This is a genomic window from Paraclostridium sp. AKS73 (genome assembly GCF_025671395.1).
GTDB classification, from domain to species: Bacteria; Bacillota; Clostridia; order Peptostreptococcales; family Peptostreptococcaceae; genus Paraclostridium; species Paraclostridium benzoelyticum.
Genome location: NZ_JAIXHU010000003.1, coordinates 1 through 115,343 on the forward strand (window position 1 = coordinate 1; position 115,343 = coordinate 115,343).

Sequence of the window (115,343 nt, forward strand, 5' to 3'; positions counted from 1 at the left end):
ATTATACTTTAATTATATGCAGAAGATAGTTAGAATTCTACCTTTTTTGAAAATTTTTTCTATTCTTTTTTAATTTCAAATAAAAAAGGAGTATGCAACATCATACTCCTTTAATTTCTTTTTTCTATTTAATAAGTAATCTAATTATTTGAAATCTATTTTATCAATATTTTCCTTCATTATACATATAGATTTATCAAACTTTGATTTTTCTTCTTTGTCTAATGCTAATTCTATAACTCTTTCAACTCCATTTTTATTTACTACACTAGGTACAGCTATGTATACATCATTATGACCATACTCTCCTCTTAAATACGATGATACCGTCAAAATACTATTTTCATTTTCTAAGATAGCTTTTGTTATAGCTGTTAAAGCCATTCCAATTCCATAGTACGTTGATTTCTTTCTTTTTATTATCTCATAAGCAACATTTCTAACTTCATCTTCAATTTTATCAAGGTCATCAAAACTTAGATTGCTATGTTTAGATGCTATTTGATATATAGGCTGAACTCCTTGTAATGCATAACTCCACGCAACAAATTGAGAGTCTCCATGCTCTCCCATTACATAAGCATGTATATTTTTAGAGTTAACATCTAACTTCTCACTTAACATATATCTAAGTCTAGATGAATCTAGAGTAGTTCCTGACCCAATAACTTTCCCTTTTTCATAACCTGATAATTTACATGCAACATATGTCATTATATCAACCGGATTTGTTGCAATCAATAATATGCCATTAAATCCAGATTCTTTTATATTACCTATTATATTTTTCATTATCTTAGTGTTTTTGTTTAATAAATCTAATCTAGTTTCTCCTTCATTTTGAATGGCACCCGCTGTAATGCATATTATATATGCATCAGAACAATCTTTATAATCACCTGCATATATTTTCATTATTCTATCTCCAAAGTTAAGTCCATGGTTTAAATCCATAGCTTCACCTTGAGCTCTATCCTTATCTATATCAATTAAAACTAATTCTTCACAAGTCCCTTGATTTACCATTGAATAAGCGTAACTCATGCCCACCATTCCAGTTCCAATAATCACAACTTTATTTTTCATTTTTTCCTCCTATGCTAATCATATTATTCATATACATTAATATGATTTCATTAAACCAAAAATATAAACCATAAATTTTATTTAAATTTAATTTCCATAATTTAAAATTGCATTTTTTAATTTTTTAAATATTAGCTGAACTAATTACATATTCTTTAAACTTTGTAGCTACTTTACTAATTTTAGATTTTTTGAAATCCCCATATATATAGTTCTCTCTTTTATTTCTTCCTTTATCTTTATAATTGATAAGGTATTACCATTAATCATAGGTGTATTTGGTACTATAGAAATCCCAGCTCCCATAGATACTAAGCCCTCTACTGCGCTTCCAATATTTGCCCCATCTGGCTGAATTGAAATTTTAGGTGCATATCCCAATATTTCAGTATATGACATAAGTTTTTCTTTACTATTCTCACAAAATGCTATAAAAGATTCATTTTTTAATTCTTTTAAAGATATTTCGTTTCTACTTGCAAATTTATGTTTTTTGGGTACTATTAAAACATAATCTTGTTTTTTGACAGGTATAGATTCAATCTCAGATTTGTTTTCATCTATATCTTTACTATCATAAAATCCTATATCAATATTTCCTATACTTAAATCATTTATAACTTCTTGGGCTGACTGCTGGTTAAATTGAAACTTTACATTTGGATATTCATTTAAAAAATCACTTATTATAAGATGCATAAAATATCCACCTATCCTTGGTGTAGATGATATAAATATAGTTTCATTTTTTTCAGTAAGCATGTTCCCTATAGTTTTAATTCCATTTTCTATCTCAATCAAAGCTTTATTAGAATATGTTAAATACCTCTCCATATTCTGTAAGCTTTATATTTCTACCCTTTTTCTCAAAAGTGAAACTTTCAACTCTTCTTCTAATTTGGAAATAGCCTTGCTTAGTGCCGGTTGAGTTACTGAAAGTTCTTTCGAAGCCTTTGTGAAATTTTCTGTTTCAGCTATAACCTTAAAATACTCTAATTGTTGTAAATTCATAATACGCTCCTTTTTATAACCAAAAGTTATAGTTATATGAAAAATTTTAATTAGACATAATTATTTTTATGATGGTATAATCAGTATAAATCAAATTCAAACATACTTGATAGTCATATAGAATTATAAATTTTATTTATTGATTAGTCAAAACTTTTATTTTTAGGAGGTATTAATTATGATGAAAGTAGATAAGGATTTATGTATAGGGTGTAGCCTTTGCGTAAAAGATTGTATTGTTAATGATATAGAGCTTGTTGATGGCAAAGCTCAAATTAAAAATGTTAGTTGCTTTAAATGTGGACATTGCATAGCAATCTGTCCTAAAAATGCAGTATCAACAGATGATTATAATATGGACGAAGTTTTAGATTATGATAAAGATAGTTTTACTATAAATGAAGATAATTTACTTAATTTCATAAAATTCAGAAGAAGTGTTAGACATTTCAAGAAACAAGACGTTGAAATTGAAAAATAAATAAAATTATAGAAGCAGGACGATTCACTCAAACTTCTACTAACTCTCAAAATGTTTCTTATGTAGTTGTAAAAGATAATATAGAGAAATTAAAAGAAATGGCCTTTGATAGCTTATACAATTTAGGAACAAATTTATTAGAAAATTTAAATGATGAAACAAAACCTTTTGAAAGATATGCAAAGATGTGGATTAATATGTACAATGCTTATAAAGCTAATCCTACTGGAAGAGATGGTTTATTCTTTAATGCTCCAGCAGTAATTCTAGTAGTTTCTGATTCACCTGTTAATGCATCTCTAGCATCTTCCAATATGGAACTTATGACTAATGCCTTAGGCCTTGGAACATTCTTTAGTGGATTTTTTATAAAAGCAGCTCAAGAAAACAAAGAAATCATGAGATTCTTAGGTCTTTCTGAAAATCAGCATATAGTTAATTGTATGATAATTGGATACCCTAGTGTAAAGTACCAAAGAACTGTACCTAGAAAAGACGCTATTATATCTTGGAAATAGATAACAAAAAGGAGTATTAAAATAACAAGTCTCATAGGATTAGACTATAATTTTTATTTAGATTACAAAATTATAAAACTTATAATCTAATCCTTAGCTACTTATTTTTTAATACTCCATTTAATAAATAAATTTAAGTATAATTTTTATAATTCTATGTATTCCATGTCTTCCTCATTTTCTGCCTCTAACCATTCTCTTGCTAAATCATCTTCGTCTTCTATAATTCTACTTACCGGCAACTTCATATATTTTCCTTTTGCAGTTACAGCTACTTCACCATTCGGTAATATAATTTCTCCAGTTCCTTCAAATAACTTTCTAGTATCTCTAGTTATTCTTCCAACTACTTTTATAGTGCAATCTGTTGGGACAGGCTTTTTATACTTTAAATCTAGAGAAACAGTAACTCCCCAAACTTCTCCATCTAACATAGTTATAGCTCTACCTATAGTTTCATCTAATATTGCAGCAGACATACCACCATGCATTCTTCCGGGATAACTTTGGTGCCACTCTTTAGTATCACATATTGCTAATAATTCATTATTATCTAGTTCATAAAAATTAGCTTTAAGACTTAAATCATTATCAACTCCACAAACTACGCAATTACTACTTATATTTTGTTTTTTTATAATTTTATGCTTCATAGTCTTACCTCCAATTTTATAAGTTACTAATTCATTTAGTATTATAGCATAACAAAACTTCAATGTAAGAAGGAATAAAAAATACTAAGATGATAAAATCATCTTAGTATTTTTTTTATTTTTTTACTAACTGTAATTTAACAGGTACGAAATCTTTTACCTTTTCACCTTGTAAATATTTATTAGCCTCTTTTACTGCTGTTTCACCTATAATTATTGGTTGTTGAGCTACTGTCGCTGCCATATCACCTTTTTTAACTGCATCTACAGCATCATCTGTTGCATCAAACCCTACAACTAAAACATCTTTCATATTTGCATCTGCAAGTGCTTTTGATGCTCCTAAAGCCATTTCATCATTTTGTGCAAATACTGCATCTATTTTCCCTTGAGATTGAATGATGTTTTCCATAACAGTAAGTCCCTTTGTTCTATCAAATCTGCCGATTGTTTTGATACAATTTTTAAGTTACTTCCTTTTATTCCATCTTCAAATCCTTTACCTCTATCTCTTGTTGCTGATGATCCAGCTATACCTTCAAGTTCAACAATGTTTCCTTTATTACCTAATTTATCAATTAAAAACTTAGCAGCCATATCTCCACCAGCTATATTGTCTGATGCAATATGAGATGTCACTTTACCACCATTTGCAATTCTATCTACAGTCATAACTGGTAAATCTGCATTATTGGCAATCATAACTGATGCTACTGCTGAATCTGAATCAACAGGATTTAGTAATACTAAATCTACATTTTTAACAGTTATATCTTCCATGTTAGATACTTCTTTTGCCGGATCATTTTGAGAATCTAATACTACGACTTCATATCCAAGTTTTTTTGCTTCTTTTTCAACACCTTTTTTTAAATCTACAAAGAAAGGATTATTTAGTGTTGATACTATAAGTCCTATTTTTTTAGTTCCGTCTTCTTTTTGGCTACATCCTACCAACATAAAACTTGATAAAACTATAGTCATCATTATTGAAAGAAATTTTTTCATTCCTATCTTCCTTTCTTAGTTACTTTTTCTATCTAATAGTACAGCTATTAATATAACTATACCTTTAACCATCATTTGATAATAAGATGATACATCTAATATGTTAAGAGCATTACTTAAAACACCTATTATAAGTGCACCTATTATCGTTCCACTTATTTTACCCTTTCCTCCAGTAAGCTTTGTTCCTCCAAGTACAACTGCTGCTATTGCATCTAGTTCATACCCTGTACCTGCTGTAGGTTGAGCTGAGTATAATCTTGAAGTTATTATAATACCTGCTATTGCTGATAATATACCACTTATAGTGTATACCCATATTTTTATTTTATCTGTGTTAAGTCCTGATAACTTAGTTGCTTCTTCATTTCCACCTAATGCATATGTATATCTACCCATTTTAGTGTGGTTTAATATATAATAACATGCTACAAATACTAATATAGTTATGATAACTGGTGATGGTATTCCAAATACTGTTCCTCCACCTATTTTCCCAAATGCCATTGCTAAACCATTGCTTCCTAGAGTTATAGGTTTTCCATCTGTAAATACTAATGTTACACCTCTAAGTATTGTCATTGTTGCAAGTGTTGCTATAAATGGTTGTAATTTTCCTTTAGATATTACAAATCCATTTAAAAATCCTACTGCTGCTCCACATACTATAGCTGCTATAACAGCAACTACTATACTTTGTCCTGATGCTAAAAGAGATGCTGCAAAAGCCCCACTTAAAGCAAGAACAGATCCTACAGAAAGATCAATTCCTCCTGTTAAAATTACAAACGTCATACCTGCTGCAATTATAGCATTTACAGATGTTTGTCTAAGTATATTCAATATGTTTCTACTACTTAAAAATGATGGACTTAGTATTGAAACTACAACTATTAATAATAATAATCCAACTAATGATTTGTACTTTATTAATATACTTTTTAAATCCATTTGTTTATTTTCTTGACTCACTTTAGCTTGCATAATTAAGCCTCCTTCACTGTAACTGCATATTTTAATATACTTTCTTGAGTTGCATCTTTAATATCTAGCTCTCCAGTTAATCTACCTTGACTTAAAACTAATATTCTATCACTTAGCCCAAGTATTTCTGGCATTTCAGAAGATATCATTATTACTGCTTTCCCTTGACTTTTAAATTTATTTATAAGATCATATATTTCTTTTTTTGCACCAACGTCAACTCCACGAGTTGGTTCATCAAGTATAAGTACATCAGGGTCTGTCATTAGAGCCTTAGCTATTGCAACCTTTTGTTGATTTCCTCCACTTAAGTTTTTAATTATTTGTTCTTCAGTTGGAGTTTTTATATTCATTTTTTATATAGTCTTTTACTTGTTCATTTTCTTTAGTTTTATTTAATCTAAACATGCTAGATAAACTATTTAATGATGATATTGTCATATTTTCTCTAACAGATAGTGAAAGAATTAAACCATCTCCTTTTCTATCCTCAGATACATATGCTATTTTATTTTTTAATCCATCTTTTGCCGACTTATTAGTTACCTCTTTACCATTTACAATAACTTGTCCACTTTCTTTTCTTATGTGTCCATATATAGTTTTTGCAAGTTCTGTTCTTCCCGCTCCCATAAGACCTGCAATCCCTATAATCTCTCCACTTCTAACATTAAAAGATACATTGTCTACATATCTATTTGAAAGATTTTTCACATCTAATACAATATTTCCTTTTTCAATTTCATGTCTTGGAAATTGATCTGTAAGTTTTCTTCCAACCATCATTTCTATCATTTTGTCTTCGTCTAAATTGCAGATTTCTTCACTACCTACATATTTACCGTCTCTTAGAACTGTTATGTAATCACATATTTCAAATATTTCTTTCAATCTATGAGATATATATACTATTGCTTTTCCTTCGTTTCTTAAATCTTCTATTACTTTAAACAGGCTTTCTGTTTCTTTATCCGTAAGAGCATCTGTTGGTTCATCCATTATAATTATTTTTGCATCTAAAGATAAAGCTTTAGCTATTTCTACCATTGTTGTTGTCCTAAACTTAAATTACCAACTAATTCTTTTGAACTAGTTTTTATATTTAGTTTATTTAAATATTTATCTGATTCTGCATACAGCTTTTTAAAGTCTATTTTAAATCCTTTTTTAGGTTCTCTTCCTAAAAATATATTTTCACCTATAGTTAAATCTTGTATTAAATTTAACTCTTGATGTATTATTGCTATACCTTTTTCTTGTGCATCTTTTGGTCCTTTTATATCCTCTAAGTTTCCATTGTAGAATATTTGTCCACCATCTTTTTTGTAAACACCACTTAAGACCTTCATAAGTGTTGATTTACCTGCACCATTTTCCCCCATTAAAGCCATTACTTTACCTGGATAAAGTTCTAAGTTAACTCCATCTAGTGCTTTAACTCCAGGGAACTCTTTAACTATATTTTTCATCTGCAAAATTGGATTGTTCATATAGGTGCTCCTTTCGATTTACAAAATTTTTCTAAAATACAACGCCTGATTTTAATATTATATTTGAGTATGGAGTACATTCTCCAGTTCTTATTACAGCATGAGAATCCTTTGTCATAACTTTAAACTCTTCATGTTTTACCATTGTAACTTTTACATTTTCAAATCTATTTAATATTTCTTTATACATTTGTTCTGCTGCTTCTTTTATTTCTTCAGCTATTATTATTTCTTCTACACATAATTCTTCAAGTACTGTATCTAATGTATCTAAAAAACTTGGAACTCCATATTTCAGAGCTAAGTCTATTCTTTTTACATCTTTTGGTATAGGAAGACCACAATCTCCTATAGTTAAACTATCTGTATGTCCCATTTGAGATATAACAGATGAAATCTCACTATTTAATAATTTGCCTTTTTTCATGTCCTTACCCCCTAAATTTTTCAACTTCTTCTAAAGTTGGCAATGAACTTTGTGCACCTTCTTTAGTAACACATAAAGCTCCCACTCTTGATGCAAAATCTATAGCAGCCTCTATATTTTCTCCTTTTGAGAAAGCTACAGATAAAGCTCCAGTATAACTATCTCCTGCTGCTGTAGTATCTACTGCATCTACTTTATATGATTTTTTAAACATAGATGTTTCTTTATTTATGTATAAACTTCCTTTAGATCCTAATGTTACAATTAATTCTTTAACACCTTTTTCAATCATAGTTTGAGCAGCTTTTAATATATCATCTTCACAATTTATGCTTACTCCACTTAATATCTCTAACTCTGTTTCATTAGGTGTAAGTAAATCTACATTCTTGATTATTGAATCTTCTAATTTAACAGCAGGTGCTGGATTTAAAATTGTATATTTACCTAAATTTTTAGCTGATTTTAGTGCATATTTTATAGTTTCAAGTGGTGTTTCAAGTTGAACTACTACTATATCACTATTTTTTATAGCATCAATATTTTTATCTATATCATTTTCTTTTACTTTAAAGTTTGCTCCTGGTGCTACTACTATTGAATTTTCTGCATTTTTATCAACAGTTATCATCGCAACTCCAGTCGGACCATCTTCTTTATGTACGTAAGTTGTATTTACATTATCATTTTTTAATGCATCTATTAAAGTTTGTCCAAAGCTATCTGTCCCAACTTTACCAATCATAGTTACATCTCCACCAAGTCTTGCCATTGCTACAGCTTGATTTGCACCTTTTCCACCTGGTACTTCCTTAAAGTCGCTTCCTATTAATGTTTGTCCTTTTTTAGGCATGTTATCAACATTCACTACTAAGTCCATGTTTAAACTACCTATTACACATATTTTTTTCATAATCGTCCTCCTCTAAAGTTTTTGAGATGTAGAATTTCTTATTATAAGTTCTGGCTTAAAAATCATTTTTTCTATATCATTAACTTCTTTTTTTTCTAAATTTTTTATTAATATATTAGCTGATTCATATCCCATATCATATGAATTCTGATTTATAGTTGTAAGTTGCGGTTCAATTATACTTGAAGTTTGAATATCATCAAATCCAACCACGCTTATGTCTTTTGGTATATGTATATTTCTTTCTTTTAAAGCTTTGATAGCTCCTATTGCTATTAAATCATTAGCTGCACATATAGCCGTAAAGTTTATATCTTTTAAACTTTGGATTATTTCATATCCCCAATCTAAAGAATATTCACCTTGTAATACTAATTTTTCATCATATTCAATATTTGCTTCTTTTAAAGCTTTTTTATAACCTTTTAATCTATCTCTCGCAATTTCATTTTTTAAAGGTCCACTTAGATAAAGTATTTTTTTATGATTATTTTCTACTAGGTGATTAGTTTCTAAATAAGTTCCTTCTTCATTGTCTAAACTTACGATACCTTTTAAGTTTTTAATATCTAATTTTTATCAACTAAAACGATTGGTTTAGTTGATAAGTTATACTCTTTTGAATTTAAATCTATTTTAGAAGATGGAGCAAATATAATTCCATCTACCATTTATCTGCTAATGTATTGAATGCTTTTATTTCTTTTTCTACATTTTCATCTGTGTTGCAAAGGATAATATTATATCCTTCTTTAACAGCCTTGTCTTCTGCGCCCCTAACTATATCTGTAAAAATGGGTTTCTTATATCTGGAATAATAATTCCTATAGTTTTAGTTTTCTTTGTTACTAAACTTTGAGCCATTTTATTAGGTCTATAGTTCTTTTCTTTTACTATATCTAAAATTTTTTTTCGTGTAGTATCGCTTATTTTTTCATCTTTATTGTTTAACACTTTTGATACTGTAGTTTTTGATACCCCTGCTAAATCCGCTATATCCTTAATTGTTACCACATAAATCCCCTCCCAAAATTTTAGTATAGTGTACTATTTTTAGGGTTACCGGTTATCCTTTTTTATTAATATATCACACTATATCCAATTAATGCAACATATTTTTATTTGTATATCATTTTGAAAATGTTTTCATAAATTAAATAAGCAAAAAAAACGTCTATTACTGTAGCATTTTCACCACTTATAATAGACACTTAATCATTTTTTATTTTTTATTTTTCTTTATGATACACTGTTTAATCATTAATATTATAGATTTTATACTCTGTAACCTGATTGTATATACTTCCTTTATTAAGAATTGAATTTTCTAAAAAACACATATTATGTCCTATTGGAGGAGCCTGTGTTTCAAAACAGATTCCATATCTTCTTTGTTTTGTTTTATTATTATATAAAGTTAATTCATCAGTAAAGTTCATGCTATATATAACTACATAGTCTTGATTTGTAGTTATATCCATAGCTCGTTTAGATACTTATAAGTGTGATTTGTCATATTAACTAAAGTAGTTTTATCTGTATATGCTTTATATATTTGTTTTATATGAAAATTTTCACTTAGTTTAAAACTGACTTTAACATCTAAATTTCCAGGATAGTTTTCCTCCATATCTTTGCTAAAAGCTTTTAACTTTAAAGTTATACTATTCCCTGCTTCTATACTTTCTACTTCATAAATTTATTTATAAAATAAAAAGTAGTATATCAAAGATTTGATATACTACTTTCAAAACACTTTATCTAATAATTATATAATTTACCTTTAGCATTCATTTTTGATATTATTTTATAACATACTAAACCACCTAATATAATTCCTATTCCTCCTAAAATTCCCATTGGCATAGGACCTATAAATGGATTAGATATATTCCCTTTCATAAACAACACTCCAGTTCCTGCAAATCCATTTATCATAGAATGTGATATAACTGCTGGTATACAGCTTTTAGTTTTCAATGTTACATAAGAAAGAATTGAACCTGCGAATATGCAAAATATTGTCATTGCAAATATTCCACCCCAAGGTGCAGTAGGATATCCAAGCCCATAGTTATGTCCCATAGCAATCATAGGAGCATGCCATATTCCCCATATTATTCCACTTATGATAGTTGCTTTTAGTGGTGTGAATTTTTCTAATAAGTTTGGAAGTAAATATCCCCTCCACCCAAGCTCTTCTCCTAAACATGGTATAAAGTTTATTATAGGTGCTACAAAAACAGATGTAGCAATTTGAGTCAATAGCATTGCTTTTAATTGATTGTCACTTGGTATTGACTGCCCTGCTGAAGATAATTGTTCTTTTGTTGCATTTATCATTGTACTCATACTTCCATCAAAGTTTCCAGGGAATACTAAGTAATATACTACAATTCCCAAAATTATAAGTAAAAATGGTAAAAGCCATGCAATTAAGTAATATTTTATATTTCCCTTTAAATTTGGTTTAATCCACACATCTTTAATACTACCTTTTGTTATTATCGTTGTTAATATAACTCCTATAGCTGGCATAAACATGCATCCCATTATAATTACAATAGCATATGGATTTTTATATCCATCTTGTATCATAAGTCCAAACGCTATAACCCAAGTTAATATAAATGTTATAGCTAAAAACTCTTTACTTTTTTCATAAATTCAACCTCCTTTATAAGTTCTATTTGTTATATATATACTATAACAGATAGAAAATTGTTCCGCAATATAAAGTAAAAAGATAGATCTTATTAGACCTATCTTTTTATTTGCTATATAATAAAATCCTCATCCTCTAGTTCTTCATAAATTCCTTTTTGATATCCATTACCTTTAGTTGAAAAGAAATCATGTGATTTAGTTTCAGTGCTTAATCCATTTAAAACTATAGGATTTATTTTTCCTACCTCATAATACTTATCAAACCCTAAATTTTCTAAAGCTCTATTAGCATTATACTGTAAGAATGTTATAACTTCTTCAACAAGTCCACTTTCGTTATAAATCTTTTTTGTATACTCTATTTCATTGTCCATTAAATTTTTAAATATCTTATACACATTGTTCTTTAACTCTAATTTATCTTCATCGTTAAAACTATCATATATTTCTTGAGCTAAAAGCCCTATATATTTGCCATGTAAAGATTCATCTCTAAGTATTAAAGATATTATTTCTCCACTTGCAACCATCTTACCTTGACCAGCTAAGTATAACGGGTAAAAGAATCCTGAATAGAACAAGAAACTTTCTAAAAACACACTCGTTACCATAGATAAGTATAGACTTCTTTGATCATTAGTATTTTCGTATTGAGCTAATATTAAGTCAGCTTTTTTTTGTAATGTTGGTTCTGTTTCTATCCAATTAAACAAGTCCTCTATTTGAGGAGTAGTTAAAAGTGTCATAAATATAGATGAGTAGCTTTTGGCATGTATTTCTTCCATTGTTCCCATAAAAGATAAAACAGCTTTTCTTTGAAGGTTATCAGTTAAACTCATCATAGACGGAACTCCATTATTTCCTTGTTTTGTATCTAATAATGTAAGTCCTGCTAAAACTTTTTTGTATAATTCTTTTTCACTTTCACTTAAATCTGCCCAAGTTTTTAAATCCTTGGAAACAGATATTTCTTCTGGTAGCCAAAATTGTTTTACGTTTTGATCCCAAAACGCTTGTGTAAAACCATCATCTTCAACATTCCAGTTTACAGCTTTGTGTATTGCTTTTGCATTAAATGTCATATAAAATCCCCCTATACTGAACACATTAAACACTCATTTGTGTCTCTTGTCATCTTTGTTCTTGTGTAATATAAACTTTTCAATCCTTTTTATATGCATATATATAATATCTAGCTATATCTCTAGTTGTTTTATCATCTGTTACAAATAGTGTAGTAGATATTCCTTGGTCAACATGCTGTTGAACTGTAGATACAACATCTATTACATGTTTCATATCCATTCTATATGCTGATTGATAATAAAGCATATTTTCATTAGTTAAAAATGGCATAGGATAAATAGTTGTAGAATCTCCATAGGTTCTAACTTCAACAGGTTCCATAATTGGCATTATACTCGAAGTTGCATTTTGCACATAACTTATACTTTGTGTTGGCGCTATAGCTGTTAAATATGCATTATATATTCCATTTTCCTTTACTTTATCTAAAAGGTTAGCCCAGTCTTTAGTCGTTGGTATATATATACCTTCAAATAATGACTTTACTTTGTCTGTTTTAGGTAAATAAGATTCTGTATAGTATTTTGAAAGAACTTTACTTTTAATACCTTTAGCATATTCCGAATTTTCAAATCCATCAAATGTAGTCTTCTTTTCTATAGAAAGTTCCATGGAAGCTTTTATAGCATAATATCGTATCATAGCAAAAAATACATTTGAAAAATCTATAGCTTCTTTAGAAGTATATAGTATATTTTCTCTAACTAAATACCCATGTAAATTCATTGCTCCAAGTCCTATTGCATGCGATGCTTTATTTCCATTTTTTATAGTTGGAACTTCATTTATATTTGTATTATCTGATACAAAAGATAATGCTCTTATAGCTGTATTCACTGTTGATTCAATATCTTTATTATCCATAACATTTGCTATATTTAAAGACCCTAAATTACAACTTATATCTTGCCCCCATACATTATTACCTCCATATCCTTTTATATCTGAAGGTGTCTGATATTGGAATATTTCGCAACATAAATTTGACATTTTTATCATGCCTACATCTTTTAGTACGTGTTCTTTATTTGCCGTATCTATAAATACTACATATGGATATCCACTTTCTTGTTGCATCTGTGCTATTTTAGTTAGCATTTGTCTTGGATTTATTTCTTTTTTATTATGTCATTATCTTCAACCAGCTTTTCATACCATTCATCCATGTATATTTCATCTAAGTGTACTCCATATTTTTTGTAAACAGAATGAGGATAAAAAGCATATGCAATTTCATTTTTTTCCGCTAACTCCATAAATTTATCAGGTATAATTGCACCTAAAGATAATGATGCTAATCTTATTTTTTCATCAGCATTTATTTTTTTAGTATCCATTAACATCTCAAAATCTGGATGAAAAACTGTTAAATAAGCTGCTCCTGCTCCTTGCCTTGCTCCCATTTGATTAAAGTATGTAAAAGATTGTTCTAACATTTTTGCAACTCCAACCACACCTCCAGCAGCTCCATCTATATCTTTTATAGGTTCCTTGCTAGCTCTAAGTCTAGATAAATTCAGTGCAACTCCACCACCTATTTTTGATAAGTGATTAGATGAAGATACTGCATAAGATATTCCTTCTGTACTATCTTCTACTGATATTAAAAAACAAGAAACCATTTCTCCAGCTCTTTGTCTACCTGCATTTAAAAATGTTGGTGTAGCTGGTTGGAATTCTTGTCTTATAAGCTTTATAGCTAAATTTAAAGCTAAGTCTTCATTTCCATCTCCTAATGCTAATGCAACTATTAAAACTTTATCATTGTAGTTTTCTAATATTTCTTTTCCATCATTACTTTTAAGTGCATAATTTTGATAAAATTTATTCGCACTCATATATGATTTAAACGAGAAATTTTCATTTTCTATCGCCTTATAAGTCTCTTTTATAAATTTTATAGAGTATTTATCTATTATGTCTTTTGAATAATAGCTATTTTCTAATAAAAAAGTTAATCGCTCTTCAAATGTATTAAACTTTTTCATTCTTGGATAAATGTGTTCATCTAAATAACTATTTAATGCCTCTATATCTTTTTCTAGTTGATATTTTCCATTTTTATCTTTGATTATTACTTCATTGTTGAGTTTAATATACTTCATTTTTTCCCACCTTTGCAAAATAGATAAATATTTTAAATACAATATATAGTAATAAAACTATTTTCATTGTACTACATATTGTATATACACCATTTTTATTTATCTTAATCTGATATTATTTACTTTAATTTTTTTATATTAATATCTTATAGATTTTCCAAGGTTTTCAGTTTTAAAAATTTTTTAAAATAAAATTTTTTCTTTACATTAACAATAGTTTATATTATAATAAATATCAGTGGGAACTTATGCTCAGACATAAGTATACGCTAGCCCATAAAAAAGGTTGTGAGATTTCTCACAACCTTTTTTATTATCATTTAGAAGCTTCAATTAATTTCTCAACATAATTTTTATTCATATACATTAATTTTATTTCTTCTGATGATTCACTGTAATAATCAATAGTAATCTTACCTACATTATTTTTAGATTGAATAGGATTCGTTTTAAATTCAACAGCTTGTATATCTCTTCCTCTTAAAATATGTATAGTCCTAAATAATCCCCCGTTTACAGCTCTCACTTTTTTATTATCCACACTAATATTTAAATTTCTTATTTTCAATCCAGAGTTTATCAAAGTTAATATAATAGTTAAATTAATAAACCAAACCCATTGTGTTTTTAGTATTAAATAACACACTATAGAAGTAATAAAAATTAACAAAACTGGCTTTATTAAAATAGAGAATTTACCCTTTTCTATCCCATTCCCAGTTCCTTTAAAGCTCCATTCTGGAATAAATTCTTTTATAACATCATTAATTTCATTTAAAGATCCTATTGGATACATTATAATTTTCTCATTTCCTTCGCCTGTATAACCTTTAATAATTAAATTTAATTCATATATATTTAAAAATTGTCTTATTGGATTTGATTTAATTTTGATAAGTTTTATATTATTATCTTTAAATGAAAACTCTTTTGTACTAAATAAACCATAAGCTATCTTTATATTGTTGTTCTCTTTTAATAAAGTAAAGTTATAGTACTTAACAACATAATATACAGTTGCAATAAGTTTTAGTATGATTAAGAAAATTAAAAGTCCCGCAACAATCAATAAAATAGTCATACTTTGCGAATTATTTTTAAAAGCTCCATCTATAATATTTGATAAGTAGTCTGAACTTATAAAGTCATCTAGCTTTCCTAAGATATTAAAAATAAAAATCAATGCAACAAATAAGTTAAAACTTGTAAACCCATATATAACTAACTTTTTAGTTTCTATCTTTTTTCTTTTATTTCTTTAGACTCTTCATTGTCTTTTATATTATTAACTACATACTCTTCATTTACATCACCTAAGCATTCCTTATTCAAATCATTAAGAGAAAAAGATTTTAGTATATCAATTTGTTCATTATTCAAACTCATTTTTATGTCGTCTATACCAAAATCTTTTGAAGGACTTTCTATTTTCACAATTTTATATGCTAATAATCTTTCTATTAAGTTCTGTGATATGTCCATAGATTTAAAACTTTTCTTTGGTATTATTAATGTCTCCTTTGAAAATATTCCCTTATAATAATGTATTTCATTATCTTTTATGCTTATATACTCATACTTCCAACCTATTATTGAAAATATAATGTCTAAAACTACAAATAGCACTATAGCTGTCCAAAACCATTGTTTTAGAAATACTATAAAAAGTACACCTAGTCCAAAATTGCTGATCGTCCCTTTTATAAGTTTATAAATTAAACTCTTCCAATTATTTCTTATTTTTATATTTTCATTTGTGAAGCTTTTATTTTCATAATTAGTTTTATTGCCATTAACCTCTTCATTCATAATTATGCATCAAGCTCCTCTCTAACATTTTCATTGATTTTAATTTTTAAAAACTCTCTAATTTTCTCGACTTCTTCTTTATCAAGATTAGGAATTTTATAGCTTCCACCTGCAGTTCCAATCTTAACATCAGCTAAATTAAATTTTCTGTTTATAGGTCCTTCAGATAAGTTTATATTTTGAATTCTTACAATTGGAATTGTAACACTTTTCTTTAAAAATATTCCTTCTGTAAAAGATATTTCTTCTTCATTTATCCTATAACTCCATTGCTTATATTCAAAAAATGGTTCTATATATGCAGATATCCCAATTAAACCCACAATAATTAGTGTAATCACATTTATCCATGATATATAGTTATCAAGAATATAGTTAATTGTATTTATCTCAAGTATAGGTAAAACCAATCTTAACACTAAGTAAATAGATATAAAGATTATTAATCCAATTGTTCTTCCTATAATCCAAGATTTAATAGCTTTATTACTAAGTTTTTTATCCATATCTAACCCCCATGAAAATTTGTTAATCTTTTCCTAAAATATCATATATACAGTAATAATTCAACTTATAAAAAAGATTCACTTCTATTAATAAAAAATAATAATAAAAGTGAATCTTTTTCATAGTTAATTTAAACTTATAAACTATTTTTTATTTTCATTACTAATCCTTCTATATCCATCACTCTATCTAAGTAATACCATTTACAATCAAATCCAAAATTAGCATACTTATCTTTCTTTTCATAATTAGAAGCTTTTTTAGTATAGAACTTATATTCTTTCTTTCCATCCTTTTTATTTACAACTTCATATCTTAAACTCTCTATAAATTTAGTTTCTAAATATCCATATAATTGAACTCTTTTTATATCATAAATATTTTTAACTAAATATTTTTTAATTGGATGTTTTTTATCTTCAACTTCTAGATTTAGATGTGCTCCAATATAATATTGGTTTTTTATTTTTGATTCGATTTCTTTTTATCTATTATAAGTCTATTATGAATATCTTTGTCTATATAAGTTTTTATACCTATTTTATTACTTTTTAAGATATCTGCCTTAAGACCCCTATATTTAAAATAATTTAAAACTGCACATTCTCCTATCTTATCTGCAAATACCATTTGTTTTGCAATTTCTTTTGTATTTTTCATCTTTAACAGATGCTGGTACTAATACTTTATAATCATTAGATTCTTCTATATATTTTTCAGCATATTTTTTACATTCTTCAATTTGATCTTCTGTTATATTAACCGATTTTGTTACTAATGTATCAAATTTATGCTTACCTTAATATTTTTTACATTTATTAAATATTTACTTTTTGCATTTATATAAGTCACTTTTAAATCTCCTTAAATTTTATTGTTAAAATTTCACATAGTAATACATTACATTAAAAACAAGTTATTTTCAAGAAGCATATTTAACCACATATATAATTTTTTATATTATAAGTTATACTATTTTTAATTATATTGTTTTTTATTTAATGTTTAATGCATAGTATGATACTATAGTTTTATATAAAGGTAAATTTAACCAGGGAGGAATTTTATGACTTATTTATTGTTACTTTTTATGTTTATTGCTTTAACATTCTTATTATATTTTACATATAAACCTTATAAAAATTATCGTGGAATATCTAAAACAATAACTAGTATACTATTTGTATTTATTGCTATAAGTGGATTCATTGAAAATAGTACTAACTTTTCATATTTCATATTTATATTATTAGGTCTTATATTTTCATTATTTGGAGATGTTTTTCTTATATATGCAAAAGAAAGCGAATCTACTATGAGTAAAAACTTTATATATGGTCTTTTAAGTTTTAGCTTTGCACATATATTGTTTTCTGTAGGTTTTATATCAATTAGTGAGTTTAGCATATATACTATAATTTTCACAATAATTTTATCATCTATTTCTTTATTATTTTTAAAGTCAATAAAAGGATTAGATTTTAAAGGAATGTTTAATTATGTAGCTTTTTACGCTATAGTTATTAGTTTTATGTTTGCTCAATCATTAAATTTATATTTATCAAATAGCTCTAGCTTTGATATTTTGATAGTTACAATAGGTGCATTGTTATTTGTACTATCTGATTTAATATTAGCTTTTGATTATTTTTATAAAAATCCACCTAAAATTCTTGGAGCTTTAAATTTATTAGTTTACTATAGTGCTCAAGCCCTAATTGCACTAAGTGTATTCCATGTAAAAAGGTTTAAGTATTAATTTAATACTTAAACCTTTTTTGTTATACATTAAATGATAATGTAGGAATTTCAATATTTTTATCTTCTTTTATTTCTTCTACTTTCATATTTTTATAGAAATTATAATATAAAAAGCTAATACTTATTAACATAAATACTATAGATACAAAAACATCTATACAAAATGCTTTATTATCAATACTTGAGTTATTTTCAAAAAGTTTTGGTAAGCTAAAAAATGAATCATAATTTTGTCTTTTTTCATAATTGTTTATTGAAGCATTTTTTAGTTTATTTTGTATTGTTTCATCTACTTTAGAACTTTTTTCCCAGTTATTATAATCATATCCAGTTACATTAACTGTAGTATTCCCAAAGTCTTTTTCTAACTGTGAATATATTTTATCATTTACTACTACAACCCATATTCCAACACCTTTGGGAAGTATTTTTCCTGTAGCAATACCTTTTACATTTAAATTATAAAGACCTATATCAAAATCTTTAAATTTACTTATTTTATTTTTATATTTTTCATTATCAAATCTTGGTACAATTAAAGTTTCATTTACTCCTAAATTCACAGTGTCTAAATTAAGTTTTTTTGCTAATTTATTAAATTCTGAATTCTTTATTGCATATTTACCTTCGTTATTTATGTTTAATAATTTATAATCTATTTTTTGATATTTATAGCCTGATTCATTTAATGTATCTTCAATAGATGATAATTGCTCATCATTCATATAATTATAACTTGAAGACATATAGTTTAATATAAATGGATAATCTGATTTTTTTGTTTCTATTTTACTACTAACAACTAAAAGTATAGTACTTGTACATGCTATGGCTGCTAAAAGTATAGCCATAGTTATATATACTAGTCTTAAATTCTCTTTTTGCTTGTAAAAATATTTAAATTCTTGAAATTTTAATATTTTCATGACTATCTGCAACCTTTCTTTGTCTTTTTCTTTGTCTTTATGTAATAATAATATACTAATTATAAAGTTTTTAGTATCTATATAAATTACATTTAAGTTACACTTTTGTAAGATAGCATTTTGGTTGCAAATTATTTAATTCTTAAGCTTCGAAAAACTCTTTTGCATACTTAACTACTCCATTTACATTTTTTAATGAAGTTGGTTCAAGCTCTATAACCATAAAGTTTTCGCTTGGTATATCAAATGGTGGATTTACCCTAAATTCTTTAGCTTCTCTAAATCCAAATTTTGGATAGTATTTTTCACTTCCAAGAACTACAACCGACTTATATCCTAAGTTTTTCGCAATACGTAAGCCTTCACTTATTAACTTACTACCTATTCCTTGTCTTTGATATTTAGGTAATACCGAAAGTGGAGCTAATGCAAGTGATTCTGTCTTTAAGTCCTTGTTTTCTATTGATATTTTAGTAAACATAATATGCCCAACTATAGTTTTATCACAAGTTGCTACAAGTGATAACTCTTGTATATAACTATCTGAGTTTCTAAGTCTATTTACCAAATCTTGCTCACTTCCATCAGAATGTTCTGCACTTTTAAATGATTCCTTTATTAGATCATATATTTCTTCTCTATCTTTCAACTGTTATTTTCTAATATTTATACCCACTCTATTTCCTCCTTAAGCGTAAAAAATATTACATAAAGTATATCAAATATAAATACCTTATGTAATATTTTAAATTGGAATTATTAATTATAATTAAAGTTTATACAACTTGTCTTTTACCTATCTTATGTATTAGATATAATACTATAGGTATACTTACTGCAGCAATTGAAACTATGACATTTAAATATAGAGTAGGAGTTCCGAGTATATTATAGGTACTTATATTTCCAAACATACTTATTGGTCCTATTAAATTTTCTATATTTAATTCCATAAAAATCTTAGTCAACATATATGTAGGCATAATTTTAGCTAAAATCCAGGGCCTAGTAATATCACTACATTGATTGCAAAAGATATCATATCATTTTTGCTAATTAGTGATACTAACATAATTAATAATGTAAATAGTACAACTCCTATATAGCTCACCAATAACCCCATCATATAAAATGTCCCTATATTCATAATATATGGTGTCCTTGCATAACTAGGTAAAAATCCTAATGGTAAATTCCATCCATCAAAACCATGCATAGCCATTATAGCAACTTGTATACCATTTATAACCAGAAATATTATTGTAGAGAATAATAACCCGGATATAACTTTTGCTAGCGTTAATTTACCTTGTCCATTTTTTGAACTAAATATTATTGATGCAGTGTTACTTTGATATTCATTACTAAATATAGTACATATGGATACAATTATCAAAATAGCCATCCACAGTGGATTCATATTAAATTCAGTTGCATTTCTCCACCCAAATTTAAAATAAAATTTAGGTATAGGTTTTTTTTCAATTAAATCATGTATATATTTAAACTCTTTATATTCATAACTACTTTTCTCTCCATCTTTTTCTAATTTAGCAATCTCTTTTTTTATATCATCAAATTTATAAAATCTTCCGTTTATCATGTATTCAGGGTTTGCAGCCATAAAAAAATCATATATTCCATACGCTGATACTCTCTCTTTATCTGTAACATACTCGCCCTTGCTATCTTTTTCCATTATCTGTAATCCATTCTTTTCTAAATATTTCATTTTTCATCAGTTATAACTTGTCCTTCATATTCTTGTCCTACTTTTTTTATATTTTCATAACTTTTCAACCCTTTTCCCTTCATATCTAAATAATCAGTTATAGATGGTAATACAGATGATATTATGCATATTACTATCAATGCTAAAACTGATTTTTTAGAAAATATCTTATATAATTCAAATTTTATTAAATCCTTCATAACTATTCCCCCTAAAAGCTAATCTTTTCATCAAAATAATATAAAAACAAATCTTCCAAACTAGGATTTTCATCTATTACGTCAACATCTTTTATATGTATATTTTCATGGCCTACAACTCTAACTAGAATATGGTCTTTCTCCCTTACTATATTAGAAACTTTAAATTCATTTTGAACTTTATGAAGCATGTCTTCTTTTATTCTCAAGCTATATACTTTCCCTCTAATACGCTTTAAAAGTTCATTTGGAGTATCTTTTTCAACTAATTTACCATCTTTCATAATAATTATTTCATTTGATATAAACTCTACATCTGAAACTATATGAGTAGATAAGATTACTATTTTATCTTTTGATATCTCAGATATTAAGTTTTTAAATCTTATTCTTTCATTAGGATCTAGACCTGCAGTTGGTTCATCTAATATTAAAACTTTTGGATCGTTTAAAAGTGCTTGTGCAATTCCTAATCTTTGCTTCATACCTCCTGAAAATTTACCTATTTTTCTATTTCTATCTTTTTCTAGGTTCACAAATTTTAAAAGTTCATCTATTTTTACTTTTGAATATTCTTTTTCCAAACCTTTTAAAGTAGATACATATTCTAAAAATTTTTGTGCCGTAAATGTTTTATAAAATCCTACATCTTGTGGTAAGTATCCAAGCAAACTTCTATAATCTGCCCCTAATTCAGATTTACTTTTCCATTTAAGTATACTTCTCCACTAGTTGCATTTGAAACATCAGCTATTATTCTCATAAGAGATGTTTTTCCTGCTCCATTAGGTCCTAATAAACCGTATATCCCATTATTTAAAGTCACATTAAAATCACTTACTGCTATTTTATCTTTAAACGATTTATTTATATTTTTTAATATTAATTCCATTTAATTCCCCCCTAAAAATCTAAGTTTTTATAATCTATAGAATTTATACTTTTTTTATAAAATAATTTTGATGCAATCATTGTAAGTACAAATAGCAATATAAGTACTAAAAACAACTTATAGTTCTTTACATTTACTATATAGTTAATAGTGTCGTTGTCTACCATATTGCTTACAACTATCCATATACTTGTAGATAATACTATACTGTTCATTCCCCTATAGATAGATGCTAATATCAGTGATATTAATGATATAAAACAAGTTGGAATTAAACATATATTTATTATCCTTAATAAGCTAACTTCAGAATAAGTTCCTGTTAATATTAAACTAGTTACTAAAGTTAAAGCTATAGCCGTTGTAGATATTATTACTAACTTTGCAAATAGTATTTCTCTAAATGAATATTTATAGCTTAATTCTAACTCCCACATATTTTCTTCTTTTCCTCTCAATATTTCAGCTAACCCAATAATTATTGGTATAGGAGATACAGTGTAGGCACATAAGTATGGATTTAAATTAAGTTTTATAGTACCAATTACTCCACATAAAACAAGAATTATCGATGCAATTAAGTACAACTTATTAAATATCTTAAATTGCATTTTTAACAGCCCCATACTAGTACTGATTTTACTATATAAATTCATATTTTCATTTTTAATTATTTCTTCATTTTTATTTTGTGGCATATAATTTCTTAATTTATCTATAGTTAAATCTACGTTTTCTTCATCAACCTCTTTTACAATATAGCTATTTAAGAAATTTTCTATATCTAAAAATTCTTCATCTAATAAAATTTCAAAATCCTCATTTTCTATATCATCATATCTTAGATTTTCTTTTATCGTTGGTGTTTTGCTCATAATTATCACCTCCAAGTAATTTTTTTAGATTTTTAACTCCATTAAACAATCTAGATTTTATTGTATTTTCATTTTCTCCTGTTATATCACTTATCTCTTTAATTTTTAAATCATTGTAATATTTAAGTATTAAAGCTTCTTTTTGAATTTTAGGTAAACTACTTAAAGCCTCTTTTATCTTAATAGCCTCTTCTTTTTTTGATAATATATCTATTACATTCGTCTTATCTTCTATTTCATAATTACTAATATCGTCACTTCTCTTTCTTTGATTGTATATTTTACTTTTAAAATAATCTTTAGTTGTATTAAGTGCAATTTTTAATAACCAGCTTTTAAAATTTCCCTCTTTTAACTTATACTTATCTATGTTTTTCATCATTTTTATAAATGATTCTTGGGTTATATCATAAGCGATGTTATAATCATTTACATTTCTATATACAAAGCTATGTACCATATCATAGTATCTCTTTACTAAGACTTCCATTGCACTTTCATTTCCCTTTAAGATTTCTTTTATTAATTTTTCATCCGATTGAGCCATTTTCATCCCCCTTTCACTTATATAACGAATTTAATTTATAAAAAGTTTTATATTTTGTAAAATTTTTCCTATATGATTATATCAATAAAATCCATGTCCATTTAATATTTAATTTTATAAAGCATAAAAAAGCCGATTAATATAAATTTCACTTTATATTAATGGCTTTATATTAACTATATTTAATTTAAATATCCATGTATTTTGCTATTTCTTTTATGTATTTTGATTTTTAAAAATATAAAGTATACTTACTGATCTCCCTCTATAAGAGATTTCATAGTCTCTTTATCCATAGCCCCTGGTACATATTGTGTTACATATCCATCTTTATCTATTATAAACGTTGTAGGAAATGCACTAATTCCATATTGATAAGCTAAAGCCCCATCTTTATCCATCACAACAGGAAAATTGTATTTATTTTGATTTAAAAATTCCTTAATATCTTCTTCTGATCCTTCATTACCCAAATTAGGAGATGCAACTCCTAAAATTACCACTTCATCCTGATTTTTATTATATTCTTTATATAAATCTTCTATATGAGGCATTTCACCCCTACAAGGTGGACACCATGTTGCCCAGAAATTTAAAAATACAGTTTTGCCTCTATATTCACTTAGTTTATGTTCTTTTCCATATTGATCATATAAATTAAAGTCTATTGACATTATTTTATTATCATCTTTATTTTCATTTTCAATATTTGAATTATCTTGGGTTATTTCACTTTTATTACTACTAGAATTATACAGTTCTAAACCTCCATTTATAGCCATTATTAGTCCAGATACTATAAGTATTATACCACCTATTTTTTTTATTAATCCCATATGATTCTTCATATTATCAATTGATTTAAACAATTTATTATAAAACATAGAAACTATTATAAATGGTAATATAAATCCTATTGTATAAATTAAAATCAACAAGTTTGATGTAGCTATGTCTTTTGAATTTGATGCCATAACAAGTACAGATGCTAATATTGGACCTATACAAGGAGTCCATCCAAAACTAAATGTAAATCCTAATAAAAAAGCTGAAATTGGGTTCATCTCTTTAGGTTTCATGTTAAATCTTTTTCTCTATTTAATATAGATGACTTAATAATTCCTATATAAAATAGACCCATAACAATTATTATAATTCCTCCTAGAATCATTATGAAATCTTTATTACTATTAAAAAATGATTTAAGAGCATTTACTGATGATCCTAATATGAAGAATGTTACAGATATTCCAAGCGTAAAAAATATAGTATTTTTAAAAAGTGAACTATGTATAAATATTTTTTTATCATTTTTTAAGCTATCTATACTACTATTTGATAACATACTTAAATAAATAGGTAGTATTGGCAATATACACGGAGAAAAAACGATATTACCCCTTCTATAAAAACTACGATCAAATTAAATTTATCCATTGTACCTCCTATTTTTTCTTAATTTACCATAATTTATATCTTTAATAATTATATCAATTTAATAAATAATTTGTAATAAGTAACTTTAAAGTAACCCAAACTATTATAATTAAAAAAGGTACCTAAATAGGTACTTTTTAATTATAATCCTGATTCTTTAAATTTTTCATTTACAAATTCTGTAGCATTGTGGAATGTCTTTTTAAATACAACTAGCGCTAAGAATATTATAAAGAATAAAGTTAACATTATTAAGTCATGATAAACAGCATCCATACTAGGGCCTGCTATAGCTTCTCTAAATCCATCTATAGCATAAGTAAATGGCCAAAATGGCTGTAATACTTCAAATATTTTAGGATTTGTTTGTATTGGGTATATACCACCAGACCCTGCAATTTGAAATACCATTATTACTATTGCAATAGCCTTACCAATATTACCAAATAATGATACTAGAGTAAATATCATTGTTGTGAATAAAATTGATGATACTATTGTAAATAAAAATAATAAAGGTATACTTACAGGCGCTTGGAATATAAATATATCACCTATTGCTATTATCAATGATTGTATCAGCGATACAGTCATAAATGTAAGCATTTTTCCAAAATGTTTTTGAACTAAATTTGTACGTTCTCCTTCTAATTCTTCACATTCTGTAGTAAGCAACGATGTAGCTAAAAGTGCTCCTACCCATATTGCTAGAACTGAATAAAAAGGCATTAAGGCAACTCCAAATATTCCAGCTTTGTAAAGTTCTTCTGTTTTAACATTAACTGGAGATGCTATAAATGAAGCTATTTCTTTCGAATTTTTATCAAGTGTTGAAATTAACTTATCTAAATTTTCATCTGTTAATATATTAGTTTTTTCAATTAATACATCTAAATCTTTTTCAAATTTATCTAATTGTTTAGCTATGTTTTCAGATTGTTTTATAGCTAAGTTGCTACTTGATATTCCAAAGTTAGATAGTGCATTTAACTGAGGTACTAAAACATTTATGCTATCTAATACATTGTTCATATCACTTGAACTAGAAATCATAGAGTTCCCTACACTATTTAAAACACCTGATATATCTGAATTAAATGTTCCACTTATTAAATTTAACTTGTTATTAAATGCATTAGATAAATCTAATAAAGAATCTAGTTGTTCATTGATTTTTTCTTTTCCTTCATTATTGTTAATTAATGATTTTATACTTTCAAGTTTTTCACTTTCTGAATCAAGTATTCCACTTAATTTTTTTAGAGAATTTATTAAATTATTTACTTTATCACTACCTATTTTTCAAGACTTGATATAAGACTATCAAGATTACTTTGCATAGATGATATTGTATTTAATATCGATTCTATAGCTTTTCCCAAATCTTCAGTAGATCCGCTATTATTTAAATCTTTTAAATTATTAATTTGATTTTGCAAGTTGCTGTTCATACTATTTATAGAACTCATACTACTACTTAAATTTTGAGAAGCATTATTAGTATTGTTTTGAGTAACTAAAACCAAATCTTTACCATTATTTATAACTGATTTTAAATCATTTACTTCTTTAGTGATTAAAGGAAGGTTCCCTTTAGTATCTTTTAAATATTTTTTCAAATTATTAGCATGTGTACTTGCTTCTTTTACATAGCTATCAATTTTTTTCAAGTTACTTGCTGTACTGTCTAATGTTTCTTTTAACTCAATTATTTGTGGTTTATTATCTTCTAGCTTGACACCTAGTGATGTAAGGAAGCTAAAAGCTTCTTTATTTACAGTATCTACAAAGTTTGATTTAACCTCTTCCACCAATTTATCTTTAGCAACATCTGTAATTTTTGTAGCTATTGCATTTACTTTTTCATTAGCCTTATATATTATGTTTGGCTTTTGAGGGTCTTTAGTTGAAAGAGATGCTAAATCCTTTGAAAAATCGCTCGGTATTTCAATTAAAGCATAATACTTACCCTCATTTAACTGATAATTTCCTTGCCATTCTTCTGTAAATTCCCAACCTATATTATGGTCTTTTTTAAGATTTTCAACAATTTCATCTCCAACATTTATAACTTTTCCATTAACTGATGCCCCTTCATCTTTATTGACTACGGCTACAGGTATATTCCCTGTATTTATATATGGATTCCAGCATGCTTGTATATTTACCCATGCATATAATGAAGGTATTAAACAAAGCCCGGCTATTATTATAAAGGCTGCTGGAATACTTGTTATGTGCTTTAAATCTCTTAAATATATTTTAAAAACTTTTTTCATTTCCTCACCTCTATAAAATTACTCTGACAATCCAGATTCTTTAAATCCTTTTTCAAACTTTCTAACAGATTCATTAAGCTTTTCTTTTAAGAAATACCCTATCATTATAGTAATGCCACCCATAAATATAAGTATAAATGTATTAAACATAATAGTACTTAAAAGCGGACCCGCTATAGCCTCTCTTAAATTGCTTAGTGTATATGTAAATGGGAAAAATGGCTGAAGTATTCTAAATATTAAAGGGTCTACCTGTATAGGATATGTTCCTCCAGAACCTGCTATTTGAATAACCATTAATATTATCCCTATTGCTTTCCCTATGTTTCCAAATAATGATACTAGTGTATATAGTATTATTGTAAATACTGCTGAAGATAGAACTGTAGTAAATATAAGCAGACCCAAACTATCAGTTTGAACTCCTAATATAACTTTGTCTCCAAGTCCTACAATAAACCCTTGTATCATTGCAAAAAATACAAAAGTAATCATCTTACCAATATATCTTTTCTTTATACTTAGCCCAACAAACTCATCAGCTTCTGTTGTAAGTAATGATACTAGTACTAATCCTCCAACCCATAAAGCTAATGTCGTATATATAGGAGCCATTCCTGAACCATAATTTTCAATTGGATATATTGGTTCTGATTTTAAGTTAAATGGATTTGAAAGATAGTCTCCCATAACTTGAGGCTTGCTTTGTAATATAGCTATTATTGAATCTAAATCATTATCATTTACTTTTTTAAGTTCAGTACTTAATAAGTGTATAGTATCCTTAAATTGATTTAACTTCGTCTGTAAATCTTTTGTCATTTCTGCTGTTAAATCGCTTCCTTTTGATGCATATCCTAATATTTCGTTAGTTGCTTTAACTAACCCCTTAGAACTATCAACTAAATTAGCTGCATCCTTTGTTGATGTTATTAAGCTATCCGCAGTTTTATTTAAAATAGGTCTAACTTGTGAATCATACGAATTTATAGAGTTGTTAGTTCTATTTGATAATTCGCCAGCTGTTTCATTTATTGAATCAATTGCATCTTTCATAGAATCTGCAGATCCATTTAATTGACCTTTAAGATTATCTAATTTTGATTGTTGTTTATTAAGTAAGTCTTTTATTTTATTTAAATCCCCAATTAATGCTGTTATTTTGTCATTTTCTCTTACATCATTAAATTTATTTAAAAGGTTAATAACAGAATCAATTTGAGATTTACTATTATTTATCTGACTCTCTAATTGTGATATAGATGAACTTACTATTTCTTTCGAATCAGAACTTGAATTGTTCAATCTATTCACTATATCTTTTATTTGATTGTTTTGATTATTAATTTGATTTAAAGTAGATTTAACCCCATTTAATGAATCATTCAAATTATTTTTTATATTGCTTAAGTTTTTACTTGCATTCATATTAGAATCAGAAACTGCATCAATACCTGTTGTAACTTGTGGTAAAGTACTTTGAATATCTTTTAAATATGTAGCTAAATTTTCTGAATTTCCATTTACACTCTCAAGTGCAAAGTTAACAGCATCCATATGCTCATCAAGCTCTATTATAGTTTTTTTAATTTTAATATCTTGTCCTTGTTTTCATTAATATCTTTACCATATATATTTAAAGCTGAAAATACTGTTTTATTTACTGTAGCAATGAAATTTGAATTAATTTGATTAACAAGTGTTTCTTCAGCTACTTCTGTAATTTTACCAGCAACTGGGTTAGATTTTGTATCTACTTTATATATTATAGTTGGCTTAGTTGGATTTCCACTTGTAACACTAGTTAAATCTTTTGTAAAGTCACTTGGTAGCTCTATCATTGCATAATAAGTTCCATCAAGCACTCCTGCATTAGCTTTTTTTCATTTACAAATTTCCATCCTATACTTTTATTTTTCTTAATTCAGTTATTACATCATTTCCCACATTTAGACGCTTGCCATCTAGAGTTGCCCCTTTATCCTTATTAACTATAGCAATTGGTATATTACTAGTATTTTCATAAGGATTCCAGCATGCTTTAATATTTATCCAAGCATATAAAGATGGGATAATACACAACCCTATAACTATTATAAGTGCTATTGGATTTTTAATTAGATTTTTCATATCTCTTTTAAAAATCTTTATTGAATCTCTCATATTCTCCTCCATTCATTTTAGCTTTGTTAGAAATCTTAACATCAACGAGTATATTATACCATTATTTTACAAGTAAATTAACGTTTTATTATAACAAATAAAAAATAGTCTATATATTAAATATACAGACTATTCCATCATTTCATCATATACATATATCTGAAAACTCTACAGATATTTGATTTTCATTGCTAATATAATCGCTATTTTCGCAACTAGTTTTTGAAGAATCTTTTACTAATGAATTTGGCAATATTATAGTAAATTTACTACCTTTTCCTAGGTCACTTTTTACCTTTATGCTACCCTTATTCATTTCAACTAAGGATTTAACTAAGTTAAGTCCTATACCACTACCTTCTTGTTTTGAATTGTTTTTAACCTGTTCAAATCTTTCAAATATCTTGTCTATTTTATCTTCAGGAATCCCGATACCTGAATCTTTTACACTTATTTCTATATCATCTTTACAGTTTATAGAGACTTCAATTTCTCCTCCAGGTTTATTGAATTTAATTGCATTAGAAATTAAGTTTAAAATTATCCTTTCCATATTATCAGGATCAAATGCAATAAGTTTTTCTTCTGTATCTGTATCAAATATTATAGATAAATTATTGCTTTTTACAAATTCAGATACTGATAAACATATATTTTCCACATAACTAATAATATCTTTGTTTTTAGGATTGTAACTAAAGCAACCTGACTCTAACCTAGTAGTATCAATTAGATTATTTACTAATTTTAATAATCTTCTTCCATTTTGCTCTACTATATTTAAATATCTTCTAAAATAATTGAATATCTCTTCATCTAATAAATCCATCTTTAAGTTTAAAACTTGTAAAGAACTCAAAATTAGGTTTATAGGTGTTCTAAGTTCATGTGATATATTAGCTAAAAAATCCATTCTCAATTTTTCAACTTCTAACTCACCTTTTTTACTCTGAGTTATGTCACTTATTACACATATTTTTTAATTATATTTCCATTCTCATCTAGTAAAGATACAATTCTAACCCAAAACCACTTTTCCTCTTTATTTTTTAATACCTTTAAAAGTTATTAAAATTGGGTTTTTATAGTTATAATCATACCTTTCATTTCCTTGTGGTTCAAAACTCTCCCAGTTTTCTTTCCAAACATTTATATCATCATATAGTTTCTCAGGATTAGTTCCAAATACTCTTTCAAAAGACGGACTTATATAATAAGCTTTTTTATCATCAGCGATGACAATTACTTCTTCAATATTGTTTGCTATTTCTAAAAAAGTTCTCTCATTTTTTTCTATGTTATTCAATAATTCAATTTTATTTGTTATCTCAATTGATATACCTATTGTCCCTAAAATCAAACTATTATTTTCTTCAGTATAAGGCCACTTAGCAGTTTGAAGATACATATTTTTATTATTACCTGAATTTATAAATTCATCATAAACCTCTAATTTATTGCATTTGATAATCATATTATCTGTCCTTATAAATTCATTAGCCCTATCTTCAGGAAATAATTCATAGTCAGTATGTCCTATAACTTCAGCATAAGTTTTATCAAAAAACTCTAAAAATTTCTTATTTACATCTACATATACACCATTTCTGTTTTTTATCCATGCTATAAAAGGTGAATTTTTTAAGGTTGAGGATAAATTCATATGTTGTTTACTAACTTTAGTAAGTCTAATATGGTGTTCATTACCTTCCGTACCATATACCTCAATATTAAAGTAGGAATTAATTCTTTTACATAAATTTCTTTTATACATTTTTTATTTTTTGATTTTCAAAAATATATTCCCATTCTTCCCTTTCTTTTTGACATTTTAGTTTTTATATAATCATTACATTTTTGATCACTTCCCACCCCAAAAAATCGTTCATAAGCTTTATTCGTATCTTTTATCTTTACCCCTATATATTTATTATTTTCATCTTTTATAATTTCTATATGTAAGTATGCTATAGGACTATCTTCTATTATCTTTCTATATATGTAATTTGACATTTTCTCCCCCGATTTACTTTTTATAATTTAATTTTATAGAATCTCTAGTTAAATTTCAATATTTTACCTATTTTTTCTACATCTATTTAGATTTGAAAATCAAAATAGGTAAACAATTTTTTAAAATTTAATAGTAACTAAGATGAAAACTTCTTCATATAATGGACTATCACATAGAGGGGGGGTAGTCCTATGGTATTAAGTGGCGCACACTATATTTATATTTTTTTCATCGTGATAATACTAATTGCTATGATGATGAAAAAGGATACAATAGTACCTTGTATCCTAGGAGTTTTTTTCTTAGCATTGTTTTATACAAACAATATAGCAGCCTCTATAGGTGCTGTATTTAATGGATTAATTATATCAATGGTAGAATTAGGACCCGTAATAATGATTATTTCTATTATGGTAGCACTATCTAAATCATTGGAAAGTAATTATGCCATAGAGTATATGATTAAACCTTTTTCAAAAGTAATTAAAAATGAAACTACAGCTTTTTTTACTATAGGATTTACAATGTTAATTTTATCTTGGTTTTTTTGGCCTAGTCCTGCAGTTGCTTTAGTTGGAGCAATATTTTTGCCAATAGCCATAAGATCTGGTCTCCCAGCTATTGGGGTTGCTGTATCTTTAAATCTCTTTGGTCATGGATTGGCTCTTTCAACAGATTTTATAATTCAAGGAGCACCAAGCATAACATCTGGAGCTGCAGGCATAGAAGTTTATGATGTTATTAATAATGGTATGGTTTTATTTTGGGTTATGGCTATAGTTACTATAGGGATGTCATTTTATATGTTAAAAAAAGATATAAAAAACGGATTGTTTAAAGATGAGTTAAGTAACATTAACGAGGTTTCAATCAAGCAATTTAATTTAAAAGCTAAAATTGCAACATTTCTAGTTTTAACTTTATTTTTATTAGATGTTGTAGCTATGCTTGTTTTTAACTTAAAAGGAGGAGATGCAACTGCACTACTCGGAGGAACTGCTATATTTTTATTAATTATAATTAACATAATTAACTATGGTAAAAAAAGTCTTGAACAAATATGTGATAACATTACTGATGGATTTTTATTTGGTATAAAAATATTTGCAGTCATTATTCCTATAGGAGCATTTTTTTACATGGGGGAAGTATCTCCATTAACTAAATTATTAGGGAATGTACTACCAGCAGGTTCTCAAGGTTTACTTTCTGATATAGGTATATATTTATCTCAAATCGTTCCTCTAAATAAATATATTGTCTGCACTATGGAAACTATTATAGGTTTTATAACAGGACTTGATGGATCTGGTTTTTCAGGAATGGCTTTAGCTGGCTCAACTGCTTCTGTATTTGGAACAGCTATAAATGCTAATGTAGGAACTCTAGCTGCTCTTGGTCAAATCGGAGCTATCTGGACTGGTGGTGGTTGTTTAGTTCCTTGGGCTGTAGTCTCTGCTTCTGCTATATGTGGAGTGAGCCCTTTAGAACTTGCAAAAAGAAATCTAATTCCTGTTGCTACAGGTTTAATTGTAACTACTGTAGTTGCGATGTTTGTTATTTAAAAGTATATAGCTTAATGTACTACACCCCAATTATTGGACTAAAAATCTAATGATTGGGGTGTTTTTATATGGCTAAATACGATTTTAATTTTAAAATTCACATTATATTTATGTGATTTTATCACAGAAATTGATATTCAAAATCAATTACAATAAATTCATCAAAAAAATTTGTTAAGGATGTGTGATATGTTTAGTAAAATTATGTATATTTTAGCTATTGTACTTTTTATAATTTCAATTTATAAAGATAAAAATAAAAGTAAAATGGCTGTAAGAAAAGCTTGGAAATCGTTTGAAAATATCTTACCTCAGTTTATAACTATAATAATAGTCATAGGAGTTGCACTTGCTTTTATAGATGCCCAAATCATTTCTTCAATAATTGGTGATAGTAGTGGATACTTTGGAGTTTTAACAGCATCTATTATAGGTTCTATAACAATTATCCCTAGCTTTGTAGCTTTTCCACTTGCAAAAGTTTTATTGGAAAATGGAGCGGGTGTTACACAAATAGCTGCATTTATATCTACACTTATGATGGTGGGCATAGTTACAATTCCTCTTGAATCTAAATATTGGGGCAAAAAAGCAACTATAATTAGAAATATTCTAGCATTCATATTTTCTGTGATTGTTGCAGCTGTAATGGGGGTGGTTTTATAATGAAATCAATACTAAAAAGATATAAAGTTTCTATATTGATGATATTTATATTGCTATCAATTTCAATTTTTATACCATCAAAAGGGAAAGAAGCTATTAATATGACAACATCTAATGTAATAGAAATGGTCAAGGTAATTCCACCAATATTCTTACTTTTAGGACTTTTAGATGTTTGGGTACCTAGAGAAAAAATGATAAAATTCATGGGAAATGATTCTGGCTTTGTAGGTGTTATTATAGCCTTTCTACTTGGGTCAGCAGCAGCTGGTCCACTATATGCAGCTTTTCCTATAGGTGGTACACTACTTAAAAAAGGTGCTAGCTTCTCTAATGTTTTAATATTTATTGGAGCTTGGTCTACTACTAAGCTTCCTTTATTATTATTTGAGGGATCATCACTTGGTTGGAAATTTACTATAACTAGGCTTGTTATAAACTTGATTGGTATATTTGTTATCGCTAAGCTAACAAATATTTTATTAAGTAAAGATGATAGAGATTATATCTATGAATTATCCGAAGATATGTAAATATAAAGAGCCATAAGTAGTTTATAAACTCTTATGGCTTTTTATTAATAATTTATTATCTTAACATGCTATATAAATTTTTAGGATTTTCTAGTTTTGGTACAAGAATTTGCGGAATACCTATATTCTCTGCTTTATCAATATCATACATTAATCGTAAAATTAAAAAATCTTCTAATGCGAAACCTACAGAGTCAAAAATAGTAATTTCATCAGGCTTTCTATCTATAGGCTTTCCAGTTTTAATTATATTCCAAATTTCAGTCACTTTAAAATCTTTACTCATATGCTGAATTTCTCCTTCTATACGACTTTGAGGCTCAAACTCAACATATACATCTCCCATATTAAGAACTTCTGAATCTAGTTCAGTTTTACCTGGGCAGTCTCCTCCAACTCCATTTATATGAACACCTGGTTCAACCATATCCGGTGTAATAATTATAGCATTTCTCTTGTCTGCAGTAACAGTTGTTAATTTCTTCTATACCTAGTATGTGATGAAATGCAAGGGATTGGAATTCACTTTGGCAACCATTTCCTATAAGTGCCATTTTTTTGGATTAGGCTTAGCTAAATACTTAGCAGCCATTACTGAAGTAGCTGCCGTACGAATAGCAGTTGTTAATGTTAGTTCACTTAAAAATAACGGGAATCCAGTTGATACTTCTGCTAAAAGTCCTATACCCATTACTGTTAAATAATTATGTTTAGGATTTTCCGGATGTCCATTTACATATTTAAATGAATAAGTTTCTGAATCACCTATAGGCATTAATTCAAGTACTCCTATATCACTATGATGTGCAGTTCTTGGCATTTTTTGAAACTCATTCCAACGTCTGTAATCACTTTCTAGATATGGAACAAGACGTTTCATAACATTTTTTGGTCCAACGTTTTTTAAATACTTTGCCATAGTAGGCAAATCAATATATCTTGTTTTTAATGTTTCCATTTTAACACCTCTCATATAATTTTTAATTTAACATTAATACTTAAGCTTAATAATTATATAAAATGTCTAAAATGATGAATTGTAGTAAAATAAATTTTAATTCTGAAAATTTTTTAACCGTATCAGATTATTAGATTTACGTCAATCATTATTAAAATACATCATGACCTCCAAATTCTAAATACTTTAAAATATGATACATCATTATTTATAATTTCAAAAACTCAAAAACAATTATCCATTATAAAAATATTATTTGTATTATTTTTAATTATATCTTTGATTTCCTTTAGGGTTAAACATGTAATTATATTAATTTATATTTAATGAAATTGAAATTTCCAAATTATCCTCGTTATTTTTTTCACTTTTACAACTATATAATTTTATATAGATCCTTATAAAACTGTAAACTATAAAAAGCCATTTAGTTTTATCAACTATAATGGCTTTTGTTCATATTTTAATTAAATTCAATACTAGTTCTTGGGCTAAGCGTAGTTCCCCAAATAGAGACATTTATATTCTTAGATAAAGGAACATTATGTTCGTCTATAACAGTTCTCCACCATTCCCAAGCTAGTCCAGTACATTCTCTAGCTAAAATATTTATATTTTTAGAATTAGCTTCTAATGGTATTACTGTTGAAAAATGAGCAGTTCTATCATTGTTGCTTCCATTCCATATTTTATGAGTTAAAACTTCATTCCCATTTTCATCGTAAGATACTTCATCCCAAGATACATCAAATTGAGCAACATATGCTCCACTGTGATCTAAATTAATTTTTCCTTTAGAGTACTCAGTGCTTGTAGTCTCTATATAATCTGTTTTATTGTGTACTGCAGCAATTGAGTTATCTTTTAAGAAAGTACTTGTATATGAAATTGGATATGCAGGATTTTTCAAGCTAAAAGTAGCATTATTTTTTATAACGTTTCTTATTTCATCAAAATCTTTACTTATTATTTTATTATGTTCTTGTGCATCTCCACCTAAAACAACAGCTGTAAATGAACTATTATCATATATATCTTGATACTGAGAACTGTTACTCACATTATTATTTTTTATCAATGCTTTAAAAGCAGATTGAACATCTTTACTTTTAGATGTAGTTTCTAGTTTTACATATATAGTTCTACCATAAGCTACATTAGACACCATAAGTGGTGGGGTTTCATTACTTACACCTTTTCTAACTAATTCTTTAAAAGTTACATTATCGTCAAATAATTCAGAAGGATTGTTTGGAAGCTGTGCACTTACAGTGTAAAATATTTGTTTATATGCTGCTATCATAACCTTCTTTTCTCCATTTGATATTGCATTGAAATCTATTCCAAGTGAATTATCAAGCAACTTTGCGTTAATATTAAGTGCATTAGAAATTTGAGATTTGCTATATACCATAGATTCTGTATATTGTGTTCTAGCAGGTAATGTATGTGTCTGAGAGTTTTTATCGCTCCAATTAGATACTAATTCATCAACGGCCCCTGATACATTTGAATATGTTGGATTTTGAACATTGGTAGTATTTTCTTTTTTCATTCCAGGTAAATCAATACTTATATCAATAGGCTTTCTCTTACACATTAAAATATTAGGTCTATTTTCTACAAAAGAGTCATCTGCAAGTTGCAGAGCTCCTGGATATGTACGATCTGTTACAGAATCTATAATAGATATATCTACTGGAGATGTTGTTAATGTTTTTTTATTTCTTTCAACTACAATAAATTTATTATTGGTCTTAAATCCTTCTCTTGGAGTTACATTTTCAATACTGTCCCCCTTGCTAGCTAATACTTCATTTTTATTATAACTTAAATTTGCTATACCGTTATCTATTTCTTCACTGTTTGGACTTTGTGCAAAGCTTGTAAGCGTATTAAAACCAATGCCTATAACGATAGTAAAACATGTGACTATGTTTTTTATATTCTTGTGCTTTATCATAATTTACCGCCCTCCTCTATTATATATGTACGGCTATATATATTAAAAACTTATAGTAAATGTTAAATTTTTAATAAAATTAAAAAAAGAGGTTCCCTGTATAAGGCAATCTCTTTTTCATTTAACTGCTTACTAAAAACTTATGTTTTTTATAATTGACTTTTAGGTTTTAAGTCAGATTGGCTTAAATGCTTTCTTATAATATACACAGTTCCATCTTTCTTAAATTCTGCTTCATATGAATATCCATATTTTTCAACCTCATAATAGTCCAGTATCTTAACTTTATCCCCCGACTTTAAAGATATAGTTTTAGTGTTTGTTTCACTTCCATCAATATGAGCTTTAAGTCTTCTATTTTTTGCTATACAAGCAATATCATTTATTTCAAATTCTCTTTTTATCATGTATTCTCCTTAGTGTAATTTAATACAATTTTATTTATTATAAAAGACCTTGATTTTTATATGTTTGCAAAGTTTTTATTATATAGCTTAATGTCCAAAATTCCTTGTCCATTTTTTCTGATATTAGTAATAACCCATCAATTAATTGTTTTTCTTTAAAGTTTTCTAAAAGAATCATGATGCTTATACTATTTATTTCACCATCTTTTGTATCTAATGTTCTAGATTTTTTTACGAACTCATTTTGCATAGCTAATTTTATTGAGTCTTCAAGTTTCTCACTTACATCTAATTTAGGCATTTCATCAAATATCTTAACATCTGATGAGTTAAATTTAATATTTACAGCTTTGCTTAAATCTGTAGATAAAAATATAGTGTTTTTAAATTGAGCTCCTGAAAAGTCTACACCTTCTAAATTTACTGAATCAAACACAGTGTTTTCAAATTTAGCTTTTTTTAACTTACTCTTTTTTAGGTTACTTCCAATTAACTCTGCATTTTTAAATGTGCATCCATAAAAATTACAAGATTTGAAATGAGCTCCTCTTAAACTTGTAAAGTTAAAATTAGACCCTGAAAAATCACTATTGTAACAATTACTTCTCTTTAAATCTTGATACATAAAATTTTTATTCAGTTTTTGTATCTTATTGTATTTTAAACCTTGCTCCATATTCTGTTTTCTTACCATCTTGTCCTCCGCATTCTTTTTTGTATATTAAAAACCCTTATACCTAGTGATATAAGAGTTTGAAATTACTTATAATTGGTTGCGGGAGCAGGACTCGAACCTGCGACCTTTGGGTTATGAGCCCAACGAGCTGCCAACTGCTCCATCCCGCGATATTTAATTTATCTAATATAATAATATCACATTAAATACAATCCTGCAACAACATAATAACTATTTTATGTACTTTTAACTTTTTTTAATACTTTTCATATTATATAAAGTATTAAATTTTAATTGCGGTGGTGTGTTTATATATGAAAGCAAATTTAGTATGTAAAGGTGGAGGAATGAAAGGTATAGCATTAGTTGGTTCTATAGCATGTCTAGAAGATAGCGGTTATGAGTGGGATAGATTAGCTGGTACTTCAGCTGGAGCTTTAGTTGCTTCATTATTGTCTGTTGGATATACATCATCTGAAATCGAAGAAATTTTATATGATATAGATTATCCTAAGTTTAAAGATAAAAATATTTTTCAATTTATTCCCTTTGCAGGAGATTTATTGAGTGTTACATTTCATAAAGGAATTTATTCAGGAAAATACTTAGAGGATTTTTTACATGAAAAATTTAAACAAAAAGGAAAAACCAAATTTAAAGATGTTTCCGCTAATGGAGAAAGTAGACTTAAAATGATAGCTTCAGATGTAACTAGAAAAAAGTTACTAGTTTTACCAGATGATTTAATTGACTACGGTTTAGATCCTATGGAGTTTGAAATATCTAAAGCCGTTAGAATGAGCGTAAGCATACCCCTTTATTTTTATCCAGTTGAATTAAAGTATGCTAATAAATCATGCTTTGTAGTAGATGGAGGCCTACTTAGTAACTTTCCTATATGGATATTCGATACAAACTGTAATTCTAAATATCCAACAATTGGACTTAACTTGTCTGAAGATACAAATCAAGAAATTCATGAGTCTAAAAACCCAATTCATTACTTACTAGACATTGTAAAAACTTCACTCTATACAAATGAAGATGTCTATTTTAAAGAAAAAGATTCCTTGAGAATTATAAATATTCCTACATTAAATGTTTCTGCAACAGACTTTAATCTTCCAAAGGAAACTATGGAAGAACTCTATAAGTCTGGGTATAAGGCTTCTCAAGCATTCGTAGTTAATAGATACTTAGAAACTTATATATCAAAATATGGCTTTAATTAAAATAAATAAAAGGTGATACTTATTTTACTAGAAAATTATCACCTTTTATATTTTACCAGCTAATTACATTTCGTGTTGCTATATCTTTATATCTATTTAAATTTATCTGATTTGATTTTTCAGAATTAACGCAATTATACATAAGTAGATCCTCTTCTAATTCTTCAAGTATATCTATATCTTTTCTTATATAACTTTCTAATCTATATAATGTTGAATCAACTCTAGATTTGATTAACTTCATATTTCCCATAAATTAATTTTAGTTTGCAGATGAAGATGCACTCACCGCAGCTATCATAGCTACCATAATAGCAATTTCAATAGCTATTATTATTTCTAAAAATATATTATTTGTTATTATGTCTAAATTACCTTCTTCTTTGAAACAATCAGCATATGCAGAAGCGACAATAGCAGCACTTATTATATTCCTATTGTTCTTACCTAGTGCCCAATTTCCAAAGCCTTTTATATCTTTTAACTTATCAGATACCTCTTTTATCTGTTTAACTAAAATTTCTTCGTCACATTCTAATAATGATATGGCTCCTATTAGTGGATATCCATATCCATCTATTTTACAATTATTAGTTTCTAAAAGTCTTTTTATTCTTAATACTTTATTTAAGCTTTCTTCGTTTTTATTTTTATCAAAAGCCATTATATGTGAAAGTGATTGAAGATTATTAGATTTGTAGAATCCTTTTGAGTTAAGAACTTTATAACAGTTTTCCATATATTCTAAATCACTATCTAAATTTTTTGAGTTTATAGCTATAAGCGCTGCCCTACAATAATCATCACTAGATGTTAAAAATGGATGGTTATTTTTCATAAAGTCATATACATATTTAGTTCTATAAATAGCTGTATCTATATCTACCTTATTTTTATTTTCATCTATTATAATAGCTGTAAATGGTAAATATGTATCGTTGAAAAATTTATTTTCTTTTAACTTGTTATAAGTATTTAATATTGAATTAAATGACTCTTCTTTGTTTTCTTTATTAGATAATAAATTTGATAAATAAAACAAACTATGTCCTCTAAAATTTGAAAATATTCCTGTATTATTTTTAATCACTTCTATACCTTCTTCAACTTTATTTGGTATTATATGCTCATTTTTTATTGTAGATGATAATATACAACTTTGTTGTATCATTCCCATTTGCCAAGAACCTTTTACCTCTTTTATTTTTCATTATTATGTATTAATAAATCTACCTTATTATCTATTACAATTTCTACCATAACTTTATCCCTCTCCCCTATAAATTATTATTTAATTTTATATGTATAAGTTTATCATATAGATATATTTATACATAATCTTTTTATCTATTTTTTAAATTTTCTCAAAATTCAAACATACACTTTATATTTTTTTTAATAATATTAATTAGAACTAACTTAACTATTTAAACATCAAAATAATTTATTAAAGTAGGAGGTACGATGGGAAATTTTCTTAATAAGTGGAACAATATTAGTTTGGTTAAAAGAATTTTAGTTGGTTTGATTATAGGAATATTGCTAGCATTAACTATACCTAATATAGCTAAACCAATAGTTATTTTCGGATCACTATTCGTTGGAGCTCTAAAATCAGTCGCTCCGATTCTTGTGTTTTTCTTAGTAATGTCCGCTATTTGTCAACACAAGCAAGGTCAACAAACTAATATGAAATCAATAATATTTCTTTATCTTTTAGGTACATTTTTAGCAGGGTTGGTTGCTGTTATCGCAAGCTTTTTATTCCCTATAACACTAACTCTTGGTTCTGGCGTTAGTAAGATGGCTCCTCCCGGTGGAGTTATCGAGGTTTTAAAATCACTAATTATTAACGTTGTTGATAATCCTGTAATGGCACTTTACAATGCTAATTATATCGGTATTTTATCTTGGGCTTTAATTATAGGGCTTGCACTTAAAAACGCTTCTTCATCTACTAAAACAATGATTTCAAACATCTCTGATGCACTATCTCAAGTAGTAAAATGGATAATTAATTTTGCTCCTCTTGGAATTATGGGGCTAGTATTTGATAGTATATCTACTCAAGGAATAGAATCCTTGCTTAGCTATGGACAATTAATTATATTATTAGTCGGTTGTATGCTTTTTATAGCACTTGTAGTAAATCCACTTATAGCTTTTGTTGGAATTCGTAAAAACCCTTATCCACTTGTCTTTAAATGTTTAAAAAACAGTGGACTTACAGCATTTTTTACTCGTAGCTCAGCTGCAAATATACCTGTTAATATGCAATTATGTAAAGATTTAAATTTGGATAAAGATACTTATTCAGTCTCTATACCACTTGGAGCTACCATTAATATGGGTGGAGCTGCAATTACAATTTCTATATTAACACTTGCAGCAGTTCATACCCTTGGAATAGAAGTAAATATTATTATGGCTTTATTACTTAGTTTATTATCCGCCATAAGTGCTTGTGGAGCTTCAGGAGTAGCTGGCGGTTCGCTTTTATTAGTACCTCTTGCATGCAGCTTGTTTGGTATCCCAAATGACATAGCAATGCAAGTCGTAGGAGTAGGATTTATAGTTGGTGTAATTCAAGATTCTTGTGAAACAGCTATAAATTCATCTACTGATGTTTTATTCACAGCTGTAGCTGAATTTTCAAAACTACGTAAAGAAAATAAATAATCATAGTTAAAAATGCGGTATAAGTTTATATACCGCATTTTTACTATTTACACTGTTTACTTTTTGTCACTTATCACAAAACCTATTTTATAAATAATCCTCACTTTTCTTATTATCTATAATTGAATGACTACGTGACAGTCCACACGACATTGCATCTACTTCTGTTGTATTTATATCTTCAACTTCATGCTTTGTAGTTTTTACAATATGAGCTTCATCCTTATATTCATCAGTCCTATCATATAACTTGTGATTGACTAACATTTTTACTAGGCAAAATGCTAATGCTATCATAAAGAATAATATTGGAAAACCTGCAACAGTTGCGATTTGTTTAGTTGCATCTATACCACTAATTTTACCTCCTGCACAAATTAGGTTTACAATAGCCATAGAAGCCATTAATACTCCCCAAAATATATTTATTTTATAGGAAGTCTTAGTTTTTTCATTATTATCTGATTTTATTGATAGTCTTGTTATAGTTGTTGTAACAGAATCGCACATTGTAACTATTGAAATAAATATAGCCACTATAAAAAATATAGATAGTATTTTTACAAAAGGATATTTTGTTAAGAAAGCGAATAGTGATACTTCCATTCCTGAACTTTGTATGGATGACCATAAATCTCCATATGAAAGCTCTTGGTGTATAGCCGCTCCTCCAAATATAATAAACCATATCATACCAAATAATGCTGGTATTATTAAATTCATTACCATGAATTCTCGTATAGTTCTTCCTTTACTTATCATAGCAAAAAACATTCCATTCAATGGTGCGTAGGCTAACCATATAGCCCAGTAATATATAGGCCACCATCTAGGCCAATCAGATCCATCAATAGGACTTAAGTAAGTTGATATTTGCAAAAAATTACTTGCAAAATTGCCTAAAGATTGTGTTCCTAGAGATAGTATAAATGATGTCGGTCCTAATACAAATATAAAAACCATAAGTCCTATAAATAACTTTGTATTTTTATCTGATATCCATTTGATTCCTTTATCTATTCCAGTTATGCTAGATATTATATATGTTATAACTATTATGGTTACAATTGTAATCCACGTAAATTTATTATTAGGAACTCCAAGTATTATATTTAGCCCCTTGCTAATCTGCATAGTTCCTACTCCCAATATAGCAGCTACTCCGCCTGCCATAGCAAATAAACAAATATTATCAATTAAAGACTCTAATCTATAATTTACCTTTTTATTAAACAATGGGTATAATACAGAACTTACTCTACATGGTAATTTCATATTATATATTGCAAAAGCTATACATACTCCTGATATGGCATACATTGAATACGGGTAAAACGTCCAGTGTGTAAAAGATGTATTCATTGCAAACATTGCTGCAGACTCACTTCCTGGAATTATACCTATAGATTCTGGAGGATTCATAAAATGGGTTATGGGCTCTGCTATTCCCCAAAATAATATACCTGTACCTATACCCGCTGTTAATGATATACAAAACCAATTCCAATAACTCATAGTTGGATGTGCATCTTTTCCCCCTAATTTAATAGATCCATATTTTGAAAACATTAACCAAAAACATATAAATAAAAAATACAGCAGATAATTGAAATAACCATCCAAAGCTTTTAGTAGCCCATGTTACTATGTTATTTTCAATGTTATACAACATATTCGGTTTAATAATCCCTATTGTAATAACAAAAAAGAATATTAGCGTCATAGGTATCATAATAGACCTTCTTACTTTCACACATTTTCTACATTTTTATTTACCACAACATACCTCCTAATTTTTTCAATAAATACTATACTAATAATTTATATGCGTTAGTATATAATAAATAATAAAAAGGAATGCATTAATACATTCCTTTTTATTACTTATTTATTTAAACCCTTTATAGTATTAACTATTTTTTGTGTGTTTGCAGCAAAAGCATTATTTATAAATAAAACTTCATTTGCATTCTTTTCTTTTACTAATTTTTCTAAGCTTCCCTTATAATGTCTAGAATCTATAACTATTACCTCTTTATAGTGAGGTATTAAAAATGGAACAAATGCATTACCATAAGATTCTTTTACTACAACCAATTTTTTATTATTTTTAGCATCCTTATTTTTTATATCTATTCTTGGAAAATCTCCATGTAGGAAAACTGAGTAAGCATTAGATCCTTTAGCATAATCTGCATATAAAGTCGTCTTAAGAGGTTTATTGGGATTTTCTTTTTCATATCTATAAACACTATAATCACAAGGAATTTTATAATAATCCACTTTATCTGGATTGTTTTTAATCTTACTATCTTGTGTTTGCGCATATAATGTTCCTAAAAAGCCTTCTTTAGTATATTTGTCATACTCCGATAGTTCTGCAGGTTTAAATCCTGCTTCTTTTGCAATGATTGATATGCATAGTATGCACCTAATGAAGTCCAGTGATGATCAGTATTAAAGTATATATACTCCTCTTTATGCTTTTTCAAGTTATCATAAGCATCTACAGTCTTTACATCTTTGTCCATATTTTTATATATACTGTCTATAGAATCTTTTTCTGATTTTGACATATCTTTATATTTTCAGGTAGTCCAAATTCAACATGAGTTGGGACTACCATATTATAAACTTGCACATCTTTTCCCAATGCTTTTTTATGTTCAGATATAATTTGAGAATATTCTTTTTCTCCAGCTTTATTTTCATTAAAAATCTCAAAAGCCTTATTTCCTACAGTAATAACTGATCCTGATTTTTCAGCAGTTGCATTACTATCAGTTTTATTACTTTCTGATGTATCTACTTTTTGTTCAGAACTACTACCTTCTTTACTAGAATTTATGGCATCTTTATTTGAGCACGCTACAACTTGACTCGCAATAATAAGTACTAAACACATTGCTAATATTTTTCTTGTTGATGGTTTTATTTTTTATTCATTTTATTACCTCTCTATTTATATAATTTTATTTCATCTTCACCTTGTCTTATTCCCTTTGATTCATTTATGTGAGAATATATCTGTAAAAATTTATCTCTAAATGGAAATGTGTCATTATAAAAATTTTCAATTCCTTTAAAGTACTCTCCAGAGAATAGTGATTCTTTTGTATACTTAGGAAATTTTGCTAATTCTCTTTTTTCTATCTCTGATACTGTTTTTTTTGGGATAATTACTGATAAAACAGAAAACATTATCAAGGTTGCCACAAATATAAATATATTTATTTTATTTAATATTTTACTTAATTCATTTTTTCGTTTCTCTTGTCTTTTTAATTTACGGCTCATAAGACCTCCTAAAACCTAAAATATAAAAATGGATTGTAGCTGCTTGCTATTAACATTGAAGTACAGCAAATCATTATAACTACATTTAATAGAACTTCTACAACTTGTCCAAATATTTTTATTCTACTTTGTCCTATATATTGTTTAAGATATGGATATATAGGGGTACTCGCAACTATAGCTATTAAAATCCAATATATATTGTTTGTAAAAACTAACTTTAGCTCATTATTTGTAAACTCATTATTTGTAAATCCAAATAATATCTTTATATATTCAAAAGCTCTATTTACATCTGTAAAGTAAAATAAAGTCCATCCAACTAAAAGTGCAACAATCAGATATATATGTGAAAATATTTTTGGTATTTTGTTTAAAACTCTAAATAAAATCTTTTTTTCTAAATATACTAATATACCAAAATAAAGACCCCAAAGTATAAAGTTCCAACTAGCTCCATGCCATATACCAGTTAAAAACCATACAACGAATAAATTAAATATAATGTTTTTTCTATTTCCACCTAATGGTATATATACATAGTCTCTAAAGAAACTTCCTAATGATATATGCCATCTTCTCCAAAATTCAGTTGCAGATTTTGATATATACGGATAGTTGAAATTCTCCATGTATGTAAATCCAAACATCTTCCCAAGCCCTATCGCCATGTCTGAGTATCCAGAGAAGTCAAAATATATTTGTATAGTAAACATTGCAATTCCAAACCAAGCTTCAAGAACAGTTATACTAGATAAATCTGAATTCATATATTGAGTTACAAACTGTCCTGCTACATTTGCAATTAATACTTTCTTTGCAAGACCTATAGTAAACCTACTTATTCCTCTACTAAAATTTTCTACAGTAATAACTCTACTTTCAATTTCTTCTTCTACATCTGAATATCTAACTATTGGTCCTGCAACTAATTGGTGGTACAGAGATACATACATCAAGAACTTAGAGAAATTTTTCTGTGCTTTAACATCTCCCTTATATACATCTACTGTGTATGATAAAGTTTGAAATGTGTAAAAAGAAATTCCTATAGGCAATGAAAACTTAGGCATTTCTAACGATAAATTAAATATAGTATTTAAATTTTCATATAAAAATGCACTATATTTAAAAGTAATTAATAATCCTAAATTAATACATATAGATGATAATAAACCTATTTTAGCTAACTTAGTTCCTCTATACTTTTCAATAAATAGTCCATGTCCATAATCTACTAAAGAACTAAATATTAAAAGAAATATCCATACCGGTTCTCCCCAAGCATAAAATGCTAAAGAAAAAATAATCAAAATAAAGTTTTTCCATTTTCTGCTCTTAACTGCATAATACAGAATAAGATTAATAGGAAGAAATAAGTAAAGAAATAACGTATTTGAAAATACCATAACCCACCTCCATTAGTTTTTATAATCTTAAATTCCTTAACCTTAGCGTTAATTTATCATCGTTAAGTGACATTTATGTTACAGTTAAAAATAGAAAAATCCAACTCTAAAATAGAGTTGGATTTTTAATTATTTGATCTTTTACAATATATTAAATTCAGCTTTACTTCCTTTTGCTGTAGATACTACTTCTAACTTAGCATCTATTCTTTCTTTTAATTCTTCAACATGTGATATTATACCTACTAACCTTCCACCTCTTTGAAGTTCAAGTAAACTATCAATTGCGTTATCTAGTGATTGCGGATCTAATGTTCCAAATCCTTCATCAACAAACATAGTATCAAGGGATACTCCTCCTGCATTTGATTGAACTACATCTGAAAGTCCTAGTGCCAAAGATAAAGATGCTTTGAAACTTTCTCCTCCTGATAATGAGCTAACATCTCTAGAGCTGTCTGTATAGTTATCGTAAATTTCTAGTTCTAAACCTTTTTGCCCCGCTCCTTTGCTCTTACTTTTCTTTCTTATTAAGGAGAATCTATCACCTGTCATTTTTTCAAGTCTTATATTTGCCGCTTCTATTATATCTTCAAAGTATGAAGCTAATATGTATCTTTCAAAAGATATATATGGAGATTTTTTACCATTGCCAAATCAGCTAATTCTCCTACAACCTTATACTCTTCTTCTATAGCTTTAAACTTAGCATTTAAACTTTCTACATTTTTAAGTATAGATTTATTGTTTTCTAATACTGAGTAAAGTTCTCTAAGTCTAAGCTCTAAACCTTTCTTTTCTTCTTGAAGTTTCTTTAGCTTTTCATCAATACTATCTATATCAATAAAAGATAAATCTTTAGTTTTAATAACTATGTCTTCTTTTTTAGATTTAAGTAAATTTAAATTTAAATAATAATCTTCTACTTCTTTTTCTAAGTCTTTAATTAAGTAAATCTTTGATTTAAACTCCTCATAGTTATTAAAATCATTAAATCCTAAGTTTTTTAATAAAGTATTAAATTCTAACTTTATCTTTTCTACATTAGTCTTTAATTCTTCTATATAATCTTTAATTTGCTTAGATTTAGAAGTTTCACCTTCTAATTGTCTTGAAATATTTTCGTTATCTTCTCTTAACTTTATTAATTTTTTGGCTATCATCTAACTCTTTAGATTTAATGTTTATTAAATTTTCAAGAGTTTTTATATCTAAGATGTCATCAGGAATTTTTTCTTTATAATTTTTTATATTGAATTTTACTTCGCCTACTTCTTCTCTTAATTTTTTTCCTCTTCATCTAATGTGCTTAATTCTTTTTCGATTTCTATAATACTATTTTCTATAGTTTGATTTTTTCATCTATACTCTTTTTCAAGGATAGTTTTTCGTTTATTTTTATAAGACCCTTATTTAAATCATCAATATTAGCCTTTAATTCAAGACCCTTTAACTTAACTATTTCATCTGTATTCTCTGAATATTTTTCATCTATATTTAAAGTTTTTGAAAACTTCGATAAACTATTGCTTACAATATCAAAATAATTTTTACAGTCAGTATTTAATTTAGTTAATTCATTTATTATTAAGTTGTATTCTTTTTCAGATTTCTCTAATTTTTCTTTAGCTATTTTTAATTCTTCCTTTGTTGGAACTACTAAGCTTTTACTTATAACCGCTGGACTTGGATGATTTTTAGATCCACATACTGGGCAAGGTTTATTTTCTTTTAAATTAGCTGCTAATATCCCTGCTTGTTCCTTTTTATATATTTCATCCATAGCTTCAAAGCTTTTCTTATAATCTTTATATATCTGCTCTATTTTTTCATACTCTTTATTTAATTTAATATGATTTTCTTTAAGATTTTTATAATTTATTATAGATTTATATAAATCTCTAAGTTCTTGCCTAGTTTTTTCTTTATTAGAAATCTCATTCTCTATTTCTACTTTTTTAGTTTCTAACGTACCTATTTCTTTTAACTTATTTTCATTTTCTAATTTTTCTTTTTTTTAATTTTTCGTTATTTTTTTTATTATTTTCTATTTTAAATTTGACTTCATCCAAACTTTTATTTTTAGTAATTAAACTATCTTTTAGTTCATCAAATTCTGCTATCTTAGGTTTTATATCTTCTAAGTTCTTTATTTGTGATTTTAGTTCATCTCTTTCAGGTTCTTTAGCTTCTTCTATTTTTAAGTTTGATTTTGCTATATCAGCTTCTTTATTTAGTCTTTCAGTATTTAATAGAGTTTCTTCATATGATTTTTTCTTTGTTCTAATATATTTTCATTTTCTATTAATTTATCTTCTATGTATTTAACTTCTTTGGCACTTTTACATTTATTTATAGTTTCTTTTTTATTTCAAATTCTTTTTCTTTATTTATAAGATTTAATAAACTATTATCTATTTTTTCTTTTTCTTTCAATAAATTGTTATTGTTTTCTATTTTTACTTTTCCTTATTTATAAGTTCTAGTTCATTATATAAAGCTTTATCATCTTCATTTAAATTTTTATAAGCTTCACTATCCTTTGATATAAAATCTTTTAATTTTTCTATAACAAAAGGAAAATCTACATATTCTCCAATGGATATATCATGCTCACCTTTTATATTTTTTAAGTTAGTTTGCATTTCATCCTTACTTTTGTTTCTGTTTTTGCTTAAACTGATAGCTTTTTCTTTGAGATCTATCTGTATTTTTTCAAAATCATAAGTGTTAAATATTTTTCTAAAAATACCTTCTCTTTCTAATGAATCTGCTAATAATAATTTTTTAAACTCACCCTGTGGTAGCATAACAATTTGTTTAAACTGATCTCTAGTTATACCCAATATCTCAATTAATTTATTTGTTACATTAGTAACTTTAGTTATAACCTTTCCATCTGGTAATGTAAGTGTTGCATCTGCACTTTTTTCTGTAAATCCTTCACCTCTTGATTTTTCTTTTTTGCTTTGGAACTCTATTTACTATATATCGTTCACCTTTTAATTCAAATTCTAATTCAACAAAAGTTTCTACATCATCATCTGCAAAATGACTTCTCAAAGAGTCTGTCTCTCTTGACTCTCCGCTAGCCTCTCCGTATAAGGCATAGCTTATAGCATCAAATATAGTAGTTTTACCTGCTCCTGTTTTTCCTGATATCACAAATATGTTTCTACCATTAATTCTTCAAAATCTATAACTTGCTTATCTGCATATGGTCCAAAGGCACTTATGGTTAACTTTATAGGTCTCATTATTTCACCTCACTTTTTAAAACTTCATTTATAGTATTCATTAAAACTACTTCTTTTTCTTCTGTATAATCTCCGCTACCTAAATCTTCATAAAACTCTTTAAATAGCTCTAGCTTACTTTTTCTCTTATATTCATCTTTTGCTGAAGTTTTATCTTCACTAATTTCCCTTTTTCTCTCTCTTGTTATTAACATAGTATTTGGATAAACTGCTCTTAACTTTTCCATTGGATTTATAAGTTCTCCATCATCTGTTAATATAGCTTGTATATAATCTTCTTTTCCTTCTTCTAATTCTCTAGCTTCCTCTATTAAGTCTTCTATATTCCCTTTTATAACTCTTAAATCTCTTACTGGCTTTAAACATTTAAAATCTATATTTATTGCATCTTTATTGTTTATATCTAATATGTATACTCCTTTTTTTGTTTAACTTCTGAGAAAGAATACTTTAATATTGATCCTGAGTACTTCATTTCTTCTCTTCCAATTTTTTGTCTTCCATGAAGATGACCTAGAGCTACATAATCAAAGTCATCAAATATTTTACCATCTATTAAATCTGTCCCTCCTATTGATAGAGGTCTTTCAGATTCTGATGTTTCAAGATTTGCTACTTCATATTTATTTTCAATACACTCTATTGCATCTTCTCTTTTCATAGTAACGTATCCATGTCCTACTAGGATATTTACTTCTTCATAATTTATATCTTCCTTAATTTTTTCTACTACGAATTTCATTGCATCATTATGGCTTTTAATTTCTTTTTCATCTGAAATTTTTCTTGTTAATGCAGGATCCTTATATGGAATTAAATAAAAGTTTACATTTTTTTCTCCATCTTTTACAACTACATGCTTGTATAGTTCATCGTCTCTACCCGCTATATATAATCCGTGCTTTTCTAAAATTTGACTTCCAAAGCTTAGTCTTTCTCCACCATCATGATTTCCTGATATAGCCAATACTTTTACTTTTTTATCAATTATTAAATTACTTAAAGTTTCATTTAATAATTCTACAGCTTCCACAGGCGGAATTGACCTATCGTATACATCCCCTGCTATTATAAGTACTTCTGGCTTTTCTTTTTCTATTAAATCTATTAATCTATTTAAAATGTATTTTTGATCTTCAATCATTGAAAATTCATTTACTATTTCCCAATATGCCAATCACTTGTGTGAATAATTTTCATAAATTTCCTCCTTAAGATTTTATATAATTGATTATATCATAAAAAGCCTTCATTTAAATGAAGGCTTATTTATTATGTATCACTTTCTAATTCTTCGATAAAAGCATCTACAATATTTGAATCAAATTGAGTCCCTGAGTTTTTTCTTAATTCTTCTATTGCTTGTTTTTTTGACATTGCTTTTCTATATGCTCTATCACTTGTCATTGCATCAAATGAATCTACAACAGATATTATCCTTGACAATAATGGGATTTCCTCTCCTTTTAATCCTAATGGATATCCATTTCCATCGTATCGTTCATGGTGAGTTAAAATCCCATAAGCTACATGAGATAAATCAGGTGTGCAATTAGCTATTCTAAATCCTTTTTCACTATGATTTTGGATTAAACCATATTCCTCTTGAGTAAGAGGTCCCGGTTTTTCTATTATGCTTTCACATACCCCGATTTTTCCTATATCATGTAGATATGCCAATAGTTTTAACTCTCTAATTTGTTTATTATTTAAGTTTAATTTTTTTCCTATTTTGTATGCATATTCTACAGTCCTACTAGTATGATCTCGTGTTTCTAAACTCTTTTCCTCTAGTGTTTTTTGTAGAGATTTCATTATGTAATTTTTTCTACTCTCTTTTGATAGTAACTTTTCTTGATACATTGTATCTTCTGCTTCTTTTATTAAATCTTCTATGCTTAATTTATTGTCAACTTTTGTTGAGACTCCTAATGCTATACTTATTTTCATGGAATAGTTACTAGCCTTTTTACAATTTTCTAAAATAGTATTATATGTACTTTGGGCACAAATGGAATTTGTGTTTGGCATAAGAATTACAAATTCATCTCCACCCCATCTAAAAATAAGATCCCTTTCATTACAACTATTTTTAAAATTTCTGAAATTTTTATAATCAATTTATCCCCTTCTAAATGGCCTTTTGTATCATTTAATTTTTTTAATCCATTTGCATCTCCAATTATCATACTTAGAGGATAAAATTTTTCATTATTTAAAATTTTTATTTGTTCTTCAAAATATGCTCGATTAAAAAGTCCCGTTAATTTATCTGTATAACTCATTTGTCTTAACATATTTTCTAATTCTTTTCTTTTTGTTATGTCTCTTGATACGCCTACTACGCCTACTACTTCATTTCTTTTATTTATTACAGGTGTTTTTATACTTTCAAAATATGTAACTTCTTTTTACTATTTTTATTTTTAATTTAGAATATATATTTTTTTACTTTCTATCGCTTCTTTATCTTTTTTATAAGATACTCTGATAAGTTTTTATCTTCACTTAGTTCTAAATCTGTTTTTCCTATAACATAACTTTTATCTCTTTCATAAAACCTTTCAAAGAAAGCATTATTTCCTCCTACATATTTCCCTTCTATATCTTTATAAAACACTATGTCTGGTATGCTGTTTATTATAGTTTCCATTAAGTTCTTTTGATAAATATTGTCTTCTTCATATTGTTTAAACTCTGATATATCGTGTATTATACCTGTTACTACAATTATTTCTTTGTCTTTGTCAAGTACAGGGGTTAAATAAGCTTTGGTTATTTTGTTTTTATGCTTATTTTCAAATGTCATAGGTTGTTTGCTGTCTAGTACTTTTTTATAGTTCATATCAAACATTTTAGCTATTTCTACAGGGTATATATCTTTATTGAATTTACCTATGATATCTTCTTTCTTTATTTCTTTACTTATATATGTGTCTTTAAATTTTTGGTTTATATCTAGAAATGCTCCTTCTTTTGATTTTATCCATATAGGTATAGGCAGCGTATTGAATATTAAATCCATTAAATTTTCTTTCATAATTTTTTCCTACTTCCTTTTACATATCATATCACTTATATATTACTTTAAATCATATATTTTTTCATTTGGTAAATTTTGGTTTAAAAAGTAATTATATATATTACGATTCAAAATATATAGCATATTTTATTTATTTATATTATTATATTAAAATGAAATAAAATTTTAAGGAGAATTTTTTATGCCATTTACATTAGCTCATCCAGCTGTAGTAATTTTTTTCAAAAAACAAAAACTTTAGTTCATTAGGATTGATTCTAGGCTCTATGGCACCAGATTTTATATATTTTTTATTATTTAATCCAAGCAGTGATTTAGGACATACACTATTAGGATTTTTAATTCTTAATCTTCCAATATGCTTTTTGTTAAACTACCTAATATTAAAGTTCATAAAAAATCCATTTATAATTAATCTCCCTTCTAAGATCTGTAACTATTATACATATCTTATAAATTATGATTTTAATTTTAAAAGTCCTAAAGATATTTTTGTATTTACATACTCATGTATAGTCGGAATGCTAACACATATAATCTGGGATGCATTTACCCATAAAACAGGTTATTTTGTTGTTAACATAAATCTATTAAAAGAATCTATACATATACTTGGTTATCAAGTTCCCTTTTTCAAATTGCTTCAACATGGTAGCACACTATTAGGTTTTTTTGTTATTTTATATTACTTCTATACTATAAGAAGGTATAGTAACAAACATATACGATCAAATAAATTTCAATATCATTTAACAGCTATTTCGATACAAATTTTAATTATTATTTTAAGCTACCTTATATTTAAAAATTTTGGAATAGGTAGATTTGTAGTGACTTTTATGAATGGATTGTTTTTAGGATATTTAACCTCATCAATTATTTATAGATACAAATTATTGAAATAAATTTTATTATATAAAAATAAGTAGTTAACGATGTAAATTAGTTTCACTCCGTAACTACTTATTTTTATTAAGCTAATGCTTCTTTTTCTGTATCTTCAGGCTCTATACTTTCAGGTTTTAAAGTTTCAATATTCACATTATTACATTCTAAATTTTTAAATGATGTTGAAAGCATAAGTTTTATTCTATTTAACTGATTTACTTCGCTAGCCCCTGGATCATAGTCTATTGGAACAATATTGGAATCATCATAAATTCTTTTTAATTCCTTAATTACTCCTTTTCCAGTTATGTGATTAGGTAAGCAAGCAAAAGGTTGCATGCAGATAATATTTTTCACACCACTTTCGATAAGTTCCATCATTTCAGCTGTTAAAAGCCATCCTTCCCCAGCTTGATTTCCTAGAGAAATTACATTAGATGCTATACTTCCTAGAGTTTTAATATCTTTTGTCTTACTAAATCTCTTACTACTTTCCAAAGCATTCATATAATGCTTTTGATATTTTTCAATTGCACCTATCCCAAATTTACCACCTAGTTTTTTATATTTTTTATCTAAATGATTATCAGCCTTGTAATATGTATTAAAACAACAACTTAAAAAGAAATTCATAAGTTCTGGAACAACTACCTCAGCTCCTTCAGCTTCCAACACATCTACAATGTTGTTATTTGCCAATGGATGAAATTTAACTAAGATCTCTCCAACTAATCCAACTTTAGGTTTTTCGACTTGTACTATAGGTAAATTATCAAAATCTCTTACTATATTATATATGTTTTCTTTAAACTCAATAAAGCTTCCTCTTTCTAAACTCTTTTTACAAATCCTTATGTATTTTTCATATAGTTTATTAGCACTTCCCTTTACTTTTTCATATGGTCTAACTCTATATAAAACTTTCATAAGCAAGTCTCCATATATGACGCCCATTAAAACTTTATTTACTAGGCTTAATGAGAAAGCACTATATAAATTGCTCTTTTCTTCTCCATTTATAGATAAAGATAATACAGGTACATCTTCATATCCTGCATCACTTAAAGCTTTTCTTAAGAAACCAATGTAGTTAGTAGCTCTGCAAACCCCTCCAGTTTGAGTTATAGCCACCGCAGTCTTACTTAAATTATATTCCCCACTTTTTAATGCTTTAATAATTTGACCTACTACAATAATCGCTGGATAGCAAGCATCATTATTAACGTATTTCAATCCTTCTTCTACAGCACCTTCATAATCTTTTAGTAATACCATATTATATCCACATGATCTTACTCCATGTTCTACTAAATCAAAGTGTATAGGTGACATTTGAGGAACTAAAATATTATAATCTTCTTTTATAGCTTTAGCTAAACTTCCTCTTTTATATTTTTTTTCAACTTTTATAATTTCTATATTATTTTTATCTCTTTCTTCTATGGCCGCTTTTAACGATCTTAATCTTATTTTAGCAGCTCCTAAATTATTTCCTTCATCAATTTTTATACAAGTGTATATTCTTCCCTCACTATTTAAAAGTTCTTGAACTTGATCAGTTGTAACTGAATCAAGACCACAACCAAAAGAATTTAACTGAACAAGTTCTAAATTTTTTGAATGACTAACATATTTTGCAGCTCTATATAATCTTGAATGATATGCCCATTGATCTACAACTCTTAAAGATTTATCTATTTTGCCTAAATGGCATATACTATCCTCTGTTAGGACTGCCATATCTAAAGAATTTATAAGTTCTGGTATCCCATGATTTATTTCTGGGTCAATATGATACGGTCTTCCTGCTAAAACAATACCCTTCATATTGTTTTTTCTATTAATTTTAATGCTTTTTCACCCATATTCTGTATGTCTTTTTTAAATTTTTCATATTCTTTAAAACCTAGATCTACACTTTTACTTATTTCATCTTTACTTATTTCTATAAAATCTTTATCATATAATTTAATTTTATTTAACTCTTCAAAAAGACTTTTCTTTAATGCTTTTTTATTATTCATTGGTAAAAACGGATTAATAAAATTAATATTTTTATCTCGTATTTCACTAATATTATTTTTTATAACTTCTGAGTATGACATTACAACAGGACAATTAAAATGATTATCTATATTTTCAAACTCTTTGTGTTCATGTCTTATACATGGATAAAAAATTGTTTTAACTCCTTTTTCAATTAAATCATTTATATGACCATGAACTAGTTTTGCTGGATAGCAAACTGATTCAGAAACAATTGAATCCATACCTTTTTCATAAATTTGTTTAGACGATTTTTCTGATAAAATAACACTAAATCCTAAGTTTGTAAATATAGTGTGCCAGAAAGGATAATTTTCATACATATTTAAAACCCTAGGTATACCAATAGTTTTTCGCTTTGCATATTTAGCTTCTACGCTTTTATAGCCAAATATTTTTTTATATTTGTATTCAAATAGATTTATATGTTTATTTTCATTAACTTCTAATCCTGACCCTTTTTCACATCTATTTCCTGAAATAAACTTTTCTCCATTTCCAAAATTATTTATAGTAAGTAAACAATTATTAGAACATTTTCCACATCTTGCAGTAATAGTTCTTAGCTTTATATTATTTATATTATCTCTATCTAACAATAATGTAGTGTTCCCTTTTTATATTTTTCTTTTGCAATTATACTAGCTCCAAATGCACCCATTATTCCTGCAATATTAGGTCTTACAACTTCTCGTTCCGTTAGTATTTCAAATACCCTTAATACAGCATCGTTATAAAAAGTTCCTCCTTGAACAACAGGGTATTGTCCAATATCTTCTTTAGATTTTGCTTTTATAACTTTATATAATGCATTTTTTATAACTGAATATGATAATCCAGCACTTATATCACTTACCGAGTTACCTTCCTTTTGAGCTTGTTTTACTCTTGAGTTCATAAATACCGTACATCTAGATCCTAAATCAACTGGATTTTCAGAGTATAGAGCTTTTTTAGAAAATTCTTTTATATCAAGTTCTAATGATTTCGCAAAAGTTTCTAAAAACGACCCACACCCCGAAGAGCAAGCTTCATTTAATATTATAGTTTCGATAACTCCATTATTTATCTTTAGACATTTCATATCTTGCCCGCCTATATCAAGTATAAAGTCTACATTTGGAGAGAAAAACTTAGCTCCCTTATAATGCGCTACCGTTTCTATTTCTCCTATATCTATCTTTAACGCTTGTTTTAGTAAAGCTTCTCCATATCCTGTAACTGCTGAATTCACTATTTTAGCTGTATTTGGTAAGTTTATATATATATCATTTAAAATATCTATTGTAGAGTTTAAAGGGCTTCCTTCATTGCTTTTATATGCTGAATATAGTAAATTGCCATCATCATCAATTAGAGCTACCTTAGTTGTTGTAGATCCTGCGTCAATACCTAAAAAGCAATCTCCTGAGTAATTTGATAACTCTTTTGTAGTAACTATATTCATACTATGTCTTTCTTTGAATTTTTCATATTCTTCTTCGTTTATAAATAAAGGCTTTAATTTACTTTGAGTGGTATTTTGAGTTTCTTTTGAGTTCTTTAAGTTTAATAATAAGTCACTTATCATAAATGTTTTATTATTTGTATATGAAAGAGCTGCTCCTATAGCTATGTACAGTTGAGCATCTTTAGGAAATATAATATCGTGTTCGTCTAAGTTTAGCATATCTATAAATGATTGTCTTAGTTGGGATAAAAAGTATAGCGGTCCTCCTAGAAAAGCAACTTTTCCCTGTATTTTTCTTCCACAGGCTAAAACACTTATAGTTTGTACTGCTACTGCATGAAAAATACTCATTGCTATATCTTCTTTTCTTGCACCCTCATTTATCAATGGCTGAATATCTGTTTTGGCAAATACTCCACATCTAGCAGCTATACTATATATATTTTTATAATCTTTTGCTAGTTCATTTAACCCGCTAGCATCAGTCTTTAATAAAGATGCCATTTGATCTATAAAAGAACCAGTTCCTCCTGCGCAAATTCCATTCATTCTTTGTTCTATTCCATTAGTTAAATAGATTATCTTTGCATCTTCTCCACCTAATTCTATAACTACGTCAGTATCTGAATTATAAACTTCCACAGCTTTAGTGCTTGCTATTACCTCTTGTACAAAATCTACACCTAAGTTATTTGCTAAATTCATTCCTCCTGAACCAGTTATAACTACAGAAACGCAACTATCTCCTATACTTCTATAAGTGTCTTCTAGAATTTTTATTACAGCGTTTTTTATATCAGATAAATGTCTTTTGTATTTTTTAAATACAATATTGTTGCGCTTATCTAATACTACTAATTTTACAGTAGTTGATCCAACATCAATTCCTATATGAAAAGTTTCCTTCATACACATCACCTCATTATTCTAGTTGTATTTTGATTGTTTTTGTATTTTAGAATTGAAATTTAAGAATAATTATTGTTCCTTGTAATATTTACCACAAAAGATGTAATTTTAAACATATTTTACTATATTTATAATATAAAAAATAAAGGAGACGTTTTATAAAACATCTCCCTTGTTAATACCTATTAATATCCAATTAGACAAACTAAATCTTCTGATGCATCTATTTCTTGTATATTTTCAAATCCAGCTTCTTTTAAATCATTTACTATCTTATCTTTTTTACAAAATGTTTATGTGATCCTTCTTTCCAATCACATATAAGAATTTTACCATCTTCATTTAAAACTCTTTTTGCATCTTTTAAGAGTACTATTGCGTCATCTAACTCATGATGCACAGTTATCATAAGTACTAGATCTGCTAAGTTTTCTTTAAGTGATATACTACTTTCTTCCATTACACTAGCTTTAAGTCTTCCATGTAATCTTGGAATGCGATTTAAATTTATCCAATCTATCATTTCTCTTGATATATCTAATGCATAGCAATTAGATTTTGGAATAAGCTCTAGCAGTTTTCTGAAAAATACCTGTTCCGGCACCTATATCTACTAACAAACTATTATCTCTTAGTTTCAAGTTTTCCACTATTTTTTCTAAGTCTATCATCTCTATCCTATGAGGATTATTCAATTTTTCTAATTTTTTAATATTAAATTTATGTCCACTCATAATTCACCTCAATATGTTAAGTTTTATATTTATATTATAGCTTTGCCTGAAATTTTATCAATACTCATCTTTATTACTCTAGTTTTGTCTCCAGCATTTTTTATGTAAAATTTACCTTTATCTATAAAATTAGGTGAGTATTTTTTCAATAGCTCTAGTAAAGCTTCATTTTTTTCTTCTCCAAAAACTTCATTAGCCTCTCCAAATAAAATAGTACTTTCATATTTTGTGCTAAATTTTTCTGGAATTACACAAGTTTTTCCTACTACATAAAATGAAACTTTGTTATTATAATTAATGTTTTCTAGCTTTTGTCTTTCTTTTCTTCTCATTTGCTTAAACATATCTACAAGTCTCCTTTTATACAGTTTAGTAAATTATAGCACTTATAATATTTTTTGTGAATATTTATCCACCCTATTTATTACCAAATTATATTTTTTACTTTGGGTAGTTAACTAAAAAAGTTTATAAAAGTTACAATTGTCGGTATTCCCACTAAATCTACTAAAAATGCTCCAACTAAAGGTACTATTAAAAAAGCCTTTGTTGAATTTCCATACTTAGAAGTTACAGAATTTATATTAGCTAGTGCATTAGGAGTTGCTCCAAGTCCATGACCTAACATGCCTGAAACCATAACTGCCGCATCAAAATCTTTTCCTAATAATCTAAATCCAATAAATATTCCATATAATGCTATAAATATAACTTGAGCAAGAACTATTGCTATCATCGGTCCTGCAAGTCCTGCTAATTCCCATAATTTTATACTCATAAGTGCCATTGTTAAAAATATTCCTAAACAAACATTGCTTATTATATCAACTGAATACAGATCTATTTTCACAATATTTATCTTGTCATTTAAATTTCTAAATAAAACTGCAACAAACATTGCACCTACATATCCTGGAAGTACTACACCTGTAGCATTTGAAAACCATGACCCAAATAAATTTCCAATAGTCATGCAAGATGCTATAACTGCAATTTGAGTTATCATAGTACTTGAATTGAATGAGTCACTTAATTTTATTCCTGCCGTTTCTTCTACAGATATATTTTTATCATATTCTTCTACTAATGGTTTTAAATTGTACTTATCTATTAAATATCGAGAAGCTGGACCTCCTATAATTCCTCCAAAAATAACGCCAAATGTCGCTGCTGCCATACCTATTGTAAGCGCGCCATTTACCCCTAACCCTTCTATGGTTGCCCCAAAGGAAGCTGCATTTGCATGACCACCTTCCATAGAAACACCTCCACACATAATACCTATAAGAGGGTTTATATTTGTTAGCTTTGCCCCTATAATACCTATTACATTTTGAAATATAGCAAGTCCTCCACACAATATCCAATAAATTATTAATAATTTTCCACCCTTTTTTATAAGAGAAAAGCTAGCTCCTAATCCTATCGTGGTAAAGAAAGCTATCATAAACGGTGATTGTAAAGTTGTATCCATCTCTAAGTTAAATAAATTTACAGTCTTTGAAATAAATATTATAATTGCAAATAAAAGCCCTCCTATAACTGGCCCTGGAATGCAAAATTTGTCTAAAAAACTAATCTTTTTTCTTAAGTAATTTCCTAAAATCAAAAGTAATGTAGCTAGTGCTAAAGTTGCTATCATGTCCAAATTCACAGTAAAAATTTCCTTTGTAATTTCAAATTCCATAAAATCCCTCCTAGTTTATATAATATTATTAAATACCTATTCAATTTGTTTATTCTATATACCTTGTTTTAATCATATTTTAAATATGATTAATCTATTTCAATCATGAATAGTTTTCGTCTATTTAATGGAATTTTTAGTAATTAAAACTTCCTTAAGCACAAAAAGGTATAGAAATTTTTAAAATTTCTATACCTTTTTTGGTATCAATCTAAAATCAATACCTTTAGAATATTCCATTTTGTAGACTTTGCACTTTAGTTTTTAGAAATTTCTATAACTCTTTCTATATTTTCTTTACTACAGTCTTTGCCTAAATAAATAGACTTTACTTTCATTAGGCTTTTTTCTATACCACATTCTCCACTATTGCTTTTTAATATAATTCTCCATTCATTTTCATATTGCCAGCTTTTATGTTTCATTGTCAGTGTGAAGTATAACAAAACATAGAATCTAGTTTTAACTCATCATTATTTATTAGATTAGATAAAGTATTTTTCAAAACTTCAGTTATTTCTACTTTTTTATCTATATAACTTACTTTTAATAAGCAATCATAAAAATCGCTGTTTCTATCCAAATTGTCTATATCATATTCAATACACATACCCCTATGGTTATCTCCATAATGAGTCCATAGAGGTATGTTGTATATACTAGTACTTAGAGATAGTATTTTTATGTGGTCGCTAAAGCTATTTAAAACTTTATCTATCTTACTTATTATTTCTAATTTTGATAAGTTATTTGCTGGACAATATTCTCCTTTTAAGAAGCGTATTATCTCATCTTCATTATAATGTACTGGTAGTAAGTCAAAGGGATCATTTAAATGCTCTCTATTGAAAGTATAGTTTTCCATCTTCTAAATTTTTCAGTCTATTTTCATCTATTTTTTGGTATTTGTATAGCTTACTTGGAACATGTATATTTTTTAACTCTTTAGCTTCTTGCACTTTTCCTTTAGTATATAGTTCGATAAATTTTTCTTCCCATTTTATTTTCATATATTTGTCTTTCCTTGATTTAATAATTATTTATTATTTCATTCTATATACTAATAATTATGTGCACATATTTAAATAAATATAAGGCTAGAAAATTTTATATCCTTATATTTATTTTTTACGCTTAAGGAATTTATGATTAACGAATATTTGTGAATAACTTATAAATTATAGTCATATCAAAATCTTGATGAAAGTAAAAAATGACATTTTGAGCAACTGACGAAGTCGTTTAAGTAACGGGACAAGAGTTTATCGAGTGGACGTTGACGATATTAAATTTGAGCGACATGAGCGAAGCGAATTTTTATTTAGTTTTTATAACTTCTATAGCTTTTTCTAAAAGTTCATCTCTTCCCTTTTTTATTCCATCTATAGTTGACTTTATGTAACTTTTCCATATTTTTTCAGAATAATTCAATGAAAAATTTTCCATATTTTGAATATAATCTATGGGAGGTGATTTTAATTAAATATGACACTCATATCAATGGCGGTATATTTTTAGGTATGTTATTTTTAGGTCCATTTTATAATTACATAATTTCCAATTTCAATTTAATAGAAATTTCTATTTTCCTGTTATTATATATTTACTTCTTAAAGTTAGGCTCTATTTTCCCTGACATAGACTGTCCACAATCTTATATAGGAAAAAAGTTTAATATTTTATCTAAAATAATTAATAATAAGTTTCACCACAGAGGTTTTACTCACAGTGCCTTATTTATATATTTCTTAATTTTTATATCATTGTTAATAGATATTGGATTTAAACTATTATATCCGTACATACTTGTATTCTTAGATGTGTATATATTTATAATGTTTTATGGTTTTATATTAGGTTGTATATCTCATATACTTTTGGATATGTTCAACTCTAGTGGAGTTTGTCTTTTTTATCCATCTTGTAAAAAATATAGATTACCTTTAGCTCCTGTAATAAAGGTTGGTTCTAATGCTGAAATTTCGCTTAACTCTTTTTTGAGTTTACTTACAAATATTTTAATTGTAATGTATATTTTTAATTTAATTGAATATTTAGCATAAAAAAACCCTTATAATAGTTTTTTTAAACACATATTTCTATTGTTTAAATAAATCTTATTATAAGGGCTATTTTTTATAAGATACATGCCTTTTCTGAATATGCCTTTTCTAATTGTTGGACTATACCTTCATTATTACTAGCTATATCTCTATAACTAAATAATATATTTCCTTTAACCTCTGGGTACTGTCTATTTATAGCAATTTGTTTGTCTAACTCTTTAGCTGTCTCTGCCTTATTTATACTTTGTGCAATATATAGTTTTACATTCGTACCTTCCACTACATTAGACCACCATCTAACTAGTGTTTCATACGGATTTTTTTTGTCGTTAGTTGCCCAATATATTTGTGGTGCTATAAAATCTACAGTTCCTTCTTGTATCCAAGTTAGAGGGTCTGAGTATAAAGCGTAATACCCTTCTAGCGCATTTGTATTAGATCCATTTATATCACTGCTTTTATTCTTCCATACTGGGAAAGGACTTATTCCAAACTGAACCTTTGGATTTGTAGCTTTTATAACTTTATATATAGTTTTTATTAAATAATTTATAGCTGATCTTCTATAATCTCCAATATTTACACATTCCCAGCATCCACATTTACAAATCCATTTACACTCACATTTTGGCATAGGATAACCTTCTGGATAGAAATATTCATCAAATATTATTCCGTCTACATCATAATTAGAAACTATTTCAAAAACTGTAGTTGCTAAATAGTTATTACCTCTCTATCTTCGGGATTATATGAAAGTGCATCATTAAATTCCAAAATCCAGTCAGGATTTAATTTTGCTGGGTTATTGTCTGCTAACACACTTAGATCAGTTCCTTTAGTAGTTACTCTATATGGATTTAGCCATCCATAAAATTTCATATTTCTTTTATGTGTTTCATCTAACATAAATTGAAGTGGGTCATACCCTGGATCTTTTCCTTGTGTTCCTGTAAGGTATGATGACCATGGATTGATTTTTGATTTGTAAAAAGTATCTGATGTAGGTCTAATTTGAACCATAACTACATTAAAATTTAGACTTTGCAATTTATCTAATAACTGTATAAATTCTTTCTTTTGTGCTTCAGCATCATTTTTTGTCTTGGGCCAATCTATATCATACACTGTTGCTACCCATACACCCCTAAACTCGTATAGTTTGCAGTCTACCCTCATGAAACACTCCCCCTAAAATAAATTTTGTGCTTTTACATTACACTGACACTTTTTATTATATGTATTTTATTAGAATTTTGTTAAACACTATTTTAAAAAGCTAGTTAAAATAAACAAATTCATTTCAACTAGCCTTTTATGCTTATATATTTATTTCTCTCTTTAAATACTGTCTTCCACGTTGATCTATTGCTACTAATTCCCAACCTTCTTGACCATATTTGTTTAGTTCATCTTCTATATCTAATCCTTCAAGTGTTAATACTTGATATTCAAATCTTTTCATATTTACTCTCCAATTATTATTATTTTATTAACTTAAATACTATGCTTCGTTTTATATCTATAGCTTTTTTAGGACATAATTCATGGCAGCAAAAACATCTTATACATTTACTTAAATCTATTTCTATTTTTGAATCTAAACTTATAACCTTTGCTGGACATGCCTCTATACATTTTTTACATTTCACGCACTTATTGTAAGAAACAACTGGTTTTGGAGTTAATAATTTTGTAAGAGGTTCATGTATAAACTTAGGTAAAGTTGATGATAGTAATCTAAAATCTTTGCTTGTTTTTGGTATTTTAAAATCCTTTACAACAAATTGACTTATATCATCACCTATTGTTTTAACATCACTTAAATCGTTCTTTATGTATCCCCTTTTTATACTTCCTCTTACAGTTGGAACCTTGTTTATATCTAAATTTATAAGTTTGCAAGCTATTGAATCTAACGCATATGGACTTGTTGATACTAAGGTTGTTCCAATATGTCTCGGATTTCCTGCAGAAGGTCCTTCTCCTTCCATGCCAACAATTCCATCCATAATAGTTAGTGTTGGATTTACATATGAGCATATATCTAATAATACATCTTCACAAAATATTTCTTCACTTGGAAATCTATAATGTATTTCTGCTTTTTTTAATCCAGCAATAGATCCATATAGATTTTTAACTCCTCCAGTAAATGTAGCCATACCATGAGTCTTTAATTTACATATATTAATTATATGGTCAACTTCTTTTATTGGAGTTATTATATCCATAAATCTTAATGCTTTAGAGTTTTCATTTTCTACTTTTACTTCACTCACATCATAGTTTAGAGTTATTCCTAATTCATCCGCTATATCTTTCATCCCAGTTGATTTGTATATACCTTTTAAAGCTGATGTAGTATATGGCCCTCCTGGACTATCAGCAATTACTATCTCACAATTTAATTTAAGAAGCATTTCACATACAACTTTAACTACTATTGGATGTGTTGTTGTAGCTTCTTCTGGTATTTTTTTCATAAGTAAATTTGGTTTTATTAATACTTTGCTATTTGGGTTTATATATTTTTCTATTCCGCCAATATCTTCTAAGTTTTTCTCTATTGATTTTTTTATATTTTCATAGCAATAGTCATCACATTTCCTTATTGATACAAATTTCATAATAATCCCCTCTTTTAACCATTTAAATTACATTCTTTTTTTATTTTAGCATAAAAAAAATTTGGTACGTTTATATTTAAAGTTATATAGCGTTACAATTTTGTCACTCAAAATTTAAAATTACACAAAAAGTACTACCTAAGTTTTAGGTAGTACTTTTCAATCTTGTTTCATTAAACTATTTTACATATATGTTTATATTTTCATTTTCTTCATCAACTACTATAGTGCATCCGTTATATATTTCTCCTGCTATTAACTTTTTAGCTATCATAGTTTCTAGTACATTACTTATATATCTTTTTAATGGTCTAGCTCCGTAAATTGGATCATATCCTTCTTTAACCATTATGTCTTTTGCTCTTTCTGTAACTTCAATTTCTATGCTCTTATCTTGTAATCTATTTCTTAAAGATTTCATAAAGATGTCTATAATTTGTTTTATTCCTTCTTTATCTAATGGTTTAAACATTATAATATCATCAACTCTATTTAAGAATTCTGGCTTAAATCTTCTCTTCATTTCGTTCATAACTAATTCTTTAGCTTCATCATTAATATCTTCTCCAGCTTCTAATAAATATGAGCTACCTATATTTGAAGTCATTATTATGATAGTATTTTTAAAATCTACTGTTTTGCCTTTATTGTCAGTAAGTCTTCCATCATCTAATATTTGAAGGAATAAGTTAAATACATCCTCATGTGCTTTCTCTATCTCATCAAATAATAATACAGAATATGGATTTCTTCTTACAGCTTCTGTCAATTGTCCACCTTCCTCATATCCTACATATCCTGGAGGAGGCCCTATAAGTCTTGATACTGCATGTTTTTCCATGTATTCTGACATATCAATCCTTATAATATTGTCTTCACTATCAAATAGTTTGTTAGCTAGAGTTTTAGCAAGCTCTGTTTTACCTACCCCCGTAGGTCCTAAGAATATAAATGAACCTATTGGCTTATTCTCATCTTTAAGTCCTGCACGAGCACGTATTACCGCATTACTTACAGCAGTTACAGCTTCGTCTTGTCCAATTACTCTTTTGTGTAGTTCATCTTCTAACTTTAATAGTTTTTCTCTTTCTCCCTCTACAAGTTTAGTAACTGGTATACCTGTCCACTTAGCAACTATTTGAGAAATTTCATTTTCTGTTACTTCTTCTTTTAATAAAGCATTTTCATAGCTTTCTTGCATTTTTTCTTCATGTGCCTTTATTTGTTCTTCTAATTTAGGTATTACTCCATATTTTAGTTCTGCTGCTTTGTTAAAGTCATACTCTCTCTCATATTTTTCAACATTTCCTTTAGCTTCATCAAGCTGTTCTTTTAAATTTCTTATTTCTAATATTTGACTTTTCTCTTTTTCATACTTAGCAGTCATTTCGTCGTTTTTAGATTTTAATTCAGCTAATTCTTTTCCTAGTTTTTCAAGTCTTTCTTTACTTTTCTCATCATTTTCTTTTAGCAATGCTTCTCTTTCTGTTTCTAATGTTAATAACTTTCTTCTCACTGTATCAAGCTCTGTTGGAAGAGAATCTATCTCACTTCTAATCATAGCTCCAGCTTCGTCTATTAAATCTATAGCTTTATCTGGTAAAAATCTATCTTGTATATATCTATCCGATAATTTTGCAGCTGCAATTATAGCATTATCATGTATTCTTATTCCATGATGAATTTCAAATCTTTCTTTAAGTCCACGAAGTATTGAAATTGTATCATTAACACTAGGTTCTTCAGCCATAACTGGTTGGAAACGTCTTTCAAGAGCCTTGTCTTTTTCAATATATTGTCTATACTCATCAAAAGTAGTTGCTCCTATACAGTTTAGTTCTCCACGAGCTAACATAGGTTTTATTAAATTTCCTGCATCCATTGCTCCATCAGTTTTTCCAGCTCCAACTATTGTGTGTATCTCATCTATAAATAAAATTATCTTACCTTCTGCACCTTGTACCTCTTTAAGAACTGCTTTTAATCTTTCTTCAAACTCACCTCTATATTTAGCCCCTGCAATTAAAGATCCCATATCTAATGAGAATATTACTTTATCCTTTAATCCTTCAGGGACATCGCCTCTAACTATTCTTTCAGCTAGTCCTTCTACTATGGCTGTTTTACCAACTCCTGGCTCTCCTATTAATACAGGATTGTTTTTAGTTCTTCTTGATAATATTCTTATAACTCTTCTTATTTCTTCATCTCTTCCTATTACAGGGTCTAACTTGTTTTTCTTAGCTAATTCTACCAAGTTTGTAGCATATCTAGCTAATGCTTCATAAGTTCCTTCTGGATCTTGAGTTTCTACTCTTTGATTTCCTCTAACTTTTGATAGTACATTTAAAAAATCATTCTTATTTATATTATATTGCTTTAATATCTTACCTATATTTGTTTTTGATTCAACTTCCATTATTGCAATCATAACATGTTCTACACTTATATATGCATCTTTAAATTCTTTAGATATTTCTTCTGCTTTAATTAAAATTTCATTTATCTTTCTTGTAGCTGTTACTCCTTGTGAATTTATACCTTCACCATGTATTTGTGGTAATTTATTAAGTTCTGAATTTATACTGTTATTAAATGCATCAACAGACACGTTCATCTTTTCTAGTATATTTGGAATAAGACCATCCTCTTGATTTACAAGTGCACTTAATAGATGTATTGCATCCACTTGTTGATTATGATTTTTTACCGCTATATTAAAAGCTTCATTTAAGCCTTTTTGTACTCTTACTGTCATTTTTTCTATATTCATATACACAATACCTCCGTTATCTATAATATATATTAATTATTTATAAGTAATAATTTCTAAATTATTTTTATTATCACTCTTTATAATTGAGTGCTAACAAAGTTGTTATTAATATAATATATTTATGATTTAGCTTTGTCAATATATTTTTAAATTTTTATGTTTTTATATAAAATAAAGCTATATCTTAATATTAAGATATAGCTTTATTTTATATAATGCTTATTTTTCTCTTCTAATTTAATTCTATCAACTCATTTATTAAACCTTTAACCTTTTGATATACATCAGCCCCCCATTTTACAATACTACTACTTTCGTTGAATCCAAAACCATCCGAATTTTTCCAAATATATCAATATTATCTTTAATATTGTTTGGTAGTTCTTTAATTTTTCTATCTCATCTTCTCTGAAATCTTCATTTCCTATAAAGTCTTTTGTGAATCCAATTACATCAGAAGTAATATTTTCAACTGTTAAAGCTGCATTTTCTAGCATACTTGATATAGAATATTCTTTATTAGAATTTGATTTTTTAAAAAGGTTAAAATCTCCTAAGGATTCACATCCTGTAGTACTAAAAATAACAACTGATAAAGTTAATATTATAGCTAATTTTTTATATATTTTAATATTCATAAAATAATCTCCTTTAACTAATTTATAAATATATTTTAATATTTAAATCTTAAAGTAATCTTTCTTTAACCTTAAATAATTCTTAAAATTTATTTTTTCAAAACTGTCAAACCAAAAAAGGATATGTATTAATACATATCCCTTTTTAAAGCTATAATAAAATCATAATTAATTATCTTTTATTTTCTATGATATTTGATATAATTCCTTTACACCTTCCACATCCTGTACCTGCTTTAGTTACTTCTCCAACTTTTTCAACTGTATCAGCTCCATTTTTTACTGCTTCTACTATTGTTTCTATTGATACATTCTTACATTTACATGCATTTTTTATAAGAGTTTCTACTTCTTTAAGCTCTTCTTCATTTTCAATAACTATATCTGATATTTTTTTAAGTTCATCAACAGTTCTAGCTCCTTGTACTTGAGCTTTTCTTACTTTTAAATATTTTTCCATTTCTAATGCCATCTATATATCTCCTAATCTTTAGTTATTTTTTTAATGTATAAATTTTATTATTATATATATATCCATTATTAATAGATTATAAACAAAATTCTTAAAATTAAAAAGCACTGATTTGATAGTATTCACTTTCAAAATCAGTGCTTTTTTAGGAGTAATATCAAATTACATCCTATTCCTCTTTTGACTTTTATTAAATATAGTTTGCAATTTAGCTTGAACTCTAACCTTTGGACTTTAGACTAAAACTAACTGCACTCTAGTAGACCGAGGTTTTCTAGTAGATTCATTATATTTAATACGATACTTTTTCAAGTACCCAGTCACCATCACTCCCAAAGACACTACCAAAAGGTTAGATATAATCTAGCTTTTGCTTAGTAAGTGTTGGTTTGACAATCAACCTTAATTAACTGTCTGATTATATATTAACCATTATCATAAATAATATGTTATTTTAAATTTTAAATTTTTTTATTTTTAATTAATCAATTTTGCCATCAAAGTTCTGATCTAAATTTACTAAATTAGGATTTTTATTTATATCTGGTTTGTTTAATCCAATCGTTCCATCATTATCACTATCTAATTTTGAAAATGCTTCAGTATATTTTTCAAAAGCTTCTAAATCACTCATAATAACTTCATAGTTTACTTCTTTGAACGTAATAAATCCGTCTCCGCCTTGTGCTAAAAATATATTAGCTACAGTATTTATTTTCATATCATTTGTTACTTGTGTTTTATTTTCATCTTTTAAATTTATGCTATCTACTTTTACAACCCAGTTACCATTAACAAGTTCTGGGTGCCATTTATATGTAAATCCTTCTACTTGTAACATTCTTGGCCTATTGTATTTTCCTTGTTGCATACCAATTACCCAATCATGTATATTCTGAGTTTCTAAAATTGTTTTTAATTGTGCCCCACTTAATGTAAGCTTTGTTAAATCATTTCCAAATGGTTGTATTGTGTAAACATCTTCATATGTTACATCACCTTGTTGTAAATCAGCTCTTACTCCACCTATATTCATCATTGATATCTGAACATCTTCACCTTTTTCTTTAGCTGCCCATAGTTGAGCATCTGCTATCATTCTTCCAAGTTCTGATTCTCCATTTGCACCTTCTATATTTCTTGAAATAAATTCTTCTGCGAAACCTACTTTTCTTTCAAGTAAAGGTTTAACATCTTCCCTTGCTTTTTGAACCATAAGTGTGACAGCTTTATCTGTTGATATATTTTTAGGGTCTATTGGTAATATTTCTGCTTTTGAAGATACTACATCTCCACTTTCTTTATCTATAACCAAATCTATATCACTTATATTAGTAGATTTAGAATATGCTTGAGTTACTACTATATCATCTTTTCCTTCTCTTTTTACAACTGAGTTTGCAAACTGATGATTATCAGCTGCCATTATTACATCAACCTCATCATTTACCTTTCGAGATATATCATATATATCGCTACTTCCCTCTAAATCTACAAGTTTTCCTGTATCTTTATCTGTTAGCGCTGGCACATGAGATAATACTATTATAGTTTTTACACCTTGTTGCTGAAGCTCTTTAGTATATTTATCTATAGCACTCACCTCATCTATAAAGTCCACATCTTTTATACCTGCAGGTACAACTTTTCTTGCAGTATCTGTTGTTACTATACCTATTACACCTACTTTTACCCCATCAAATTCTTTTATAGTATATGGGCTTAGTATTGGCTCTCCTTTTTTTACTTCCTTATTTCCAAACTTCATATCTTTATTTGCTACAACGTTAGCCGTTACCCAATTAAAGCTTTGAGATCCTTCCCAATTAAGTCCTGATGAGTGAGTTCCGCCTTGTATTATCCTAGCTAATTCACTTGTGCCTTCATCATATTCATGATTTCCCGTAGTCACTACATCTACATTCATTTCTTTCATTATTTCTAAAGTTGGTTGGTCTTGTTTTAATGCTGTAACAGCAGGACTTCCTCCTACTGCATCTCCAGCTGAAAGTGTAAGTGTATTTTTATTTTCACTTTGTAATTTTTTTAAATACGCTGATAAATTATCTATACCTCCACCCAATTTAGAATCTACATCAAATTGCCCATGTAAATCATTAAACGATAACAATTGAACATCTACCGTATTTTTATCACCTTCTGCTTTGCTTAAATCATAAGCATAAGTAGCCATTTCATTGTCCAAATCTTTTACTTTTTTCACACTCGGTATATCATTTAAATAACTTTCTCCATTTTTATGAGAATTAAATAAAACTTTAGCATTTGTTTTTACTGGCTTGATTTTCCAGTTATTATCTTTTGAAGGAGTTATTTTTCCTGTTTCTTTTATGTAATTTATTACTGCTTGTCTGTTTTCATCAGGAGATGAGTAAACTACTTGTGCATCTTTAATTCCAGGGAAAGTTCCACTTGCTCTATAGTTATTAGTAACTACTAAAAATTCTTGATTTGGATCTAATTTTCTACCATTGTATTTTAAATTTGATATTCTTTGTGAATCTTGATTTATAGTATTTCCATTGCTATCATATTTGGCTTTTTTAGTTACATCTATTTCATATGTAAGACCTTCTATAGAATCAAAATTATATGATCTATATGCAGGATTAAACAATTGCTGATCTTCGTTTGAGGTAGGATTTATCGTGTTGTACATACCACTTGTCATTTCTAACCATTCTTTTATTTGTGCTCCATTTATCTTTAATATGCTTATAGTATTATCATATAAATACAAGTTTGATAAGTCTTTTATTTTAAGTTCTCCCGATTTTATATCTACATAGTTAGTTGAATCATTGAATTCTCGTCCTCCTGCTTTAAATGGAGCTGCTGCAGATAATATAGGTAAATCTTTATATTGTTTAAGTTCATCTTGTCCTTGTTCTATTTTGTTTTTAGCATACCACTTTTGAGCCTGTGCTACTAATTCAACTGATTCATTATCTGATACTAGTGAAAAGAAACTATTTAACTCTTTAGTGGTTTCTCCTACAGGCTTATTTATAAATTCTATTGTAGCTTCATGTGCTTTTTTCAAATCTTTATTTTTAGTTATAATCGGATTATTTTCTGGCTTTAATTCTTTTACATTTTTCCTTGATACCTTACTTTCTTTATCATTAACAACCCAAGTTTTTCCCTTTTGTTCCAATTTTAAATCAACTATTCCTAACTCTTTTCCCCAGTTAGCAGGCTGTATAATTTGAACTCCATTCATTTCTGTTTGTGTTGTTGAATGGGAGTGACCTGCTACAACAACATCTAACCCTTTTACTTTTGTTAATTGATATGCAGCATTTTCAGAGTTCATTATATGCTCATCACTCTCACCTGTTCCAGTGTGCGCTAAAGCTATTACTATATCAACCTTATGTTTTTCTTTCAATTTTTTGGTTATTTTCTCAACTGAAGTTTTCATATCTTCAACTTTAACTTTACCTTGTAAGTTTTTCTTATCCCAATTTAATATTTGAGGTGGCACAACTCCAGTTATTCCTATTTTAACTTTTTGTTTTTTACCGTTTGAATCTATTACTGTTTCATTTATTATATTATATGGATTGAATATATTCTTCCCATTGTTATCTAAAACGTTCGCATTAACAATATTTGTTCTCATTACATTTTTCTTTGTTATTTGTTTTAAAAAGTCAAGTCCATAATTAAATTCATGATTCCCTAATGTAGTTGCATCATAACCTAGTATATCTAACGCTTCATATACAGGGTATTTCTCTCCTGGTTTAACTTTTGTTTCTTCATTCATTGCATATACTGTGGATAATGGGTTCCCTTGTATTACATCTCCATTATCTACTAATATTGAGTTGTCTATATTTTGTTTTTGTATCTTTATCTACTTCTTTTTTGACTTTTCGATTATAGTTGATAATCTTGATAATCCAATGTTAGGATCTTGTTTATCTGTAAAATAATCATGATCCATTATATTAGCATGTAAATCCGTTGTAGCCATTATTCGAAAATCAACAGTTGAATTTTCCTTTTTTGCAGCTTCTGAAACTGTTGGTTGCATAATTGGTGCTATAACTCCTGCTGATATAGCTATTGCTGCTAGTCTTTTTACTCCCTTTTTATAACTCATAATTTCTCCCCTTTATAAAAACATTTCATTTAAATTTCACTATTATCCTATCAAATTGTTATAATAATATCAATATAATTTTATTTCAATAAATTTAAAATATATTATTTTAATCTTCATATTAAAAGAAAAAAGCACTGATTTGACAGCATTTGCTTTCAAAATCAGTGCTTTTTTAGGAGTAATATTAATTACATCCTATTCCTCTTTTGACTTTTATTAAATATAGTTTGCAATTTAGCTTGAAGTCTAATCTTTGGACTTTAGACTAAAACTAACTGCACTCTAGTAGACCGAGATTATCTAGTAGATTCATTATATCTAATATGATACTTTTTCAAGTACCAAGCCCCCATCACTCCCAAAGTCACTATCAAAAGATTAGAATTTATCTAGCTTTTAAATAGTAAGTAATGGTTTGACAATCAACCTTAATTAACTGTCTGATTATATATTAACCATTTCATTAAATTATATACGCATAATTTAAATTTTTTTAATTTTTATCATAGTTAATTATACTACTCCATAGCATTTACATTTTTAGATTTATTTGTATTAAATTTTTTATATAGAAATTCAACTGTCTTTATTACTATATATCCAATAACCAATATAGCTATTATAACTTGAACATATAAAAAGGCTCTAACCGTACTCTCTAGCTGAGATCCTACCTTACCCAGGTATTTTGCATATCTCTGAGATGCAACAACACTTATTCCAAGTGGGAAAGTAAGTGGAGCAAGACCTGGAGAATAAGGTAATTTTATAAGTTTTGGAAGTATTGTGTACCCATATAAAAGTGATATGTATGAAGCAGCTGCCAAAATACTTACAAACATAGCATTTGGCTTATCTGCAATTGCAAAATAAGCGGCTAAACATATATTTGCTGGAGCTACCATTATCATTAAAGTTGGAACTTTTGGTCCAGTTAGTTTTTCCATAGATAAAAGTCTGTACATCATAATAGGGAATAGTACTACAAATGCTATAAGTGAATAATAAAATAATGCTTTAGAAATTTCAGGCATATTCATAGGTTTACTTGTAACAGCTGCCAGGCCAATTCCTACAGTTGGAATAAACCAACTTGGAATCATATTTTCCATTTTGAAATCTTTAATCATATAAACTGCAAATATTATAAAAGTTAAAAAATGCAAAGCTGTTGCACCTAGCCATAATCCAATAGCTATTGATGGATTTATTTCCACTAAATAAACTGCTACTAACATAAGTGTCATAAATATAGTTGGATAAATACTTCCAGCCATTGGATGCTTTATTTCATTCATAACTTTTTTTTGGATGTAGTATTAACTTTATTAATAAAAATCCTATACATAATATTGAAAATATTACAGCTAGATGACGTACCCAAGTTACGTTAAACTCAAGTAATGCTGTGGATATACTCATAAACCCAAGTGCAATCCCAGCTATTGCAACAGGCATGTCTTCAAAATTTGACTTAACCTCTCTATTTTTAGCTTCCATATGTACACCTACTTATTTTAATTTTCCATCATCTATTAACTTTTCAGCTATATAAGCTGCAACTTCTCCTGTTATTTTAATACAGTGTGCTTTTCTTTCTGGTGATTGGAACTCAAAGTTTCTAGTCATCACTCTACAACAAGTACTTTTATATAGTTCTTTTATTCTATCGTGTAAATCAGCTGCATGTTTAAACATATCTTCATGCATTGCTTCTCCATGACATCTACCGTATACCATTCCTAATGCCATAACACCTCCACTTACAGCACCACAAAGACATCCTGATTTTCCTACACCAATTGGAAATCCTGAAGCTAACTTTGTAACTTCATCACTAAATGGTTTTCCTAGTTCATCATTTATAGTTTTTACAACTGCCTCTGAACAGAAAAATTCACCTCTTTCAAAATATCCCTCTGCTCTATTTCTTATTTCTGACACTCTTTGCTCTTTATTCACAAATTTCCCCTCCATTATACATTATTTTTATAATTTATACACTTATTATAATTTTTAATTTATTTTTTGTACAATTGATATTTTCTATATATATAGCTAATCTTATAGATTGTAACTATTAATTTATTATATAGTTTAGAATTATGTATTTTTTTGATTTTAATATTAAAGAAAGTGGTTTAGTGTTTAACAGATATTTGTTACAAATTCGAATATAGATTTAAAAATTGTGCTAAAAATCTAGTTAATATACAAATATCTACAATATAAAATTAAATATAAAAAGATATTAATTAAATTATGACTTTTTTATATTTTAATTTTATATACTCTTTCTAAAGTTTGCCTAAATTGATCTAATGCAAGGCTTCCTCCTTTATATTGAGCTACTGAATCTAAAAAATAAGCTTCGTAATTATTTTTATCTTCTAAATAAAGTAAAATTCCATTTATAGATAATCTATATATTGAGGCAATGTAAAAAATAGTATCTGTTTCTCTTCTTACAAGATTTGAATCTCCCTTAATGTAGTTAGTATTACATTTGTTAAATATACTACTTAAAATCTCCCCATCAAATTTAAGAGTCTTTTCCATAGATACTTTATCATACTCACAAGAAATAATTTTTTTGATAATCATATCTAAGTCATTCTGTACTCTAATCAAATCTTTAACGGACGACATTACATGTTCGCTAGGTTGTGAAAAGGTAATTGTAGTACATAGTAAAGTTAGAATTGCAGTTAATATAAATGTTTTTTTCATTATGACAAAAACTCCTTTTTAATATATACTACAATTAGATTTCTCATAAATATGAAATATATTCTTAATTATCACTATTTTTAATTTTTCTATATATTTAATACATCTTCATCAATATTAATAATTTCTGCATCTGTATTTGTTTCTATAAAATTTATTATATTTTCTTTATTACTATAACAAGTGCTTTGGTCTAAAGATATACCAATTACGCCAATTGTAATAATTTGATGTACATCTTGGTTTTCAATTTCAGCTACAGAAATATTAAATTTATTTTTTAATTTACTTGTTATACTCTTTACTACCATTCTTTTTTCTTTTAAAGAATGTACCCATACAGCCCTTAAATCAACTTTTAAAATATATATTTTCATATACTATTCCTTTCTAAAATACAAACTTAACTATATGTAATTATTATTATATTTAATCAAAATCATATTCATTTTACTTAAACATAAAATAAGTATACAAAGTCATAACTTCTTATCTTTTTGAATATCTAAGAATTACAACGCCCTCATCAGTAATATATTCATCTAAGTGTAAGTCTATTTTAGGATTATTCTCTAAAAATAATTTTCTTCCTTTACCCAATATCGTAGGTATAATACCTATTATATATTCATCTATAATATTAGCCTTTATAAATGGATCAATAGCTTACTTCCCAACTCCCAAAATAAATATTTCCATTTCCCTTTTTGTTTTTCTTCTTCAATTGTTTTTACTATATCACCTTTTATAAAATATATATTTTCATAATCTTTTAAGTCTTTCGATGTTGCAATATATACTTTTTTATTTTTAAAGTCTTTATGAAAGTTTTGATCATAACAATTTTTACCCATTACTACTACATCTATAGTGTCTAAAAAACCATTAAAATCCCATTTTTTCTCTGTATCTAAACTTTTATCTCCATCTCCAACTATCCAGTCAAATCCACCATCTTCAGATGCTATATATCCATCAATACTTATAGCTAAATTTAAAATTATTTTTCTACTCATTGTTTTGACCTCACTTTATTTTTTACTTATTATTTACTCATTTAGATTTTCGATGTAATTTTATTATAACTGTAATAGCTAATAACTTATTAACTATTTAAAATGAATGTTTCTATTAAAATACATAAAAGCATTTTATATTAATTAAAATGCCTTTTTTATGTATTTATTAAGCATTGTTGATTTTATAGATCTTATATAAATGATATTCAGTAAGTGATATTATAGCAAACATCAAAACAGTAAATGCCATTATTGATATTAAAATTGCATTACCAATATTAATATTAAATGTGTCTATTATGAAAAAGCATATAGTATATAAAACGCCTGATATTATACAAATCTTCCCCGAATATTCATTACCTTCTTTCCAATAATATCTGTTTCTTTTAGAGATTACAGACTTATATCCAAATCCATTAGGATACTCACCTGATAAGTATCTAATAGCAATCCCAATACCAATCATCAATATCCCTAAATGGTATGTATTGTTTGGATAATATGCTTGGATCATCAAACCCCTCCTCTCTTAACTCTAAATGTATATATATTCAAATTTTTAACAAATTATCCTTTATTTTTTAATTAGTACAAACCTATATATTTTACAAGCTTTATATATAATACCCACTCATTTACCTTAATTTTACACTAGAATTACTTTATTTTTTTATGTAATATTGTCTAAGTCTATAAAATCTAAGGCGGTGTTTAATATGGAAGAAGTAGTTAGTGAGACAAAAAAAGAAATTAAAAATGCCCCTGTCTATAACTCAAATGACTTAAATAATAATTTTAAAAATAATTCTAAAGTTTATATAAGTGTAAAGAGTAAATTTTTTATAAGCTTAATAATTTCTATATTGTGGACATTAATAGCAATAAATTTATCCAAACCTTGGATTGATGATTTATCCATTATACTTAATCACTTTTGGGCAGTATTTATAGTAAGTGGTATTGCTCTTATACCCGGTTTTATGAACATATTTTTAATAGTCAGTTTATTGTTAGACAAGCAGCCTGAATTGAACAATTATAATGCAGACGATGATATAACTCTTTTAATTTCTGCTTTCAATGAGGAGATTGGTATTTTTAATACTTTAAAATATGTTAGCAATCAAAACTATAATGGAAATATACACACAATAGTAATTGATAATAACTCCAATGATAAAACTGGCTCAGAGGTAAAAAGAGCTATGAAGGAATTAAATATGGATATCTTGTTATTGTCTGAACCTACTCCAGGAAAATTCAACGCACTTAATCATGGATTAAATCATGTAAATACAGAGTTTGTAATAACGTTAGATGCCGATACCTTAATTCATAAAAATGCTATAAGAAACCTTGTTGGAAGAATAAAATCTTCATCAGGTGAAGTTTGTGCTGTTGCTGGTTCAATGCTTGTTCGAAATAGTAGAGATAATTGGCTATCTAAAATCCAAGAATGGGATTACTTCTTAAGTATAGCATCCATTAAAAGAATGCAAGGATTATATCAAGGAACATTAGTTGCACAAGGGGCATTCTCCTTATATAAAACTGAGGTTGTATCTGAGCTAGGAGGATGGTCAGATGCTATAGGAGAAGATATAGTGCTTACGTGGAAGATACTTGCTAAAAACAAAAAGGTGTATTTTGAGCCTATGGCAATAGCATTTACAGATGTTCCAACAAAATTTTCACACTTCATAAAACAACGTTCAAGGTGGGCTAGAGGTATGATTGAGGGCCTTCGAGAAGTTAAACCCTGGAGACAGCCATCTATGTTTTCTAAATTTTTAACTGGAATAGATCTAATAATTCCATATATGGACCTTAGTTATACATTTTTCTGGATTCCAGGCTTAATTTTAGCTCTATTTTGGGGTAACTACGCTATAGTTGGCCCTATGATGTTATTAGTATTACCTCTTACTTTTATAAGTTTCGGTATACTATACCATTACCAATCTAATGTAGTTTTTAAAAACTTAAACTGAAAGTTAGAAAAAATTTAATTGGGTTTGTTTTATTTATTTTATGCTATCAACTTATCATGTCTCCAGTTTCTTTATGCGGATACATTCAAGAGTTATTTGGAGCAAAAAGAGTTTGGAAATAAATTTAAAATTAAAATGCCGCCTATAAATTCTTATAGGTGGCATTTTAATTTTAAATTTTAATCAATTCATACTCTATATTACCCATTCCCATTTCATGTGCATAGTCTATAATTCTCATTCCATTAACACCTGGATGTTCATGTTTAAATACATCATGCTTCATTTCCGCACATACCAAATCATAACAAGCTTTATCAAGTGCAACTGGATCCTTAGATGCAAGTATCCCTATATCGTGAGATATAGGTCTTCCTGACCACGGAACACAATCACAAAGTGGAGTTACATTCATAACAAATGTTATAAATCCTACTTTATCTTTTTTGTTACTAATAGCTCCATATGCATATTCAGCCATTTTTTCTACAAATATATTAGAATCAGTTGCCCACTGTATAGTTATAGCTCTAGTTGGACATACCGTTGGGCACTCTCCACATCCATAGCAAATATCATGATTTATTTTAGCTTTCTTTTCTTCTATGTTTATCGCTCCTACTGGACAAGATTTTGCACATTTATTACATCCAATACACTTATCATTATCTACCCCAGGTTTTGCATCTGAATGTTGCATTTGTTTTCCTGGTGCACTTGCACACCCCATTGCTAAATTTTTAAGAGCTCCTCCAAACCCAGCCATCTCATGACCTTTAAAATGACTCATTACAATCATTGCAGGAGAATTGTAAATTTCTCCTCCAATTTTTACTTTATCAAAATGTTTTTGATTAATTTCTACATCTGTTGAATTTCTACTATACAGACCATCCGCTATAATTATTGGGGCATTTACAACTGCATAAGCAAATCCATTTTCAATAGCCGTTGTTATATGGTCAACTGAATTTGTTCTACTCCCTGAATAAAGAGTATTTGTATCTGTTAAAAATGGTTTTCCCCCGTACTCTTTTACTTTATCAACTACTTGCCTAACCGCAATAGGACTCATATATGTAGTATTTCCTTTTTCTCCAAAATGCAATTTAACAGCTACTTGCTCATTTTCACTTATAAATTCTCGAAAACTAGCCCTTTCAAATAACTTTTTTACATTGTTCGGTAAGTTTCTACTTTGTGAGTCTGAATATAAGCTACAATAGTAAACCTTTGACATTTCCATTTAATTACCTCTCTTTTTTACTTTATATCTTTAAATATAGACTAATGCTTAGAATTTAATTCCAATATAGATTCAGATTTAAATTTTTAGTTTATATTTTTTAGAATCTTACATTGATTGTAAAAAAATACTGTATCAAATATTCTTGAGATCAACGACTATAACTTTTTAGCTATATTTTTATTGATCATACTTTTGATACAGTTTAATTATATTGTTTCTATTTTCCCATAAGATCTAACATATTTATAACCAATTTTGCAGAATTATTTGAGGCTATTATTTCAAATTCCCTATATGCTATCGCTGCATTATCATCTGCATTATCAGAAATGCTTCTTACTATTAAGAATGGTACATTGTTTATATCGCATACATGTGCTATTGCTGAACCTTCCATCTCTACGCAATATGGGCTATAATCGTTTATTAGTCTATATTTTAAGTCCGTATCAGCTATAAATGCATCTCCTGTTACCATTCTTCCTATGTGGCAATTATGACAGTTTAAACCACTACTTTCATATGCTCTAAGTGCTATATTTTTAAGTTCTTCATCTGAGTTAAAAAATTGCTTAAATGGAAAACAATTTTTCATTTGGATAGGCCTAACATCATGATATGTAATATCATCTGAAATAACAATGTCCCCAAGTTTTACATTATCATTTAAGCTTCCTGCAATTCCTGTATTAATTATTTTTTTACATTAAATTTATCTATCAATATTTGAGTACAACTTGAAGCATTTACTTTCCCAACACTGCAACTTGTAACTACAACATCTAACTCTTTATACTTACATATATAAAAATCAAATCCTGCATACTTCTCTTTTCTTTCTATGAACATATTATCCTTTATAGATTGTATTTCGATACTAGTTGATCCTATTATACCAATCATTTAACTCTATCTCCTCATTTTTCAATTAATATACTATAGTCATATATAATATTACTTACGTTGAATCATTCTAAATCTTTAGATAAAGTAAAGTTATTTTAATTTTACAGATATGTTATATTAAGGTTAATTATAGCACATTGTCATTGTCTTTTATCTAAATTGCAAAAATAATTTAGTAAAATTTTATTTAACTTAACATTTAAAAATGTTTGCTATATATCTTTAAAGAAGTCGTAATTCAAATTTAATCTATAGATTTAGATTTTTTAAGAGTATACATTATCGTTAATATTGTGAAGCACTTATTCTTCTCCCAATAATTCAAAGTAGTCTTCACGTTTTATAGAATAAATTAAATGCTCCATTTCCTTTTTTCATATATCTTTATATATTTATTTACTTGTTTCATATTTAATCTATTAGCTACGTTTTGGGAATTTATATTGTTCGTCCTTATTTGGGCTATAACTTCATTTGCATTTAACTCCTCAAAAGCATATCTAATACACTCTTTTGCTGATTCAGTCCCATAACCTTTATTCCAAAATTCCTTCTTTAGAATATACGCAATACCTATAAACTTTTCTTCTTTTATATTTTCAATTAAAGGCCCTGCAAGGCCAACCGTTTTCCCCGACATTTTTTCAGTTATTAAAAAATAGCTATACCCCTCATTTTCATACCTTTTGATATTTTCATGTATCCACTGTTCAACCTCTTCATTCGAAAACGTTTTTTCCCATGCATACATAACCTCAATATCTTGAAGTATACTTGCAATCTCTGAATAATCTCCTTTTAAAATTTTTCTAAACAATAACCTCTCAGTTTTTAAAATTGTAGTTTCCATATACCCACTCCATATACACATATATGTTTTCAAAACATTATGTCTGTATTTTTATCTATATATCAACAATAATCCTCTTATTTTTTAAGCACTAAGTCTATTATACAATATTTTTCGAATATTTTCTGTTATTTTACATAATTTTGTTTGTTTTTATTTGTTTTAACATTTACATTTATCCGAATCAACTTATTTTTTGAAAATTTCAAAATAAAATATCCATAGCATATTTTTATGCTATGGATATTTTTATTTTGATTTATTATTTTTTATTTCTTTTGAATATTTTTTAAAGCTTTTTAGAACCTCTTTTAATATCTTTTTCTAACTTTCTATTTTCATATGAAGTAAATAAACTATTAATATCATAACCATCAGGATACAACTGTGATGATTTTAAATACATCTTTATTTTCTTTATATTTATTTGAATAAATTCATTTTTGTATAAAACTTCTACATTGTTAATTTATCAACCTCTTTATGAATAATTGCATAGTCGTCTTGTTCTAATAAAAAGACCTTATCCCCTATTCTATAATCATTTTTTATTATATACTTTTCTTCTACTTCATCATTTTTTTCTATTTTGCTTCTCTTAACTAATTCTAAATTATACTGTTTATCATTAATATATAACTCAGCTCGTTTTAAAACTTTATCTCTTATTCCCATTTTTTGAAATGAATAATGCATTGCTATCTTCAGATTTACCTATAACTAATTTGTATAACGGTTCTAATGTTTCTTTATCAAATAGCATTCCTGCATTTTCAAATTCAGAATGCATATTGGCAAAATTTTTAATCTCTCCATAATGAGTAGATGCAACAACTATGCATCCCATATGATAAAACTCTTCGAGTATTGCTATCGCTAGCGAAGCTCCTTCATTTGGTTCTGTTCCGCTTCCTATTTCATCAAATAGTACCAATGTAGACTTATTACTCAAATTCATAATTTCTGCTATATTTTTTATATGAGATGAGAATGTACTAAGTGAATTTTCTATACTTTGATTATCTCCTATATCTACAAATATATTTTCAAAAACACTAATTTCAGTATCTTCTTCTGCACTTATATCAAATCCACACTGAGCTATTAATGTAAGTAATCCTACTGTTTTTAGTGATAATGTCTTGCCACCTGCATTTGGACCTGTTATTATTAAGCCTCTGTAATCTTTTCCGATCTCAAAGTCAAGTGGAATAACTTTTCCTTTTAAAAGAGGGTGTTTACCTTTTTTTATTTTTATATAACCTTTATTATTTACCAATGGTGTTATACATTTATTATTTAGACTGTGTTTAGCTTTTGCAAAAACCATATCATACTCTCCTATGATTTCCACATTCAGTTTAATTTCATCTAATTTTTCAAATATTAACTCCGTTAAATATGATAATATTTTATATTCTTCTATACTTTCATCTGATTTTAACCTAATTAAATCTAAACTAAATTTAGATACATTATTAGGTTCTATAAAAACTGTAGTTCCTTTTGATGATGAGTCTAAAATAGTACCCTCAACTTCATTTTTATACGAAGACTTTATAGGTATAACATATCTATCATTTCTCTTTGAAATTATAAATTCTTGAATATACCTTTTATTACTACTAGATGTTAAAAACTTATTTAATCTTTCTTTTATCTTGTCTTCACATACTTCAATGTTTCGTCTTATTTTTTTAATTCTTTAGAAGCGTTAGAATCAACTTTATTTCCTTTTATACTGTAGTTTATCTCATTTTCTATAAAGTCGCACTCAGCTATATTAACTGAATATGAACTTAATGTAGGTGCATAAAATTCTTTTTCGTTCATAAACTGTTTAATTTTTTTGCTGCCTCTTAAAAAGTCCTCTACTTTTATAAGTTCTATAGGATCCAAAATCATTCCTTTTTCAACTTTTTCAATAATTGAGTATATATTAAATAACCCTTCTAAAGGTATGTGGTTACTATTTAAAATTACATTTTTGGCTTCCTTATTTTCATTTAATCTCCTTTTTACTACACTTAAATTCTTGCTGGCACTTAATTTATCTATGAGATCTTTGCCTAGAGAACTAACACAATGAACTTTTACCATTTCCTTAAACTCATTTAGCTGTAGTTTTTCTAAAGTCATTTTATTCATTTGTAGCTCCTCCTAGATTTAAAGTATCCTTATCAGTTTCTTTTTTATTTTTGATATTATTTTTCTTATACTAGATTCAGATAAATTATATATGTTCACTATTTCATCAATTGAATAACCTTGTTTATATAACTTAAATATACTTTTGTTTCTAGTATATATAGCTTCTCTAGCTCCATTTTTTTGTCCCCATGGTATTTTTTCATTATTATATATAGGAATATAAATTACATCACCTTGAATATATTGTTGAATTTGTTGTAATAAATCTTGGGGTAATATATTTTTTGCATTTTTATATTTCAATTTTATAATCTCCTTTATTTTTAAGTTGTATATTCTACGAACTTAACAAATAAGGAGTTCATCTATTTGTAACTCCTTATTTGTTAAGAAGTACAACTCCCAGCTCTTTATAATTATTATTTTTCATAATTTACTCTCCTTCTATATTTTCTTTAATATATATTATTTCATATAACACATATTAGTTCAATGTAAAAAATAACTATAATTAAACTTTCCAATTTAACAAAAAATTCGCTTCGCTCATGTCGCTCAAATTTCATGTCGTCAACGTCCACTCGGTAAACTCGTGTCACGTTACTCAAACGACTCCGTCCGTTGCTCAAAATGTCATTTTTTACTTTCTCCAGAACATTTGTATAACTGTATTTCATAAATTATCCGCAAATATTAGTTAAGTATGATTTTTTAAGCGTAAAAAAAGAATCTGAGCAAATCTTAATTTTGTATGCTTAGATTCTTAAATATATATTATTTATTTTATACCTCTCCTGTTAGAAAATTTTCTAAACTTGTTTTTATTTTCTATTATTTTTCTAGTTTTTTCCATATTTATCTCCATAGGCATCAACTAACTCAGTTTTTTTATAAGTAATAGTTGATCCATCGTCTAATTCTAAATTTATAATATCTACGTTTTTTATAAGAGAAAATAAAACCATTGTATTCTTTATCATTACATCTGAAAATGGAAGAGTAATTGTTTCATTTGTACTTATAATAATTTGGGAATCCTCGAATGTTTTATAATTTAATGTAATTTCATAAGGCTTTTCCCCCGTTTTTAATTCAAACCCTTGTAAATTATCACTTGCAAGCAAATAATTTGAAATATTTCCAACAGCACTATTATCTCCTATATAAGAATCTTTATATTTTAATAGTTTTTCAACTTTTTCTCCTAATGTTATTTCGCTCTGCTCTTGACTGACTTTACTGCATCCAATTATACTGAATACTCCAATTAACATTATAACTAATAATGCTTTTAGTCTTAAACTTGTATACTTCACTTGCACCCCTCCCTAAATTCGCTCTAAGTACTAATGATTATACATAATTTGGTAACTAATTTTAATATTTGTTACCACACTGTAACTAATCTTTTTACAGCTTAATAATACCTTTTAAAATTTATAAAAATCAAAGTAAATTATTATTATTAATATATTCGTATTTTTAATTAATATTATTAAATTTCATTTATTCAAACAAATAAAAAACTATGGACTATTTTAGACCATAGTTTTTACTTAAATAATTTTTGCTAAAATTGTAAATCCAATTTGTATAACACTATATAGCATATTTATAATTACCATTATTGAAAATGAATTAAATTTTTATTATTATTATATAATGTGTATGCTGAAACAAAAATGAAAGATGGTATAAAAATTATAATTGCATAAGGTAAACTATAGTTTTGAATTCCTGAAAGTAGTATTGCAGTTATAAATGTTATCATAAATTTATTATCTGTTGACTGCCCTATAAGTTTACTAACTATAACTATTAATATAGATTCAACAATTGGTCCTATAATAACAGCTACTAAAAAATCCCATCCCAATGACATAGTCCCTGAAAATTCTAACCTCCTGTATGTGTTAGAATAAATTTTTAAAAAATCAAAAGGTACCGTAAAGACTAATGCTACTAGTATAGATAAGGCTATGAATTTACCTTCACTTACGTTGTTTATATAATCTAAAATTTTCTTCATAATGCCCTCCTTACTCTATTTTAGCATTAATTAATAATATTACAAATATATATTAAAGTCGTTTTTGACTCTGTTTAATTGATATTAATTATAATAACTATACTTTATATGTTGATAGTTAAATGTTATATTTACTTAGAAAAAATCCGAGTTAATTTAATATACTCGGATTTTTTCTTCTAAGAATTTTTCTTTTCTAAACAGCTCTCAGGATTTATATATATAACTTCCCACTTACCATTCTTATTTTTCTTGTAGTCAGCTATTTTTATATCATATCCATTAGTTAATTGATAGAAAAGCACATAATACTGATTTCCATCCTTATCTTTAAAATATACTTTTTTCTCATAACCATCTTGTTTTACTTTTACATCTCCTGATACTAAAGAACACCAATCTCTATACTTAATCTCTACTACTAGTTTGGCATCATAGTTCCAACCATGATATGGTGCACATAAATAATTCTCAGGTGCATACTGCATATCTTTTATCTTGTAAACTCCATTTTCTTTGTTAAGATAAATATATCCATAATAGTAGGCAAAACACCTTTCTTTTCATTGGTTCCTTCTATTATTTCTAATTCAACAAAATATTTTAAATCTTTTTTATTGTTTTCATCGCTAGGCAACTTATTAAGTTTAATTAAATTTATATGAAGTTTATTTTCAAATGATTTTAAATATTCTTCATAACTATGACCTTGCTTATATGAATTGGATAAAAAATTATATGCAACAGGGTAAGGCCCTCTTGTGTCCCCTAAAGATCCACATCCTGTATGATTATCTTCAGTTGGATTTGCAGCTTCTCTTAAAACACTAAAATAATTTATTATTGTATCTTCTGGAGTTTTTAAAAGATTGTTGGGTATCTTTAAGTTTATATCTTTACTACCATACATATTATAAAGAGAACTTTCATCTTTATCATTTAAAATTGGAAGTTTAGATGGTCTGAAAAATCTCTCTATAATATTTTCTTCGTCATAATTTTTTGTTCTTTTATCGCTTTTTACTTCACATTGTTTTAACTTACATCCACCTAAAATCAGGTCTTGTGTATTAACTTCATTTGCATTTGATATTATTGTGCTTCCCATTAAAGCCACTAAAATTAAAATTGTAATTTTTGTCCTTAGCATAATTAGTCTCCTTTTAGTTTTAGTAGTTTTATTATTCTCATTTTATACTTAAATAACTCATTTTTTGTTTTTTAATTTTTCGGTCCACTAATTTCATATACTATATTTTTCTATTTATAAATAAAAGCTATAGTTTTATAAATTATAAAACTATAGCTTTTATTTTAATTTAAAACAAAATAATTAAAGTGCTTTTTCTATTATTTTGCGGCTTATATTTAATCCCAAATCTCCTCTTTCTGATAAGTTTGTCATCCCATGACAATCAAGAGAATTTACAACAGTATCTACATCTTCTTCTTTAAGCCCATATACCGATAAATGAGTTGGCATATCTAAGCTTTCAAAAAACTCACGAGTTTTTCTTATTGCTATATCTATTTTTTCATCATCGCTACCTTCTTTTATATCCCATACGCGCTCAGCATATTGAACTAATTTAGATCCTTTCTCATTTCTTCTAACTTCCCAAAGTGCTGGAAGTATAGCTGCTAAGGTTTTAGCATGATCTATTCCATATAAAGCCGTTAATTCATGTCCTATTTTATGTGTTGTCCAATCTTGAGGAACTCCTGCAGCTATAAGACCATTAAGTCCCATCGTTGCGCACCAAACTAAATTCGCTCTTAAATCATAATCTATTGGATTATCTATAGTGTCTCTTCCAATTTCTATTAACGTCTTTAATATTCCTTCTGCTGTTCTATCTTGAAATCTTGCATCAACAGGATATGTAGCGTATTGTTCTAGTACATGTATATATGTATCTACTACTCCATTTGCTACTTGTGTCTTAGGCAAAGTAAATGTCAGTGTTGGGTCTAATATTGAAAATGTAGGGAATGATAAAGGACTTCTAACAGAGAATTTACCTCCATTGTAAGAAATAACCGCTCCTCCATTCATTTCTGATCCAGTTGCCGGAAGTGTAACCACTGTTCCTATAGGTAACCCCTTAGAAACTGGAACAGGTTTAAAACCATAGTTTAATAAATCTGTTTTGTCTTCACCTTCATAGTTAGCTGCTAAGTTTACAAACTTAGTTCCGTCCATTACTGAACCTCCACCAACAGCTAATAAAAAATCTATATTTTCTTTTTTAACTAATTCTGCCGCTTTTATTAATGTTTCATATTTTGGATTTGGTTCTATACCCGAAAATTCAAATATTTCACGACCTTTTAAAGCCTCTTTTACCTTGTCTAAAGTTCCAAATTTTTTAATACTTCCTCCACCATAAAGGACTAAAACTCTTGCAGCCTCTGGTATAAGTGAATTTAATTCTTCTATTTTATCTTTTCCAAATACTATTTTAGTTGGATTGTGAAAAGTAAAGTCTAACATTGTTGATCAACTCCTTATTGTCTATCTCTCTCTATATAATACCATATTTTCCTATTTTATTTTGTAACATTAAATTGACAGTAATCTTAGAATCATAAAATGGATACTTTAAATATTTAAAGTATCCATTTTATATGTTTATACTAAATTATCTATTAGTATTTTTATTTTTCAACTTATAATTTTTTATAATTTTAATTAGGAAATACCCTAAAAATAATACGGTATATATACTTAACTTAATTATATCAATCTCATCATCATTTAGAAGGGCAAGTACTATATGTACATATACTAAAAAGTAAAATGGATATGCCCACCTTTGAACCTTTTTCCAGTCTGCATATGACATTTTTGACCTAATATTTTTAAATGAAGTTATAAATAGTGGTATCATTATTATAAATGCTATTAATCCAACTATCAAATATACTATGTAAAGTGTTGTTATCGGCTTATGAACTAATATTTTATTAACAAAACGTACTAGATACATTATTCCATGTGGAAGTAAAAGTATACACCCTAGTATAGCAGATTCAGCTCTTATGCTTAATAACTTTTTTGTTAATTTCCACTTAGGATTTAATGCTCCTGCAAACATTACCAATAAGAAAAATGCTATTGATACATTTCCTTTCATAAAAGCTTTTTCTAATTCACCTATAAATCCTTGCATTTTTGTATCGCTTATTAACCTATAAATTTCATAAATCATTGTAATAGATGCTATAGCCGTAGCTATACTATAAAAAATTTTAGAATGCTTTTTTATACCTTTTGTATAAATTAGTGCGAGCGCTGCTGTGAATATTAATGAATAAACTAATCTCATGCTCATTCTCCTTTTATTTTTAGAATTTTTATCAATTCATATTTTGTATCATTTTATAATGATAATTAATTTCATTAATATTTTATTCTATTAATAATTTTTTTGTCAATAATTTTTTAATACTCAAAAGACCCCTATATCGTAATTTACGACATAGGGGTCTTTTGAGTATTAATTATTTACCTGTACTTCCAAATCCACCAGTTCTTAATTCACCAGTTTCAAAGTCGTCTCCGTCTGCTAAAAGTATTGGCATGAATATAGCTTGTCCTATACCATCACCTACTTTAACTTCCCATGATTTTTTTCCTCTATTAACTAATTTTATAAAATAATGACCTTCATTAGATTCACAATTATAATAGTCACCATCGCCTATACCTACAGTATTTGCTAATTGTATTTGATATTTAAATCCCATTCCACTTCTTGGAAATAATGCTAGCATTTCTCCAACTTGCATATATGCTTTAAAACCAGTTGGAATTACTATATCTTCTCCTGGTTCCAATGTAAAATTCAATGTACTTTTTATGTCATATCCTGCAGCAAATTTTGTTGCTCTATTGGGTAATGTTAACTCTTCATATGCTATATCTGCATTTGCTTTTTCAAATTCTGCTTTACTTACTTTTTCAAATCCTCTTACTTTCATTATGTTTCTCCTTTAAAAATATCTTTAATACTTATAATAACATATCTATTTTGTATAACAAATCAAAAAAATATTTAAAATTAGTTTTTTATCTAAGTTAATTAAGTTTCATTATAATCTCGGCAAAGTATTTGTCATTATCAATTTTTTTAGGAATATAAAAATCATATTTTATAAGCACTTCTATGTTTAATTTCTTATTATGATTAAAATATCTGTTCATCAATATTAAATACTTATGTAATTCCTCTAAATTGCCATAAAAATTAGTAGATGCAAACTTACCACAAACTATTTCTTTTGATAAATCTAATCCTTCATTTATATACTTTTTGGCTATATCTATATTCCTTTCTTCTTCTTGTATAAATAAAATACTTTCATTTTCTATAATTTCTTTATTGTTAACAACATTGTATAAAGTGTAGTAACATTCTTGATTCGTAGATTTTAAGTTTTCTTCCAAATACTTTGCATACTTTGAACTTTTTTCTTTTTCCAACATTTTCTTTATCTCAACACAATAAAATCTATACGTACTTTCATATACACTTATATTATTAAAATTATATTCATTTTCATAATTTTCTATTGTTTTGATTATTTTGTTTAAATTTTTTAATTGAGCATGTTTTCTCTTTAGTTCTTCAATCTTTTCTTCTATCATACTTTCTTGCTTTGTAATTAACTCTTTATATTCACAAAGTTCTTCACTTTCTATAGTTTCTTTTATATCAGATAAAGATATATCTAAATCTTTTGTTAAAAGAATTAAATTCAATTGATCTAAATGTTTTTGAGAATAACATCTATAGCCATTTTGTTTATTTATATCAGGCTTTAAAATTCCTAAATTGTCATAATACCTTAATGTGTCTTTACTTATTCCGAATAACTTACTTACTTGTCCTGTTGAAAGTTTCATAATATCACCTCAAAAATAATTATAGCCTATAGAACAACGCTATAGGCTATAATTATTTTTATTTACTTTATAAATTAACACTTACTTACAAACAATATTATCTATAACTTCTTTACATTCATTTTCTATATCTTCTATAGAATTGTGTATAAAGATTCCATTTCCGCATGCATATATGTTTTTTCTTGATGTCATAAATGTTTTATCAACTTGTGGACCTGTAGTTACTTGATTTAATTTAATATCACTTCTCATAGCTACTAATCCATCTGAAAGCATTTGGTTTGAAAATATCAAAGTATCACAATCTACAAATATCTCTTGATCTCCTTTAGATAACTTAACTCTATTTATTCTTCCTTGTCCATATATAGATTCTATTGAATAGTTATCATATATATTATCAGTTAATCCATAAGTATTAGCATCTTTATCAGTCGTAATAATTCCTACTACATTTATATTGTTATCTTTTAATTCCTTTTCTATCATGTACAATGTAGCATTTCCAGCTATAAGTATTTCTTTACCTGGAATCATATGAGGCATATTGAATATCTTTTTAGCCATTCCTACAGTAAGAATTCCAGAACATCTATCTCCTACCATATTTACAGGTTTTCTTGAACCTTCTTTTGCCCCATTTGAAAGTATAATATTTGTACCTTTTATTTTTTCTATACCATTTTCAGGACTAGTGCAAAGAACTTCATTATTATCCTCTATTTTTAAAACCATAGTATTTAATTTTACATCTATATCGCATTTATCTAATTTATTTAATAAACTAACTTTGTAATCTTTTCCTAATATAGTTTTTTCTTTACTTATATTATAATCACCTAAATTTAAATCTCCACCTAATACAGGGTCTTTTTCAATTAATAATATATTCTTGATTCCTTTTTCGTTAGCGTCTATAGCACATAGTATACCCGCTGCTCCACCGCCAACTATAATTAAGTCATATGCTTTCATGATTAAACCTCCTTATATCCAATAACTGTAGAAGATTTGCAGTTTTTATTTACTTTACTTATATCTATTCCTAATTCTTTACTTAATATCATGCTTATTGGAATCATGCATCCACTTCCTTGACATCCACCCATCATGGCACGAGTTCTTCTCTTGATTCCATCTAATGTCGTAGCCCCTAGTGGTCTTCTTATTGCATCAATAATCTCACCTTCTGTTACAAATTCACACTTACATATCATTTTTCCGTAAGAAGGATTTTGAGCTATTAATTTATTTTTTCTTCAATGTTTAATTCACTCATTCTAACCATTTTAGTTCTAGTCTCTTTAAAGTTTTCTTTTTCTTTTAATTGAATATTTTTAGAAACTATATCTACTACATATTTAGCTATAGCTGGCGCTGCTGTTAATCCTGGTGAGTCTATTCCTATTACATTTATGAAGTTTTTGCAATCTCTAGACTCTTCTATTATAAAATCTCCCCCACAAACTTTAGGTCTTAATCCACTGAATGTATTTAAAACTCTTGATACAGGAATGTCTTTTATAGTTTTTTGACTCTTTTCTAATATTTCATCTATACCTTCTCTTGAAGTTTCTATAGTATCACTATGTTTTGCATTAGGACCTATTAATAAATTCCCATCTACTGTTGGTGTAACTAAAACACCTTTACTTAATTTACTAGGTACTTGGAATAAAGTTTTTTCACATAATGTTCCTGCAACTTTATCAAATAAGCAATACTCACCCTTTACAGGATCAATTTCATACTTTTCATTACTAACTAAATAAGTTAAATCATCTGCTCCTAATCCTGCTGCATTTATAACTAGCTTACTTTCAACAACTTCTTTATTATCAAGTTCTATTTTATAAGAATTTAACTCTTTTTTTATATCCACTACAGAATTTCCTAGTTTAAATTCAACTCCATTTTCAACTGCATTTTCACCTAATGCTAATGTCATTTCATAAGGACTTACTATTCCAGAACTTTTTACATATAAAGCTCCAACTACATTTTTATTTATATTTTTCTCTAACTCTAAAACTTCGTCTTTATTTAAAATTTCTAATCCCTTAACACCTATTTCATCTCCATTAGCCTTTAATTCTTTTACTTTTTCTAATTCTTCTTCATTAAATGCTAGTACTAAAGCTCCATTTCTTTTAAAAGGAAATTGAAGTTTTTTAGATAAATCATCCATCATTTCATTTCCTTCTAAATTTAATTTTGCTTTTAGAGTTCCTTTTTTTCATTATATCCGCCATGTATAATACCACTATTTGCTTTTGATATTCCCTCAGCAACATCTTCGTTTTTATCTATTACTAATATATTTAAGTCATATCTAGATAACTCTCTAGCTATGGCACATCCTACTACACCTGCTCCTATTACAGTAATATCTTTCATACTGATTCCTCCTTCATAAAGAGCTTTCATATCATTTTTTGTCAAATTTTAGCTTTTCTAATTTCAAATATAGTATATACCTATTTTTACTATAAGTAAAATTTATAATTTTAATAATAATCATTATTTTTTTTAATAATAACACAATAAAATTTTAAAATTTTAGACAAAATATAGTCTCCTTAAGACGAAAAAAAAGAGATTAATTAAATTAACTCTTTTCATTGTTAGCTTTTATTTTATTTTTCTTATTTATACTAAGTAGTTTAATTCCTATAAACACTAATATTAAACTTATCATTATAAGGATAATAAGTTTAAATGCCTCAAAATTGCTAAAGTCTATAGTTAAAGCTTCATTTAATTTGCCTATTAATCCATCAGATTTTGTTGAGTGCATTGCAAATACAGATATTGAATTATTTAAAAAGTGCATTATCATAGGTATAAATATTGATTTGCTCTTATAAACAGCATATCCTAGTGCAATTCCTAAAATACTAGTTGGTATAACTCTTATAAAGTCAATGTGCATAAATCCAAATAATATACCACTAAAGATAACACCCCATAATTGAGCTTTCTTCTCTTTACTTTGTGTAAATGAAGTAAAGACAAAGCCTCTAAAAAATATTTCTTCGCATATAGCTGGCATAACTGCTATAACTATTAAATTTAATAATATACTATCATCTACTTTTAATGCCTCGTTTAGACCTTCTACAACCTGCATATTTTGAGGGAATAAATAAAGTAATATTTGACTTATTAAGTTAATAACTACAAATACCCCACCCCAAAGGATTATGCCTCCTAGTACATGTTGTATTTTAGGTATCTTTATATTAAATATATTTTTAAAATCAGACTTAATATACCATGCAAATATTAATGGCATACTAATAATCATAATTTGTGTAGCCGCTATCCCAACAGTTCCAAATTTTAATTGAATTAAACTTCCTACGTATATTAACAATACTACTCCAACTGCGTACAAAGTAACTCCATCCGCAACAGAAGGCATAGCTCCTTTTTTAATGTTGCTTCTTTTCTCTAGTAATGCAAAGTTTTTGCTACTTCCAAATAAAATTTCTTCCGAGTTAAACATCTTCGATAATAACAATACAGCTATTATAACAAACACAAGGTTTGATAATAAAACTAAAGCTATTAAACTTATATTACTATTAAATGTTAGTACACTTTTAATAAGTAAAGATATATTAACTACAGGTATTGTAGCTGTGAAGCTATCTAATTCAATAGTAGGAACCATAGAAACGTAAGATGGTATCATAACAAATAGTGTAACTGGTGTTATATAGTTTTGAGCATCTTTAAAGCTCTTAGCTAAAGAACATACACACATACTTACAGCTGACACTACCATAGCAAATAAACAAACACATATAAGTGTAATTATTCCAGGGAGTATCATTTGTGAATAGTCAATGCTTACCATTCCCATTTCACTTACCATACCTTGAGTTGCAAGTAAAAATACCATTGTTATAAATATAGATAAAATATTTAAGATTGCAGAAACCACTGCACAAAGCGATACAGCTAAATATTTTCCCATAACCAATTCTAAATTTGTTATAGGTAGTGTAAATAAAGTTTCTAAAGTACCTCTTTCTTTTTCTCCTGCCATAACATCTATCGCAGGGTATATAGCTCCCATTAAAAGTCCCATAATTAATACAAATGGTAATATCTGACCTATAAAATGACCTGCTACTTCTTCATTTTTTGCCACATCTAAAGTTTTATAACTTAACGGTTCAAGCGTTGACTTTATATCTAATCCACTTTCTTTTATTTTATTTTCTACTAATTCTTCCTTATATGTATTTAATATTTTTTCTACTTCTTCTTGTGCAATGCTTGATGAATTTTCAGATGAGTCTATATAAACATTAAAATTTAGGTATCCATTTTTATCATTTATATTTATATAAGCATCTATATTTCCATCTTTTAAATCTTTTTTATAGTCATCTGTAGTTTTTAACTCTATCTGCCCTACTTCACTATTATCTTTTTTCTTTCTTTATTAGTTTCATCTATTACTGAAACTAAAGCTTATTTGGATTTTTATCAAAAGCTATATTTATATTTTCTTTCTCCATACTATTCATGGACATAGACATAACTTGAGTCATACCTACCATAAGTATTGGGTATAAAATTATTGGTAGTATAATCATCATAAATATAGTTTTTTTATCTCTTAATATATCTAAAATTTCTTTTTTAAATATTTGTTTTACTATTTTATTCCTCAAATAAATTCCCCCTCTCACTTGCAAGAGTTATAAATGCATCTCTTAAATTGTTAGTTTTTGTATTTTCCTTTAATTCTTCAGGAGTCCCAATTGCAATAATTTCTCCTTGATGTATCATAATTATTTTGTCACACAAAGTTTCAGCTTCTTCCATATAGTGAGTTGAGTATAGTACAGTTTTTCCTCTTTGTTTTTCATTTTTCATAAAATCTATTATAGACTTGCTACTAATTACATCTAACCCTAGTGTTGGCTCATCGAATATGTATATTTTAGGTGAGTGAACTAGACATCTTGCAATTGATGTTCTTTGAGTTTGACCTGTTGATAAGTTTTCGATTCTATTATCTATAAAACTTTCCATATCCATTATATCTATAACTTCATTTATAGATTTTTCAATTTCATCTTTTGGCATTTCATATAAGTTTGCAAAAGTTGTTAATAATTCTCTTGGAGAAAGTCTATTGTAAAGTTTCGTATTTCCAGATAGATATCCAATTTCTTTTTTAGCTGCATTTTTATCTATTGAATAATCATATCCGCAAACTTCTATGTGTCCAGATGTAGGAGTTAATATTCCTCCAAGCATTCTAAGTAAAGTTGTTTTTCCTGCTCCATTCGGACCTAGTATTCCTAAGATTTCTCCTTCTTTTGCATTAAATGAAATATTATTTACTGCTAAAAATTCTTCTTTTTTTGTTTTAAATTTAGTTAAATTTTTCTTTTTTTTTAGAATTGTCGTCTTTTACAACTCTAGTAAAAGCTTTGCACAAGTTGTTTACTTCTATCATTTTATCCCCCTTAACTTCTAATTTAACAATTTTTGAATCTTTAAAACTTATTATACTCCTTAGATTTGTAATTTAAAATAAAACTGGATTGAAATCGTTAAAATAAGGACTAAAATTAGTCTAAATTTCAATTTTCATTCCATCATATGCAAATTTTATATTTTTATATTGTTTTTCTATTTTAATATAATCATCATAAGACTTACCCCAATCTTCTTCTAAGTGCGTTATAATAACATTTTTTATGCTATAATTATTTTTTAAATTTTGTATTTCATCTAATGTAAATAGCTCTTTTCTAAGTGGATTATCTGCCTCTAGAATAAATCCATCTTTAAGTTCGTCTCCAACAACCGTATTTCCTATTATAAGTAAATCTGCTTCTTCAAATATAATATCATTTGGAAATGGTTTTACATCACAAGGAGCGTATATAACTTTTTTATTATCTTTTTCAAATACAAATACAGTTGCATGATTAGCCTTAAAAAAACTTATTTTTATTCCATCTATTATTATAGAACTTTCTATAATTTTTCTTATTATTAACTTTCTAACATTTTCATAATAATCTAAATATGACCCAAATTTAAATTTTATAGAGTTTATATCTTCCATTACATGCTCCATAGCTAATACATTTACTGGATTAGTGCATTCTTTTCCTTTAGAAATTTCTAACCAGTTTAATCTTATATGTTCAAATACCCTCATGCCAAGAGTATGGTCCGGATCAATATGACCATATAAAACATAATTTATTTCATCAATTTCTAAAAAATTGATTGCTTGAGTTATATCTTCAGGGGTGTCTATTAACATTCCCAAATCTTCTATAAATAAGCTGCATCCATATCTAGAATACGGATGCCCTTTTAATCTAGCTTCTTTACAAATCCTGCATTTACACAGTGGCTTAGGAAGTGCAACACATCCTCCACTTCCAATTATTTTTAACTTCATAATTTCTAACACTCCTTCTGTTTAGCATACATGTTTTTCCATTCAGATTTTAAAATAGAATACACAGCTAAATTATAAAATCCATCTTCGTCCCTTAACCTGTTCGCTTCCCTTAATGTTCCTTCATATTTCATATTGCTTTTTATCATTACTTTCCCAGACTGAATATTATTTACATTATGCATTGCTACAATTCTATTTAACCCGACCTTCTTAAATAGAAAATCAATAACTCCACTCAAAGCCTCTGTCATTATTCCCCTATTCCAAAATTGCCTTGATAAGCAATATCCAATTTCACATGAACAATGATTTTCTTTTAAGTTAAAAACTGCTATATCTCCTATAACTTGATTATTAGACTTTATTTCTATTCCCCAATGATACCTATCCATATTTTCATATTCTAAAATCCAAGATTCAAGTATCGATTTTGTTTCATCTACGCTTTTATGTGGTTTCCATGCTAAAAACTTAGAAACCTCTTCATCTGATGTCCAATTATTAAACATATCATCTTTATCATTTATAGTATATCTTCTTAATATCAACCTCTTTGTTTCTACAATTTCAGTCCCTATGTTTTTTAACATACACAATCCTCCTATTTATGCTATAACTAAACTATAATTATTTAAATTTCTTACTATTTTCCTTATTTATATCCTTATTTAATATATATAGTGTCTTAATTCTACTTTCTATTTAACTATTCTACGATTTATACTCCTTACCTCTTTTATTCTTTGCTTTGATAAAAAACATTAAATTAAAGGACATTTTGCTCGTATATCTAATATATTAAATCTAGTTGATAATTTGAAAAAAAGGAGGGTAACGACTGTTGAATAAAATCTATAAATATATATATAAATAGAGTGAAAAATTATAGATTATGATAGACTACTATTGAGGTGATAAATAAATGAAATATTACTCAATAGGAAAATTTGAAAAGAAAATAGGCAAAACAGTTCAAACTCTTAGAAATTGGGATCACAAAAGGAGTTTGAAACCACATCATATAACCGAAGGTGGTACAAGGTATTATTCGCAAGAGTAACTTAATCATTTTTTAGGATTAAAACAAGGGAAGGGACTAAATAAAAAGACTATTGGATATTGTAGAGTTAGTTCACACAAACAAAAAGATGATTTACAAAGGCAAATAGAAAATATTGAAACATATATGTTTGCTAAAGGGTATCAATTTGAAATCATAACAGACATAGGAAGTGGGATTGACTACAATAAAAAAGGATTAAATCAACTAATAGATATGATAACTAATTCAGAGGTAGATAAAATCGTAGTCCTTTACAAAGATAGATTAATTAGGTTTGGATATGAATTAATAGAAAATCTTTGTGATAAATATGGAACTACTATTGAAATAATTGATAACACTGAAAGAAGTAGTGAACAAGAATTAGTTGAAGACATGATACAAATAGTAACTGTATTTAGTGCAAGACTTCAAAGTAAAAGAAGTCATAAGGCTAAGAAAATGATTAAGGAGTTATTTGAAGATGATATTATCGAAGAAAGTTAGGCTATACCCAAGTGAGTTACAAGAACAGAAGTTATTGCAATCCGTAGGTACTACAAGATTTATATATAATTGGACACTTGCTAAACAAGAAGAAAATTATAAAAATGGTGGTAAATTCATTTCAGATAGTGAATTGAGAAAAGAGATAAGTCAATTAAAGAAAACTGAATTAAGTTGGCTTAAAGAGGTATCTAATAATGTGGCTAAACAATCAGTTAAAGATGCTTGTGATAGCTATAAGAGATTTTTCAAAGGGGTATCAGACAAACCACGATTTAAGAGTAGAAGGAAAAGTAAAAAGTCCTTCTACAACGATAACTGCAAGTTAAAGGTTAAAGAAGGAAAGTTAGTTAATATTGAAAAAGTTGGTTGGATAAAAACCAATGAACAACTACCTATTGGTGTCAAGTATTCTGATCCTCGCATCTCATATGATAACAAATACTGGTATATTTCAGTAGGTATAGAGCAAGAAGAAATTAAAGAAGAATTAACAGATGTATCATTAGGGATTGACTTAGGATTGAAGGATTTAGCAATATGTTCTAATGGTGAAGTTCATAAGAATATAAATAAAACTAATGTGGTTAGAAAAATCGAAAAAAGATTAAAAAGACTACAAAAGCAAGTAAGTAGGAAATATGAACAAAATAAAAAAGGAAAGGAGCTTGTCAAAACTAAAAATATCATAAAACTTGAAAAGCAGATACAACAAGTACATAGAAGATTGGCCAACATTAGAAATAACTATCTTCATCAAACTACTACTAATATAGTGAAAACCAAACCATATAGAGTTGTAATTGAAGATTTAGCAGTTTCTAATATGATGAAAAATAAACATCTATCAAAGGCTATATCAAAACAAGGTTTCTATGAATTTAAAAGACAAATTGAATATAAATGTAAGTTCAGAGGAATTGAATTAGTAATAGCAGATAGGTTTTATCCATCAAGTAAGACTTGCAGCCAATGTGGAGAGATTAATAAAGATTTAAAACTTAAAGATAGAGTTTACAACTGCAGTTGTGGTTTATCTATTGATAGAGATTTAAATGCAAGTATAAATCTTTCAAATTATAAATTAGCATAGCGTCACTAACAAGATAATGCTAATATGTAGGATTCGTTGTATCCGAATTTACGCCTATGGAGTGTTATATCAAACTAAAGTAGATAACTGTTTATAGTTTTCAAAATAGGACACTATGAATTAGGAATTAAACAAGATTTATAGATAATTATAGATTTTTGGCAACGGGCTAAAATGATATTAAAAGAACTTCCAATAAAGGAATTGAGGCCAAATAATTTTTATATAAATAAAGATAAATTAGAAAAATAAGAAAAATATATAATGAGGATAAAAATCCTGTCTTTCCTCCAGTACTAGTTGGAGTAATTAATGGAGAATATGCACTTATAGATGGTCACTCAAGGACTATGGCTGCATTTGAAAACGGCAAAGAATTTATATCTGCACAAATTCATCCAATAGAAGAGGTTCCTGGACCTACAAAACTTTACTTAACTATTCATAATAAATCTAAAGAAATGGGACTTGAATCTATAGAAAGTTTAAACGATAGGATAATCCCTAATTTTGAGCATGAAATTTTATGGGTTAATTACTGCGATAAATTGCTTAAAGAATTACAATAAAAATACACTTAGTAATTTACTAAGTGTATTTTTATTGTAATTTATATTTACTTATCTAACTAAATAGTTTATCTTTACAAGTTTAACAATTTCTCTAGCTTCTTCAGCTTGAGCTTTAGGAACTTTAAATGAAATAGGTGCATTATGAGGTATGCCACTTTGACTTATAACCGTGTTTCCATCCACTCCTATTTTTATATCAACATCTAAATCAAATGTAGATGCAGATTCAAAAGATATACTTTTTACGTTTTTAGAAGGGAAAAATTTAACTTCTACTTTTTTCCACTAACACCTTGAACATCTACTAAGTATATTCCATAATTAGTTAATATTATAGAGTCTCTTATAAAAGTAAATGCTTGTATTATCTCTTCTCCATCTATTAGGTAATCTTTAATTTTATTTCCTGCTGAACTATCTATTGATCCATATCCTGCTAACTTATTAAAAAAAGCCATTAAAAATCTCCTCCAAAATAATTTGTTTTATGTAACATTATCATATTTCAATTTGTATTTCAAGTAAATTGTATAGTATTTTAATTAAATGATTTATAATCTGTCATATAATTATAAATCCATACTCATTCTAATCATATCTATACATTCTATTCCATTTTCTATTATTTTCTCATCATAATGTTTTTTAAAAAAGCCTTTATCTATCCCTGTTATTCTAAATCCACACTTTTGATAGAAAGCTAATTGATATATACTTGAGTTTCCTGTTCCAATTTCTAGTGTTTTAATATTTAAATTCTTACTTGTGCTTATAGCATGTTCTATTAAAATTTTTCCAATACCTTTTTTCTGATATGCTTCATTTACTGATATATTCATAATCTCTCCAGTTAATGGTCTAGTATTTAATATTACATATGCACCTACAACTTCATTTCCAATGGATGCAACATACAGATTACCTCTACTTATATACTCATTTATTGATTCTTTAGACGGATCTGCTAAATATAATAATTCATACGGTATTTCTCCATTTTCATCTACTTTTTTTATATTGATTTTGCTCATTTTACCCTCCAAAATATATTTATTAATTAATTAGATTTTTTATCATATATAATATAAGTTTAAAGGATTTCCCAACTTAAAGTCGAATTTTATTATAAAAATAATTTCTATAATCATTTTACTCCTGTTTATTTTTTATGGTTATGGTAATTATAAATACAATTAGACTTGTGTTAAAACAATATATTAAATTTAAAGGTGGTATTTTTATGAACAGAGATTTGAAGTTAAGACGAGATATTTGGTTTTGTTTAGGATTAATATTACTTCTAGCTACTATATGGAATATTTCATGTAGCAGTAGCTTCGTATTTATTTATTTAATTTTAACTATAATTTCTTCTATTGGAGCTCTACGAAATCATAAAGAACTCACTGGTTATACTGATTAATTTGTTAAATTTATTGAATTATATATTAAAGTTTTATATGTTAAATATTCCTTTAATATATAATTCAATTTAAAATCATCATTATATTTTTGTATAAAATATAACTTATCTATATGTCATTAAAAATTCCTTTTCAAATTCATATTTATAAATTTCCCATTCTTTTTTTATTAAGTCCATATAAACCACATCTGAAAATTCACCAAATCTACTATCGAAGTACCCATCTCTAATTATTCCTATATTTTTAAACCCAAGTTTTTTATATAATTGTTGCGCTCTTTTATTGTCAGCCATCGTTGTTAACTCTATTTTATTTAAATTTAAAAACTTAAACATAAAATCTATAAAATGATATAGAGCATCTAATCCATAACCTTTACCTTGTTCATCTAAATTGCAAATTTTTATTCCTAATTCTGCTTTTTGGCTTCTACTATCCCAATTACAATAATTAATTTCACCTATTGGTGTTGAATCATCTTTTTTACAAATTATAAATCTTTTATCTGTTGGAAACATTGTTTCATTTTCAAACTCTTTGAATAACTTGCGCTTTATAGCTTCCTTGCTATTTAAAACTCCAAATGCATGAGTAGAATGTTCCATCATTTCTCCATCATTCCACCATTTGTATAAAAACTCTTCATCTCCCAATTCTAATGTTCTTATGAATAAATTTTTGCAAATTATCATTTATATCCCCCTAAATTATTTATTTTAAAATTTTACACTTAAAATAATTTTATTTTTTTATTATCCTATTTATTCTCTTACTTTGATATATTTTAGATATATATGCTTGAAATCCTTTAATAAATGTAAATTTATTAACTAAATTTCTGAAAAAATAAGGTTACCTTTAAGTAGCAATTCAAATGTTATTTGTACTTTTTAAAAAAAAGAAGGAGTTTAAACTCCCTCTTTTCTCTGTATTACTTTAAGATTTTTTTAAATATACAACCATACAATTTCCATACTCATTGTTTTGTGTATTTACAGTTTTTTCAATTAAAAAACCAACATCTTCTAATTCCTTTATATGATTTTTCCAATTTATAGATCTATATGAAGTAGATGCAACCATAACTTTTTTACCTTCGCTATTATTATTTCTTTCTTGTATTTCAAATGCTTTAGATGTATCAGTTTTTATCTCCACTTCTCCATCTCCCATATTTACTAAGAGTGCATGACCTCCTGTATCTAGCATATTATAAATTGATTTTAAAAATAAATTTCTATCACTATCATCTACAAGCATGTGTAAAACTCCTACTGTATATATCCATTTATATTTTGTAATTTTACTATTATCTAAGTTTATTATTTCTTCAACTTCAAATTCAACATTTTCTAAGTTTTTATTAGCTAACTCTTTACACTTACTTATTGCAGATTCTGATGCATCAATTCCTTTTACTTTATATCCTTTAATTCCTAGGTACAAAGTATCTCTTCCTTCTCCACATCCAACTTCACATATTTTATCTTGCTTTGATATATCATAGTACTCAATCCACTTTAACAAATCTGGAGTTGGATTCTTAGAAAACCATAAAACCCCCTCAGAATGTGCTTTTTTATATCTTTCATCATATGCTAGATAATATTTTTTCATGTACCCTCCTAATATTAATTTTTATAATAGCTTATAAATACAATAATATAATTCCGTTTTATATCCTACAAATAATTTTTTTATTTTTCTTTGATATAGAATAGACAGCTAGGTTTGTTTTACATTTAAACTCTCCTTCGTATTTCATTTTACTTTTAAGTATTACCTTTTTAGATGCTATGTTTTCAACATCATGCATAGCAATAATTCTCCATAGCTCAGTTTCTTTAAATATGAAATTTATAGCTGAAGCTAATGCTTCTGTAGAAATCCCTTCATTCCAAAATCTCTTACTTATACATATTCCAATTTCACAACACCTTCTTTTCTGCTTTATATTAAATATATATATTTCTCCAATAACTTCTTTTGTTTCTTTTAGTTCAACTGCCCAGTGATATGACATTTCAGTTTTATAATCTCTAATCCATGTTTCAATTACTGATTTTGTATATTCCTCACTTATGTGAGGTTCCCATTGTAAAAACTTAGTTACTTCACTGTCAGATGCCCAGTTTTTAAACATATCTCTAGTATCACTTATATTGAATTTCCTTAGTATTAGTCTATCTGTAATAATATTTTTATCTTGTATAGATTCTAACACTTCGTTTTTCAACTCCCTTTTGAATTGCTTCAAAGTATATACGTTGTGAAATATAAATTTTAATGTATATATACAATTAGATTTATGATATAAAAACCCTTTATATGTTATTTTAGTAAGTTTTCAAATAAAAAAAGCCCTGGAATAGATTTTTTACCTATCCCAAGGCTTTTTACTTAAATTTTTTATAAATTCAACAAAATTCTTATTTTAACTATTTTTTAACTGTTTGCGGAATAACTTTCATTTAATTTTCCATCTACAATAGAAATTATTCTATCTGCTTTTTTAGCTATATTTTCATTATGCGTTATCATTATTAAAGTTTGATTATATTTTTTAATAGATGATTTAAGGAGATTTATAACTTCCTCAGTAGTTTTTGTGTCTAAATTTCCTGTTGGCTCATCTGCAAGTATTATACTCGGCTTTGCTGATAATGCACGAGCTATTGCCACTCTTTGTTGTTGCCCTCCTGATAATTGACTTGGAAGATGATCTTTTCTATCTCTAATACCTAATAATTCCATCAGTTCATTTATATAATCCTTATCAACTTTTCTATTGTCTAACTTAACTGGCAACTCTATATTTTCATCTACATTAAGTACAGGTATTAAATTATATTGTTGAAATACAAATCCAACTTTTTGTCTTCTATATTTTGCAAGCTCTCTATCACTTAAACAACATATATCTTTTCCATCTACTTTTATAGTCCCACTACTTGGTCTCTCTAACCCCCCTACTAAATGTAGAAATGTACTTTTACCACTTCCACTAGGCCCTACTATTGCAACAAATTCTCCTTTATTTATTTTTAAGTTTGCATCTTTTAATGCATGTACTGATGTTTCTTTTTCCCATATATTTTTCCTAAATTTATTGTTTCAAGTGTTACCATAATATTCACCCTATTCCACTATATTTATAGATTCTACTATATTACTTTCTTTTATTTTTCTTGCTGGTATATATGTTGCAAACAATCCTATTAGTATGTTTGTTACAGCTATTAATATGTAATCTTTGTAGGCTATAGCAAATTCTATTCCATATGTTTCAAATCCATATGTTTTATACATTCTAAGTTGTAATAAAATTCCTCCAACTATAACTACTACACTTGAAAATATACCATATAATAAACCTTCAAAAACTATCATAAACTTAAATTTATCTTCACTTATGCCTACAGCTCTCAGCATACCAAATTCACTAGTTCTAGATGTTAAGTTGTAACTCACATTATTTATTATATTAAAGATACTTATCATAAATATTATACTTATTTTTCCATACTCATAAATCAATTCTTTTTGTGTCATTTTTTCATTATCTTGCTTTTCTTTTACTAAATCTGTAGTAGTGGTTCCTGGTACTTGGCTACCTATCTTCCCTAATTGTTTATTTATAACATTATGATTTGCACTATTTTCTATATTTGTATACACTAAATCGTAATTATTAATATTTGTTATTTCCTTAAAGTTTGAATCACTTATAATTACATCTACTCCACTATCAGCTGAATATACATTGTCATCAGCAAAAGGATAATCCACTATGGCTCCTACTTTAAACTCATATTCTTCATATTCATAGTTACCTCTACCCTTCCAATATTCATCAGTATCTATTTTTCCTTTCGGGTATTTAACTTTTACAGTATCTCCTACTTTTATATCAACTATTGGTTTCCCATAAGTATGATTTCCAATATCTCTATATCCTTCAAATACTTCATATGTATGTGGTATATATACTACTGCTAAATTTCCTGTTTTTATTTTATCTATATCTATCTCTCCACTTGTTCTGTATTTATTTAATGATTTTAGCATTTCATCGTTGTAACCCTTTAACTTTTGCTTTATTAAATAATCTCCTGTACTTTTATCATCTATAAGTAAACCATTTAAAACCTCACCATAGTAACCACCTTTTTTTAGACAATCAAAAAATTGTTTATCCAAAACTTTATCTTTATCTATTTGCATCCTAGTATTTAAAATTTTAGCAGCTTTAACTTCTCTGATGCCATCTATATTTTTTATTTCATTTATTTGTTTATCAACCAAACCATTTTGTTCATCCATTGCACCACTAACATTTAGTATAAAATCACCATTCATAAATGTTTCCTTGTTTATTGATGCATTCATTTGTTTACTTCTTGAAAATGCATAATTAGTTTTTATAATCATAATTCCACCTAAGCTCATAGATAAAATAATAATTATAAATGATTTTTTATCTCTAAATATATTTCTAAAAGATATTGCCTTAGTAACTGATATGTTTTTGCTTAGTTTTGACAATATTGAATTATTACTTTTTGCTTTTCCTTCTAATCCAAAATTCTTTCTTATAGCTTCTATAGGTGCTATTTTTTTTATTTTAATATAAGTTAATACACTTATTAATAATGTTACTAATAAAGTGCATACTATTGATAATAAAATTATAAAACTAGGTACAACAAATGGCGTTTGGCTTATTTTGCCTTCAAATTGAATATTTCCTACTAACTTATTAAATATCTGTGCTCCACCCATACCTATAAATATACCAATGGGAATAGCTATTACACTTAATATTAAAAGTTCAATAAACATTAGCTTAAATATTTTTATACTAGTAGATCCAAGCGCTCTTAATACTCCATATTCTCTTATTCTTTGATATACAGATACTGAATAAATACTGTATATTACAAGGCCTGCAAATAAACTTAATACAATTGTCATATTTTTGCTTGCCTCATCTACTGACCCATTTTTTTGTATAGATTCTACAAGCATTTTATTTGTATTTACTTGTTTTTCTGTATTTAATTTAGCCTTTTTTGATATATTGTTTATATTTTTATTTATATCACTATTTTCATAAAACTCTACATAAGTACTAAACTTATTTATATTGTTTTCATCTAGTACCAAAAACATTTCACATACTCCAATTTGTTTTTCTTTATATCTATCTTCTAGTATTCCAACAACTTTAAATGTTTCAGGCTTTTCTTTTTGATATAGTTTAAAAGTTAATTCTTGATTTAAATTAGGTTCTAACCCCATACTATTTAAAACCCATTCTTCAACTACAACTTCATTATTTCCTTTTGGAAATCTTCCTTTTTTAAGCTCTGAATCATTATTTAAATAATTTTCACTTGCATATTGTATATTTATTGGTAATTTCTCACCAAGTTCTGTAGATGCATAATATGATGTAACCCTAATCTCTTTTATATCATTTCCTTGTTTTACAATGTCTAATTGATCTTTATTTATATCTTTAAATATTACATGATGAGTTCCTAATTCTCTCTTCATTCTATCTACATCTGCTTGTTGCGCACTTCTAGCTAATGTTCCTACTCCTACTATAAGAGCTGTTCCAAGCACTATACTTAGTATTATAGCTAATGACCTTGTTTTATAACTTTTTATGTATTTTAATACTATACTCAAATCATTCCCCATATTTATATATTCCTCCCTATTTGATAACTTAATTATATATTCATTTAAAAAATGTATCAAATTGTAAATTTTCAAGGTTTTAAAGGTTGTTTACATAAATTTATAACTTAATTTTCACTTTTTTGTAGCTTCTTTGTAATTTTCCATTTTTTACATATTTTTTTATAAATGTTATAATCTGTATATAAAATTATTTAGGGGTGAGTTATGGACAATATTATTATATTTCCTATATATATTTTAATTATATTTATAGGACTTAATTTTTACCTTGATAAGTTTTTATTCTTTAAAAAACTATCACTTTCTAAAAAGGTCTAATAACAATATTTATATCTATTGTAATGTCAGTTCTTATAAAATTTTTTAGTTTTTATGCTAATCAAACTTAATTATAATTTATTATTTAGTGGGTTGTTTAAAATATTTTTATCTTTTTACTTATATATATTAGTTTTTATATAGGCTATAAAATTATTAAATTAATAGATAATGATAACTGCAATAAAACAGAACTCAAAACCCAAAATATTAAAATTGAGCATAAAGATAACATTATAAGTAAACTTAGGAGTCAAAAACATGATTATCTAAAACATCTTCAAGTTGTGTACTCTTTATTAAATAATGGACTTAGTAACGATGCTAAGGAGTATATAACAAATATATCTAATAGTTTTAGAAGTAAAACCTCAAGGTACGGAAAGGTTTCTTATTTGGATGCAATTGCATCTTTAAAATATGAAGAGTGTCTTATAAAAAATATTTCTTTTGATGTTTATATACAAGATTTCATAGATAACCTAGTTATTGAACCTAATGAAATGAGTTCTGTTCTATTGAATATAATAGATAATGCTATTGATTCGCTCTCTCCACTTAATAAAGATAATAAATATATAAAGTTATTTGTTTATGAAGATGAATTTCAATATGTTATATCTATAAAAAACAACGGACCTAAGATATATAATACGGATAGTATATTTGATGAAGGTTTTTCTACTAAAGACGGTGAACATAGGGGATACGGTCTTTATCTAGTTAAAAATATTTTAGATAAATATGGGTATCATATATTTGCAAGTAGCGACGAATTTATAACTGAGTTTACGATTTTAATACCTAAATATTGTTAATAAAAGTTTATAGGGAGAAAATATTTATGATAAAAGTTTTAATATGTGATGATGATAAAGTTGTTCGAGATGATATTGAAAACATACTGAAAAAATCCGGATATGTGGACTATATAAAAAAAGTTAAAAATGGAATAGAAGCAATAGATTTTATTAAATGTGAGAAAATAGATTTACTTATAATAGATATTGATATGCCTCATAAAAATGGTATAGATTGTGCCAAAGAAATATCTTCGATAGATAAAGATGTTCATATAATTTTTGTAACTGGATTTTCTGATTATAGCTTGGAAAGTTTTAAAGTTCATCCAGTTGATTTTATAGTTAAACCGTTTACTGAAAGTAAAATTTTAGATTCTGTAAATATTGCTATTGACCACATTAATTCTCATAAACTAGCTACAAATAATTTTATAGATGATACTTTATTTGTTTATAAAATCAGAAAGCAGATACATATGATTAATTTTGATGATATAGTTATGTTTGAGAAAAACTCTAGAGCTGTAAACCTATATACTAAAGATCATGATATTATAAAATTTTATGAGAATTTCGATGATTTAAATTCTAGAATTCCACCAAACTTTTTTAAAACTCATAAAAGTTATATAGTAAATCTTAAATTGATACATAAGGTTATTCCTACTAGCAAATCTGCTTTAGAAATAAAGTTTATTAATTTCCAAGAAAGTGCAACTCTTAGTAAAACTTTAGAAAAAGACTTTTTGTATAGATTTTATAGAACTAAACGCTTTTAATTTAAATAAGTGTATGTTGATATTACAATATTAACATACACTTATTTTTTAATTACTTGACTCTTGATATGATTTTTTTATAACCTTTAGATAAAAAGCTCTCATTTTCTTTTATATATCCGCTAGTATCTAACAACCTCATATGATAAGAATATATTGCATACTCTCCCAACTTATCTACTAATTTATTGTTTACGTATGCACCAACAAAAGCCCCTATCCCAGGAACTAGTTGCAGTAACTTAGCTAAATCTATATAATCTCGATATTCCTGCTGAAACATTCTCCAATCAAACTCATTTATATCATCTGATAGCGTATCTTTTGATTCATTAAAATGCTCCATATCTTTAAATATAGTATTAACATGATTTTGACTTGAAAATGCTAATTGAAATATATTTAATAAATATATCCTTTCTTTATAATCCTTAGTATCAAATCCATAAATACTTGCAATCTCATATAAAAGTTTTATTTTTATACTTAAAAGTAGAGGAAAGTCAGCAAGACCAACAATAATTCCTCCAGCTCCAGTGCCTGCCCCTTCTAACATAGCAGTTTTTTTGTATAATCTAATCTTTTCATAAGCTATTTCGTCTCGCTCTTGTAATGAAATGTTTTCAATTGGAGCTTTTGTCGTATATTTTGACCCAAACAAAACAACCTTTGTCATATTCTTTATGGCTGTAGTAAGTATATTATGATAATTTTCAGGAAGTACTGAATTTAGTTTATTTTGAGCTTCTTTAGATGCTTTATTTATTATTGATGGCTTCTTTTTCATCTTTTCTTTCCAATTTTCTAGTTCTCTTATCTGTATATTGTTATAGTCTTGCATTTTATCACCTATCTTTAATTATCTTAATTAAAAGTTTCCTCTTAGTAATTATAGTATATTTTATTATACATTAAACCTCATTGGTCTAATATATCAAAATTGTAATAACTGTTAAAATTAATGTTTTAGTTTTAATTTCATAGGGTATTTATTTTATTAGTAATCACAATACAAAAGAAAGAAGATGATTTTATGGATATGAACTTTTTAAAAGTCATTCAAAGTAGCACAAAAAAAATTACACGATATGGCTGAAAATACAGGGTTCATAAAAAGATTAATTGATGGAGATGCTAATGTTGAAACATACGGAGAATACATCTATAATCTTTATTTTATTTACAAAGCAATAGAGGAGAATCTTGAAAAGCATAAAGACGATGAAGTCTTAAAAGAATTTATAACTCCTGAAGTATTTAGAGCTAATGCTTTACTTGATGACTCTAAGTTCTTATTAGGGTATAAGATTGATTCAATAGAAATTTGCGATTCAACAAGGGTTTTCGTTGATAGATTAGATGAAATATCTCAAACAAATCCTAAATTATTAGTTGCTCATGCTTATACAAGATATTTAGCAGATTTATTTGGTGGTAGAACTATCTTTAAAATAATAAAAGAAAACTACTCTATAGAAAATGAAGGTCTTAATTATTATATGTTCGACCATATAAAAGATTTAAAAGCTTTTGTAATGGAATATCATCAAAAACTTGATTTAATAAATTTAAGTGATGAAGAGAAAGCTAAATTCTTAAATGAAATTTCGCTTTCATATGTTTTTAATATAAGTATATCTAATGAATTAGATTACGTGAAGTTTGATAAGTAAAATTTAGTTTCCCCCTATTCGACGTACATTATTTTAAACTTTACACTGAAATAAAAAAGGAATAACTTCTTAGTTATTCCTTTTTTATTATTTTACCAGGTATCCCAACCACTGTACTATTTGGCGGAACATCTTTTAATACAACTGCATTTGCACCTACTTTAGAATTTTCACCTATAGTTATTGGTCCTAAAACTTTAGCTCCTGCTCCTATTACTACATTATCCCCTACAGTTGGATGTCTTTTACCGCTGTCTTTTCCTGTTCCTCCTAATGTGGTTCCATGATATATAGTAACTCTGTTGCCAACCTCTGCAGTTTCTCCTATTACAACTCCCATACCATGGTCAATTAAAATTCCATTTCCTATAGTTGCACCTGGGTGTATCTCTATTCCCGTTATAAATCTATTTACTTGAGATATAAATCTTGCTATAAAAAACATTTTATATTTATAAAAGTAATGTGCAATTCTGTGACCAATCAAAGCATGAACTGATGGGTAAAGTAAAAAAACTTCTATCTTAGATCTTGCAGCTGGATCATTTTCAATTATATACTCTATGTCAGCATTTATTTTTTTAACATTCTATCCTCCAATTATATCCATAGATAGATACTTCTAATTCCATCAGGAGATATTGTTACAATGTTTTTTCCTTTAAAATTCTTAGCTATCTCCATACTTGCATATACATTTGCTCCAGATGAAATCCCTACTAATATTCCTTCCTTTTCTCCCAGCAACTTGATAGTGTTTATAGCGTCTTCATCCTTTACAGTTACTATTTCATCTACAATACTCATATCTAAATTTTTAGGTATAAAATTCGCTCCTATTCCTTGTATCTTATGAGGCCCACTATGTCCTTTAGATATTAAAGGAGATCTTTCTGGCTCAACTCCAATAACTTTTATGTCTTTGTTTAATTCTTTTAAATATTTTCCAACTCCACTTATTGTTCCACCTGTTCCTATACCACACACAAATATATCTATATCTTTAATATCTTCATATATTTCTATTGCAGTTGTAGAGTAGTGTTTCTTAGGGTTACTTTTATTTTCAAATTGCTTTAGAGATTTATAATTTCCATTTGAACTTATTAATTCACTTGCTTTTTCCATAGAGGCTTGCATTCCACCTTCACCTGTCAGTATTATATCTGCTCCATAGGCTTTCATCAAATCTCTACGCTCTTTACTCATAGAACTAGGCATAACTATAATAATCTTAAGCCCCTTTAGCTTTCCAATCATAGATAAAGCAATTCCCGTATTTCCACTTGTTGCCTCTACTATAGTATCTCCTTTTTTTATATCTCCGCTTTCCATAAGGTCTTCAATCATCCCAAGAACAGCTCTATCCTTTATACTTCCACCTATATTGTATTTTTCTAACTTTAAAAATATATTATTTTCACTTTGAATATTATTTAGCTTAACTATTGGAGTTTTTCCTATAAGATCTAAAACGTTATTGTATAACATATATCAACCCTCCTATTTTTTAAATTATATGTATAAATACCTATAAATGTTTATAAAATTTCATACATACAACATTCAGTTTTTAAATTAGTTTTTCTAATCTTACTAAATTTATTATTTGCTTTCAATAAATATAGTTTAATTCTATATTTATTGTTAGATTAATAGTTTTAGTCTATACTATTTTATTTATATAAAAATAAAAAAGTGTAACCATCTAATTCTTAATCGTTAGATAACTACACTTTTTTTATTTTAGTCATTGATCTCTATATCTCCATATTGATTATCTTTATCTGCTTTTGTGTCTTTTACTTTTATTTGTTCATGACTAAACTCTTTTATATCACCAGTTTTTGCATCTACTGTTATTTCATATTTTGTATCTGCTTTTGTAAGTACACCTTCATACTCAGCATTTTTTCCATCTTTGTCTAAGTTAAATTTTTGAACTGTTGCTTTTGGAACCTTGTTAAGCATTATATCCATAGCTTTATCTTCGCTTATTAGCTTATCTGAAGTTTTTCCATTATTTTGATCTTTAAGTACTTCTTGTTCAAAGTTTATTATTTTACCAGTTTCAGCGTCTACATCAACTTGGTATTTCATAGTATCCTTAACTATTTCTGATTCATACTTTGGTGAATTATTTTCATTATCATAAGAAAACTCTAATATTTTACCATCTGGCACTTTTTCTAAAATAATATTTTTTGCTTGATCTTTTGTTAGGTATTCTGCTTTGTCATCTTTTACTAGCGAATAACTTACTCCAACCCCGCATATAACAACTAATCCTAATGCTATAATAATTGCTTTATTAATTTTCATATCTATCCCTCCTAAATAATTATTAAATTTTCAACATTAATATATATACCATCTTTTTACATATTCAAACATATCTCACAGTTTCAAATTTATAAAATTAAAAATATTATTAAGTTACTTCTATGTTATATATACCAATTCGAATACCAGTAACGGAGATTTACTAAAACAAATAAAAAAGTGTAGTCTTTTTATATTATTTTGACTACACTTTTTTATTTATTTTTGACTTAAAATATTCCTTACTCTATTTATTTCTTCTACTTCATTTTCAAATATATATTCTAGTGATAATATAGGATTTATTTCAGCTTTTTCGATTATATTTTTAAAGTAAATTAGTTGTTCATTACTTGGTTTACTATGAGAATCATTTTTTCCGTCATTGAAGTGTAGATGCACATAAGTTATAAAATCTTTGGTTGATACTATCCATTCTTCTAAAGAATTTTTAGAGTATGCCAAAATATGGCCTACATCTAAACATATTCTAAGTTTAGGAGAGTTTACTGATTTAACAATATGTAAAATCTCTTCAGGATTTTCATCATACTCATTTTCTAATAAAATAGTCACATCTATATCATCAATTGTTTTCATAAAATCTTTCCAAAATTTTATTTGATTATCTAGCTTAAGTTTTCTTATTTTCTCTACACTTAATAAAGGGTTTAGTTGACTATGAAAAATTACGTATTTAGCACCTATTTCCTTGGCAATTTCAACTGATTGCATATATCTATATTTAGTTAACTCAATAACTTTTTTATCCGTACTCCCTGGGTTTAAATCAAATGAGGATCCATGTAATGATATTACATTGCTAAAGTTTTTTAATTTATTCTTACAATCACTTATTATTGTACTATAATCCTCATCCAAAATATTTTGAGGAAAACTCTGAATTTCTACTCCAATTCCTAAATTGTTAATTTCATCTACGTTGCTTTTATTTATATCTCCAATAAGTTTTACTAACTTAATATCCTTCATCATTACACCACCTTTATTTTAAATTCTTTATCACAAGAATAACTTATTTTAATAATTATATATAGTAACTAGATTACCCTTTTTTCTATTGATTAAATCTATTTAAGTCTATACAATTATATTAAAT

134 protein-coding genes, 1 tRNA gene and 10 pseudogenes are annotated in these 115,343 nt (G+C 27.0%); 18 read left to right on the forward strand and 127 right to left on the reverse strand.

Annotated elements, in window-relative coordinates:
* Positions 1 to 144: 144 nt before the first annotated feature.
* The 3 genes from LEQ07_RS02585 to LEQ07_RS02595 all read right to left on the reverse strand — a co-directional run bounded on the left by LEQ07_RS02585 (position 145) and on the right by LEQ07_RS02595 (position 2,097).
* Positions 145 to 1,086: an L-lactate dehydrogenase gene (locus tag LEQ07_RS02585; RefSeq protein ID WP_046823052.1), complete on the reverse strand. Its 942-nt coding sequence runs from the start codon at positions 1,084 to 1,086 to the stop codon at positions 145 to 147.
* Between the two features lie 168 nt (positions 1,087 to 1,254).
* Positions 1,255 to 1,920 (reverse strand): LysR substrate-binding domain-containing protein, encoded by a 666-nt coding sequence (locus LEQ07_RS02590; protein WP_263329414.1) that lies wholly within the window; start codon positions 1,918 to 1,920, stop codon positions 1,255 to 1,257.
* Positions 1,921 to 1,932: 12 nt separating this feature from the next.
* On the reverse strand, positions 1,933 to 2,097 hold the full coding sequence (locus LEQ07_RS02595; protein WP_263329415.1) for a helix-turn-helix domain-containing protein: 165 nt from the start codon (positions 2,095 to 2,097) through the stop codon (positions 1,933 to 1,935).
* Positions 2,098 to 2,275: 178 nt separating this feature from the next.
* Here LEQ07_RS02595 and LEQ07_RS20540 point away from each other — a divergent pair, with 178 nt between their 5' ends.
* Positions 2,276 to 2,578, forward strand: coding sequence for a 4Fe-4S dicluster domain-containing protein (locus tag LEQ07_RS20540; RefSeq protein ID WP_332842855.1), 303 nt, complete (start codon positions 2,276 to 2,278; stop codon positions 2,576 to 2,578).
* Positions 2,579 to 2,586: 8 nt separating this feature from the next.
* Positions 2,587 to 3,096 (forward strand): nitroreductase family protein, encoded by a 510-nt coding sequence (locus tag LEQ07_RS20545; protein WP_332842882.1) that lies wholly within the window; start codon positions 2,587 to 2,589, stop codon positions 3,094 to 3,096.
* A gap of 146 nt (positions 3,097 to 3,242) precedes the next feature.
* On the opposite strand, the gene LEQ07_RS02605 is transcribed toward LEQ07_RS20545, so the two are convergent.
* The 20 genes and pseudogenes from LEQ07_RS02605 to LEQ07_RS02690 all read right to left on the reverse strand — a co-directional run bounded on the left by LEQ07_RS02605 (position 3,243) and on the right by LEQ07_RS02690 (position 17,405).
* Positions 3,243 to 3,749 carry a PaaI family thioesterase gene (locus LEQ07_RS02605; protein WP_021430553.1) on the reverse strand — a complete coding sequence of 169 codons (507 nt, stop codon included), beginning with the start codon at positions 3,747 to 3,749 and terminating at the stop codon, positions 3,243 to 3,245.
* A 115-nt stretch (positions 3,750 to 3,864) separates the two neighbouring features.
* Positions 3,865 to 4,161: a substrate-binding domain-containing protein gene (locus LEQ07_RS22815; protein WP_317851988.1), complete on the reverse strand. Its 297-nt coding sequence runs from the start codon at positions 4,159 to 4,161 to the stop codon at positions 3,865 to 3,867.
* Positions 4,128 to 4,757 (reverse strand): substrate-binding domain-containing protein, encoded by a 630-nt coding sequence (locus LEQ07_RS02610; RefSeq protein WP_317851989.1) that lies wholly within the window; start codon positions 4,755 to 4,757, stop codon positions 4,128 to 4,130. Before LEQ07_RS02610 ends, LEQ07_RS22815 begins: the two co-directional genes overlap by 34 nt.
* Before the next feature lie 15 nt (positions 4,758 to 4,772).
* On the reverse strand, positions 4,773 to 5,741 hold the full coding sequence (gene rbsC / locus LEQ07_RS02615) for a ribose ABC transporter permease (RefSeq protein ID WP_021430551.1): 969 nt from the start codon (positions 5,739 to 5,741) through the stop codon (positions 4,773 to 4,775).
* Between the two features lie 2 nt (positions 5,742 to 5,743).
* The gene (locus tag LEQ07_RS20550; protein ID WP_332842856.1) at positions 5,744 to 6,094 is read right to left on the reverse strand and encodes an ATP-binding cassette domain-containing protein; all 351 of its coding nucleotides are present in this window, start codon (positions 6,092 to 6,094) and stop codon (positions 5,744 to 5,746) included.
* Positions 6,072 to 6,788, reverse strand: coding sequence for an ATP-binding cassette domain-containing protein (locus LEQ07_RS20555; RefSeq protein WP_332842857.1), 717 nt, complete (start codon positions 6,786 to 6,788; stop codon positions 6,072 to 6,074). Before LEQ07_RS20555 ends, LEQ07_RS20550 begins: the two co-directional genes overlap by 23 nt.
* A complete protein-coding gene (locus LEQ07_RS20560) occupies positions 6,782 to 7,231 on the reverse strand; it encodes an ATP-binding cassette domain-containing protein (protein WP_332842858.1) in 450 nt (149 codons plus the stop codon). Before LEQ07_RS20560 ends, LEQ07_RS20555 begins: the two co-directional genes overlap by 7 nt.
* 31 nt (positions 7,232 to 7,262) lie before the next feature.
* Entirely contained in the window at positions 7,263 to 7,658 is a 396-nt protein-coding gene (gene rbsD, locus LEQ07_RS02625) for a D-ribose pyranase (protein WP_046823047.1), read from the reverse strand.
* Between the two features lie 4 nt (positions 7,659 to 7,662).
* Positions 7,663 to 8,571 carry a ribokinase gene (gene rbsK / locus LEQ07_RS02630; protein WP_046823046.1) on the reverse strand — a complete coding sequence of 303 codons (909 nt, stop codon included), beginning with the start codon at positions 8,569 to 8,571 and terminating at the stop codon, positions 7,663 to 7,665.
* Positions 8,572 to 8,583: 12 nt separating this feature from the next.
* A complete protein-coding gene (locus LEQ07_RS02635; RefSeq protein ID WP_317851994.1) occupies positions 8,584 to 9,138 on the reverse strand; it encodes a substrate-binding domain-containing protein in 555 nt (184 codons plus the stop codon).
* 213 nt (positions 9,139 to 9,351) lie between these two features.
* The gene (locus LEQ07_RS02640) at positions 9,352 to 9,585 is read right to left on the reverse strand and encodes a LacI family DNA-binding transcriptional regulator (protein ID WP_263329416.1); all 234 of its coding nucleotides are present in this window, start codon (positions 9,583 to 9,585) and stop codon (positions 9,352 to 9,354) included.
* Between the two features lie 239 nt (positions 9,586 to 9,824).
* Positions 9,825 to 10,052, reverse strand: coding sequence for a hypothetical protein (locus LEQ07_RS02645; RefSeq protein ID WP_263329417.1), 228 nt, complete (start codon positions 10,050 to 10,052; stop codon positions 9,825 to 9,827).
* On the reverse strand, positions 10,043 to 10,270 hold the full coding sequence (locus LEQ07_RS02650; RefSeq protein ID WP_317851995.1) for an aldose epimerase family protein: 228 nt from the start codon (positions 10,268 to 10,270) through the stop codon (positions 10,043 to 10,045). Before LEQ07_RS02650 ends, LEQ07_RS02645 begins: the two co-directional genes overlap by 10 nt.
* Positions 10,271 to 10,332: 62 nt before the next feature.
* Positions 10,333 to 11,169, reverse strand: a complete 837-nt coding sequence (locus LEQ07_RS02655) for a CPBP family intramembrane glutamic endopeptidase (RefSeq protein ID WP_263329418.1) — start codon at positions 11,167 to 11,169, stop codon at positions 10,333 to 10,335.
* 179 nt (positions 11,170 to 11,348) lie between these two features.
* Complete coding sequence (gene nrdF / locus LEQ07_RS02660) at positions 11,349 to 12,320, reverse strand: class 1b ribonucleoside-diphosphate reductase subunit beta (protein WP_046823039.1); 972 nt, start codon at positions 12,318 to 12,320, stop codon at positions 11,349 to 11,351.
* A gap of 11 nt (positions 12,321 to 12,331) precedes the next feature.
* A pseudogene (gene nrdE / locus LEQ07_RS22360) lies at positions 12,332 to 14,429 on the reverse strand (class 1b ribonucleoside-diphosphate reductase subunit alpha).
* A gap of 316 nt (positions 14,430 to 14,745) precedes the next feature.
* On the reverse strand, positions 14,746 to 15,612 hold the full coding sequence (locus LEQ07_RS02675) for a PH domain-containing protein (protein ID WP_263329421.1): 867 nt from the start codon (positions 15,610 to 15,612) through the stop codon (positions 14,746 to 14,748).
* A 53-nt stretch (positions 15,613 to 15,665) separates the two neighbouring features.
* Positions 15,666 to 16,238, reverse strand: coding sequence for a PH domain-containing protein (locus LEQ07_RS02680; protein WP_263329422.1), 573 nt, complete (start codon positions 16,236 to 16,238; stop codon positions 15,666 to 15,668).
* A gap of 2 nt (positions 16,239 to 16,240) precedes the next feature.
* Positions 16,241 to 16,744 (reverse strand): PH domain-containing protein, encoded by a 504-nt coding sequence (locus LEQ07_RS02685; RefSeq protein ID WP_263329423.1) that lies wholly within the window; start codon positions 16,742 to 16,744, stop codon positions 16,241 to 16,243.
* Positions 16,745 to 17,207: 463 nt separating this feature from the next.
* The gene (locus LEQ07_RS02690) at positions 17,208 to 17,405 is read right to left on the reverse strand and encodes a hypothetical protein (protein WP_263329424.1); all 198 of its coding nucleotides are present in this window, start codon (positions 17,403 to 17,405) and stop codon (positions 17,208 to 17,210) included.
* A gap of 406 nt (positions 17,406 to 17,811) precedes the next feature.
* Here LEQ07_RS02690 and LEQ07_RS02695 point away from each other — a divergent pair, with 406 nt between their 5' ends.
* The gene (locus tag LEQ07_RS02695; protein ID WP_263329425.1) at positions 17,812 to 18,504 is read left to right on the forward strand and encodes a lysoplasmalogenase; all 693 of its coding nucleotides are present in this window, start codon (positions 17,812 to 17,814) and stop codon (positions 18,502 to 18,504) included.
* A 22-nt stretch (positions 18,505 to 18,526) separates the two neighbouring features.
* Here the strand turns inward: LEQ07_RS02695 and LEQ07_RS02700 are convergent, their stop codons facing one another.
* The 19 genes from LEQ07_RS02700 to LEQ07_RS02780 form a co-directional block, all read right to left on the reverse strand.
* Positions 18,527 to 19,432, reverse strand: a complete 906-nt coding sequence (locus LEQ07_RS02700) for a hypothetical protein (RefSeq protein ID WP_263329426.1) — start codon at positions 19,430 to 19,432, stop codon at positions 18,527 to 18,529.
* 142 nt (positions 19,433 to 19,574) lie between these two features.
* Complete coding sequence (locus tag LEQ07_RS02705) at positions 19,575 to 20,081, reverse strand: GNAT family N-acetyltransferase (RefSeq protein WP_263329427.1); 507 nt, start codon at positions 20,079 to 20,081, stop codon at positions 19,575 to 19,577.
* A gap of 127 nt (positions 20,082 to 20,208) precedes the next feature.
* The gene (locus LEQ07_RS02710) at positions 20,209 to 20,415 is read right to left on the reverse strand and encodes a hypothetical protein (protein ID WP_263329428.1); all 207 of its coding nucleotides are present in this window, start codon (positions 20,413 to 20,415) and stop codon (positions 20,209 to 20,211) included.
* Between the two features lie 8 nt (positions 20,416 to 20,423).
* Entirely contained in the window at positions 20,424 to 21,164 is a 741-nt protein-coding gene (locus LEQ07_RS02715; RefSeq protein WP_263329429.1) for a hypothetical protein, read from the reverse strand.
* Entirely contained in the window at positions 21,161 to 21,364 is a 204-nt protein-coding gene (locus tag LEQ07_RS02720) for a hypothetical protein (RefSeq protein ID WP_263329430.1), read from the reverse strand. The genes LEQ07_RS02715 and LEQ07_RS02720 overlap by 4 nt, the downstream gene beginning before the upstream one ends.
* Positions 21,365 to 21,375: 11 nt before the next feature.
* Positions 21,376 to 22,035: an ATP-binding cassette domain-containing protein gene (locus LEQ07_RS02725; protein WP_317851990.1), complete on the reverse strand. Its 660-nt coding sequence runs from the start codon at positions 22,033 to 22,035 to the stop codon at positions 21,376 to 21,378.
* 17 nt (positions 22,036 to 22,052) lie between these two features.
* On the reverse strand, positions 22,053 to 22,256 hold the full coding sequence (locus LEQ07_RS20015; RefSeq protein ID WP_317851991.1) for an ATP-binding cassette domain-containing protein: 204 nt from the start codon (positions 22,254 to 22,256) through the stop codon (positions 22,053 to 22,055).
* 11 nt (positions 22,257 to 22,267) lie between these two features.
* Positions 22,268 to 23,131 (reverse strand): hypothetical protein, encoded by an 864-nt coding sequence (locus tag LEQ07_RS02730; protein ID WP_263329432.1) that lies wholly within the window; start codon positions 23,129 to 23,131, stop codon positions 22,268 to 22,270.
* Positions 23,091 to 23,678 carry an RNA polymerase sigma factor gene (locus tag LEQ07_RS02735; RefSeq protein WP_263329434.1) on the reverse strand — a complete coding sequence of 196 codons (588 nt, stop codon included), beginning with the start codon at positions 23,676 to 23,678 and terminating at the stop codon, positions 23,091 to 23,093. The genes LEQ07_RS02730 and LEQ07_RS02735 overlap by 41 nt, the downstream gene beginning before the upstream one ends.
* Positions 23,679 to 23,929: 251 nt before the next feature.
* Positions 23,930 to 24,757: a cytochrome c biogenesis protein/redoxin gene (locus LEQ07_RS02740; protein ID WP_332842859.1), complete on the reverse strand. Its 828-nt coding sequence runs from the start codon at positions 24,755 to 24,757 to the stop codon at positions 23,930 to 23,932.
* On the reverse strand, positions 24,754 to 25,023 hold the full coding sequence (locus LEQ07_RS20575) for a cytochrome c biogenesis protein CcdA (protein ID WP_334307494.1): 270 nt from the start codon (positions 25,021 to 25,023) through the stop codon (positions 24,754 to 24,756). Before LEQ07_RS20575 ends, LEQ07_RS02740 begins: the two co-directional genes overlap by 4 nt.
* 233 nt (positions 25,024 to 25,256) lie before the next feature.
* Complete coding sequence (locus tag LEQ07_RS02745; protein WP_317851996.1) at positions 25,257 to 26,414, reverse strand: YhgE/Pip domain-containing protein; 1,158 nt, start codon at positions 26,412 to 26,414, stop codon at positions 25,257 to 25,259.
* Entirely contained in the window at positions 26,411 to 27,394 is a 984-nt protein-coding gene (locus tag LEQ07_RS02750; protein ID WP_263329436.1) for a YhgE/Pip domain-containing protein, read from the reverse strand. Before LEQ07_RS02750 ends, LEQ07_RS02745 begins: the two co-directional genes overlap by 4 nt.
* Before the next feature lie 18 nt (positions 27,395 to 27,412).
* Positions 27,413 to 28,951: a YhgE/Pip family protein gene (locus tag LEQ07_RS02755; protein WP_263329437.1), complete on the reverse strand. Its 1,539-nt coding sequence runs from the start codon at positions 28,949 to 28,951 to the stop codon at positions 27,413 to 27,415.
* 17 nt (positions 28,952 to 28,968) lie between these two features.
* Entirely contained in the window at positions 28,969 to 29,259 is a 291-nt protein-coding gene (locus LEQ07_RS02760; RefSeq protein ID WP_263329439.1) for a YhgE/Pip domain-containing protein, read from the reverse strand.
* Positions 29,260 to 29,296: 37 nt separating this feature from the next.
* Positions 29,297 to 29,557 carry a YhgE/Pip domain-containing protein gene (locus LEQ07_RS02765; protein WP_263329441.1) on the reverse strand — a complete coding sequence of 87 codons (261 nt, stop codon included), beginning with the start codon at positions 29,555 to 29,557 and terminating at the stop codon, positions 29,297 to 29,299.
* Between the two features lie 145 nt (positions 29,558 to 29,702).
* Positions 29,703 to 30,470 carry a sensor histidine kinase gene (locus LEQ07_RS02770; RefSeq protein ID WP_046822851.1) on the reverse strand — a complete coding sequence of 256 codons (768 nt, stop codon included), beginning with the start codon at positions 30,468 to 30,470 and terminating at the stop codon, positions 29,703 to 29,705.
* 129 nt (positions 30,471 to 30,599) lie between these two features.
* Complete coding sequence (locus LEQ07_RS02775; protein WP_263329443.1) at positions 30,600 to 31,220, reverse strand: PAS domain-containing protein; 621 nt, start codon at positions 31,218 to 31,220, stop codon at positions 30,600 to 30,602.
* A gap of 128 nt (positions 31,221 to 31,348) precedes the next feature.
* Entirely contained in the window at positions 31,349 to 31,570 is a 222-nt protein-coding gene (locus tag LEQ07_RS02780; protein WP_263329444.1) for a hypothetical protein, read from the reverse strand.
* Between the two features lie 192 nt (positions 31,571 to 31,762).
* Between LEQ07_RS02780 and LEQ07_RS02785 the strand changes: the two genes are divergently transcribed.
* The 3 genes from LEQ07_RS02785 to LEQ07_RS02795 all read left to right on the forward strand — a co-directional run bounded on the left by LEQ07_RS02785 (position 31,763) and on the right by LEQ07_RS02795 (position 34,335).
* Positions 31,763 to 33,136: a hypothetical protein gene (locus tag LEQ07_RS02785; RefSeq protein WP_263329445.1), complete on the forward strand. Its 1,374-nt coding sequence runs from the start codon at positions 31,763 to 31,765 to the stop codon at positions 33,134 to 33,136.
* 189 nt (positions 33,137 to 33,325) lie between these two features.
* On the forward strand, positions 33,326 to 33,802 hold the full coding sequence (locus tag LEQ07_RS02790) for a permease (RefSeq protein ID WP_263329446.1): 477 nt from the start codon (positions 33,326 to 33,328) through the stop codon (positions 33,800 to 33,802).
* Positions 33,802 to 34,335 carry a permease gene (locus tag LEQ07_RS02795; protein ID WP_046822850.1) on the forward strand — a complete coding sequence of 178 codons (534 nt, stop codon included), beginning with the start codon at positions 33,802 to 33,804 and terminating at the stop codon, positions 34,333 to 34,335. Before LEQ07_RS02790 ends, LEQ07_RS02795 begins: the two co-directional genes overlap by 1 nt.
* A 55-nt stretch (positions 34,336 to 34,390) precedes the next feature.
* On the opposite strand, the pseudogene LEQ07_RS20020 reads toward LEQ07_RS02795, so the two are convergent.
* The 5 genes and pseudogenes from LEQ07_RS20020 to LEQ07_RS02825 form a co-directional block, all read right to left on the reverse strand.
* Positions 34,391 to 35,308 (reverse strand): annotated as a pseudogene (locus tag LEQ07_RS20020) (ornithine cyclodeaminase).
* A gap of 448 nt (positions 35,309 to 35,756) precedes the next feature.
* Positions 35,757 to 37,256: a thiol-activated cytolysin family protein gene (locus LEQ07_RS02810; protein WP_263329448.1), complete on the reverse strand. Its 1,500-nt coding sequence runs from the start codon at positions 37,254 to 37,256 to the stop codon at positions 35,757 to 35,759.
* Between the two features lie 149 nt (positions 37,257 to 37,405).
* Positions 37,406 to 37,663 carry a hypothetical protein gene (locus tag LEQ07_RS02815; RefSeq protein WP_021429386.1) on the reverse strand — a complete coding sequence of 86 codons (258 nt, stop codon included), beginning with the start codon at positions 37,661 to 37,663 and terminating at the stop codon, positions 37,406 to 37,408.
* Between the two features lie 37 nt (positions 37,664 to 37,700).
* On the reverse strand, positions 37,701 to 38,357 hold the full coding sequence (locus tag LEQ07_RS02820; protein ID WP_046823850.1) for a pentapeptide repeat-containing protein: 657 nt from the start codon (positions 38,355 to 38,357) through the stop codon (positions 37,701 to 37,703).
* Between the two features lie 76 nt (positions 38,358 to 38,433).
* Positions 38,434 to 38,509 (reverse strand) — tRNA-Met (locus LEQ07_RS02825).
* Between the two features lie 144 nt (positions 38,510 to 38,653).
* Between LEQ07_RS02825 and LEQ07_RS02830 the strand changes: the two genes are divergently transcribed.
* On the forward strand, positions 38,654 to 39,571 hold the full coding sequence (locus tag LEQ07_RS02830) for a patatin-like phospholipase family protein (protein WP_263329451.1): 918 nt from the start codon (positions 38,654 to 38,656) through the stop codon (positions 39,569 to 39,571).
* 52 nt (positions 39,572 to 39,623) lie between these two features.
* Here the strand turns inward: LEQ07_RS02830 and LEQ07_RS02835 are convergent, their stop codons facing one another.
* Positions 39,624 to 39,824: a hypothetical protein gene (locus LEQ07_RS02835; protein ID WP_263329453.1), complete on the reverse strand. Its 201-nt coding sequence runs from the start codon at positions 39,822 to 39,824 to the stop codon at positions 39,624 to 39,626.
* 9 nt (positions 39,825 to 39,833) lie between these two features.
* Positions 39,834 to 40,748, reverse strand: a complete 915-nt coding sequence (locus tag LEQ07_RS02840; protein WP_263329454.1) for a DUF4003 domain-containing protein — start codon at positions 40,746 to 40,748, stop codon at positions 39,834 to 39,836.
* 287 nt (positions 40,749 to 41,035) lie between these two features.
* Between LEQ07_RS02840 and sstT the strand changes: the two genes are divergently transcribed.
* Positions 41,036 to 42,250 (forward strand): serine/threonine transporter SstT, encoded by a 1,215-nt coding sequence (sstT, locus tag LEQ07_RS02845; protein ID WP_046824416.1) that lies wholly within the window; start codon positions 41,036 to 41,038, stop codon positions 42,248 to 42,250.
* Positions 42,251 to 42,337: 87 nt separating this feature from the next.
* Here the strand turns inward: sstT and LEQ07_RS02850 are convergent, their stop codons facing one another.
* The 16 genes and pseudogenes from LEQ07_RS02850 to LEQ07_RS02925 all read right to left on the reverse strand — a co-directional run bounded on the left by LEQ07_RS02850 (position 42,338) and on the right by LEQ07_RS02925 (position 53,253).
* Positions 42,338 to 43,873: a BCCT family transporter gene (locus tag LEQ07_RS02850; protein WP_263329457.1), complete on the reverse strand. Its 1,536-nt coding sequence runs from the start codon at positions 43,871 to 43,873 to the stop codon at positions 42,338 to 42,340.
* A gap of 261 nt (positions 43,874 to 44,134) precedes the next feature.
* Positions 44,135 to 44,695, reverse strand: coding sequence for a DHHW family protein (locus tag LEQ07_RS02855; RefSeq protein ID WP_317851997.1), 561 nt, complete (start codon positions 44,693 to 44,695; stop codon positions 44,135 to 44,137).
* On the reverse strand, positions 44,587 to 44,826 hold the full coding sequence (locus LEQ07_RS02860) for a DHHW family protein (RefSeq protein WP_263329458.1): 240 nt from the start codon (positions 44,824 to 44,826) through the stop codon (positions 44,587 to 44,589). Before LEQ07_RS02860 ends, LEQ07_RS02855 begins: the two co-directional genes overlap by 109 nt.
* A complete protein-coding gene (locus LEQ07_RS02865; RefSeq protein ID WP_263329460.1) occupies positions 44,799 to 45,155 on the reverse strand; it encodes a DHHW family protein in 357 nt (118 codons plus the stop codon). The genes LEQ07_RS02860 and LEQ07_RS02865 overlap by 28 nt, the downstream gene beginning before the upstream one ends.
* A 53-nt stretch (positions 45,156 to 45,208) precedes the next feature.
* The gene (locus LEQ07_RS02870; protein WP_046824418.1) at positions 45,209 to 45,547 is read right to left on the reverse strand and encodes a DHHW family protein; all 339 of its coding nucleotides are present in this window, start codon (positions 45,545 to 45,547) and stop codon (positions 45,209 to 45,211) included.
* Between the two features lie 8 nt (positions 45,548 to 45,555).
* Positions 45,556 to 46,860: an MBOAT family O-acyltransferase gene (locus LEQ07_RS02875; protein ID WP_317851992.1), complete on the reverse strand. Its 1,305-nt coding sequence runs from the start codon at positions 46,858 to 46,860 to the stop codon at positions 45,556 to 45,558.
* Positions 46,861 to 47,097: 237 nt separating this feature from the next.
* Complete coding sequence (locus LEQ07_RS02880; RefSeq protein WP_263329462.1) at positions 47,098 to 47,511, reverse strand: SbcC/MukB-like Walker B domain-containing protein; 414 nt, start codon at positions 47,509 to 47,511, stop codon at positions 47,098 to 47,100.
* Between the two features lie 50 nt (positions 47,512 to 47,561).
* Positions 47,562 to 48,119 carry a hypothetical protein gene (locus tag LEQ07_RS02885; RefSeq protein ID WP_263329463.1) on the reverse strand — a complete coding sequence of 186 codons (558 nt, stop codon included), beginning with the start codon at positions 48,117 to 48,119 and terminating at the stop codon, positions 47,562 to 47,564.
* A 179-nt stretch (positions 48,120 to 48,298) separates the two neighbouring features.
* Complete coding sequence (locus LEQ07_RS02890) at positions 48,299 to 48,739, reverse strand: hypothetical protein (RefSeq protein WP_263329464.1); 441 nt, start codon at positions 48,737 to 48,739, stop codon at positions 48,299 to 48,301.
* 676 nt (positions 48,740 to 49,415) lie between these two features.
* Positions 49,416 to 49,802, reverse strand: coding sequence for a hypothetical protein (locus tag LEQ07_RS02895; RefSeq protein WP_263329465.1), 387 nt, complete (start codon positions 49,800 to 49,802; stop codon positions 49,416 to 49,418).
* Between the two features lie 97 nt (positions 49,803 to 49,899).
* Positions 49,900 to 50,121, reverse strand: a complete 222-nt coding sequence (locus tag LEQ07_RS02900) for an AAA family ATPase (protein WP_263329466.1) — start codon at positions 50,119 to 50,121, stop codon at positions 49,900 to 49,902.
* 91 nt (positions 50,122 to 50,212) lie between these two features.
* A complete protein-coding gene (locus LEQ07_RS02905; protein WP_317851998.1) occupies positions 50,213 to 50,623 on the reverse strand; it encodes an exonuclease SbcCD subunit D C-terminal domain-containing protein in 411 nt (136 codons plus the stop codon).
* Positions 50,617 to 51,357 carry a metallophosphoesterase family protein gene (locus LEQ07_RS02910; protein WP_263329467.1) on the reverse strand — a complete coding sequence of 247 codons (741 nt, stop codon included), beginning with the start codon at positions 51,355 to 51,357 and terminating at the stop codon, positions 50,617 to 50,619. The genes LEQ07_RS02905 and LEQ07_RS02910 overlap by 7 nt, the downstream gene beginning before the upstream one ends.
* A 128-nt stretch (positions 51,358 to 51,485) precedes the next feature.
* Entirely contained in the window at positions 51,486 to 52,076 is a 591-nt protein-coding gene (locus tag LEQ07_RS02915; RefSeq protein ID WP_442952393.1) for an HD-GYP domain-containing protein, read from the reverse strand.
* 30 nt (positions 52,077 to 52,106) lie between these two features.
* Positions 52,107 to 52,510: pseudogene (locus tag LEQ07_RS22820) on the reverse strand (GGDEF domain-containing protein); the annotation flags it as partial.
* A 158-nt stretch (positions 52,511 to 52,668) separates the two neighbouring features.
* On the reverse strand, positions 52,669 to 53,253 hold the full coding sequence (locus LEQ07_RS02925; RefSeq protein ID WP_263329469.1) for a PAS domain-containing protein: 585 nt from the start codon (positions 53,251 to 53,253) through the stop codon (positions 52,669 to 52,671).
* 269 nt (positions 53,254 to 53,522) lie between these two features.
* Between LEQ07_RS02925 and LEQ07_RS22825 the strand changes: the two genes are divergently transcribed.
* A complete protein-coding gene (locus LEQ07_RS22825) occupies positions 53,523 to 54,161 on the forward strand; it encodes a DUF4184 family protein (protein ID WP_263329470.1) in 639 nt (212 codons plus the stop codon).
* A 67-nt stretch (positions 54,162 to 54,228) separates the two neighbouring features.
* Here the strand turns inward: LEQ07_RS22825 and LEQ07_RS22365 are convergent.
* From LEQ07_RS22365 to LEQ07_RS02975, 9 genes and pseudogenes are all read right to left on the reverse strand, one after another.
* Positions 54,229 to 58,549 (reverse strand): annotated as a pseudogene (locus LEQ07_RS22365) (acyl-CoA dehydratase activase-related protein).
* Positions 58,550 to 58,817: 268 nt separating this feature from the next.
* Positions 58,818 to 59,072, reverse strand: coding sequence for a class I SAM-dependent methyltransferase (locus tag LEQ07_RS02940; RefSeq protein ID WP_263329471.1), 255 nt, complete (start codon positions 59,070 to 59,072; stop codon positions 58,818 to 58,820).
* A gap of 28 nt (positions 59,073 to 59,100) precedes the next feature.
* The gene (locus LEQ07_RS02945; protein ID WP_263329472.1) at positions 59,101 to 59,283 is read right to left on the reverse strand and encodes a hypothetical protein; all 183 of its coding nucleotides are present in this window, start codon (positions 59,281 to 59,283) and stop codon (positions 59,101 to 59,103) included.
* A 29-nt stretch (positions 59,284 to 59,312) separates the two neighbouring features.
* Positions 59,313 to 59,627, reverse strand: coding sequence for a pyridoxamine 5'-phosphate oxidase family protein (locus tag LEQ07_RS02950; protein ID WP_263329473.1), 315 nt, complete (start codon positions 59,625 to 59,627; stop codon positions 59,313 to 59,315).
* Positions 59,628 to 59,737: 110 nt separating this feature from the next.
* Positions 59,738 to 60,970: a sodium/glutamate symporter gene (gene gltS / locus LEQ07_RS02955; protein WP_263329474.1), complete on the reverse strand. Its 1,233-nt coding sequence runs from the start codon at positions 60,968 to 60,970 to the stop codon at positions 59,738 to 59,740.
* Between the two features lie 257 nt (positions 60,971 to 61,227).
* The gene (locus LEQ07_RS02960) at positions 61,228 to 61,395 is read right to left on the reverse strand and encodes a hypothetical protein (RefSeq protein WP_263329475.1); all 168 of its coding nucleotides are present in this window, start codon (positions 61,393 to 61,395) and stop codon (positions 61,228 to 61,230) included.
* A 2-nt stretch (positions 61,396 to 61,397) separates the two neighbouring features.
* The gene (locus LEQ07_RS02965; RefSeq protein WP_263329476.1) at positions 61,398 to 61,835 is read right to left on the reverse strand and encodes a DUF2971 domain-containing protein; all 438 of its coding nucleotides are present in this window, start codon (positions 61,833 to 61,835) and stop codon (positions 61,398 to 61,400) included.
* A complete protein-coding gene (locus tag LEQ07_RS02970; RefSeq protein ID WP_263329477.1) occupies positions 61,813 to 61,980 on the reverse strand; it encodes a hypothetical protein in 168 nt (55 codons plus the stop codon). Before LEQ07_RS02970 ends, LEQ07_RS02965 begins: the two co-directional genes overlap by 23 nt.
* Before the next feature lie 307 nt (positions 61,981 to 62,287).
* Positions 62,288 to 62,416 (reverse strand): hypothetical protein, encoded by a 129-nt coding sequence (locus tag LEQ07_RS02975; RefSeq protein ID WP_263329478.1) that lies wholly within the window; start codon positions 62,414 to 62,416, stop codon positions 62,288 to 62,290.
* Here LEQ07_RS02975 and LEQ07_RS02980 point away from each other — a divergent pair.
* Positions 62,401 to 63,033 carry a metal-dependent hydrolase gene (locus tag LEQ07_RS02980; protein ID WP_046823961.1) on the forward strand — a complete coding sequence of 211 codons (633 nt, stop codon included), beginning with the start codon at positions 62,401 to 62,403 and terminating at the stop codon, positions 63,031 to 63,033. The genes LEQ07_RS02975 and LEQ07_RS02980 overlap by 16 nt on opposite strands.
* Before the next feature lie 73 nt (positions 63,034 to 63,106).
* Here the strand turns inward: LEQ07_RS02980 and LEQ07_RS02985 are convergent, their stop codons facing one another.
* From LEQ07_RS02985 to LEQ07_RS03060, 16 genes are all read right to left on the reverse strand, one after another.
* Positions 63,107 to 63,736, reverse strand: coding sequence for a glycoside hydrolase family 10 protein (locus LEQ07_RS02985; protein ID WP_317852000.1), 630 nt, complete (start codon positions 63,734 to 63,736; stop codon positions 63,107 to 63,109).
* A gap of 17 nt (positions 63,737 to 63,753) precedes the next feature.
* On the reverse strand, positions 63,754 to 64,215 hold the full coding sequence (locus LEQ07_RS02990; protein ID WP_263329479.1) for a glycoside hydrolase family 10 protein: 462 nt from the start codon (positions 64,213 to 64,215) through the stop codon (positions 63,754 to 63,756).
* 142 nt (positions 64,216 to 64,357) lie between these two features.
* Positions 64,358 to 64,501: a DUF4177 domain-containing protein gene (locus LEQ07_RS02995; RefSeq protein ID WP_142730124.1), complete on the reverse strand. Its 144-nt coding sequence runs from the start codon at positions 64,499 to 64,501 to the stop codon at positions 64,358 to 64,360.
* A 19-nt stretch (positions 64,502 to 64,520) separates the two neighbouring features.
* On the reverse strand, positions 64,521 to 65,666 hold the full coding sequence (locus tag LEQ07_RS03000) for a DUF362 domain-containing protein (RefSeq protein ID WP_046823963.1): 1,146 nt from the start codon (positions 65,664 to 65,666) through the stop codon (positions 64,521 to 64,523).
* Between the two features lie 178 nt (positions 65,667 to 65,844).
* Complete coding sequence (gene clpB, locus LEQ07_RS03005) at positions 65,845 to 68,439, reverse strand: ATP-dependent chaperone ClpB (protein WP_263329480.1); 2,595 nt, start codon at positions 68,437 to 68,439, stop codon at positions 65,845 to 65,847.
* 311 nt (positions 68,440 to 68,750) lie between these two features.
* Positions 68,751 to 69,080, reverse strand: a complete 330-nt coding sequence (locus LEQ07_RS03010; RefSeq protein WP_263329481.1) for a hypothetical protein — start codon at positions 69,078 to 69,080, stop codon at positions 68,751 to 68,753.
* 172 nt (positions 69,081 to 69,252) lie between these two features.
* Positions 69,253 to 69,552 (reverse strand): (2Fe-2S)-binding protein, encoded by a 300-nt coding sequence (locus tag LEQ07_RS03015; RefSeq protein WP_046824293.1) that lies wholly within the window; start codon positions 69,550 to 69,552, stop codon positions 69,253 to 69,255.
* A gap of 481 nt (positions 69,553 to 70,033) precedes the next feature.
* Positions 70,034 to 73,435 (reverse strand): bifunctional 2',3'-cyclic-nucleotide 2'-phosphodiesterase/3'-nucleotidase, encoded by a 3,402-nt coding sequence (locus LEQ07_RS03020; RefSeq protein WP_317852001.1) that lies wholly within the window; start codon positions 73,433 to 73,435, stop codon positions 70,034 to 70,036.
* Complete coding sequence (locus tag LEQ07_RS03025; protein WP_263329483.1) at positions 73,436 to 73,684, reverse strand: hypothetical protein; 249 nt, start codon at positions 73,682 to 73,684, stop codon at positions 73,436 to 73,438.
* Between the two features lie 521 nt (positions 73,685 to 74,205).
* Positions 74,206 to 74,985 carry a TDT family transporter gene (locus LEQ07_RS03030; RefSeq protein ID WP_263329484.1) on the reverse strand — a complete coding sequence of 260 codons (780 nt, stop codon included), beginning with the start codon at positions 74,983 to 74,985 and terminating at the stop codon, positions 74,206 to 74,208.
* On the reverse strand, positions 74,978 to 75,187 hold the full coding sequence (locus tag LEQ07_RS03035) for a hypothetical protein (protein ID WP_263329485.1): 210 nt from the start codon (positions 75,185 to 75,187) through the stop codon (positions 74,978 to 74,980). Before LEQ07_RS03035 ends, LEQ07_RS03030 begins: the two co-directional genes overlap by 8 nt.
* Before the next feature lie 12 nt (positions 75,188 to 75,199).
* Positions 75,200 to 75,649 (reverse strand): C-GCAxxG-C-C family protein, encoded by a 450-nt coding sequence (locus LEQ07_RS03040; RefSeq protein ID WP_226896712.1) that lies wholly within the window; start codon positions 75,647 to 75,649, stop codon positions 75,200 to 75,202.
* Positions 75,650 to 75,958: 309 nt separating this feature from the next.
* Complete coding sequence (locus LEQ07_RS03045; RefSeq protein ID WP_046824447.1) at positions 75,959 to 76,417, reverse strand: hypothetical protein; 459 nt, start codon at positions 76,415 to 76,417, stop codon at positions 75,959 to 75,961.
* Positions 76,418 to 76,506: 89 nt separating this feature from the next.
* A complete protein-coding gene (locus LEQ07_RS03050; RefSeq protein ID WP_263329486.1) occupies positions 76,507 to 76,794 on the reverse strand; it encodes a DUF503 domain-containing protein in 288 nt (95 codons plus the stop codon).
* 270 nt (positions 76,795 to 77,064) lie between these two features.
* Positions 77,065 to 77,433, reverse strand: coding sequence for a dihydrofolate reductase family protein (locus tag LEQ07_RS03055; RefSeq protein WP_332842864.1), 369 nt, complete (start codon positions 77,431 to 77,433; stop codon positions 77,065 to 77,067).
* A gap of 169 nt (positions 77,434 to 77,602) precedes the next feature.
* A complete protein-coding gene (locus tag LEQ07_RS03060; RefSeq protein ID WP_046823812.1) occupies positions 77,603 to 77,953 on the reverse strand; it encodes an SdpI family protein in 351 nt (116 codons plus the stop codon).
* Between the two features lie 202 nt (positions 77,954 to 78,155).
* On the opposite strand from LEQ07_RS03060, the gene LEQ07_RS03065 reads away from it, so the two are divergent.
* The gene (locus LEQ07_RS03065) at positions 78,156 to 79,430 is read left to right on the forward strand and encodes a glycosyltransferase family 2 protein (RefSeq protein ID WP_263329487.1); all 1,275 of its coding nucleotides are present in this window, start codon (positions 78,156 to 78,158) and stop codon (positions 79,428 to 79,430) included.
* A gap of 172 nt (positions 79,431 to 79,602) precedes the next feature.
* Here LEQ07_RS03065 and LEQ07_RS03070 read toward each other — a convergent pair whose 3' ends face one another.
* The 24 genes and pseudogenes from LEQ07_RS03070 to LEQ07_RS03170 form a co-directional block, all read right to left on the reverse strand.
* A complete protein-coding gene (locus LEQ07_RS03070; RefSeq protein ID WP_046823811.1) occupies positions 79,603 to 80,676 on the reverse strand; it encodes a DUF362 domain-containing protein in 1,074 nt (357 codons plus the stop codon).
* Positions 80,677 to 80,896: 220 nt separating this feature from the next.
* Positions 80,897 to 81,582, reverse strand: a pseudogene (locus tag LEQ07_RS03075) (5'-methylthioadenosine/adenosylhomocysteine nucleosidase).
* A 355-nt stretch (positions 81,583 to 81,937) separates the two neighbouring features.
* A complete protein-coding gene (locus tag LEQ07_RS03085) occupies positions 81,938 to 82,435 on the reverse strand; it encodes a GNAT family N-acetyltransferase (protein ID WP_263329489.1) in 498 nt (165 codons plus the stop codon).
* Positions 82,436 to 82,891: 456 nt separating this feature from the next.
* The gene (locus LEQ07_RS20595) at positions 82,892 to 83,110 is read right to left on the reverse strand and encodes a hypothetical protein (RefSeq protein ID WP_332842865.1); all 219 of its coding nucleotides are present in this window, start codon (positions 83,108 to 83,110) and stop codon (positions 82,892 to 82,894) included.
* Positions 83,094 to 84,137 carry an endonuclease MutS2 gene (locus tag LEQ07_RS22830; protein WP_442952394.1) on the reverse strand — a complete coding sequence of 348 codons (1,044 nt, stop codon included), beginning with the start codon at positions 84,135 to 84,137 and terminating at the stop codon, positions 83,094 to 83,096. Before LEQ07_RS22830 ends, LEQ07_RS20595 begins: the two co-directional genes overlap by 17 nt.
* Positions 84,125 to 84,583, reverse strand: coding sequence for a hypothetical protein (locus tag LEQ07_RS20605; RefSeq protein ID WP_332842867.1), 459 nt, complete (start codon positions 84,581 to 84,583; stop codon positions 84,125 to 84,127). The genes LEQ07_RS22830 and LEQ07_RS20605 overlap by 13 nt, the downstream gene beginning before the upstream one ends.
* A gap of 18 nt (positions 84,584 to 84,601) precedes the next feature.
* Positions 84,602 to 84,889 (reverse strand): CD3324 family protein, encoded by a 288-nt coding sequence (locus tag LEQ07_RS03095; protein ID WP_332842868.1) that lies wholly within the window; start codon positions 84,887 to 84,889, stop codon positions 84,602 to 84,604.
* 536 nt (positions 84,890 to 85,425) lie between these two features.
* Complete coding sequence (locus tag LEQ07_RS03100; RefSeq protein WP_263329490.1) at positions 85,426 to 85,902, reverse strand: DUF4825 domain-containing protein; 477 nt, start codon at positions 85,900 to 85,902, stop codon at positions 85,426 to 85,428.
* 308 nt (positions 85,903 to 86,210) lie between these two features.
* Positions 86,211 to 86,615, reverse strand: coding sequence for a hypothetical protein (locus LEQ07_RS03105; RefSeq protein WP_263329491.1), 405 nt, complete (start codon positions 86,613 to 86,615; stop codon positions 86,211 to 86,213).
* Between the two features lie 179 nt (positions 86,616 to 86,794).
* The gene (locus LEQ07_RS03110) at positions 86,795 to 87,103 is read right to left on the reverse strand and encodes a hypothetical protein (RefSeq protein ID WP_263329492.1); all 309 of its coding nucleotides are present in this window, start codon (positions 87,101 to 87,103) and stop codon (positions 86,795 to 86,797) included.
* Between the two features lie 5 nt (positions 87,104 to 87,108).
* Positions 87,109 to 87,765: a hypothetical protein gene (locus LEQ07_RS03115; protein ID WP_263329493.1), complete on the reverse strand. Its 657-nt coding sequence runs from the start codon at positions 87,763 to 87,765 to the stop codon at positions 87,109 to 87,111.
* Positions 87,766 to 87,948: 183 nt separating this feature from the next.
* Positions 87,949 to 89,109 (reverse strand): iron-containing alcohol dehydrogenase, encoded by a 1,161-nt coding sequence (locus LEQ07_RS03120; RefSeq protein ID WP_046821688.1) that lies wholly within the window; start codon positions 89,107 to 89,109, stop codon positions 87,949 to 87,951.
* Positions 89,110 to 89,257: 148 nt separating this feature from the next.
* Positions 89,258 to 89,944 (reverse strand): ferric reductase-like transmembrane domain-containing protein, encoded by a 687-nt coding sequence (locus LEQ07_RS03125; protein WP_046823985.1) that lies wholly within the window; start codon positions 89,942 to 89,944, stop codon positions 89,258 to 89,260.
* A 175-nt stretch (positions 89,945 to 90,119) separates the two neighbouring features.
* Complete coding sequence (locus tag LEQ07_RS03130; protein ID WP_021430828.1) at positions 90,120 to 90,599, reverse strand: dUTPase; 480 nt, start codon at positions 90,597 to 90,599, stop codon at positions 90,120 to 90,122.
* Positions 90,600 to 90,696: 97 nt separating this feature from the next.
* Positions 90,697 to 91,524, reverse strand: coding sequence for a MerR family transcriptional regulator (locus LEQ07_RS03135; protein WP_263329494.1), 828 nt, complete (start codon positions 91,522 to 91,524; stop codon positions 90,697 to 90,699).
* Between the two features lie 81 nt (positions 91,525 to 91,605).
* Positions 91,606 to 92,502: an FAD-dependent oxidoreductase gene (locus tag LEQ07_RS03140; RefSeq protein ID WP_263329495.1), complete on the reverse strand. Its 897-nt coding sequence runs from the start codon at positions 92,500 to 92,502 to the stop codon at positions 91,606 to 91,608.
* Between the two features lie 2 nt (positions 92,503 to 92,504).
* Positions 92,505 to 92,744 (reverse strand): (2Fe-2S)-binding protein, encoded by a 240-nt coding sequence (locus LEQ07_RS20610; RefSeq protein ID WP_332842869.1) that lies wholly within the window; start codon positions 92,742 to 92,744, stop codon positions 92,505 to 92,507.
* A gap of 26 nt (positions 92,745 to 92,770) precedes the next feature.
* A complete protein-coding gene (locus LEQ07_RS03145; RefSeq protein WP_334307495.1) occupies positions 92,771 to 93,718 on the reverse strand; it encodes an NAD(P)/FAD-dependent oxidoreductase in 948 nt (315 codons plus the stop codon).
* Between the two features lie 29 nt (positions 93,719 to 93,747).
* Positions 93,748 to 93,924, reverse strand: a complete 177-nt coding sequence (locus LEQ07_RS20615) for an FAD-dependent oxidoreductase (protein WP_334307496.1) — start codon at positions 93,922 to 93,924, stop codon at positions 93,748 to 93,750.
* A gap of 211 nt (positions 93,925 to 94,135) precedes the next feature.
* On the reverse strand, positions 94,136 to 95,947 hold the full coding sequence (locus LEQ07_RS03150) for an ABC transporter permease subunit/CPBP intramembrane protease (RefSeq protein WP_317852004.1): 1,812 nt from the start codon (positions 95,945 to 95,947) through the stop codon (positions 94,136 to 94,138).
* A 58-nt stretch (positions 95,948 to 96,005) separates the two neighbouring features.
* Complete coding sequence (locus tag LEQ07_RS03155; RefSeq protein WP_263329496.1) at positions 96,006 to 96,215, reverse strand: hypothetical protein; 210 nt, start codon at positions 96,213 to 96,215, stop codon at positions 96,006 to 96,008.
* A pseudogene (locus LEQ07_RS03160) lies at positions 96,205 to 97,009 on the reverse strand (ABC transporter ATP-binding protein). The gene LEQ07_RS03155 and the pseudogene LEQ07_RS03160 overlap by 11 nt, the downstream one beginning before the upstream one ends.
* A 120-nt stretch (positions 97,010 to 97,129) precedes the next feature.
* Positions 97,130 to 97,972, reverse strand: a complete 843-nt coding sequence (locus LEQ07_RS03165; RefSeq protein ID WP_263329497.1) for an MBL fold metallo-hydrolase — start codon at positions 97,970 to 97,972, stop codon at positions 97,130 to 97,132.
* A gap of 5 nt (positions 97,973 to 97,977) precedes the next feature.
* Entirely contained in the window at positions 97,978 to 98,565 is a 588-nt protein-coding gene (locus tag LEQ07_RS03170) for a GNAT family N-acetyltransferase (RefSeq protein WP_263329498.1), read from the reverse strand.
* Between the two features lie 332 nt (positions 98,566 to 98,897).
* Between LEQ07_RS03170 and LEQ07_RS03175 the strand changes: the two are divergent.
* The 3 genes and pseudogenes from LEQ07_RS03175 (at position 98,898) to LEQ07_RS03185 (ending at position 101,186) form a co-directional block, all read left to right on the forward strand.
* Positions 98,898 to 99,524, forward strand: a pseudogene (locus LEQ07_RS03175) (IS607 family transposase).
* Entirely contained in the window at positions 99,502 to 100,617 is a 1,116-nt protein-coding gene (locus tag LEQ07_RS03180) for an RNA-guided endonuclease InsQ/TnpB family protein (protein ID WP_263329499.1), read from the forward strand. The pseudogene LEQ07_RS03175 and the gene LEQ07_RS03180 overlap by 23 nt, the downstream one beginning before the upstream one ends.
* Before the next feature lie 350 nt (positions 100,618 to 100,967).
* Complete coding sequence (locus tag LEQ07_RS03185; protein WP_263329500.1) at positions 100,968 to 101,186, forward strand: hypothetical protein; 219 nt, start codon at positions 100,968 to 100,970, stop codon at positions 101,184 to 101,186.
* A gap of 51 nt (positions 101,187 to 101,237) precedes the next feature.
* On the opposite strand, the gene LEQ07_RS03190 is transcribed toward LEQ07_RS03185, so the two are convergent.
* The 3 genes and pseudogenes from LEQ07_RS03190 to LEQ07_RS03200 all read right to left on the reverse strand — a co-directional run bounded on the left by LEQ07_RS03190 (position 101,238) and on the right by LEQ07_RS03200 (position 102,220).
* Positions 101,238 to 101,372, reverse strand: coding sequence for a hypothetical protein (locus tag LEQ07_RS03190; protein WP_263329501.1), 135 nt, complete (start codon positions 101,370 to 101,372; stop codon positions 101,238 to 101,240).
* A gap of 36 nt (positions 101,373 to 101,408) precedes the next feature.
* A pseudogene (locus LEQ07_RS03195) lies at positions 101,409 to 101,647 on the reverse strand (PH domain-containing protein); the annotation flags it as partial.
* Positions 101,648 to 101,758: 111 nt separating this feature from the next.
* Positions 101,759 to 102,220, reverse strand: a complete 462-nt coding sequence (locus tag LEQ07_RS03200; protein WP_263329504.1) for a GNAT family N-acetyltransferase — start codon at positions 102,218 to 102,220, stop codon at positions 101,759 to 101,761.
* A gap of 209 nt (positions 102,221 to 102,429) precedes the next feature.
* Here LEQ07_RS03200 and LEQ07_RS03205 point away from each other — a divergent pair, with 209 nt between their 5' ends.
* Positions 102,430 to 102,612 carry a hypothetical protein gene (locus LEQ07_RS03205; protein ID WP_046822678.1) on the forward strand — a complete coding sequence of 61 codons (183 nt, stop codon included), beginning with the start codon at positions 102,430 to 102,432 and terminating at the stop codon, positions 102,610 to 102,612.
* Between the two features lie 105 nt (positions 102,613 to 102,717).
* Here LEQ07_RS03205 and LEQ07_RS03210 read toward each other — a convergent pair whose 3' ends face one another.
* The 5 genes and pseudogenes from LEQ07_RS03210 to LEQ07_RS03230 form a co-directional block, all read right to left on the reverse strand.
* A complete protein-coding gene (locus LEQ07_RS03210) occupies positions 102,718 to 103,308 on the reverse strand; it encodes a GNAT family N-acetyltransferase (protein ID WP_046821710.1) in 591 nt (196 codons plus the stop codon).
* A gap of 244 nt (positions 103,309 to 103,552) precedes the next feature.
* A complete protein-coding gene (locus tag LEQ07_RS03215; RefSeq protein ID WP_263329505.1) occupies positions 103,553 to 104,233 on the reverse strand; it encodes a class I SAM-dependent methyltransferase in 681 nt (226 codons plus the stop codon).
* 58 nt (positions 104,234 to 104,291) lie between these two features.
* The gene (locus LEQ07_RS03220) at positions 104,292 to 104,852 is read right to left on the reverse strand and encodes a GNAT family N-acetyltransferase (protein ID WP_263329506.1); all 561 of its coding nucleotides are present in this window, start codon (positions 104,850 to 104,852) and stop codon (positions 104,292 to 104,294) included.
* A 209-nt stretch (positions 104,853 to 105,061) separates the two neighbouring features.
* Positions 105,062 to 105,744, reverse strand: a pseudogene (locus tag LEQ07_RS03225) (ABC transporter ATP-binding protein).
* Between the two features lie 10 nt (positions 105,745 to 105,754).
* On the reverse strand, positions 105,755 to 108,325 hold the full coding sequence (locus LEQ07_RS03230; protein WP_263329507.1) for an ABC transporter permease: 2,571 nt from the start codon (positions 108,323 to 108,325) through the stop codon (positions 105,755 to 105,757).
* 557 nt (positions 108,326 to 108,882) lie between these two features.
* On the opposite strand from LEQ07_RS03230, the gene LEQ07_RS03235 reads away from it, so the two are divergent.
* On the forward strand, positions 108,883 to 109,464 hold the full coding sequence (locus LEQ07_RS03235) for a sensor histidine kinase (RefSeq protein ID WP_263329583.1): 582 nt from the start codon (positions 108,883 to 108,885) through the stop codon (positions 109,462 to 109,464).
* A gap of 26 nt (positions 109,465 to 109,490) precedes the next feature.
* Entirely contained in the window at positions 109,491 to 110,228 is a 738-nt protein-coding gene (locus tag LEQ07_RS03240; protein WP_263329508.1) for a LytR/AlgR family response regulator transcription factor, read from the forward strand.
* A 52-nt stretch (positions 110,229 to 110,280) separates the two neighbouring features.
* Here LEQ07_RS03240 and LEQ07_RS03245 read toward each other — a convergent pair whose 3' ends face one another.
* Positions 110,281 to 111,069, reverse strand: a complete 789-nt coding sequence (locus LEQ07_RS03245) for an EcsC family protein (RefSeq protein WP_263329509.1) — start codon at positions 111,067 to 111,069, stop codon at positions 110,281 to 110,283.
* Between the two features lie 229 nt (positions 111,070 to 111,298).
* Here LEQ07_RS03245 and LEQ07_RS03250 point away from each other — a divergent pair.
* A pseudogene (locus tag LEQ07_RS03250) lies at positions 111,299 to 111,901 on the forward strand (biliverdin-producing heme oxygenase); the annotation flags it as partial.
* Between the two features lie 73 nt (positions 111,902 to 111,974).
* Here the strand turns inward: LEQ07_RS03250 and epsC are convergent.
* The 4 genes from epsC to LEQ07_RS03270 form a co-directional block, all read right to left on the reverse strand.
* On the reverse strand, positions 111,975 to 112,478 hold the full coding sequence (epsC, locus tag LEQ07_RS03255) for a serine O-acetyltransferase EpsC (RefSeq protein ID WP_263329585.1): 504 nt from the start codon (positions 112,476 to 112,478) through the stop codon (positions 111,975 to 111,977).
* Between the two features lie 23 nt (positions 112,479 to 112,501).
* Positions 112,502 to 113,392 carry a cysteine synthase A gene (gene cysK, locus LEQ07_RS03260; protein ID WP_317851993.1) on the reverse strand — a complete coding sequence of 297 codons (891 nt, stop codon included), beginning with the start codon at positions 113,390 to 113,392 and terminating at the stop codon, positions 112,502 to 112,504.
* Between the two features lie 255 nt (positions 113,393 to 113,647).
* Complete coding sequence (locus LEQ07_RS03265; protein ID WP_263329510.1) at positions 113,648 to 114,223, reverse strand: PepSY domain-containing protein; 576 nt, start codon at positions 114,221 to 114,223, stop codon at positions 113,648 to 113,650.
* Between the two features lie 219 nt (positions 114,224 to 114,442).
* The gene (locus tag LEQ07_RS03270) at positions 114,443 to 115,216 is read right to left on the reverse strand and encodes a sugar phosphate isomerase/epimerase family protein (RefSeq protein WP_263329511.1); all 774 of its coding nucleotides are present in this window, start codon (positions 115,214 to 115,216) and stop codon (positions 114,443 to 114,445) included.
* Positions 115,217 to 115,343: the final 127 nt, after the last annotated feature.

Bases quoted from the DNA above. Each gene is read 5' to 3' on its own strand.
- LEQ07_RS02585 (WP_046823052.1), bottom strand. From the start codon at position 1,086: ATGAAAAATAAAGTTGTGATTATTGGAACTGGAATGGTGGGCATGAGT.
- LEQ07_RS02590 (WP_263329414.1), bottom strand. From the start codon at position 1,920: ATGGAGAGGTATTTAACATATTCTAATAAAGCTTTGATTGAGATAGAA.
- LEQ07_RS02595 (WP_263329415.1), bottom strand. From the start codon at position 2,097: ATGAATTTACAACAATTAGAGTATTTTAAGGTTATAGCTGAAACAGAA.
- LEQ07_RS20540 (WP_332842855.1), top strand. From the start codon at position 2,276: ATGATGAAAGTAGATAAGGATTTATGTATAGGGTGTAGCCTTTGCGTA.
- LEQ07_RS02605 (WP_021430553.1), bottom strand. From the start codon at position 3,749: ATGAAGCATAAAATTATAAAAAAACAAAATATAAGTAGTAATTGCGTA.
- LEQ07_RS22815 (WP_317851988.1), bottom strand. From the start codon at position 4,161: ATGGAAAACATCATTCAATCTCAAGGGAAAATAGATGCAGTATTTGCA.
- LEQ07_RS02610 (WP_317851989.1), bottom strand. From the start codon at position 4,757: ATGAAAAAATTTCTTTCAATAATGATGACTATAGTTTTATCAAGTTTT.
- rbsC (WP_021430551.1), bottom strand. From the start codon at position 5,741: ATGCAAGCTAAAGTGAGTCAAGAAAATAAACAAATGGATTTAAAAAGT.
- LEQ07_RS20550 (WP_332842856.1), bottom strand. From the start codon at position 6,094: ATGAATATAAAAACTCCAACTGAAGAACAAATAATTAAAAACTTAAGT.
- LEQ07_RS20555 (WP_332842857.1), bottom strand. From the start codon at position 6,788: ATGGTAGAAATAGCTAAAGCTTTATCTTTAGATGCAAAAATAATTATA.
- LEQ07_RS20560 (WP_332842858.1), bottom strand. From the start codon at position 7,231: ATGAACAATCCAATTTTGCAGATGAAAAATATAGTTAAAGAGTTCCCT.
- rbsD (WP_046823047.1), bottom strand. From the start codon at position 7,658: ATGAAAAAAGGCAAATTATTAAATAGTGAGATTTCATCTGTTATATCT.
- rbsK (WP_046823046.1), bottom strand. From the start codon at position 8,571: ATGAAAAAAATATGTGTAATAGGTAGTTTAAACATGGACTTAGTAGTG.
- LEQ07_RS02645 (WP_263329417.1), bottom strand. From the start codon at position 10,052: ATGGATATAACTACAAATCAAGACTATGTAGTTATATATAGCATGAAC.
- LEQ07_RS02655 (WP_263329418.1), bottom strand. From the start codon at position 11,169: ATGATACAAGATGGATATAAAAATCCATATGCTATTGTAATTATAATG.
- nrdF (WP_046823039.1), bottom strand. From the start codon at position 12,320: ATGACATTTAATGCAAAAGCAATACACAAAGCTGTAAACTGGAATGTT.
- LEQ07_RS02680 (WP_263329422.1), bottom strand. From the start codon at position 16,238: ATGAATGAAGAGGTTAATGGCAATAAAACTAATTATGAAAATAAAAGC.
- LEQ07_RS02685 (WP_263329423.1), bottom strand. From the start codon at position 16,744: ATGGATAAAAAACTTAGTAATAAAGCTATTAAATCTTGGATTATAGGA.
- LEQ07_RS02690 (WP_263329424.1), bottom strand. From the start codon at position 17,405: ATGAAAAATACAAAAGAAATTGCAAAACAAATGGTATTTGCAGATAAG.
- LEQ07_RS02695 (WP_263329425.1), top strand. From the start codon at position 17,812: ATGACTTATTTATTGTTACTTTTTATGTTTATTGCTTTAACATTCTTA.
- LEQ07_RS02700 (WP_263329426.1), bottom strand. From the start codon at position 19,432: ATGAAAATATTAAAATTTCAAGAATTTAAATATTTTTACAAGCAAAAA.
- LEQ07_RS02710 (WP_263329428.1), bottom strand. From the start codon at position 20,415: ATGCCTACATATATGTTGACTAAGATTTTTATGGAATTAAATATAGAA.
- LEQ07_RS02715 (WP_263329429.1), bottom strand. From the start codon at position 21,164: ATGAAATATTTAGAAAAGAATGGATTACAGATAATGGAAAAAGATAGC.
- LEQ07_RS02720 (WP_263329430.1), bottom strand. From the start codon at position 21,364: ATGAAGGATTTAATAAAATTTGAATTATATAAGATATTTTCTAAAAAA.
- LEQ07_RS20015 (WP_317851991.1), bottom strand. From the start codon at position 22,256: ATGGAATTAATATTAAAAAATATAAATAAATCGTTTAAAGATAAAATA.
- LEQ07_RS02730 (WP_263329432.1), bottom strand. From the start codon at position 23,131: ATGAGCAAAACACCAACGATAAAAGAAAATCTAAGATATGATGATATA.
- LEQ07_RS02735 (WP_263329434.1), bottom strand. From the start codon at position 23,678: ATGGCTCAATCGGATGAAAAATTAATAAAAGAAATCTTAAAGGGAAAT.
- LEQ07_RS02740 (WP_332842859.1), bottom strand. From the start codon at position 24,757: ATGAAACCTAAAGAGATGAACCCAATTTCAGCTTTTTTATTAGGATTT.
- LEQ07_RS20575 (WP_334307494.1), bottom strand. From the start codon at position 25,023: ATGTTATCAAATAGTAGTATAGATAGCTTAAAAAATGATAAAAAAATA.
- LEQ07_RS02750 (WP_263329436.1), bottom strand. From the start codon at position 27,394: ATGAAAAAAGTTTTTAAAATATATTTAAGAGATTTAAAGCACATAACA.
- LEQ07_RS02755 (WP_263329437.1), bottom strand. From the start codon at position 28,951: ATGGATGCTGTTAACTTTGCACTTGAGAGTGTAAATGGAAATTCAGAA.
- LEQ07_RS02765 (WP_263329441.1), bottom strand. From the start codon at position 29,557: ATGAGAGATTCAATAAAGATTTTTAAAAGAGATATGAAAAATCTAATT.
- LEQ07_RS02770 (WP_046822851.1), bottom strand. From the start codon at position 30,470: ATGGATTTTTTAGCTAATATATCACATGAACTTAGAACACCTATAAAC.
- LEQ07_RS02775 (WP_263329443.1), bottom strand. From the start codon at position 31,220: ATGAATTTATCCTCAACCTTAAAAAATTCACCTTTTATAGCATGGATA.
- LEQ07_RS02780 (WP_263329444.1), bottom strand. From the start codon at position 31,570: ATGTCAAATTACATATATAGAAAGATAATAGAAGATAGTCCTATAGCA.
- LEQ07_RS02785 (WP_263329445.1), top strand. From the start codon at position 31,763: ATGGTATTAAGTGGCGCACACTATATTTATATTTTTTTCATCGTGATA.
- LEQ07_RS02790 (WP_263329446.1), top strand. From the start codon at position 33,326: ATGTTTAGTAAAATTATGTATATTTTAGCTATTGTACTTTTTATAATT.
- LEQ07_RS02795 (WP_046822850.1), top strand. From the start codon at position 33,802: ATGAAATCAATACTAAAAAGATATAAAGTTTCTATATTGATGATATTT.
- LEQ07_RS02810 (WP_263329448.1), bottom strand. From the start codon at position 37,256: ATGATAAAGCACAAGAATATAAAAAACATAGTCACATGTTTTACTATC.
- LEQ07_RS02815 (WP_021429386.1), bottom strand. From the start codon at position 37,663: ATGATAAAAAGAGAATTTGAAATAAATGATATTGCTTGTATAGCAAAA.
- LEQ07_RS02820 (WP_046823850.1), bottom strand. From the start codon at position 38,357: ATGGTAAGAAAACAGAATATGGAGCAAGGTTTAAAATACAATAAGATA.
- LEQ07_RS02830 (WP_263329451.1), top strand. From the start codon at position 38,654: ATGAAAGCAAATTTAGTATGTAAAGGTGGAGGAATGAAAGGTATAGCA.
- LEQ07_RS02835 (WP_263329453.1), bottom strand. From the start codon at position 39,824: ATGGGAAATATGAAGTTAATCAAATCTAGAGTTGATTCAACATTATAT.
- LEQ07_RS02840 (WP_263329454.1), bottom strand. From the start codon at position 40,748: ATGGGAATGATACAACAAAGTTGTATATTATCATCTACAATAAAAAAT.
- sstT (WP_046824416.1), top strand. From the start codon at position 41,036: ATGGGAAATTTTCTTAATAAGTGGAACAATATTAGTTTGGTTAAAAGA.
- LEQ07_RS02860 (WP_263329458.1), bottom strand. From the start codon at position 44,826: ATGTCAAAATCAGAAAAAGATTCTATAGACAGTATATATAAAAATATG.
- LEQ07_RS02865 (WP_263329460.1), bottom strand. From the start codon at position 45,155: ATGTGTTTAGTACTTATTATTGCGAGTCAAGTTGTAGCGTGCTCAAAT.
- LEQ07_RS02870 (WP_046824418.1), bottom strand. From the start codon at position 45,547: ATGAGCCGTAAATTAAAAAGACAAGAGAAACGAAAAAATGAATTAAGT.
- LEQ07_RS02880 (WP_263329462.1), bottom strand. From the start codon at position 47,511: ATGACAGGTGATAGATTCTCCTTAATAAGAAAGAAAAGTAAGAGCAAA.
- LEQ07_RS02885 (WP_263329463.1), bottom strand. From the start codon at position 48,119: ATGATAGCCAAAAAATTAATAAAGTTAAGAGAAGATAACGAAAATATT.
- LEQ07_RS02890 (WP_263329464.1), bottom strand. From the start codon at position 48,739: ATGGATGAAATATATAAAAAGGAACAAGCAGGGATATTAGCAGCTAAT.
- LEQ07_RS02910 (WP_263329467.1), bottom strand. From the start codon at position 51,357: ATGATTGAAGATCAAAAATACATTTTAAATAGATTAATAGATTTAATA.
- LEQ07_RS02915 (WP_442952393.1), bottom strand. From the start codon at position 52,076: ATGTATCAAGAAAAGTTACTATCAAAAGAGAGTAGAAAAAATTACATA.
- LEQ07_RS02925 (WP_263329469.1), bottom strand. From the start codon at position 53,253: ATGAAAGAAAATTTAATGGATTTAATATTCAATACGCTGCCTATACCT.
- LEQ07_RS22825 (WP_263329470.1), top strand. From the start codon at position 53,523: ATGGCACCAGATTTTATATATTTTTTATTATTTAATCCAAGCAGTGAT.
- LEQ07_RS02940 (WP_263329471.1), bottom strand. From the start codon at position 59,072: ATGATAGATTGGATAAATTTAAATCGCATTCCAAGATTACATGGAAGA.
- LEQ07_RS02945 (WP_263329472.1), bottom strand. From the start codon at position 59,283: ATGAGTGGACATAAATTTAATATTAAAAAATTAGAAAAATTGAATAAT.
- LEQ07_RS02950 (WP_263329473.1), bottom strand. From the start codon at position 59,627: ATGTTTAAGCAAATGAGAAGAAAAGAAAGACAAAAGCTAGAAAACATT.
- gltS (WP_263329474.1), bottom strand. From the start codon at position 60,970: ATGGAATTTGAAATTACAAAGGAAATTTTTACTGTGAATTTGGACATG.
- LEQ07_RS02960 (WP_263329475.1), bottom strand. From the start codon at position 61,395: ATGAAACATAAAAGCTGGCAATATGAAAATGAATGGAGAATTATATTA.
- LEQ07_RS02965 (WP_263329476.1), bottom strand. From the start codon at position 61,835: ATGGAAAACTATACTTTCAATAGAGAGCATTTAAATGATCCCTTTGAC.
- LEQ07_RS02970 (WP_263329477.1), bottom strand. From the start codon at position 61,980: ATGAAAATAAAATGGGAAGAAAAATTTATCGAACTATATACTAAAGGA.
- LEQ07_RS02980 (WP_046823961.1), top strand. From the start codon at position 62,401: ATGAAAAATTTTCCATATTTTGAATATAATCTATGGGAGGTGATTTTA.
- LEQ07_RS02975 (WP_263329478.1), bottom strand. From the start codon at position 62,416: ATGGAAAATTTTTCATTGAATTATTCTGAAAAAATATGGAAAAGTTAC.
- LEQ07_RS02990 (WP_263329479.1), bottom strand. From the start codon at position 64,215: ATGAGGGTAGACTGCAAACTATACGAGTTTAGGGGTGTATGGGTAGCA.
- LEQ07_RS02995 (WP_142730124.1), bottom strand. From the start codon at position 64,501: ATGAAAAGATTTGAATATCAAGTATTAACACTTGAAGGATTAGATATA.
- LEQ07_RS03000 (WP_046823963.1), bottom strand. From the start codon at position 65,666: ATGAAATTTGTATCAATAAGGAAATGTGATGACTATTGCTATGAAAAT.
- clpB (WP_263329480.1), bottom strand. From the start codon at position 68,439: ATGAATATAGAAAAAATGACAGTAAGAGTACAAAAAGGCTTAAATGAA.
- LEQ07_RS03010 (WP_263329481.1), bottom strand. From the start codon at position 69,080: ATGAATATTAAAATATATAAAAAATTAGCTATAATATTAACTTTATCA.
- LEQ07_RS03015 (WP_046824293.1), bottom strand. From the start codon at position 69,552: ATGGCATTAGAAATGGAAAAATATTTAAAAGTAAGAAAAGCTCAAGTA.
- LEQ07_RS03025 (WP_263329483.1), bottom strand. From the start codon at position 73,684: ATGAGTTATAAAAAGGGAGTAAAAAGACTAGCAGCAATAGCTATATCA.
- LEQ07_RS03030 (WP_263329484.1), bottom strand. From the start codon at position 74,985: ATGAATGAAATAAAGCATCCAATGGCTGGAAGTATTTATCCAACTATA.
- LEQ07_RS03035 (WP_263329485.1), bottom strand. From the start codon at position 75,187: ATGGAAGCTAAAAATAGAGAGGTTAAGTCAAATTTTGAAGACATGCCT.
- LEQ07_RS03045 (WP_046824447.1), bottom strand. From the start codon at position 76,417: ATGAAAAAAACATTTATATTAACTGCAATTCTAACTTTACTATGTACT.
- LEQ07_RS03050 (WP_263329486.1), bottom strand. From the start codon at position 76,794: ATGAAAATATATATTTTAAAAGTTGATTTAAGGGCTGTATGGGTACAT.
- LEQ07_RS03055 (WP_332842864.1), bottom strand. From the start codon at position 77,433: ATGAGTAGAAAAATAATTTTAAATTTAGCTATAAGTATTGATGGATAT.
- LEQ07_RS03060 (WP_046823812.1), bottom strand. From the start codon at position 77,953: ATGATCCAAGCATATTATCCAAACAATACATACCATTTAGGGATATTG.
- LEQ07_RS03065 (WP_263329487.1), top strand. From the start codon at position 78,156: ATGGAAGAAGTAGTTAGTGAGACAAAAAAAGAAATTAAAAATGCCCCT.
- LEQ07_RS03070 (WP_046823811.1), bottom strand. From the start codon at position 80,676: ATGGAAATGTCAAAGGTTTACTATTGTAGCTTATATTCAGACTCACAA.
- LEQ07_RS03085 (WP_263329489.1), bottom strand. From the start codon at position 82,435: ATGGAAACTACAATTTTAAAAACTGAGAGGTTATTGTTTAGAAAAATT.
- LEQ07_RS20595 (WP_332842865.1), bottom strand. From the start codon at position 83,110: ATGGGAATAAGAGATAAAGTTTTAAAACGAGCTGAGTTATATATTAAT.
- LEQ07_RS20605 (WP_332842867.1), bottom strand. From the start codon at position 84,583: ATGAATAAAATGACTTTAGAAAAACTACAGCTAAATGAGTTTAAGGAA.
- LEQ07_RS03105 (WP_263329491.1), bottom strand. From the start codon at position 86,615: ATGAAGAAAATTTTAGATTATATAAACAACGTAAGTGAAGGTAAATTC.
- LEQ07_RS03110 (WP_263329492.1), bottom strand. From the start codon at position 87,103: ATGCAGTATGCACCTGAGAATTATTTATGTGCACCATATCATGGTTGG.
- LEQ07_RS03115 (WP_263329493.1), bottom strand. From the start codon at position 87,765: ATGCTAAGGACAAAAATTACAATTTTAATTTTAGTGGCTTTAATGGGA.
- LEQ07_RS03120 (WP_046821688.1), bottom strand. From the start codon at position 89,109: ATGTTAGACTTTACTTTTCACAATCCAACTAAAATAGTATTTGGAAAA.
- LEQ07_RS03125 (WP_046823985.1), bottom strand. From the start codon at position 89,944: ATGAGATTAGTTTATTCATTAATATTCACAGCAGCGCTCGCACTAATT.
- LEQ07_RS03130 (WP_021430828.1), bottom strand. From the start codon at position 90,599: ATGAAAGTAAGAGGATTTGAAAAAGTAAGTAAAGCAGAATTTGAAAAA.
- LEQ07_RS03135 (WP_263329494.1), bottom strand. From the start codon at position 91,524: ATGAAACTTTCAACAGGACAAGTAAGTAAGTTATTCGGAATAAGTAAA.
- LEQ07_RS03140 (WP_263329495.1), bottom strand. From the start codon at position 92,502: ATGAAAGCATATGACTTAATTATAGTTGGCGGTGGAGCAGCGGGTATA.
- LEQ07_RS20610 (WP_332842869.1), bottom strand. From the start codon at position 92,744: ATGATATGTAAGTGTGAATTTGTAACAGAAGGTGAGATTATTGATGCA.
- LEQ07_RS03145 (WP_334307495.1), bottom strand. From the start codon at position 93,718: ATGATGGATGATTTATCTAAAAAACTTCAATTTCCTTTTAAAAGAAAT.
- LEQ07_RS20615 (WP_334307496.1), bottom strand. From the start codon at position 93,924: ATGAAAGATATTACTGTAATAGGAGCAGGTGTAGTAGGATGTGCCATA.
- LEQ07_RS03165 (WP_263329497.1), bottom strand. From the start codon at position 97,972: ATGAAGTTAAAAATAATTGGAAGTGGAGGATGTGTTGCACTTCCTAAG.
- LEQ07_RS03170 (WP_263329498.1), bottom strand. From the start codon at position 98,565: ATGTTAAAAAACATAGGGACTGAAATTGTAGAAACAAAGAGGTTGATA.
- LEQ07_RS03180 (WP_263329499.1), top strand. From the start codon at position 99,502: ATGATATTATCGAAGAAAGTTAGGCTATACCCAAGTGAGTTACAAGAA.
- LEQ07_RS03185 (WP_263329500.1), top strand. From the start codon at position 100,968: ATGGCTGCATTTGAAAACGGCAAAGAATTTATATCTGCACAAATTCAT.
- LEQ07_RS03200 (WP_263329504.1), bottom strand. From the start codon at position 102,220: ATGAGCAAAATCAATATAAAAAAAGTAGATGAAAATGGAGAAATACCG.
- LEQ07_RS03205 (WP_046822678.1), top strand. From the start codon at position 102,430: ATGAACAGAGATTTGAAGTTAAGACGAGATATTTGGTTTTGTTTAGGA.
- LEQ07_RS03210 (WP_046821710.1), bottom strand. From the start codon at position 103,308: ATGATAATTTGCAAAAATTTATTCATAAGAACATTAGAATTGGGAGAT.
- LEQ07_RS03215 (WP_263329505.1), bottom strand. From the start codon at position 104,233: ATGAAAAAATATTATCTAGCATATGATGAAAGATATAAAAAAGCACAT.
- LEQ07_RS03230 (WP_263329507.1), bottom strand. From the start codon at position 108,325: ATGGGGAATGATTTGAGTATAGTATTAAAATACATAAAAAGTTATAAA.
- LEQ07_RS03240 (WP_263329508.1), top strand. From the start codon at position 109,491: ATGATAAAAGTTTTAATATGTGATGATGATAAAGTTGTTCGAGATGAT.
- LEQ07_RS03245 (WP_263329509.1), bottom strand. From the start codon at position 111,069: ATGCAAGACTATAACAATATACAGATAAGAGAACTAGAAAATTGGAAA.
- cysK (WP_317851993.1), bottom strand. From the start codon at position 113,392: ATGTTATACAATAACGTTTTAGATCTTATAGGAAAAACTCCAATAGTT.
- LEQ07_RS03265 (WP_263329510.1), bottom strand. From the start codon at position 114,223: ATGAAAATTAATAAAGCAATTATTATAGCATTAGGATTAGTTGTTATA.
- LEQ07_RS03270 (WP_263329511.1), bottom strand. From the start codon at position 115,216: ATGAAGGATATTAAGTTAGTAAAACTTATTGGAGATATAAATAAAAGC.